At 60.9% G+C, this 112,027-nt stretch carries 105 protein-coding genes, 4 tRNA genes, 5 pseudogenes and 1 riboswitch (2 of these 115 running past the window's edge); of the genes and pseudogenes, 43 read left to right on the top strand and 71 right to left on the bottom strand.

Features of this window, described 5'->3' with window-relative positions:
• The 13 genes from nuoI to C4N04_RS00635 all read right to left on the bottom strand — a co-directional run.
• Positions 1 to 272: the 5' portion of an NADH-quinone oxidoreductase subunit NuoI gene (gene nuoI / locus C4N04_RS00575; protein ID WP_004680064.1), read on the bottom strand. 220 nt of this gene lie to the left of the window's left edge; the window shows 272 of its 492 coding nt (coding positions 1–272); its start codon is at positions 270 to 272; the stop codon falls past the left edge of the window.
• Between the two features lie 40 nt (positions 273 to 312).
• Positions 313 to 1,356: an NADH-quinone oxidoreductase subunit NuoH gene (nuoH, locus tag C4N04_RS00580; protein ID WP_038688207.1), complete on the bottom strand. Its 1,044-nt coding sequence runs from the start codon at positions 1,354 to 1,356 to the stop codon at positions 313 to 315.
• A gap of 12 nt (positions 1,357 to 1,368) precedes the next feature.
• Positions 1,369 to 3,450 carry an NADH-quinone oxidoreductase subunit NuoG gene (nuoG, locus tag C4N04_RS00585; RefSeq protein ID WP_106795246.1) on the bottom strand — a complete coding sequence of 694 codons (2,082 nt, stop codon included), beginning with the start codon at positions 3,448 to 3,450 and terminating at the stop codon, positions 1,369 to 1,371.
• A 224-nt stretch (positions 3,451 to 3,674) separates the two neighbouring features.
• Positions 3,675 to 4,376, bottom strand: coding sequence for an NADH-ubiquinone oxidoreductase (locus C4N04_RS00590; protein ID WP_039619109.1), 702 nt, complete (start codon positions 4,374 to 4,376; stop codon positions 3,675 to 3,677).
• A 2-nt stretch (positions 4,377 to 4,378) separates the two neighbouring features.
• Positions 4,379 to 5,683, bottom strand: a complete 1,305-nt coding sequence (gene nuoF, locus C4N04_RS00595; RefSeq protein WP_038688201.1) for an NADH-quinone oxidoreductase subunit NuoF — start codon at positions 5,681 to 5,683, stop codon at positions 4,379 to 4,381.
• 10 nt (positions 5,684 to 5,693) lie between these two features.
• Positions 5,694 to 6,860 (bottom strand): NADH-quinone oxidoreductase subunit E, encoded by a 1,167-nt coding sequence (locus C4N04_RS00600; protein ID WP_106795247.1) that lies wholly within the window; start codon positions 6,858 to 6,860, stop codon positions 5,694 to 5,696.
• 16 nt (positions 6,861 to 6,876) lie between these two features.
• Positions 6,877 to 7,149 carry a hypothetical protein gene (locus C4N04_RS00605; protein ID WP_038688197.1) on the bottom strand — a complete coding sequence of 91 codons (273 nt, stop codon included), beginning with the start codon at positions 7,147 to 7,149 and terminating at the stop codon, positions 6,877 to 6,879.
• The gene (locus tag C4N04_RS00610) at positions 7,149 to 8,339 is read right to left on the bottom strand and encodes an NADH-quinone oxidoreductase subunit D (protein ID WP_039619107.1); all 1,191 of its coding nucleotides are present in this window, start codon (positions 8,337 to 8,339) and stop codon (positions 7,149 to 7,151) included. The genes C4N04_RS00605 and C4N04_RS00610 overlap by 1 nt, the downstream gene beginning before the upstream one ends.
• Positions 8,340 to 8,405: 66 nt before the next feature.
• A complete protein-coding gene (locus C4N04_RS00615) occupies positions 8,406 to 9,008 on the bottom strand; it encodes an NADH-quinone oxidoreductase subunit C (RefSeq protein WP_077993347.1) in 603 nt (200 codons plus the stop codon).
• Positions 9,009 to 9,026: 18 nt separating this feature from the next.
• Entirely contained in the window at positions 9,027 to 9,611 is a 585-nt protein-coding gene (locus C4N04_RS00620; protein WP_077993345.1) for an NADH-quinone oxidoreductase subunit B, read from the bottom strand.
• Positions 9,602 to 9,967, bottom strand: coding sequence for an NADH-quinone oxidoreductase subunit A (locus C4N04_RS00625; RefSeq protein WP_010055493.1), 366 nt, complete (start codon positions 9,965 to 9,967; stop codon positions 9,602 to 9,604). Before C4N04_RS00625 ends, C4N04_RS00620 begins: the two co-directional genes overlap by 10 nt.
• A gap of 247 nt (positions 9,968 to 10,214) precedes the next feature.
• Positions 10,215 to 10,291 (bottom strand) — tRNA-Asp (locus tag C4N04_RS00630).
• Between the two features lie 51 nt (positions 10,292 to 10,342).
• A tRNA-Asp gene (locus C4N04_RS00635) sits at positions 10,343 to 10,419 on the bottom strand.
• A gap of 412 nt (positions 10,420 to 10,831) precedes the next feature.
• Between C4N04_RS00635 and C4N04_RS00640 the strand changes: the two genes are divergently transcribed.
• Together C4N04_RS00640 and C4N04_RS00645 are read left to right on the top strand one after the other, a co-directional pair.
• Positions 10,832 to 10,907, top strand: a tRNA-Val gene (locus C4N04_RS00640).
• 292 nt (positions 10,908 to 11,199) lie between these two features.
• Entirely contained in the window at positions 11,200 to 11,412 is a 213-nt protein-coding gene (locus C4N04_RS00645; protein ID WP_077993439.1) for a hypothetical protein, read from the top strand.
• A gap of 31 nt (positions 11,413 to 11,443) precedes the next feature.
• Here C4N04_RS00645 and C4N04_RS00650 read toward each other — a convergent pair whose 3' ends face one another.
• Positions 11,444 to 11,992 (bottom strand): glutathione peroxidase protein, encoded by a 549-nt coding sequence (locus C4N04_RS00650; protein ID WP_009994648.1) that lies wholly within the window; start codon positions 11,990 to 11,992, stop codon positions 11,444 to 11,446.
• 137 nt (positions 11,993 to 12,129) lie between these two features.
• Complete coding sequence (locus C4N04_RS00655) at positions 12,130 to 12,489, bottom strand: hypothetical protein (RefSeq protein ID WP_009994650.1); 360 nt, start codon at positions 12,487 to 12,489, stop codon at positions 12,130 to 12,132.
• Positions 12,490 to 12,654: 165 nt separating this feature from the next.
• On the opposite strand from C4N04_RS00655, the gene C4N04_RS00660 reads away from it, so the two are divergent.
• Positions 12,655 to 13,260, top strand: coding sequence for a class I SAM-dependent methyltransferase (locus tag C4N04_RS00660; protein ID WP_106795248.1), 606 nt, complete (start codon positions 12,655 to 12,657; stop codon positions 13,258 to 13,260).
• On the opposite strand, the gene C4N04_RS00665 is transcribed toward C4N04_RS00660, so the two are convergent.
• Positions 13,257 to 13,667: a cupin domain-containing protein gene (locus C4N04_RS00665; RefSeq protein ID WP_009995411.1), complete on the bottom strand. Its 411-nt coding sequence runs from the start codon at positions 13,665 to 13,667 to the stop codon at positions 13,257 to 13,259. The two genes, C4N04_RS00660 and C4N04_RS00665, sit on opposite strands and share 4 nt — an antisense overlap.
• A 250-nt stretch (positions 13,668 to 13,917) precedes the next feature.
• Here C4N04_RS00665 and C4N04_RS00670 point away from each other — a divergent pair, with 250 nt between their 5' ends.
• The gene (locus C4N04_RS00670; protein ID WP_077993335.1) at positions 13,918 to 14,904 is read left to right on the top strand and encodes an aldo/keto reductase; all 987 of its coding nucleotides are present in this window, start codon (positions 13,918 to 13,920) and stop codon (positions 14,902 to 14,904) included.
• 458 nt (positions 14,905 to 15,362) lie between these two features.
• Here the strand turns inward: C4N04_RS00670 and C4N04_RS00675 are convergent, their stop codons facing one another.
• From C4N04_RS00675 to clpP, 6 genes are all read right to left on the bottom strand, one after another.
• Complete coding sequence (locus tag C4N04_RS00675; protein ID WP_106795386.1) at positions 15,363 to 17,561, bottom strand: esterase-like activity of phytase family protein; 2,199 nt, start codon at positions 17,559 to 17,561, stop codon at positions 15,363 to 15,365.
• 82 nt (positions 17,562 to 17,643) lie between these two features.
• Positions 17,644 to 18,549, bottom strand: a complete 906-nt coding sequence (locus C4N04_RS00680) for a DMT family transporter (RefSeq protein WP_106795249.1) — start codon at positions 18,547 to 18,549, stop codon at positions 17,644 to 17,646.
• Between the two features lie 92 nt (positions 18,550 to 18,641).
• Positions 18,642 to 18,793: riboswitch (FMN riboswitch) on the bottom strand.
• 125 nt (positions 18,794 to 18,918) lie between these two features.
• The gene (hupB, locus tag C4N04_RS00685) at positions 18,919 to 19,194 is read right to left on the bottom strand and encodes a DNA-binding protein HupB (RefSeq protein WP_003547346.1); all 276 of its coding nucleotides are present in this window, start codon (positions 19,192 to 19,194) and stop codon (positions 18,919 to 18,921) included.
• A 206-nt stretch (positions 19,195 to 19,400) separates the two neighbouring features.
• A complete protein-coding gene (lon, locus tag C4N04_RS00690; RefSeq protein ID WP_077993333.1) occupies positions 19,401 to 21,818 on the bottom strand; it encodes an endopeptidase La in 2,418 nt (805 codons plus the stop codon).
• Between the two features lie 398 nt (positions 21,819 to 22,216).
• On the bottom strand, positions 22,217 to 23,494 hold the full coding sequence (gene clpX, locus C4N04_RS00695; protein WP_004680013.1) for an ATP-dependent Clp protease ATP-binding subunit ClpX: 1,278 nt from the start codon (positions 23,492 to 23,494) through the stop codon (positions 22,217 to 22,219).
• Between the two features lie 301 nt (positions 23,495 to 23,795).
• A complete protein-coding gene (gene clpP / locus C4N04_RS00700; RefSeq protein WP_038688182.1) occupies positions 23,796 to 24,425 on the bottom strand; it encodes an ATP-dependent Clp endopeptidase proteolytic subunit ClpP in 630 nt (209 codons plus the stop codon).
• A gap of 457 nt (positions 24,426 to 24,882) precedes the next feature.
• Here clpP and C4N04_RS00705 point away from each other — a divergent pair, with 457 nt between their 5' ends.
• Together C4N04_RS00705 and C4N04_RS00710 are read left to right on the top strand one after the other, a co-directional pair.
• Positions 24,883 to 26,136: a GGDEF domain-containing protein gene (locus C4N04_RS00705; protein WP_077993330.1), complete on the top strand. Its 1,254-nt coding sequence runs from the start codon at positions 24,883 to 24,885 to the stop codon at positions 26,134 to 26,136.
• A gap of 228 nt (positions 26,137 to 26,364) precedes the next feature.
• On the top strand, positions 26,365 to 27,609 hold the full coding sequence (locus C4N04_RS00710; RefSeq protein ID WP_096762151.1) for a cytochrome P450: 1,245 nt from the start codon (positions 26,365 to 26,367) through the stop codon (positions 27,607 to 27,609).
• 85 nt (positions 27,610 to 27,694) lie between these two features.
• Here C4N04_RS00710 and C4N04_RS00715 read toward each other — a convergent pair whose 3' ends face one another.
• The gene (locus C4N04_RS00715) at positions 27,695 to 29,824 is read right to left on the bottom strand and encodes an EAL domain-containing protein (protein ID WP_106795250.1); all 2,130 of its coding nucleotides are present in this window, start codon (positions 29,822 to 29,824) and stop codon (positions 27,695 to 27,697) included.
• A 233-nt stretch (positions 29,825 to 30,057) separates the two neighbouring features.
• A complete protein-coding gene (locus C4N04_RS00720; protein WP_009989588.1) occupies positions 30,058 to 30,408 on the bottom strand; it encodes a cupin domain-containing protein in 351 nt (116 codons plus the stop codon).
• Positions 30,409 to 30,586: 178 nt separating this feature from the next.
• On the opposite strand from C4N04_RS00720, the gene C4N04_RS00725 reads away from it, so the two are divergent.
• Positions 30,587 to 31,198 (top strand): L,D-transpeptidase, encoded by a 612-nt coding sequence (locus C4N04_RS00725; protein ID WP_039619072.1) that lies wholly within the window; start codon positions 30,587 to 30,589, stop codon positions 31,196 to 31,198.
• A gap of 59 nt (positions 31,199 to 31,257) precedes the next feature.
• On the opposite strand, the gene C4N04_RS00730 is transcribed toward C4N04_RS00725, so the two are convergent.
• Positions 31,258 to 32,541 carry an O-acetylhomoserine aminocarboxypropyltransferase gene (locus tag C4N04_RS00730; protein WP_077993323.1) on the bottom strand — a complete coding sequence of 428 codons (1,284 nt, stop codon included), beginning with the start codon at positions 32,539 to 32,541 and terminating at the stop codon, positions 31,258 to 31,260.
• 124 nt (positions 32,542 to 32,665) lie between these two features.
• Positions 32,666 to 33,094, bottom strand: coding sequence for a CoA-binding protein (locus C4N04_RS00735; protein ID WP_106795251.1), 429 nt, complete (start codon positions 33,092 to 33,094; stop codon positions 32,666 to 32,668).
• Positions 33,095 to 33,236: 142 nt separating this feature from the next.
• Between C4N04_RS00735 and C4N04_RS00740 the strand changes: the two genes are divergently transcribed.
• Entirely contained in the window at positions 33,237 to 33,536 is a 300-nt protein-coding gene (locus C4N04_RS00740) for a hypothetical protein (RefSeq protein WP_106795252.1), read from the top strand.
• 470 nt (positions 33,537 to 34,006) lie between these two features.
• Complete coding sequence (locus C4N04_RS00745) at positions 34,007 to 34,843, top strand: EamA family transporter (RefSeq protein WP_077993321.1); 837 nt, start codon at positions 34,007 to 34,009, stop codon at positions 34,841 to 34,843.
• Here C4N04_RS00745 and C4N04_RS00750 read toward each other — a convergent pair whose 3' ends face one another.
• Together C4N04_RS00750 and C4N04_RS00755 are read right to left on the bottom strand one after the other, a co-directional pair.
• Positions 34,844 to 35,671 (bottom strand): enoyl-CoA hydratase, encoded by an 828-nt coding sequence (locus tag C4N04_RS00750; protein WP_009995713.1) that lies wholly within the window; start codon positions 35,669 to 35,671, stop codon positions 34,844 to 34,846.
• Between the two features lie 94 nt (positions 35,672 to 35,765).
• Positions 35,766 to 35,996: a DUF1127 domain-containing protein gene (locus tag C4N04_RS00755; protein ID WP_009995712.1), complete on the bottom strand. Its 231-nt coding sequence runs from the start codon at positions 35,994 to 35,996 to the stop codon at positions 35,766 to 35,768.
• 94 nt (positions 35,997 to 36,090) lie between these two features.
• Here C4N04_RS00755 and C4N04_RS00760 point away from each other — a divergent pair.
• The 3 genes and pseudogenes from C4N04_RS00760 to rpsI all read left to right on the top strand — a co-directional run bounded on the left by C4N04_RS00760 (position 36,091) and on the right by rpsI (position 38,218).
• Positions 36,091 to 36,968, top strand: a pseudogene (locus tag C4N04_RS00760) (LysR family transcriptional regulator).
• A gap of 315 nt (positions 36,969 to 37,283) precedes the next feature.
• Entirely contained in the window at positions 37,284 to 37,748 is a 465-nt protein-coding gene (rplM, locus tag C4N04_RS00765) for a 50S ribosomal protein L13 (protein WP_008521951.1), read from the top strand.
• 2 nt (positions 37,749 to 37,750) lie between these two features.
• Positions 37,751 to 38,218, top strand: a complete 468-nt coding sequence (gene rpsI / locus C4N04_RS00770; protein WP_009995734.1) for a 30S ribosomal protein S9 — start codon at positions 37,751 to 37,753, stop codon at positions 38,216 to 38,218.
• Positions 38,219 to 38,481: 263 nt separating this feature from the next.
• Here rpsI and C4N04_RS00775 read toward each other — a convergent pair.
• Positions 38,482 to 40,452 (bottom strand): annotated as a pseudogene (locus C4N04_RS00775) (acyltransferase family protein).
• 365 nt (positions 40,453 to 40,817) lie between these two features.
• On the opposite strand from C4N04_RS00775, the gene speB reads away from it, so the two are divergent.
• The 3 genes from speB to C4N04_RS00790 are packed head-to-tail and all read left to right on the top strand — an operon-like array spanning position 40,818 to position 43,567.
• Entirely contained in the window at positions 40,818 to 41,780 is a 963-nt protein-coding gene (gene speB / locus C4N04_RS00780; protein WP_077993315.1) for an agmatinase, read from the top strand.
• 58 nt (positions 41,781 to 41,838) lie between these two features.
• Positions 41,839 to 42,771 (top strand): N-acetyl-gamma-glutamyl-phosphate reductase, encoded by a 933-nt coding sequence (gene argC / locus C4N04_RS00785; protein WP_096762153.1) that lies wholly within the window; start codon positions 41,839 to 41,841, stop codon positions 42,769 to 42,771.
• A 4-nt stretch (positions 42,772 to 42,775) separates the two neighbouring features.
• Complete coding sequence (locus C4N04_RS00790) at positions 42,776 to 43,567, top strand: sulfite exporter TauE/SafE family protein (RefSeq protein WP_039619051.1); 792 nt, start codon at positions 42,776 to 42,778, stop codon at positions 43,565 to 43,567.
• Positions 43,568 to 43,579: 12 nt separating this feature from the next.
• Here the strand turns inward: C4N04_RS00790 and C4N04_RS00795 are convergent, their stop codons facing one another.
• Positions 43,580 to 44,683, bottom strand: coding sequence for a COX15/CtaA family protein (locus tag C4N04_RS00795; RefSeq protein ID WP_106795253.1), 1,104 nt, complete (start codon positions 44,681 to 44,683; stop codon positions 43,580 to 43,582).
• 113 nt (positions 44,684 to 44,796) lie between these two features.
• Between C4N04_RS00795 and C4N04_RS00800 the strand changes: the two genes are divergently transcribed.
• Positions 44,797 to 45,006, top strand: a complete 210-nt coding sequence (locus C4N04_RS00800) for a DUF2842 domain-containing protein (protein WP_003573983.1) — start codon at positions 44,797 to 44,799, stop codon at positions 45,004 to 45,006.
• Between the two features lie 118 nt (positions 45,007 to 45,124).
• Complete coding sequence (locus C4N04_RS00805; RefSeq protein WP_077993311.1) at positions 45,125 to 46,366, top strand: GNAT family N-acetyltransferase; 1,242 nt, start codon at positions 45,125 to 45,127, stop codon at positions 46,364 to 46,366.
• A gap of 55 nt (positions 46,367 to 46,421) precedes the next feature.
• Here the strand turns inward: C4N04_RS00805 and C4N04_RS00810 are convergent, their stop codons facing one another.
• Complete coding sequence (locus tag C4N04_RS00810; protein ID WP_106795254.1) at positions 46,422 to 48,581, bottom strand: Wzz/FepE/Etk N-terminal domain-containing protein; 2,160 nt, start codon at positions 48,579 to 48,581, stop codon at positions 46,422 to 46,424.
• 188 nt (positions 48,582 to 48,769) lie between these two features.
• Here C4N04_RS00810 and C4N04_RS00815 point away from each other — a divergent pair, with 188 nt between their 5' ends.
• Genes C4N04_RS00815 through C4N04_RS00830 form a run of 4 tightly spaced genes read left to right on the top strand, consistent with a single transcriptional unit; the run spans position 48,770 to position 53,414 of the window.
• Positions 48,770 to 49,345, top strand: coding sequence for a polysaccharide biosynthesis/export family protein (locus C4N04_RS00815; RefSeq protein ID WP_010060356.1), 576 nt, complete (start codon positions 48,770 to 48,772; stop codon positions 49,343 to 49,345).
• A gap of 3 nt (positions 49,346 to 49,348) precedes the next feature.
• A complete protein-coding gene (locus C4N04_RS00820; RefSeq protein WP_038688144.1) occupies positions 49,349 to 50,518 on the top strand; it encodes a glycosyltransferase family 4 protein in 1,170 nt (389 codons plus the stop codon).
• Positions 50,519 to 50,574: 56 nt separating this feature from the next.
• On the top strand, positions 50,575 to 52,137 hold the full coding sequence (locus C4N04_RS00825; protein ID WP_086156190.1) for an undecaprenyl-phosphate glucose phosphotransferase: 1,563 nt from the start codon (positions 50,575 to 50,577) through the stop codon (positions 52,135 to 52,137).
• Complete coding sequence (locus C4N04_RS00830) at positions 52,134 to 53,414, top strand: O-antigen ligase family protein (RefSeq protein WP_096762155.1); 1,281 nt, start codon at positions 52,134 to 52,136, stop codon at positions 53,412 to 53,414. Before C4N04_RS00825 ends, C4N04_RS00830 begins: the two co-directional genes overlap by 4 nt.
• Here C4N04_RS00830 and C4N04_RS00835 read toward each other — a convergent pair.
• From C4N04_RS00835 to C4N04_RS00845, 3 genes are all read right to left on the bottom strand, one after another.
• Positions 53,380 to 54,210 carry a carbohydrate ABC transporter permease gene (locus C4N04_RS00835; RefSeq protein ID WP_009996698.1) on the bottom strand — a complete coding sequence of 277 codons (831 nt, stop codon included), beginning with the start codon at positions 54,208 to 54,210 and terminating at the stop codon, positions 53,380 to 53,382. The genes C4N04_RS00830 and C4N04_RS00835 overlap by 35 nt on opposite strands.
• Positions 54,210 to 55,103, bottom strand: coding sequence for a sugar ABC transporter permease (locus C4N04_RS00840; protein ID WP_077993303.1), 894 nt, complete (start codon positions 55,101 to 55,103; stop codon positions 54,210 to 54,212). Before C4N04_RS00840 ends, C4N04_RS00835 begins: the two co-directional genes overlap by 1 nt.
• Before the next feature lie 125 nt (positions 55,104 to 55,228).
• Positions 55,229 to 56,563: an extracellular solute-binding protein gene (locus C4N04_RS00845; protein ID WP_106795255.1), complete on the bottom strand. Its 1,335-nt coding sequence runs from the start codon at positions 56,561 to 56,563 to the stop codon at positions 55,229 to 55,231.
• A 177-nt stretch (positions 56,564 to 56,740) separates the two neighbouring features.
• On the opposite strand from C4N04_RS00845, the gene C4N04_RS00850 reads away from it, so the two are divergent.
• The gene (locus C4N04_RS00850) at positions 56,741 to 57,358 is read left to right on the top strand and encodes a GNAT family N-acetyltransferase (RefSeq protein ID WP_106795256.1); all 618 of its coding nucleotides are present in this window, start codon (positions 56,741 to 56,743) and stop codon (positions 57,356 to 57,358) included.
• A 17-nt stretch (positions 57,359 to 57,375) separates the two neighbouring features.
• On the opposite strand, the pseudogene C4N04_RS32555 reads toward C4N04_RS00850, so the two are convergent.
• Positions 57,376 to 57,567 (bottom strand): annotated as a pseudogene (locus tag C4N04_RS32555) (glycogen debranching protein); the annotation flags it as partial.
• A gap of 96 nt (positions 57,568 to 57,663) precedes the next feature.
• Between C4N04_RS32555 and C4N04_RS00860 the strand changes: the two are divergent.
• Complete coding sequence (locus C4N04_RS00860) at positions 57,664 to 57,957, top strand: helix-turn-helix domain-containing protein (RefSeq protein ID WP_039619029.1); 294 nt, start codon at positions 57,664 to 57,666, stop codon at positions 57,955 to 57,957.
• Between the two features lie 45 nt (positions 57,958 to 58,002).
• On the opposite strand, the gene C4N04_RS00865 is transcribed toward C4N04_RS00860, so the two are convergent.
• On the bottom strand, positions 58,003 to 58,215 hold the full coding sequence (locus C4N04_RS00865; RefSeq protein WP_009996470.1) for a hypothetical protein: 213 nt from the start codon (positions 58,213 to 58,215) through the stop codon (positions 58,003 to 58,005).
• Positions 58,216 to 58,400: 185 nt separating this feature from the next.
• Between C4N04_RS00865 and C4N04_RS32040 the strand changes: the two are divergent.
• Positions 58,401 to 58,518 (top strand): annotated as a pseudogene (locus C4N04_RS32040) (DUF982 domain-containing protein); the annotation flags it as partial.
• A 76-nt stretch (positions 58,519 to 58,594) separates the two neighbouring features.
• On the opposite strand, the gene C4N04_RS00875 reads toward C4N04_RS32040, so the two are convergent.
• Positions 58,595 to 58,813 (bottom strand): hypothetical protein, encoded by a 219-nt coding sequence (locus C4N04_RS00875; RefSeq protein ID WP_009996469.1) that lies wholly within the window; start codon positions 58,811 to 58,813, stop codon positions 58,595 to 58,597.
• A 548-nt stretch (positions 58,814 to 59,361) separates the two neighbouring features.
• Between C4N04_RS00875 and C4N04_RS00880 the strand changes: the two genes are divergently transcribed.
• Positions 59,362 to 59,994, top strand: a complete 633-nt coding sequence (locus tag C4N04_RS00880) for a class I SAM-dependent methyltransferase (RefSeq protein ID WP_038688130.1) — start codon at positions 59,362 to 59,364, stop codon at positions 59,992 to 59,994.
• An 80-nt stretch (positions 59,995 to 60,074) separates the two neighbouring features.
• Here the strand turns inward: C4N04_RS00880 and C4N04_RS00885 are convergent.
• From C4N04_RS00885 to bcsN, 7 genes are all read right to left on the bottom strand, one after another.
• Positions 60,075 to 60,151, bottom strand: a tRNA-Pro gene (locus tag C4N04_RS00885).
• A 100-nt stretch (positions 60,152 to 60,251) separates the two neighbouring features.
• Positions 60,252 to 60,920, bottom strand: a complete 669-nt coding sequence (locus tag C4N04_RS00890) for an HAD family hydrolase (protein ID WP_106795257.1) — start codon at positions 60,918 to 60,920, stop codon at positions 60,252 to 60,254.
• Positions 60,921 to 60,986: 66 nt separating this feature from the next.
• Positions 60,987 to 63,320, bottom strand: coding sequence for a cellulose synthase (locus C4N04_RS00895; RefSeq protein ID WP_106795258.1), 2,334 nt, complete (start codon positions 63,318 to 63,320; stop codon positions 60,987 to 60,989).
• The gene (locus C4N04_RS00900; protein WP_077993294.1) at positions 63,317 to 64,360 is read right to left on the bottom strand and encodes a glycosyl hydrolase family 8; all 1,044 of its coding nucleotides are present in this window, start codon (positions 64,358 to 64,360) and stop codon (positions 63,317 to 63,319) included. The genes C4N04_RS00895 and C4N04_RS00900 overlap by 4 nt, the downstream gene beginning before the upstream one ends.
• Positions 64,357 to 66,780: a cellulose biosynthesis cyclic di-GMP-binding regulatory protein BcsB gene (locus tag C4N04_RS00905; RefSeq protein ID WP_077993293.1), complete on the bottom strand. Its 2,424-nt coding sequence runs from the start codon at positions 66,778 to 66,780 to the stop codon at positions 64,357 to 64,359. The genes C4N04_RS00900 and C4N04_RS00905 overlap by 4 nt, the downstream gene beginning before the upstream one ends.
• Positions 66,777 to 68,969 (bottom strand): UDP-forming cellulose synthase catalytic subunit, encoded by a 2,193-nt coding sequence (bcsA, locus tag C4N04_RS00910; protein WP_077993291.1) that lies wholly within the window; start codon positions 68,967 to 68,969, stop codon positions 66,777 to 66,779. The genes C4N04_RS00905 and bcsA overlap by 4 nt, the downstream gene beginning before the upstream one ends.
• A 168-nt stretch (positions 68,970 to 69,137) precedes the next feature.
• Positions 69,138 to 70,118: a cellulose biosynthesis protein BcsN gene (gene bcsN / locus C4N04_RS00915; RefSeq protein ID WP_077993289.1), complete on the bottom strand. Its 981-nt coding sequence runs from the start codon at positions 70,116 to 70,118 to the stop codon at positions 69,138 to 69,140.
• A 318-nt stretch (positions 70,119 to 70,436) separates the two neighbouring features.
• Here bcsN and C4N04_RS00920 point away from each other — a divergent pair, with 318 nt between their 5' ends.
• Complete coding sequence (locus C4N04_RS00920) at positions 70,437 to 70,748, top strand: DUF1236 domain-containing protein (protein WP_009996268.1); 312 nt, start codon at positions 70,437 to 70,439, stop codon at positions 70,746 to 70,748.
• A gap of 33 nt (positions 70,749 to 70,781) precedes the next feature.
• On the opposite strand, the gene C4N04_RS00925 is transcribed toward C4N04_RS00920, so the two are convergent.
• Positions 70,782 to 72,425: an ATP-binding protein gene (locus C4N04_RS00925; protein ID WP_077993283.1), complete on the bottom strand. Its 1,644-nt coding sequence runs from the start codon at positions 72,423 to 72,425 to the stop codon at positions 70,782 to 70,784.
• Positions 72,426 to 72,788: 363 nt separating this feature from the next.
• Here C4N04_RS00925 and C4N04_RS00930 point away from each other — a divergent pair, with 363 nt between their 5' ends.
• Positions 72,789 to 73,136 (top strand): response regulator, encoded by a 348-nt coding sequence (locus C4N04_RS00930; protein WP_039623176.1) that lies wholly within the window; start codon positions 72,789 to 72,791, stop codon positions 73,134 to 73,136.
• An 11-nt stretch (positions 73,137 to 73,147) separates the two neighbouring features.
• On the opposite strand, the gene C4N04_RS00935 is transcribed toward C4N04_RS00930, so the two are convergent.
• The 6 genes from C4N04_RS00935 to C4N04_RS00960 form a co-directional block, all read right to left on the bottom strand.
• Positions 73,148 to 73,690: a MerR family transcriptional regulator gene (locus C4N04_RS00935; protein ID WP_077993280.1), complete on the bottom strand. Its 543-nt coding sequence runs from the start codon at positions 73,688 to 73,690 to the stop codon at positions 73,148 to 73,150.
• A gap of 151 nt (positions 73,691 to 73,841) precedes the next feature.
• On the bottom strand, positions 73,842 to 74,180 hold the full coding sequence (locus C4N04_RS00940; RefSeq protein ID WP_009987526.1) for an integration host factor subunit alpha: 339 nt from the start codon (positions 74,178 to 74,180) through the stop codon (positions 73,842 to 73,844).
• Positions 74,181 to 74,286: 106 nt separating this feature from the next.
• Positions 74,287 to 75,258, bottom strand: coding sequence for a beta-ketoacyl-ACP synthase III (locus tag C4N04_RS00945; protein ID WP_106795259.1), 972 nt, complete (start codon positions 75,256 to 75,258; stop codon positions 74,287 to 74,289).
• A gap of 20 nt (positions 75,259 to 75,278) precedes the next feature.
• On the bottom strand, positions 75,279 to 76,325 hold the full coding sequence (gene plsX / locus C4N04_RS00950) for a phosphate acyltransferase PlsX (protein WP_038692436.1): 1,047 nt from the start codon (positions 76,323 to 76,325) through the stop codon (positions 75,279 to 75,281).
• 99 nt (positions 76,326 to 76,424) lie between these two features.
• A complete protein-coding gene (locus tag C4N04_RS00955; protein WP_038688112.1) occupies positions 76,425 to 76,979 on the bottom strand; it encodes a DUF177 domain-containing protein in 555 nt (184 codons plus the stop codon).
• Positions 76,980 to 76,990: 11 nt separating this feature from the next.
• A complete protein-coding gene (locus tag C4N04_RS00960; RefSeq protein WP_077993430.1) occupies positions 76,991 to 77,581 on the bottom strand; it encodes a ubiquinol-cytochrome C chaperone family protein in 591 nt (196 codons plus the stop codon).
• Positions 77,582 to 77,765: 184 nt separating this feature from the next.
• Here C4N04_RS00960 and C4N04_RS00965 point away from each other — a divergent pair, with 184 nt between their 5' ends.
• Positions 77,766 to 78,299 (top strand): outer membrane protein assembly factor BamE, encoded by a 534-nt coding sequence (locus C4N04_RS00965; protein WP_038688110.1) that lies wholly within the window; start codon positions 77,766 to 77,768, stop codon positions 78,297 to 78,299.
• 270 nt (positions 78,300 to 78,569) lie between these two features.
• Here C4N04_RS00965 and C4N04_RS00970 read toward each other — a convergent pair whose 3' ends face one another.
• The 3 genes from C4N04_RS00970 to ribH all read right to left on the bottom strand — a co-directional run bounded on the left by C4N04_RS00970 (position 78,570) and on the right by ribH (position 81,849).
• A complete protein-coding gene (locus tag C4N04_RS00970; RefSeq protein ID WP_039619006.1) occupies positions 78,570 to 80,708 on the bottom strand; it encodes a sodium-translocating pyrophosphatase in 2,139 nt (712 codons plus the stop codon).
• A 199-nt stretch (positions 80,709 to 80,907) separates the two neighbouring features.
• On the bottom strand, positions 80,908 to 81,390 hold the full coding sequence (gene nusB / locus C4N04_RS00975; RefSeq protein WP_039619004.1) for a transcription antitermination factor NusB: 483 nt from the start codon (positions 81,388 to 81,390) through the stop codon (positions 80,908 to 80,910).
• A 3-nt stretch (positions 81,391 to 81,393) separates the two neighbouring features.
• Positions 81,394 to 81,849 carry a 6,7-dimethyl-8-ribityllumazine synthase gene (gene ribH / locus C4N04_RS00980; RefSeq protein WP_096762162.1) on the bottom strand — a complete coding sequence of 152 codons (456 nt, stop codon included), beginning with the start codon at positions 81,847 to 81,849 and terminating at the stop codon, positions 81,394 to 81,396.
• Between the two features lie 334 nt (positions 81,850 to 82,183).
• Here ribH and C4N04_RS00985 point away from each other — a divergent pair, with 334 nt between their 5' ends.
• The 3 genes from C4N04_RS00985 to C4N04_RS00995 all read left to right on the top strand — a co-directional run bounded on the left by C4N04_RS00985 (position 82,184) and on the right by C4N04_RS00995 (position 83,764).
• The gene (locus C4N04_RS00985) at positions 82,184 to 82,543 is read left to right on the top strand and encodes a hypothetical protein (protein WP_096762163.1); all 360 of its coding nucleotides are present in this window, start codon (positions 82,184 to 82,186) and stop codon (positions 82,541 to 82,543) included.
• Positions 82,544 to 82,719: 176 nt separating this feature from the next.
• On the top strand, positions 82,720 to 83,223 hold the full coding sequence (locus tag C4N04_RS00990; protein ID WP_038688104.1) for a cupin domain-containing protein: 504 nt from the start codon (positions 82,720 to 82,722) through the stop codon (positions 83,221 to 83,223).
• 25 nt (positions 83,224 to 83,248) lie between these two features.
• On the top strand, positions 83,249 to 83,764 hold the full coding sequence (locus C4N04_RS00995) for a GNAT family N-acetyltransferase (protein WP_096762164.1): 516 nt from the start codon (positions 83,249 to 83,251) through the stop codon (positions 83,762 to 83,764).
• Positions 83,765 to 83,864: 100 nt separating this feature from the next.
• Here C4N04_RS00995 and C4N04_RS01000 read toward each other — a convergent pair whose 3' ends face one another.
• Genes C4N04_RS01000 through C4N04_RS01030 form a run of 7 tightly spaced genes read right to left on the bottom strand, consistent with a single transcriptional unit; the run spans position 83,865 to position 89,799 of the window.
• Positions 83,865 to 84,743 (bottom strand): glycosyltransferase family 2 protein, encoded by an 879-nt coding sequence (locus tag C4N04_RS01000; RefSeq protein ID WP_096762165.1) that lies wholly within the window; start codon positions 84,741 to 84,743, stop codon positions 83,865 to 83,867.
• A 44-nt stretch (positions 84,744 to 84,787) separates the two neighbouring features.
• Entirely contained in the window at positions 84,788 to 85,540 is a 753-nt protein-coding gene (locus C4N04_RS01005; RefSeq protein WP_077993271.1) for a class I SAM-dependent methyltransferase, read from the bottom strand.
• 3 nt (positions 85,541 to 85,543) lie between these two features.
• On the bottom strand, positions 85,544 to 85,987 hold the full coding sequence (locus C4N04_RS01010; protein WP_096762166.1) for a GNAT family N-acetyltransferase: 444 nt from the start codon (positions 85,985 to 85,987) through the stop codon (positions 85,544 to 85,546).
• Positions 85,984 to 86,955 carry a hypothetical protein gene (locus C4N04_RS01015; RefSeq protein WP_106795260.1) on the bottom strand — a complete coding sequence of 324 codons (972 nt, stop codon included), beginning with the start codon at positions 86,953 to 86,955 and terminating at the stop codon, positions 85,984 to 85,986. Before C4N04_RS01015 ends, C4N04_RS01010 begins: the two co-directional genes overlap by 4 nt.
• Entirely contained in the window at positions 86,952 to 87,920 is a 969-nt protein-coding gene (locus tag C4N04_RS01020; RefSeq protein ID WP_106795261.1) for a glycosylase, read from the bottom strand. The genes C4N04_RS01015 and C4N04_RS01020 overlap by 4 nt, the downstream gene beginning before the upstream one ends.
• Before the next feature lie 56 nt (positions 87,921 to 87,976).
• Positions 87,977 to 88,681, bottom strand: coding sequence for a WbqC family protein (locus C4N04_RS01025; RefSeq protein WP_106795262.1), 705 nt, complete (start codon positions 88,679 to 88,681; stop codon positions 87,977 to 87,979).
• Positions 88,682 to 88,692: 11 nt separating this feature from the next.
• On the bottom strand, positions 88,693 to 89,799 hold the full coding sequence (locus C4N04_RS01030; RefSeq protein WP_106795263.1) for a DegT/DnrJ/EryC1/StrS family aminotransferase: 1,107 nt from the start codon (positions 89,797 to 89,799) through the stop codon (positions 88,693 to 88,695).
• Between the two features lie 195 nt (positions 89,800 to 89,994).
• Here C4N04_RS01030 and C4N04_RS01035 point away from each other — a divergent pair.
• The 5 genes and pseudogenes from C4N04_RS01035 (at position 89,995) to rfbA (ending at position 95,405) form a co-directional block, all read left to right on the top strand.
• Positions 89,995 to 92,006, top strand: a pseudogene (locus tag C4N04_RS01035) (glycosyltransferase family 1 protein).
• A complete protein-coding gene (rfbC, locus tag C4N04_RS01040) occupies positions 91,996 to 92,574 on the top strand; it encodes a dTDP-4-dehydrorhamnose 3,5-epimerase (protein WP_096762168.1) in 579 nt (192 codons plus the stop codon). The pseudogene C4N04_RS01035 and the gene rfbC overlap by 11 nt, the downstream one beginning before the upstream one ends.
• Positions 92,575 to 92,580: 6 nt before the next feature.
• On the top strand, positions 92,581 to 93,633 hold the full coding sequence (gene rfbB / locus C4N04_RS01045; RefSeq protein ID WP_106795265.1) for a dTDP-glucose 4,6-dehydratase: 1,053 nt from the start codon (positions 92,581 to 92,583) through the stop codon (positions 93,631 to 93,633).
• Between the two features lie 5 nt (positions 93,634 to 93,638).
• Complete coding sequence (gene rfbD, locus C4N04_RS01050; RefSeq protein ID WP_106795266.1) at positions 93,639 to 94,526, top strand: dTDP-4-dehydrorhamnose reductase; 888 nt, start codon at positions 93,639 to 93,641, stop codon at positions 94,524 to 94,526.
• 9 nt (positions 94,527 to 94,535) lie between these two features.
• Entirely contained in the window at positions 94,536 to 95,405 is an 870-nt protein-coding gene (gene rfbA / locus C4N04_RS01055) for a glucose-1-phosphate thymidylyltransferase RfbA (protein WP_106795267.1), read from the top strand.
• 288 nt (positions 95,406 to 95,693) lie between these two features.
• Here the strand turns inward: rfbA and C4N04_RS01060 are convergent, their stop codons facing one another.
• The 7 genes from C4N04_RS01060 to C4N04_RS01090 form a co-directional block, all read right to left on the bottom strand.
• On the bottom strand, positions 95,694 to 96,305 hold the full coding sequence (locus C4N04_RS01060) for a riboflavin synthase (protein WP_096762172.1): 612 nt from the start codon (positions 96,303 to 96,305) through the stop codon (positions 95,694 to 95,696).
• Positions 96,305 to 97,654: a bifunctional diaminohydroxyphosphoribosylaminopyrimidine deaminase/5-amino-6-(5-phosphoribosylamino)uracil reductase RibD gene (gene ribD, locus C4N04_RS01065; protein WP_096762173.1), complete on the bottom strand. Its 1,350-nt coding sequence runs from the start codon at positions 97,652 to 97,654 to the stop codon at positions 96,305 to 96,307. The genes C4N04_RS01060 and ribD overlap by 1 nt, the downstream gene beginning before the upstream one ends.
• A gap of 3 nt (positions 97,655 to 97,657) precedes the next feature.
• Positions 97,658 to 98,134, bottom strand: a complete 477-nt coding sequence (gene nrdR / locus C4N04_RS01070) for a transcriptional regulator NrdR (RefSeq protein ID WP_003547190.1) — start codon at positions 98,132 to 98,134, stop codon at positions 97,658 to 97,660.
• A 9-nt stretch (positions 98,135 to 98,143) separates the two neighbouring features.
• On the bottom strand, positions 98,144 to 99,442 hold the full coding sequence (gene glyA / locus C4N04_RS01075; RefSeq protein ID WP_038688083.1) for a serine hydroxymethyltransferase: 1,299 nt from the start codon (positions 99,440 to 99,442) through the stop codon (positions 98,144 to 98,146).
• A 216-nt stretch (positions 99,443 to 99,658) separates the two neighbouring features.
• Entirely contained in the window at positions 99,659 to 100,963 is a 1,305-nt protein-coding gene (locus tag C4N04_RS01080) for a L,D-transpeptidase family protein (RefSeq protein WP_039618980.1), read from the bottom strand.
• 433 nt (positions 100,964 to 101,396) lie between these two features.
• Positions 101,397 to 101,912 carry a MarR family winged helix-turn-helix transcriptional regulator gene (locus tag C4N04_RS01085; protein ID WP_004673822.1) on the bottom strand — a complete coding sequence of 172 codons (516 nt, stop codon included), beginning with the start codon at positions 101,910 to 101,912 and terminating at the stop codon, positions 101,397 to 101,399.
• Between the two features lie 129 nt (positions 101,913 to 102,041).
• Entirely contained in the window at positions 102,042 to 102,479 is a 438-nt protein-coding gene (locus C4N04_RS01090; protein ID WP_039623170.1) for a DUF6163 family protein, read from the bottom strand.
• Positions 102,480 to 102,607: 128 nt separating this feature from the next.
• Here C4N04_RS01090 and hemB point away from each other — a divergent pair, with 128 nt between their 5' ends.
• From hemB to C4N04_RS01125, 6 genes are all read left to right on the top strand, one after another.
• Positions 102,608 to 103,621 carry a porphobilinogen synthase gene (gene hemB / locus C4N04_RS01095; protein WP_077993241.1) on the top strand — a complete coding sequence of 338 codons (1,014 nt, stop codon included), beginning with the start codon at positions 102,608 to 102,610 and terminating at the stop codon, positions 103,619 to 103,621.
• A 134-nt stretch (positions 103,622 to 103,755) separates the two neighbouring features.
• Positions 103,756 to 104,214: an RDD family protein gene (locus C4N04_RS01100; RefSeq protein ID WP_009994177.1), complete on the top strand. Its 459-nt coding sequence runs from the start codon at positions 103,756 to 103,758 to the stop codon at positions 104,212 to 104,214.
• Positions 104,215 to 104,393: 179 nt separating this feature from the next.
• A complete protein-coding gene (locus C4N04_RS01105; RefSeq protein ID WP_039618977.1) occupies positions 104,394 to 105,170 on the top strand; it encodes an arginyltransferase in 777 nt (258 codons plus the stop codon).
• 272 nt (positions 105,171 to 105,442) lie between these two features.
• Positions 105,443 to 106,324, top strand: coding sequence for a DMT family transporter (locus C4N04_RS01115; RefSeq protein WP_106795268.1), 882 nt, complete (start codon positions 105,443 to 105,445; stop codon positions 106,322 to 106,324).
• A gap of 61 nt (positions 106,325 to 106,385) precedes the next feature.
• Positions 106,386 to 106,607: an AbrB/MazE/SpoVT family DNA-binding domain-containing protein gene (locus C4N04_RS01120; protein WP_004673828.1), complete on the top strand. Its 222-nt coding sequence runs from the start codon at positions 106,386 to 106,388 to the stop codon at positions 106,605 to 106,607.
• The gene (locus tag C4N04_RS01125) at positions 106,604 to 106,996 is read left to right on the top strand and encodes a type II toxin-antitoxin system death-on-curing family toxin (RefSeq protein ID WP_009995995.1); all 393 of its coding nucleotides are present in this window, start codon (positions 106,604 to 106,606) and stop codon (positions 106,994 to 106,996) included. The genes C4N04_RS01120 and C4N04_RS01125 overlap by 4 nt, the downstream gene beginning before the upstream one ends.
• Here C4N04_RS01125 and C4N04_RS01130 read toward each other — a convergent pair.
• Positions 106,986 to 107,444, bottom strand: a complete 459-nt coding sequence (locus C4N04_RS01130) for an SRPBCC domain-containing protein (RefSeq protein ID WP_009995994.1) — start codon at positions 107,442 to 107,444, stop codon at positions 106,986 to 106,988. The genes C4N04_RS01125 and C4N04_RS01130 overlap by 11 nt on opposite strands.
• A 249-nt stretch (positions 107,445 to 107,693) precedes the next feature.
• The gene (gene parC, locus C4N04_RS01135) at positions 107,694 to 109,949 is read right to left on the bottom strand and encodes a DNA topoisomerase IV subunit A (RefSeq protein WP_077993237.1); all 2,256 of its coding nucleotides are present in this window, start codon (positions 109,947 to 109,949) and stop codon (positions 107,694 to 107,696) included.
• 234 nt (positions 109,950 to 110,183) lie between these two features.
• Between parC and C4N04_RS01140 the strand changes: the two genes are divergently transcribed.
• Entirely contained in the window at positions 110,184 to 111,371 is a 1,188-nt protein-coding gene (locus C4N04_RS01140) for a hypothetical protein (RefSeq protein WP_038688071.1), read from the top strand.
• 197 nt (positions 111,372 to 111,568) lie between these two features.
• Here C4N04_RS01140 and aspS read toward each other — a convergent pair whose 3' ends face one another.
• Positions 111,569 to 112,027, bottom strand: the 3' end of a protein-coding gene (aspS, locus tag C4N04_RS01145) for an aspartate--tRNA ligase (protein WP_077993235.1). It continues 1,332 nt past the right edge of the window; 459 of the gene's 1,791 nt are visible here — the last part of the coding sequence; its start codon lies off the right edge, out of view; its stop codon occupies positions 111,569 to 111,571.

Here is a 112,027-nt window from a genome sequence, read left to right on the forward strand (position 1 = left end):
CGTGTGCCGTCGTTGCGGCGCGGACCGGCCTCGATGGTAATGGCCTGGGCAGGACAGATCGCTTCGCAAAGCTTGCAGGCGATGCAGCGTTCCTCGCCGTTCGGATAGCGGCGCAGTGCATGCTCACCGCGGAAACGCGGAGAGACCGGACCCTTTTCGAAGGGGTAGTTGATGGTCGCCTTCTGGCGGAAGAAATAGCGCATCGACAGAAAGAACGCGCCAAAGAATTCCTTGAGGAACAGCGAGTTGATGGAGCTGGACAAGCTTGCCATCTTCAACCTCCAATTTTGCCGGAAACGAGAGCGGGCGTCATCAAGCCCATCCCATCAGCTTCAGCACGAATGCAACGATGATGACCATGGCGAGCGACAGCGGCAGGAAGACCTTCCAGCCAAGGCGCATGAGCTGGTCGTAGCGGTAGCGCGGAACGAAGGCCTTGACCATCGCGAACATGAAGAACACGAAGCAGGCCTTCAGCGTGAACCAGATGATTCCGGGGACCCAGTTGAGGATCCAGATATCGACCGGGGGCAGCCAGCCGCCCAAAAAGAGGATCGTCGTCAGCGCGCACATCAGGCAGACGGCCGCATATTCACCGAGCATGAACATCATGTATGGCGAGGAGCCGTATTCGACCATGAAGCCGGCGACGAGTTCCGATTCGGCTTCCGGAAGGTCGAATGGCGGACGGTTCGTTTCGGCTAGTGCCGAAATGAAGAAGATGATGAACATCGGGAACAGCGACAGCCAGTGCCAGTCGAGGAACGAGGCAGGCAGGCCGAGCATGGTGCCGAGGCCGGTATGCTGTGCATTGACGATGTCGGTCAGGTTCAGCGAGCCGACGCAGAGAAGCACGGTGACGATGACGAAGCCGATCGAGACTTCGTAGGAGACCATCTGTGCGGCCGAGCGCAGGGCGCCGAGGAAGGGATACTTCGAGTTCGAAGCCCAGCCACCCATGATGATGCCGTAAACCTCGAGCGAAGAGATCGCGAAGATATAAAGGATGCCGACATTGATGTTGGCAATCACCCATCCGTCGGCGAGCGGCACCACCGCCCAGGTGGACAGTGCGAGCAGCACCGTGACCAGCGGGGCGAGCAGGAAGACCGCCTTGTTGGCGCCGGCCGGAATGATCGGCTCCTTGAAGACGAACTTCAGAAGGTCGGCGAAGGACTGGAACAGGCCGAAGGGGCCGACAACGTTCGGGCCGCGGCGCAGCTGCACGGCCGCCCAGATCTTGCGGTCGGCGAGCAGCACGTAAGCGATGAAAACGAGCAGGCAGACGAGAAGCAGCAGCGACTGACCGATCATGATGATCGCCGGCAAGACATAGGTCGAAAAGAAAGAATCCATGGTCCCCTGCCCTTACTCTGCCGCGACTTTGAAGTTGTTGCGGGCCAATGCCGAGCACTCGGCCATGACAGCCGAGGCCCGCGCTATCGGGTTCGTCAAATAGAAGTCTTTGACCGGCGACGCAAACCCTGACTTGTTCATCTTGCCGGCTTTTTTCGCAACTGCGGCAATTTGGGCGCTATCGGTTTCGGCGATCTCGTCGATGGCGGCGAAATGCGGGAAAGCGGCATAGAGCCGGCCACGCAATTCATTCAGCGAATCAAATGGAAGCTTCTTGCCGAGCACGTCGGAAAGGGCACGGATGATCGCCCAATCCTCGCGGGCGTCGCCCGGCGCAAAGCCTGCGCGGTTGCCCATCTGAACGCGGCCCTCGGTGTTGACCCAGGTGCCGGACTTTTCGGTATAGGCTGCGGCCGGCAGGATGACGTCGGCATGATGGGCGCCGTTATCGCCATGCGAGCCGATATAGACGGTGAGCTTGGCCTTCTTGGCGCTGAAGTCGAGTTCGTCGGCGCCGAGCAGGAAGAGCACGTCCATCGCCGTCAGCATTTCAGCGGCATTGACGCCCTTGGCACCCGGCACGAAACCGAGGTCGAGGCCGCCGACGCGCGAGGCGGCGGTATGAAGGACGGCAAAGCCGTTCCAGCCTTCGACAACCGCGCCGACCGAACCGGCAAGCTTGGCGACGCTGGCAAGGACGCCGGCGCCATCGCTGCGCGACAGCGCGCCCTGGCCGATGATGATCATCGGCTTGGCGGCGGTCTTCAGCACGTCGGCAAAGGCGTGTGTGCCGTCGACCACATCCTTCAGCGTGTCCGGACCGGCGCCGAGGTAGTCATAGCTGTAACGCAGCTCGCCCGGCTCGCCGATGACGCCGATCGGGAATTTGCCACGGCGCCAGCGCTTGCGGATACGGGCATTGAGAATGGCCGCCTCGAAGCGCGGATTGGCGCCGATGATCAGCAGCGCGTCGGCCTGGTCGATGCCTGCGATGGTCGGGTTGAAGAGGTAGCTTGCACGGCCGAGCGACGGATCGAGTGCCGCCCCATCCTGGCGACAGTCGAGATTGGCCGAGCCGAGGGAATTCACCAGTTCGGACAGCGCATACATTTCCTCGACGGAAGCAAGATCGCCGGCGATCGCGCCGATCTTGTCGCCCGAGGTGGCGCCGACGGCGGCCTTGATGGCGCCAAAAGCCTCGGCCCAAGTCGCCGGCTGCAGGCGGCCGTCGCGGCGGACATAGGGCCGGTCGAGGCGCTGGGTCTTAAGACCGTCCCAGATGAAACGGCTCTTGTCGGAAATCCACTCCTCGTTGATCGCCTCGTTGACGCGCGGCAGAATACGCATGACTTCGCGGCCGCGGGTATCGACCCGGATCGCCGAACCGACGGCATCCATGACGTCGATCGATTCGGTCTTGTTCAATTCCCAGGGGCGAGCGGTGAAGGCGAATGGCTTGGAGGTGAGCGCGCCGACCGGGCAAAGGTCGACGACGTTGCCCTGCAGTTCGGAGGTCATCGCCTGTTCGAGATAGGTGGTGATCTCGGCGTCTTCGCCGCGGCCGATCAGGCCGAGTTCGGAAATGCCGGCGACCTCGGTGGTGAAGCGGACGCAGCGCGTGCAATGGATGCAGCGGTTCATCACCGTCTTGACCAACGGGCCGATATACTTGTCCTCGACGGCGCGCTTATCTTCCTGATAGCGCGAGGTATCGATGCCGAAGGCCATCGCCTGGTCCTGCAGGTCGCATTCGCCGCCCTGGTCGCAGATCGGGCAATCGAGCGGATGGTTGATCAGCAGGAATTCCATCACGCCTTCGCGAGCCTTCTTGACCATCGGCGTGTTGGTGAAGACCTCCGGCAGTTCGCCGTTCGGGCCGCCGCGGATATCGCGCACGCTCATGGCGCAGGAAGCCTGCGGCTTCGGCGGGCCGCCCTTCACTTCGACAAGGCACATGCGGCAGTTGCCGGCAACCGACAGGCGCTCGTGGAAGCAGAAGCGCGGAACCTCGGCCCCGGCGTCTTCGCACGCCTGCAATAGCGTGAAATGATCGGGAACTTCGATCTCGTTGCCGTCAATCTTCAGTTTTGCCATCGTCGCTCAGTCCTGTTTCCCGTTTGCCTGATGACGGCAAACAAACCTGTTTTTTGCAACAGTCTCAGTGCCAAGCCGGATCTTTCGTCCTGCTGGCAGCTGATGTTGCCCAAATTCTCTATTGCGCGTTCCAGGTTCGGAACCCGCATCGGCATCTGCAGCTTGAGGCCCCCGCCCCCGCGCCGTTCTGCCCTTTCTCCGGCCGATCGATCCGGCCGGACAGTTCATTTCCTTCTGCGCCCGCGCCCTGCCAAGATTTTCGCCTGGCCGGTCCAGTCGTCGCGGCCGATGCGGCCGTTGAAGCCAAGCTCGCCGTCGAGCCGGGCGATGTCCTCGTCGGTCCAGGCGGCAATCTCGGCAAAGCTGCGAATGCCCTTGGCGTTCAGCACCTGCTCCAGCTTCGGGCCGATGCCGGCAATCAGCTTCAGATCGTCGGCCTTGGCAGCCCGCGCAACCGGTTTTGCCTTGACGGCCGGCTTCGGCTGGCTCGCCGGCGCCGGCTCGCTTGCCTGGATCGGCGCGCTGTCGGGCTTGACCACCGTCAGTCTCGGCCCGGCTTTCTTCTCGGCAGCAGGCTTCTCCGCAGCAGGCTTGGTGAACGCCTTGACGGCCGGACGGATATTTTCTGGCCGGATATCGACTTCCGGCGCCGGCTCCTCCGGCGGCGTGTCGTCGAGAGCGGCAGCTACCTTGCCGGTCGTTTCCAGAGCGCTCTGGAAGGCTCCGAAAAAGGCGCCCGCCATCTGCGTCGAGAACCCGAAGCCGATCGCCGTTGCGGCGGCAAAGGCTGCGGCGGGATGCGCCATCAACGGATGCACCGGCATCGCCCGTGCGTTTTCCAGCATCTCGGCGGCAAGACGGCCGAAGCCGGCCGCGAAATCGGCACTCTCTTCCTTCTTCCCACTTTTCGATGCCTTGTCCGTCATGATTATTCAGCCGCCTCCAGAACCGCGCCGTGGTCGAGCGCGCTTGCCGTATACTGGTCGATGCGCTTTTCGATCTCGGGACGGAAGTTACGGATCAGACCCTGCACCGGCCATGCGGCGGCGTCGCCGAGCGCGCAGATGGTGTGGCCTTCGATCTGCTTGGTCACCTGGAACAGCATGTCGATTTCGCGCTTCTGGGCATTGCCCTTGGCCATGCGTTCCATCACCCGCCACATCCAGCCGGTGCCTTCGCGGCAGGGCGTGCACTGGCCGCAGCTCTCATGCTTGAAGAAGGCGGAGATGCGGGCGATCGCCTTGATGACGTCGGTGGACTTGTCCATGACGATCGCGGCGGCCGTCCCGAAGGAAGAGCCGACACCGCGCAGGCCGTCGAAATCCATCGGGCAGTCGATAATGTCCTTGGCCGGAACGATCGGGCAGGATGCACCGCCCGGAATGACGGCGAGCAGATTGTCCCAGCCGCCGCGGATGCCGCCGGCATGGCGGTCGACCAGTTCGCGGAAGGTGATGCCCATTTCCTCTTCGACGGTGCACGGCTTGTTGACGTGGCCGGAGAGCATGAACAGCTTGGTGCCGACATTGTTCGGACGGCCGATGGAGGAAAACCAGCCTGCGCCGCGGCGCAGGATCGTCGGCGCAACGGCGATCGATTCGACGTTGTTGACCGTCGTCGGGCAGCCGTAGAGGCCCATATTGGCCGGGAATGGCGGCTTCAGGCGCGGCTGACCCTTCTTGCCTTCGAGGCTTTCGAGCAGCGCGGTTTCCTCGCCGCAGATATAGGCGCCGGCGCCGTGATGGACGAAGATGTCCATGTCCCAGCCGAGCTTATTGTTTTTGCCGAGCAGGCCGTAGTCATAACATTCGTCGATTGCCGCCTGCAGCGCTTCGCGCTCGCGGATATATTCGCCACGCACATAGATGTAGGCGGCATTGGCGCCCATGGCGAAGCTCGCGATCACGCAGCCTTCGATCAGCGTATGCGGATCGTGGCGCATGATGTCGCGGTCCTTGCAGGTGCCGGGCTCGGATTCGTCGGCGTTGACAACGAGGTAATGCGGGCGACCGTCGCTTTCCTTCGGCATGAAGGACCATTTCAGGCCCGTCGGGAAGCCGGCGCCGCCGCGGCCGCGAAGACCGGATGCCTTCATCTCGTTGATGATCCAGTCACGGCCCTTTTCGAGGATCTGCTTGGTGCCGTCCCAGTGGCCGCGGCTCATCGCGCCCTTCAGGGACTTGTCCTTGAGGCCGTAGATGTTGGTAAAGATGCGGTCTTTATCTTGTAACATGCTTCACCTCTTACCGCGGCTTCTTGCCGAAGACCTTGATATATTCCGCTTCGCCGCCCTTGGCGAGCGCCTTGGCCTGCTTGACCCAGTCGTCGCGCTCGATTCGGCCGCGGAAGTTCAGGTAGCCGTCGACCCATTCGCGTTCGGCCTTCTTCCAGCCCGCGACCTGCGAGAAGGTGAAGATGCCGATGTCGTTCAGCGTCGCCTCGATCTTCGGGCCGACGCCGGAGATCATCTTCAGATCATCCGGTGCGGCGGGCTTTTCGATACCGGCAGGACGGTTCTTGTCGGTGAGCGCAGGCTTTGCCGCCGGGGCGGCTTCGGCTTTGGCAGCAGGCGCCGGCGCCGGTTCGGCGGGCGCCGTGCCGGAAACCGGCTGCTGCTCGGCTGCCTTGGCATTCCTGGCCGCCGCCTTCGGCGCCGTTGCCGGCGTCTTCAGGGCCGCATTGGTCTCGGCATCGGTGCTTTTCGGGCGGGCGGCCTCCGACGGCGGGACCGGAGCGCCATCGACCGGAGCCGATACGCTTTCGGTATCGGCCTTCTTGGCGCGCGTCCTTGCCTTCGGCTCTTCCGTCGTCAGGGAAGTCGGGCCGCCTTCCGGCGCCGAGAATATGCGGTCGATCTGGGTGCCCGGCTTGATGCTCGCGCCGTTGCCGGCGGCGAAGGTATCGATGATCTCTTCGAGACGGGCCGGCGTCAGATCCTCATAGGTGTCCTTGCCGATCATCACCATCGGGGCGTTGACGCAGGCGCCAAGACATTCGACCTCTTCCCACGACAGCGTGCCTTCGGCATTGCGCTCGAAGGGATGGGCATGGATCTTGCTCTTGCAGACCGACATCAGCGCTTCCGAGCCGCGCAGCATGCAGGGCGTCGTGCCGCAGACCTGCACATGGGCGCGCGTGCCGACGGGGTGCAGTTGGAACTGCGTATAGAAGGTCGCGACCTCGAGCACTCTGATATAGGCCATGTCGAGCATGTCGGCGATCTTTTCGATCGCTGCGCGCGTGACCCAGCCGTCCTGCTCCTGCGCCCGCATCAACAGCGGGATAACCGCCGACTGCTGGCGGCCGGCGGGGTATTTCTGGATCGTCTTGTCCGCCCAGACCGCATTTTCATCGCTGAAAGCGAATGCGGCAGGCTGAAATTGATCTTCGGCTAATCGACGAACGGACATTCTTCCTCACGCCTTGTCAGTTTAGGGTTCCACACCGCGAAGCGGTCAAAGACTGCATTTCGCAGGCATAGGCCGACTGGTCTTTCTGCATAAATACGACGAATTTGCTGCCATTCGGGATGGCAGCCTTGATCTGATAGCCCTTGGACAAAAGCTCGCCCATGGACGCTTGCGCCGCCGGCGGCGTCACTTCCTTATGGCCCAACGGCGTGCCGAGGGTGTCGGCCTCCTGAGCCGAAACCCCGGATGCCGAAAGAAGGAGAGCGACGGCAAGCGGCAGACGCTGCATCAGCGGTCCACCTCGCCGAAGACGATGTCGAGCGAGCCGAGCACGGCTGCGACGTCGGCAAGCTGGTGGCCGCGGCACATGAAGTCCATCGCCTGCAGATGCGCATAGCCGGGCGCGCGGATCTTGCAGCGATACGGCTTGTTGGAGCCGTCGGAGACGAGATAAACGCCGAACTCGCCCTTCGGCGCTTCAACCGCGGCGTACACTTCACCGGCCGGAACATGGTAGCCCTCGGTATAGAGCTTAAAATGGTGGATCAGCGCTTCCATCGAGCGCTTCATCTCGCCGCGCTTCGGCGGCACGACCTTGCCGTCGATCGACGAGAAAGGACCGGTCTTGGCATCCGAGAGCAGACGGTTGACGCATTGCTTCATGATGCGGACAGATTCGCGCATCTCGATCATGCGGATCAGGTAACGGTCATAATTGTCGCCGTTCTTGCCGATCGGAATGTCGAATTCGAGATCGGAATAACATTCGTAAGGCTGGGCACGACGCAGATCCCAGGCAGCGCCCGAACCGCGCACCATGACGCCGGAGAAGCCCCAGGCCCAGCAGTCTTCCAGCGAAACGACGCCGATATCGACGTTGCGCTGCTTGAAGATGCGGTTGCCGGTCAACAGGTTGTCGATGTCGTCGAGCGCCTTCAGGAAGGGATCGCACCAGTCGCCGATATCCTGCACCAGCTTTTCCGGCAGATCCTGATGGACGCCGCCCGGACGGACATAGGCGGCATGCATGCGCGAGCCGCTGGCGCGCTCATAGAACACCATCAGCTTTTCGCGCTCTTCGAAGCCCCAGAGCGGCGGCGTCAGCGCGCCGACGTCCATGGCCTGCGTGGTGACGTTCAGGAGATGCGAGAGGATGCGGCCGATCTCCGAATAGAGCACGCGGATCAGCTGGCCGCGGATCGGGATGTCGATGCCGAGCAGCTTTTCGACGGCCAGGGCATAGGCATGCTCCTGGTTCATCGGCGCGACATAATCGAGTCGATCGAAATAGGGCACGGCCTGAAGATAGGTCTTGGTCTCGATCAGCTTCTCGGTGCCGCGGTGCAAGAGGCCGATATGCGGATCGACCCGCTCCACAATTTCGCCGTCAAGCTCCAGGACAAGACGAAGAACGCCATGCGCCGCCGGATGCTGCGGTCCGAAATTGATGTTGAAGTTGCGGACGTTATGTTCGGTCATGGCGATGGGCTCGCGTTCTCAGATAACCAGTGAGTGGCAGGCACAAGCCCACCAGCCGCCTTCAGTTTATTGCTTCGCTTTTTCGTCGCCGGGCAGCACGTATTCAGTACCTTCCCAGGGCGACATGAAGTCGAAGTTGCGGAATTCCTGTTTAAGCTCGACCGGCTCGTATACGACGCGCTTTGCAGCATCGTCGTAACGGACTTCGACGAAACCGGTCGTCGGAAAGTCCTTGCGCAGCGGGTGGCCTTCGAAGCCGTAGTCGGTCAAGATGCGGCGCAGGTCCGGATGACCGGTGAAGAGAACGCCGTACATGTCCCAGGTTTCGCGTTCGAACCAGTCAGCACCCGGATAGACGGCGCAGGCGGACGGCACCGGGGTATCCTCATCGGTCGCGACCTTGACGCGGATGCGCAGGTTCTGCTTCGGCGACAGCAGATGATAGACGACGTCGAAGCGCAGTTCGCGCTGCGGCCAGTCGACCCCGCAAATATCGATCAGGTTGACGAAACCGCATTTGGCATCGTCACGCAGGAAGGTCAAAAGCGGGATCAGGTTTTCACCCGTCGCCGTCAGCGTCAGCTCGCCATACTTCATCTGCGATGCGGCGATCAGATTGCCGCGCGCTTCGCCAAGATAGGACGCAAGCTCAGTCAGGGCTTCACTCATATGCCTTGTCCTTAACCCTTAGCGTTCGATCGTGCCGGTGCGCCGGATCTTCTTCTGCAGCAGAAGCACGCCGTAGAGCAGCGCCTCCGCCGTGGGGGGACAGCCCGGCACGTAGATATCGATCGGCACGACGCGATCGCAGCCGCGCACCACGGAATAGGAATAGTGGTAGTAGCCGCCACCATTGGCGCAGGAGCCCATCGAGATAACGTAACGCGGCTCGGGCATCTGGTCGTAGACCTTGCGCAGAGCGGGTGCCATCTTGTTGGTCAGCGTGCCGGCGACGATCATCACGTCGGACTGACGCGGCGAGGCGCGCGGCGCAAAACCGAAGCGCTCGACGTCATAACGCGGCATCGACAACTGCATCATTTCGACGGCGCAGCAGGCAAGGCCGAAGGTCATCCACATCAGCGAGCCGGTGCGGGCCCAGTTGATCAGCTCGTCGGTCGAGGTGACGAGGAAACCCTTGTCGGCGAGTTCGTTGTTGATCTCGCCGAAGAAGGCGTCATTGCTGCCGATCGGCTTGCCGGTCGAGGGATCGATGATCCCCTTCGACTGCCGGGCAACGAGCGGCTGATTGCTCACAGGGGTCACTCCCATTCCAGGGCTCCCTTTTTCCATTCATAGATAAAGCCGATGGTCAGCACGAGGAGGAAGACCATCATGGACCAGAAGCCGAACCAGCCGATGGCGCCGAAGGAAACGGCCCAGGGGAAGAGGAAGGCGACTTCGAGGTCGAAGATGATGAAGAGGATCGACACGAGATAGAAGCGGATGTCGAACTTCATGCGGGCGTCGTCGAAAGCGTTGAAGCCGCATTCGTAAGCCGAGAGCTTTTCCGAATCGGGCGCTTTGAAAGCCACGGCGAACGGCGCAATGAGCAGCGCCAGGCCGATGACAAGCGCGATAGCAATGAAGATAGCGATCGGAATATAGGAACTGAGCAGTTCAGTCATCATGTTCATCCTTGCTTGCCGGAGGCGCCAGGCGGCGCATTTGGGCAATTGCCCGGCAAGCGAACGTGCGTTGCAACAAGCCGTGGTTAGCGCAGCCGAAGCCCCGGCGCAAGACTTTTACAGAGGCAATTCGACGCGTCGCGCGCGGACATTATCAAGCAGATGCAACGATGTCGCGACAAATCCGCAGAAGCTGATTCAAGCTGCATGCCTGACCCCTGGAAACTGCATGGCTATCGGAAGAGAATGGCGCGAGTGACGGGGCTCGAACCCGCGACCTCCGGCGTGACAGGCCGGCACTCTAACCGACTGAGCTACACCCGCGCATAGTGGACGAAAGAGCCGGACGGCGGCGATTTGTCGCCTTTTTTGAAATGGCGCGAGTGACGGGGCTCGAACCCGCGACCTCCGGCGTGACAGGCCGGCACTCTAACCGACTGAGCTACACCCGCACTTCATTTCAAGCAATCCGGATGCCTTCGCACCCTCACCAAAACGGCTGCCCGTTTCGATGAGCGGCTAACTACGGGGTTCGTCTTTTAGTGTCAAGCAGGTTTGGAGACAAAACCATGACAGTCGTTGAATTGTTTCGGCAAGACCCATGCGGGGAGAATGAAAAGCCGGCAATTTCGTTTGCCGCTGCGGCACGGAGCCCGATCGAAGCCGACGACCCGGTCGAAGCCGTGATGCCTGCCACCTTCCCCTCCCCTTTATCCACAGCCGGCTGTGCCCAACCGCGACGGCAAAGGACAGGACTGACGCCAAAAAAATCAAAAATTCTTCACAAACACTCTTGCGGTTTTGCCGCGATCCGCATAGATCACGGCCACCAACGCGGCAGGCCGATCCGGCTTCGCTCGCGATGGGCGATTAGCTCAGTTGGTAGAGCGCCTCGTTTACACCGAGGATGTCGGGAGTTCGAGTCTCTCATCGCCCACCATTTTCTCTCCTGTCCGATCAATACCTAAGTCATATCGCGGGCTCGCAGACCGACGCTCGGCGCTCCTTCGTACCCACTTTCGAGGTGGATTCGGGGAAGACATTTCGCCCCAGAACAGCGCGACGTCCGGCAGATTCTGATGCGTTCGCCGTCTGAGACCTCCACCAGAACGGACTACTCCCGCTGCTGAGGCACCTCCGATTGGGCGAATGGATGGGAGGCGGCAAAAGTGGGAATATTCGCCGCCCGGAAAGTCTCCGCGCTTGAAGGTTTCTCACGCCTGGGGGGTGCCATGAGGACTCTCATCTCCGCATTGACGCTATGCATCGCGATTGCCGTTGGCGCGCCAAGTCCCACCTATGTCAGCCTGCCTGGCTATGCATTCAAGACGAAGCCGAACTGCCAGCGCCACAAACCAAAGGCGCGCTTTGACGCGAGATGCGACTGGCCGAGATTGGGCTTCAAGGACTTTACGCCTCCGATGGTGACCGTGCTTGGTATCTGAAGACGTTCAGCGCCTGGCAGCCCGAGGGCATTCATCCCTTTGCCAGTTCCTTATCCACTGCCGAAACCAGCCGCGAATCATCTGCCGTCACGTCAGGCGCGAAGCGGGCGACGACTTTACCGTCGCGGCCGATCAGGAATTTTTCGAAGTTCCAGAGGATGTCGTCCTCGTCGCCAGCTGATATGCCGTGGGCTTTCAGCCGTTCGCGCATCGGGCCGTCGCCGGTGGTCTTCACGCCTGATTTGATCAGTTGCCGGTAAAGCGGGTGCTGGGTCTCGCCCTTGACCGAGATCTTCGAGAAGATCGGGAAGGTGACGTCGTAGGTGCTGGTGCAGAAATCGAGGATCTCGGCGTCGGTGCCGGGCTCCTGGCCCTTGAAATCGTTGGCGGGGAAAGCGGCGATGACGAAGCCGCGCTCGCGCTTTTCCCCGTAGAGCTTTTCGAGCCCCTCATATTGCGGCGTGAGCCCGCATTTCGAGGCGACATTGACGATCAAGAGCACCCTGCCCTTGTAGTCGTTGAGCGTGGTTTCACGACCATCCACTGATTTGACAGGAATATCCAGCACGTTCGCCGTCACGGGAACCTCCAATTTGGTGAGAAATTTCCGCAAACTTAGCGATATCGCCGCGATTGTCATCAGGCTCGGAATCACGCCGGCGTCAACAGAATGCGGATGCCGGTGCGGGCTCGCGGGCCGGCACCGGCTTGGACATATCAGGCGGGAGAGGTTTCCTTGACGTCGTCGAGCAGGAAATGCACGACGATATAATCCGTCTTGAAGTGGCGGCCGCTGTCGGAGACCGACTCGACGCTGCCGCCGTCCTTCGGATGCCAGGCGTGGTAGTGGGGATTGGTGGTGATCAGCGTGACGGCCTTGCCGGCCAGATTCCCTTCGCCCAGCCGGAAGCGCATCTCGGCGAGCGGCCAGATCCGCTCGTAATCCTCCATGGTGATGCGCGCCCTCAGCGCCTTCCGGTGCAACGGCGCTTCGCCGGCCTCGGCGGGTGATTCCAACATCACCTCCTCGGCTCCGTTGAAGACGGCGTTGAATTCTTCCGGCCACATGCGTCTCATGAAATCGCTCCTCCCGAGGCTTTTTCGTCGGTCCACGAATGAAACTTAGCGATTTGTCCGAAAGAAGCAAATTCCCGTCATGTGGTTGTCATCGAGGTCCCCTGCTCCTACGTTCCCCGCAGACCCGCATCTGGGCCGTCAACCGCCCGCAATCCGAGATCAGAGATGAAGACACGTGAAGAAAGGCAGGCGCTTAGGGCGAGCATGCCGCGCACCCCACTCAGCGCCCATCATATAGAAAACGCCCGCCTGTTGCCGGATCGCGGCGAGTTGCTCTACCGGATCCCGAATGGCGGCATCGGCGTCGAGGTGGGGGCCGCCTTCGGCGAATATACGGCGGAAATCCTGGAAAAGAACCGCCCGGCGCAGCTCTACCTCATCGATCCCTGGTCGATGGACCGCTACAGCTCCGGCCTCGATTCGATCCACACGCAATTCGCGGCCGAGATCGCGGCCGGGCGGCTGCACCTGATGCAGGGCACGTCTCTCGAAAAGCTGGCCGAATTCGAGGACGACTTTCTCGACTGGGCCTATATCGATACCGACCATTCCTTCGAACTCACCTGGCAGGAGCTGCTGCTCTGCGAAAGGAAAGTGAAGCGGACAGGGCGCATTGCCGGGCATGATTTCTGCACCGGCAATACGGTCAAGCCGATCGTCTACGGCGTCGTCGAGGCGGTCACCAAATTCTGCAAGGATTATGGCTGGCAATTCGAGTTCCTGACCGTCGAATCACATGCGCATTTTTCCTATTGCCTGAAACGGCTCTAACCGGCCGACACCGCGCCGGAATATTGCGCGTCGCTGACATGCTCCATCCAGTCGACATGTTTGCCGTCCAGCGCCTCGTGTATGGCGATATGCGTCATCGCCGTGTCCGGGCCAGCACCGTGCCAATGTTTTTCGCCCGGCGCGAACCAGACGGTGTCGCCGGCGCGAATCTCGCGGATGTCATCGCCCCAGCTCTGGGCAAGGCCCTTGCCCGAGGTGACGATCAGCGTCTGGCCGAGCGGATGCGTGTGCCAGGCCGTGCGGGCGCCGGGTTCGAAGGTGACGGAGGTTGCCCGTACCCGGGCGGGCGCCGGCGGCTCGATCAGCGGATCTTGGCGAACGGCGCCGGTGAAATAATCGGCCGGCGGTTTCATCGAGGGGCGAGAGCCGGCGGGTTTGATCTCCATGATTTTTCCTTTTCTATTCCATTGCGGTTGAAGCCTTGTAAGCTGACGATATTTCATCGAAGCGACCAATCAAGGCCGGATCGGCAATTGCCGCATAGTCGCCCGGCTGATAGGCCAATATCTTTCATCACCTAAAGCGCGTCGCATTGAACTTGGTTCATGCGACGCGCTTTAGTTCTTTGTTTTTACGCATGTCGTTATCCCGGAACCGCTGCACACTTCCGGACAACATGCATTGGGAGAATTTCTCATGAAACACCATGCTTTCGGACGTATGCCCTTCACCGTCACCAATGTCGGCTTCGGCGCCTGGCAGATCGGCGGCTCATGGGGCGATATCAGCGAAGCGGACGGGCGCGCGGCGCTGAATGCCGCACTCGACGCCGGCATGACCTTCATCGATACGGCTGACGTCTATGGCGACGGCCGCTCGGAAAAAATCATTGCCGACGTACTGAAGGCGCGCGGCGGCAAGCGCCCGATGGTCGCCACCAAGGCGGGCCGCCGCCTCAATCCGCATATCGCCGAAGGCTACAGCAAGGCCAATCTCGAAGGCTTCATCGACCGCAGCCTGAAAAACCTTTCCGTCGACAGCCTCGACTTGGTGCAGTTGCACTGCCCGCCGCGCGAAGTGTTTTACCAGCCGGAGGTCTTCGAAGGTCTCGACGCGCTGCAGACGGCCGGCAAGATCAAGGGCTACGGCGTCAGCGTCGAAAAGGTCGAGGACGGGCTGAAGGCTATCGAATATCCCGGCGTCGTCAGCATCCAGATCATCTACAACATTTTCCGCCAGCGCCCCGATCACCTGTTCTTCGCCGAGGCGCGCCGCAGGAACGTGGCGATCATCGCCCGTGTGCCGCTGGCAAGCGGCCTGCTCTCCGGCAAGATCACCCGCGAGACGCATTTTGCCAGCGACGATCACCGGAATTTCAACCGCCACGGCGAAGCCTTCGATGTCGGCGAGACCTTTGCCGGCGTGCCATTCGAGGTCGGCCTGCAGGCTGTGGAAGAGGTGCGCAAGCTGGTGCCCGCCGGCGGGACCATGGCCGCCTTTGCGCTGCGCTGGATTCTGATGAGCGACGCCGTCACCGTCGTCATTCCAGGCGCCCGCAATGGCGAACAGGCCAAGGCCAATGCGGCCGCCGCCGATCTGGCGCCGCTCTCGGCCGATGTCATGGCGGCAACACGCGAGATTTATGCGCGGTTGATCGCGCCGCATGTGCATCAGCGCTGGTAGGGTTGGAGCTGGGGGCTGCCGAAGCATCGGTGAGCCGACCTCGTCCTCACGCCTCTCCTTCTTCATGCGCGGCCTTGAGCCGAGCATGCACCCGCATGCGTGAGAGGCCGCGGCATGGATCCTCGGCTCAAGGCCGAGGATGACGAAGTGTGGGGAAGCGTCCATGCCAAACTCCGACGTCGCGGCACCACGCAAGCTATTGGAATTGCTACAGCATCTCGCCTCCTGCCGCCCGTCCCCCCCCAATCTCCGTCATGCTCGGGCTTGACCCGAGCATCCATGCCGAAGCCCTCTGCTTTGCAGATGTTCTTCAGTCGGATGCCCTCGCCTCACTGCGAATGCGGACGCCCCATGGGTCCTCGGCATCAAGGCTGTGATAACGGAAGTGAGGAGTTACGGCATCAAAGAGAAGAGGCCGAGCTTTCGCCCGGCTTCTTCTTTTGTATGTCTGTGACGACTCAGTTTGTCGCGCTGAGATCAACCGGGAAGAACAAGGTCTCGCCGGAGGAGTCGCTGACGCCGTCGTTGTCGGTGACGGCGTAGGGTTTGCCCGATGCATCGAAGGTGAAGCCTTCGAGCTTGTCGAGCACGTAGCCGTTGGTCGCCGTCTTCAACTCGCCGAGGAAGTCGTGGGCTTCGGTCTTCTTGACGACGGGAAGTTCGCCGCCGAGCTTGGCGGGCTTCAGCTCCGAGATCGCCACCTTGTAGAGCTTCTTCAGCTTGGCGGCATCGCCGACGAGGTTGTCGCGCTCGATGATGTAGACGCTGTCGCCCTGAGCCGAAATTTCCGACAGGCCGACCCAGCCGCTTTCCGTCTTGTCGATCGGATAGCGCACGGCGCCCCATTCCTTCTTCTTCGGATTGTAGGAGACGAGCTTGACGAAGCCCTTCTCGTCGTCGGCCCACTCGCGCTGAACCGCCATCCAGAGCGTGGCATCGTCGCCGCTGCCGATAATGGTCACACCTTCGAAACCGAAGCGGATTTCGTTGGCGGCGAGTTCCTTCGGCAGGGCGATCTCGGCCTTGATATCGCCCTTGGCGTTGACGTTGTAGAGGGCGTGCGGGACGAGACGCTCGCCATAGCCTTCCGAGGCGAGCCAGAAGGAGCCGTCGGCGGCGACCGCGATGCCTTCGATGTCGAGCTTCTGAGCCGGGGCGCCGTCACGCTTGACGACGAGGGCGTCGGTGATGACGGCCGGCTTCGTGCTGGCATCGATCGTGTAGATCGTCGGCTGCGAGCCGAGAACGCTGTCGCTGACGGCATAGAGCATGCCCGGCTTGCCGGGAACGGCAGCGAGACCGGAAAGGGCTGCGAAGCCGATCGGATTGCCGTCCTTATCGGCGGAGACGATCTGCGGATAGGCTTTCCCACCTTCCGAACGCTCGTAGATCATCACATGCGAGCGTGCTCCGCCATCCTTGCCGAGGTCGAGTTCGTTGGCTGTCGCCAGTAGATTGCGCTGGGGAATGGCGACCGCGCCTTCCGGCGAAATGCCCGATGGCAGCAGCTGCACGAGCTCGGGATCCGCACCGGTATCCTTATAGACGCCGACGAGCGAGGCGCGCTCGGCGAGCAGGAAGAAATATTGGTCATCGCCGAACTTGGCGGCTTCGAGGCCTTCCGGCTCGACGCCCTTCGATCCCGAACGGCTTTCCGGATAGTGGCCGATATGGGCGACGGCGCGTTCGAAGGATGCGCCCGATTCGTAGAGAAGTTTGCCCGCCTTGTCGAAGATGGTGAAGCCGCGCGAGCCGCCCTGGTAATCGCCTTCATCGGCAACGACGAGGCGGTTGTCGTCCAGCCACTTCACGGCATCGGGCTCGCGCAGCACGCCCTTCGATTCGCCGGTGAATTTCAGGGCGCCATCACGCTTGGTGTCGATGCCGGTGAGATCGATGCTGCCGGCGGAGAAATGCGTCTTCACCTCGGCCGTATTGGCGTCGATGATGACGATCTCGTTGTTTTCCTGCAGCGTCAGGGCAATCTCGTTCAGCCCGTTGAAGGCGACGAATTCCGGCTCCGGATCCTCAGGGGCAACGCCGGCGAGACCGGTTAGCGTCACATGCTTGATGCTGCCGCAATCAACAGTGCCGTTCTTAACCTGGAAGACGACGAGGTCGCCGGCCGGCATCTGCGGGATCTTGCCGTCATTGACGTCTTCGTCGCGCTCGTTTTCGATTGCAATAGTGCCGAGCGTCTTGTCCTTGTTGAGGGCGATCGAATCCGGCTGGCCGCCGAGATCGCAGGTGCTCTCGATCTTCTTGGTCGCCACGTCGACGATCGCCAGACGGCCTGAGGGCTTCGCCTTGCTCTCGGAGGTGTTGACGGCGACGAGCGCCTTACCGGCGCTCGAGGTGACCGATGTCGGCTCGCCATCCATCATCAGCGCGCCGCCTGATTTCGGCGCCTTGGCATCGGTGATGTCGATGAAGCCGATCGCGCCGAGCGGGCTGTCGCTGTAGATCAGCGTCTTGCCGTCGTCGGTCGCGGTGATGATTTCGGCCGATGTCGCCGCGAGCTTGTCCTTGTCGTCAGGCAGGTTCTGGGCGACCGGGAAAGAGGCGATGCGGTTAAAAACCGGTTCGGCCGCGGCCGGAAGGGCGACGGATGCGAGAAGCACGGCAGCAAGCGCTGCCTTGCGCGATGAAATTGTCATGAAATCCCCCATGTGTCGAATAGTCGAAACATGGGTTTTCTGCGGGACTGCCATGACAGAGACATGACAGTCCGTGACATTTTCACGAGGAGGCCGCTTGCCTTTCCCGGCGGATCTCGTTGCGCATGATGAAGAGCGATGCGGCGAGGATCAATCCGGCTCCCAGCCAGAGATAACCGGCCGGCGCATAACCGAAGAACAGCCAGCCGGCGAGCACATTGAGCGGCAGCTTCAGATCGTCGAACGGCTGCACATAGGCAGCGTCGGCGCTGGCATAGGCAAGGGTCAGCAGATATTGCGCCACGACCGTCAGGAGGCCCGCCAGCAGGAAGAGCGCTAGCGTCGCACCCGTCGGCACGGCAAGGCCCGCCGCAAGCGCCAGCCCGCCGTTGATCGGCGTCAGCAGCACCAGCAGCCAGACGGTGATCGTCTCCGGCTTCTCAATGCCGGTCAGGCTCTTGGTGATCAGCGACGATGCGCCCCAGAGCAGCGCCGAGAGCACCGGCAGCAATGCTGCCCAGGTGAAGCTGTCGGACCATGGCTGCAGGATGATCATCGCGCCGGCAAAGCCGACAGCGGTGGCCGCCCATCGGGCGGCGCCGACGCGCTCGCCGAGGAACAGGCGGGCGCCGAGGATGATGAAGAAGGGCGAGGTCATGACGAGCGCAATCGCCTGCCAGATCGGCACCGAAGCAAGGCCGGAAACCCAGGCCGCGACGCCGAGCGCGGCAAAGACCACGCGCACGACATGCCGCCAAGGATAGTTGGTGCGCATGGCCGAAAGACCTGCCTTGCGCAGGAAGGGCAAGGAGAAAAGGAAGGCGAAGGCATATTGCCAGAAGGCCGCCGAGGCCGGAGGAAAGGCGAGCTTCATGGTCAGCCACTGGGTGACGACGTTGAGGAGCGAAAAGGCCACGCCTCCAAGCACCATGAAAGTTGCGCCGGCAAGGGCGCGCGATTGCGAGACTGCAAGGGAATTCTGATTCATGTCTTTCATCCGAAACCTGGGACCAACATAAATCAGGACGCATGAGGCGACGACACGCTGAGGCCGGCAGTCCCCTGCCCGCGCGCGGCCATGCTCATTCTCTTTCATCCGGACTATACCGTCGGCTCCGGAATCGCACCGGATCTGCTGACCCCTCCCTAACCGAAGCTTGGGAAGACGCTCGCGGGCTCGGGCCGCAGCCCTTACCGCCGGTGGGGAGTTTCACCCCGCCCTGAGAACAGCTCCGTGGTAAAACAAAGTGCCGTATGCGGCAAGCGGCCATAACGAAAAGGGGCCCGGCAATGCCGAACCCCTCTCAAAAAAACCCTACACAGCCGGTCTCGTTTACGGCTGGCGGATAATCTCAAATCAGCCGTTGACGGCGTCCTTCAGGCCCTTGCCGGGCGTGAACTTCGGCACGTTGCGAGCCGGAATATCGACTTCAGCGCCGGTGGACGGGTTGCGGCCCTTCGATGCGGCACGATGAGAAACGGTGAAGCTGCCGAACCCTGCGAGGCGGATGTCGCCCTTGTTCTTGAGTTCAGCCTGGACAACGTCGAAAACCGCGTCGACAGCGGAAGCCGCGTCAGACTTCGTCAGTCCTGCCTTTTCGGCCACTGCGGACACGAGTTCATTCTTGTTCATGTTTCCACCCCTTTCTAAATGGTATGAAACGACTCAAATGTAAGCTAGGCGCAGAATAGGTTTCATCAGGCCCGCCGGGAACCCAAAAGCCCTGCAAATCAAGGAAAAGCAAGCGTCTCCATGACGTTTTCACAAAAAAGGCTGGCGTTTCCGCCAGCCTTTTTGCGTCTTTTGCGCCAAATGGGCATAAATGTGGCAAGCGCCACTCAATGCGCTATGGTTGCGCCCGTCTCATCAAGGCCTTCGACCGATGTGATCACCGGCGTTTCCACCGTGCCATCCCACTCGATCGGCTCGGGCCGGCGGACGAGCGCGTGCTTGATCACCTCGCCCATGCGGGAGACCGGGATGATCTCCATGCTGTTCTTCACATTGTCCGGGATCTCCGCCAGATCCTTGGCGTTCTCTTCCGGAATCAGCACCTTCTTGATGCCGCCGCGGAGCGCCGCGAGCAGCTTTTCCTTGAGACCGCCGATCGGCAGCACACGGCCGCGAAGGGTGATCTCACCGGTCATGGCCACGTGCCTGTTGACCGGGATGCCGGTCATGATCGAGACGATGGCGGTCGCCATGGCGACGCCGGCCGAGGGGCCATCCTTCGGCGTCGCGCCTTCCGGCACGTGCACGTGGATGTCGTTCTTTTCGAACATCGGCGGCTCGATGCCGAAATCGACGGCGCGCGAACGGACATAGGAAGCCGCTGCCGAGATCGATTCCTTCATGACGTCCTTCAGATTGCCGGTGACCGTCATGCGGCCCTTGCCCGGCATCATCACGCCTTCGATGGTCAGCAGCTCGCCGCCGACTTCCGTCCAGGCAAGACCGGTAACGACGCCGACCTGATCCTCGCCCTCGGCTTCGCCGTGACGGAAGCGCGGGACGCCGAGGTAATCGGCGATGTTGGCGGCCGTCACGTGAACGGACTTCGTCTTGCCCTTGATGATCTCGGTGACCGCCTTGCGGGCGAGCTTCATCAATTCGCGTTCGAAGCTGCGGACACCGGCTTCGCGGGTATACTGCTGGCTGATCGCCATCAGGGCGTCGTCGCTGACCGAGAATTCTTCCGGCTGCAACGCATGTTCCTTGATGGCCTTCGGCAGCAGGTGCCGCTTGGCGATCTCGCGCTTTTCATCCTCGGTGTAGCCGGCGATGCGGATGATTTCCATGCGGTCCATCAGCGGCGCCGGAATGTTCAGCGTGTTCGCCGTGGTGATGAACATCACATCGGACAGATCGTATTCGACTTCGAGGTAGTGGTCCATGAAGGTCGAGTTCTGCGCCGGATCGAGCACTTCGAGCAGAGCAGAGGACGGATCGCCGCGATAGTCCTGGCCGAGCTTGTCGATCTCGTCGAGCAGGAAGAGCGGGTTGGACTTCTTCGCCTTCTTCATCGACTGGATGACCTTGCCGGGCATCGAGCCGATATAGGTGCGGCGGTGACCGCGGATTTCGGCTTCGTCGCGAACGCCGCCGAGCGCCATGCGGACATACTCACGGCCGGTCGCCTTGGCGATCGACTGGGCGAGCGAGGTCTTGCCGACGCCCGGAGGGCCGACGAGGCAGAGGATCGGGCCCTTGATCTTGGTGGCGCGGGCCTGCACGGCGAGATATTCGACGATGCGCTCCTTGACCTTGTCGAGACCGAAGTGATCGGCTTCGAGGATCTTCTCGGCATTGTTGAGATCGGCCTTGATCTTCGACTTCTTGCCCCAGGGAATGCCGAGCAGCCAGTCCAGATAGTTGCGCACGACGGTGGCTTCCGCCGACATCGGGCTCATCTGGCGCAGCTTCTTCAGCTCCGCATCGGCCTTTTCACGGGCCTCCTTGGAGAGCTTGGTCTTGGCGATGCGCTCTTCCAGTTCGCTCATCTCGTCGCGGCCTTCCTCGCCGTCGCCGAGCTCCTTCTGGATCGCCTTCATCTGCTCATTGAGGTAGTATTCGCGCTGGGTCTTTTCCATCTGGCGCTTGACGCGCGAACGGATGCGCTTTTCGACCTGCAGAACCGAGATCTCGCCTTCCATGAAGCCGAGAGCCTTTTCGAGGCGAGCCTTGACGCTGGTCGTCTCCAGCATCTCCTGCTTCTCGGTGATCTTGATCGACAGGTGCGAGGCGACTGTATCGGCAAGCTTGGAATAGTCGTCGATCTGGCTGGCAGCGCCAACCACTTCGGGCGAAATCTTCTTGTTGAGCTTTACATAGCTCTCGAATTCGGAAACGACCGAGCGCGAAAGAGCTTCCAGCTCGACAGGATCGTCATGCGGCTCCTCGAGCACATGGCCGAGCGCCTCATAAAAATCTTCGCGGCTGGTATAGGTGTCGATCTCGGCGCGAGCGCGGCCTTCGACCAGAACCTTGACGGTGCCGTCGGGCAGCTTAAGCAGCTGCAGCACATTGGCGACCGTGCCGACATTGTGGATCGCCGAAGGGTCCGGATCATCGTCGCTGGCGTTGATCTGCGTCACCAGCATGATCTGCTTGTCGGAGCCCATGACCTCTTCGAGCGCACGGATCGATTTTTCCCGTCCGACGAACAGCGGCACGATCATATGCGGGAACACCACGATGTCGCGCAAAGGCAAAACAGGGTAGGCAGTGCTGCTCGCTACAGACGTTTTCTTCGTCATTTTTTTGTCCTTTCCATCGTCCCGTTACCGGGCTCTCTGCACGGCCGCTTGGGACCGGCCGGCTCTCACTTGGCTCTACAAGTGGAGGTTCTGACTACGCTTTTCAAGCCACGCTAACGCCCGCGTTCCCCGGGATGTGACAGCTTTGTTACAACGGAACGTCAACACTATGAAGCGCCTAGCTGGACCGGCGCTTACCATTTCCGACCAGGCTCAATACAACGCCAGAAAAGGCTTACGAGATCATCCCATCATTGCCAAGCATTACCCCTGCGCAACATCGGCAAAGGCAATTCCGGTCCCACCGGCAAAATATTAACAACGCCTCACATGATTTTTCAAATAGAAAGGGGCCTGCCGATGGCAAGCCCCCAAAATAATGGTGCGAAAGTGCAAGGTCACGCCGAAGCGTTGGCCTTTTCTTCCTGACGGTCGGCATAGATATAGAGCGGACGGGCCGAACCGCGCACCACTTCCTCCGAGATGACGACCTCGCGCACACCTTCCAGCGTCGGCAGTTCGAACATCGTGTCGAGAAGAATCTTCTCCATGATCGAACGGAGGCCGCGGGCGCCGGTCTTGCGCACGATCGCCTTGCGGGCGATTTCGCGCAGCGCGTCCTCGTGGAAGGTCAGTTCGACGTCTTCCATCTCGAACAGGCGCTGGTACTGCTTGATCAGCGCGTTCTTCGGCTCGGACAGGATCTGGATCAGCGCATCCTCATCGAGATCCTCGAGCGTCGCCAGAACCGGCAGACGGCCGATGAATTCGGGAATGAGGCCGAACTTGACCAGGTCTTCCGGCTCCAGCTCGCGCAGGACTTCGCCGACGCGGCGGTCGTCCTGAGCCTTGACGGTGGCGCCGAAGCCGATCGAGGTCTTCTCCCCGCGGGCAGAGATGATCTTGTCGAGACCGGCGAAGGCGCCGCCGCAGATGAACAGGATGTTCGTCGTGTCGACCTGCAGGAATTCCTGCTGCGGGTGCTTGCGGCCGCCCTGCGGCGGAACGGAAGCGACCGTTCCTTCCATGATCTTCAGAAGCGCCTGCTGCACGCCCTCGCCCGAGACGTCGCGGGTGATCGACGGGTTGTCGGACTTGCGCGAAATCTTGTCGACTTCGTCGATGTAGACGATGCCGCGCTGGGCGCGTTCGACATTGTAGTCAGCCGCCTGCAGGAGCTTCAGGATGATGTTTTCGACGTCCTCGCCGACATAGCCGGCTTCGGTCAGCGTCGTCGCATCGGCCATGGTGAAGGGAACGTCGATGATCCGGGCCAGCGTCTGGGCAAGATAGGTCTTGCCGCAGCCGGTCGGGCCGACCAGCATGATGTTCGACTTCGCCAGCTCGACTTCGCCGTTCTTGGAAGCGTGCGCCAGGCGCTTGTAATGGTTGTGAACGGCGACAGACAGGATCTTCTTCGCCTGCCGCTGGCCGATGACATATTCGTCGAGGACCTTGATGATGTCCTGGGGCGTCGGAACGCCATCGCGGGACTTGACCATCGAGGACTTGTTTTCCTCGCGGATGATGTCCATGCACAATTCGACGCATTCATCGCAGATGAAGACGGTCGGTCCGGCAATCAGCTTCCGGACTTCGTGCTGGCTCTTTCCGCAGAACGAACAATAGAGGGTGTTCTTGGAGTCGCCGCCGTTGCTGCCGCTGACCTTGCTCATATCATTTTCCTTCCAGCACGCCGCATTTCAAGGCGAAATCGCGGTCCACTCTATCAGCTCCTGGCGGCACTCCGTTTCCGGAGCCTTTGCCGAGAAGGGCTTCAGGGGCTACGAACCGGTTCCAGTCAACCATGTCCTGGTTCCGGCGGCAACGAATCCCCTTCGAATGCCAAATGCTATGTCACAAAAATTCAACATAGCATTAATAGTTACTATTAGCGTCTTCGTCGCCAGTTGAAAGCCTTGTTCGATCACAAATGAGATAGAACTGTGGCGGCAAAAACACCATCCCAATTTATTACTAGGCCTGCTCGCCTTCCATTTCGAGGCGGGACGTCAGAACCTTGTCGATCACGCCCCAGCCCTGGGCTTCGTCCGCATCCATGAAATGGTCACGATCGAGGGTCTTTTCAACTTCCTCGTAGCTGCGGCCGGTGTGCTTCACATAGACCTCGTTCAGCCGTCGCTTCATCTTGAGGATATCGCGGGCGTGGCGCTCGATGTCGGAAGCCTGGCCCTGGAAGCCGCCCGAGGGCTGATGCACCATGATGCGGGAGTTCGGCGTGGCGAAGCGCATGTCCTTGTGGCCGGCGGCCAGCAGCAGCGAGCCCATGGACGCGGCCTGGCCGATGCAAAGCGTCGAAACCGCCGGTTTGATGAACTGCATCGTATCGTAGATCGCCATGCCGGCGGTGACGACGCCACCGGGCGAATTGATGTAGAGGGCGATTTCCTTCTTCGGGTTTTCGGCCTCGAGGAAGAGCAGCTGGGCGCAGACGAGCGTCGCCATGTGATCCTCGACGGCGCCAGTCAGGAAAATGATGCGTTCCTTCAACAGGCGGGAATAGATGTCGTAGGAGCGTTCACCGCGGTTGGTCTGTTCCACGACCATCGGCACGAGGGCCATTGCGGTATCAACTGGGTTTCTCATGTGCGTCCTTTGTCAACGTCATGCCGGCGGCCGCCGGGAATCAAAGAAAATGCCATATCCCTACATAGAGTGTCCGTGCCCTCCTCTTCAAGACACGCATGAGGATAACGTTAAGAAGACGGGGCACGGCGGGCTCCTCTTTGATGCATGTCGTCATCCGGTAACCGCTGCACACTTCCGGGCGACATGCATCGAGCTTCGGCGCCAGCAGCCTCTTTCCCGTAAATGGCTGATGACCGCGAGCCCCCGGCGGCGTCTCCCCCGGCTTTTCTCCATGACAGGATGAAGGAAAGCTTACTCCATCCGGCAGCGCTCACATACGTTTACCCAACGGAAAGCCTACCGCCAGATACCGGCTGGAAATCATGCCGCAACGCAACAGCATTAAGGAAGTGGCGAGCTTCCTCGGCAAGGATGCGCCCCAACAGACAAGGTCGACGGGCAAGGGGTTGCTGCCGTGTTCAATATCGCTACAGGTCTCGCCATCTGGTGTTCGGAGGCCATGACACTCGCTCTGGTGCTTTTCGTCGCCTGGCGCCACAACGTCAGGAACGAAGCCTATCTCTATTGGGGCCTCGGCTTTCTTCTGACCGGCATCGGCTTTGCGATGATCGCGCTGCGCGGCCAAGTCCCCAGCCTGGTGTCCGTCGAGATCGGCAATGCCATCGCCCTGCTCGGCCAGAGCGCCTGGGTGGCGGGTTTTCTGGCGCTCGACCGCAAGAAGATCGAATGGTGGGCGCTGCTGCCTCCTGCAATCTGGCTGGCCGGGGTGTTCCTGCCGTGGGTCAACACCGACTATTCAAACCGCGTCGTGCTCTACAATCTCGCTTCGGCGACCGGCGCGACGGCGCTGGCCATGGCTGTCGCCGCCGGCGACATGCGCCGCGAGCGCACCCGCATCAAGCTGATGGGCGTGTTCGTCATACAGGGCTGCCTGTGTTTCGGCTCGGCGTTGACGATGGCGGTAACGCTGCCCAGCGATATCGACGCGACCAATCTCGGCGGCGTCTCGGCAATGGCGAGCGCCTTCCTGCTCACCATCGCCTTCGCGCTTACCTGCCGGCTGGTCATGGAACGCTCCGAACGGCATCTGCGGACAATGACACTGACCGATTCACTCACGGGCGTGCTCAACCGCCGCGGCCTGCTCGGCTATTTCGAGACCATTCAGGAAAGAGCCCATAGCGAACAGCGGCAGGTCGCGGTGATCCTATTCGACCTCGACCATTTCAAGCGCGTCAACGACCGCTTCGGCCACCAGTCCGGCGACGCGGTGCTCACCGCCTTCGCGCGCATGGCCCGGCAGTATATTCCAAACCACATCTTCGGCCGCATGGGCGGCGAGGAATTCGCCGCCTTTGCCGCCGTCTCCGACCAGATGGAAGCCGAGGCGATCGCCGAAGCGATCCGCACCGAATTCTGCCGCCTTCCCGTCGCCACCGGCGAAGCGATCGTTCCGGTTACCGTCAGTATCGGCATTGCGCTCGCCGCCTCGATCGAAGCCAATATCGACAAGCTGATTTCGGCCGCCGACCGGGCGCTCTATGCCGCCAAGGCCGCCGGCCGCAACTGCACGGTCACCTTCGGCGAAGCGGAAGCGGCGGCCCCGGCGCCGGCCACCCCGAGCCCCACTGCCGGCGAACTCGTGCCGACGGTCGATGATCAGGTCGAGGCGCTGCGGCGCATGGGCACACTGTCGCGGGCCGGCTAAAGCGCATCGACGCGCTTTAGCTCTTTGTTTTTTATGCATGTCGTTGTCCCGGAACCGCTGCACACTTCCGGGACATGCGTTAGCCGCCGCGTGAAAATAGAATCAATCCTTGAGCTTAGACACGGATCTTAATGTCGCCGGCGCCTCCGATCGGACAAGCTTTGTTTCCGGCCGGCTCTCCTGATCCGCATCTTTTCGAGGCCCGGCAAATCCGCTAAGCCTCGGGGCATGACGATACCGCCCTTTCTTTCGATCGATCAGGCCAGCCGCCATGTCTCGCTGGACGCGCGCAACCCGGCCTTTTATGGCAATCCGAATGCCGTCTATGCCGCGCTTCACGCTCATTGCCCGACCTTCTACTGGACCGAGCAGAAACAGTGGTTCTTCACCGGCTACGACCATGTGAACGGGCTGTTGCGCGACCGCCGCTTCGGCCGGCAGATCCTGCATATCGCCAGCCGCGAGGAGCTCGGCCTTGCCGAGCCGATGCCGCATCTTGAAAATTTCGATCTCTCCGAACGTTATTCCCTGCTCGAACTCGAACCGCCGGAGCACACGCGGTTGCGCACCCTCGTCAACCGCGCCTTCGTCTCGCGCCATGTCGAGAGGATGAAGCCGGAGCTTGCCGAGCTCGCCAACCGGCTGATCGACGGCTTCGCCGACAAGCGCGAGGTCGAACTGCTCTCGGCTTTTGCCGACATCATCCCGGTGACGATGATCGCCCGCATGATCGGCATTCCCGAGGAGATGGGGCCGCAGCTGCTCGCCTGGTCGCACGCCTATGTCCGCATGTACATGTTCGGCCGCACGCGCGCCCAGGAGGAAGAGGCCGAACGGGCGGCGAAGGAATTTTCCGACTATGTCAGGACCGTCATCGCCGAGCGCCGCGCAGCGCCGCGCGACGACCTGCTCACCCACATGATTCATACCGAACACAAGGGCCAATATCTCACCGAGGAAGAGCTGATCTCGACGACGATCGTGCTGCTCAACGCCGGCCATGAGGCGACCGTGCACCAGATCGGCAATTCCGTGCGCACCATCCTCGACAGCGGCTCGGATCCGGCGACGCTCTTCCGCGACGAGACGACGGCGGAGCGCACGGTCGAGGAGACGCTACGCATCTGCGCGCCAGTTCACATCTTCCAGCGCTGGGCGCTCGAGCCCGCCGAAATCGACGGCGTCTCGTTCAAGCGCGGCGACAAGGTCAGCCTCATCCTCGCCGCCGCCAATCTCGACCCGGCGAAATTCAGCGATCCGCTCGCCTTCCGGCCCGACCGCAGCGAGGCGCCCAACCTCTCCTTCGGCGCCGGCATCCATTTCTGCATCGGCGCGCCGCTGGCGCGGCTGGAGCTCAACGTCGTGCTGCCGATCCTGTTCGAGCGGCTTGCCGGCCTGAGGCTCGCGAAGACGCCCGTGGTCAAGGACGTCTACCATTTCCACGGGCTGGAGCGGCTGGATTTGCAGTGGTGATCCCGAGGCTTGACCCTCGGCGACTGGAGGACCCGTGCGGCGTGCCGGTTGAATCCGACGCGCTAAACACTCTTGTAAGACATGTTTAGGCGGCGGCCTCTTCCTGCAGCTTGCCGGAGATGTCGCGGGCCGACATGGGTTTTCCCATCAGATAGCCTTGAAGCTGATCACATCCGGCGTCCCGCAGGATCGCCGCCTGGCGCGAATTCTCGATGCCTTCGGCGGTAACGGGGATCTGCAGGGCGGTCGCCAGCGAGATGGTTGCCCGAAGAACATCGGCGCCCTTTGCGCCTTCGTCGAGCGCGGAGACGAGCGAGCGGTCGATCTTCATGCGATCGAAGCCGAATTGCCGCAATGCGCCGATGCTGGCGTAACCGCAGCCGAAGTCGTCGAGCGCGAACTTGATGCCGACGCGTTTGAGCTGGTCGATCGAGCGCCGGGCCTGATCGGGATTCGTCATCAGAACGCCTTCGGTGATCTCCAATGTCAGGCGCTTCGGGTCGAAATCGAGTTCCCGCAGGACCGAGATCACTTCGGCGGCAAATTCCGGATTGCAGAGCTGGACCGGCGAAACATTGACCGACAGCGCCAGGTCCGGCCAGTTCTTGGCATGCGCGACCGATGTTCTCAGCATGTGCGCGCCGAGCGCATCAATGAGACCACATCTTTCCGCGAGCGGAATGAAGACCTCCGGGCTGACATTGCCGGCCGCCGTTCGCCAGCGCGCCAGCGCTTCAAGACCGGTCACCGTGCCGGTCGAGGCAGAGACGAGAGGCTGGAAGACGGCTTCGATCGTACCGGCGCCGATGGCGCTCTTCAGGAGGGTCTCCAGCTCGGCGACCCGCTGGCGCTCACGGTCGAGCTCGGGGTCGTATTCGATCGCTTGGCCTCTGCCATTTGCCTTGGCGCGATAAAGCGCCATGTCCGCTCTGCGCAGAAGCTCCAGGGGCTCGATGTCTCCGTCTCGCGCGGCAGCTCCGATGCTTGCGCCGACCTCGATTGTCCGCCCATCGATCTTGAAGGGCTCGGCAAACAGCGCCAGAACGGCCCTCTCCATCTCATCGCAGGTGGCAGCGCCAACATGCACCAGCGCAAACTCGTCGCCCCCCAGCCTGGCGGCGGCGACGACTTCCGGATGGCAGGCCGTCAACGCCTTCGAGACCAGGCGGATCAGGTCATCGCCGACGGCATGCCCCCAGGCATCGTTGACGGCCTTGAAGCCATCGAGATCGACCAGATAGAGCCGGGGCGGCGTTGAGGCCGGATCCTGCAGCTCTTCGAGCAGGCTGAGCAGCCCCTGTCTGTTCAACAGGCCGCTCAGACTATCGTGGCCCGCTTCGTAAAGCGCTGCCTGCGCCAGCTGGCGCAGACGCCGCGCCTCGGACGCGCCGACCATCAGAACACCGACCAGGAACAGCACGAGGATAACGATGGCGGCCGCGATGTAAGGCGTCACCTGATGGAACACCGTGCTTCCGGGCGCCTTGCTGGGCCAGACGAGATAGCCGATGACCGCACCCTTCATGTCTGTGATCGGGGCGTTCAGGAATTCCGGCGTCGGAACCTTCTCCAGGCGCAAACCGTCAAGCTCGTGTTGATTCGACAGCATATCGAGGACTTCAGACGTGAATTCCTTGTAAAAGCTCAGCGTGCTGAATTTTGCAGTGTCGGCAACGTCATCGAAAGGTTGGATTGCCTGCGATGCGATCAGCGCGATACCGGTTTCGGTCTTGATGAAATTAACCAACGGCGCCTTCGCCGGATCGGCGGCCACATTGATCTGCTGATAAAAGGCCCTGCCGAAGAACGCGGCGGGCTCGAAGGGCTTGCCCTTGGCATAGGCCGACACGATCGACGTCCGGTCGGGTCCGATTACGATCGCACCGTCGTAAAGCGGGTAATCCTCGCTGGTCTTTCCCCAATTCTCATAGGCCCAATCCGCAGCATTCGGAGAGGAAGCCGCACGATAGGCATCGTCCCAGACGGCATTATCCGTCGTTGTCGCACCGAGGCGGGCGACAAAGGCTGCGATCGCGGCGCGGGCGGCGCGAGTGGCGCGGGCATCGTCGATCCCGTTCGCCGACCGGGTCATAGTCGCGACGACATGGGCCATGAGGCCTGTGAGAACGAGGGCTACCAGAAGGAAGCAGACCGTTGTCGCAATGATGGAAGAGGTTTGGGTGCGAACGTGCCTACCCGCAAGATTCGACGACATGCCAATCCCGAAAAGATGAATTGCAAGGCCATGTCTGTTGTGACGGCAGGAGACATCATGTCCGCAATGCGCTGCAGGTAAGCTCTAGCATTTGACGATGTAGGTCCCATTAATGGGAAAGATCAAATGCCGTCTATCCGCAAATGCGAAGCGGTCTTTTCAGGAGAACCGGCGCATAATCGCCGCAAACCGGGACAGGCCCGGCATCATCACAGCCGATCTGCAGCCGCCGCTCAAAGCCTGATCACATAGTCCTTGCGAGTCGTTTCAACGACTTCCCAGGTTCCCTTGAAGCCGGGTCTGAGGATCATCCGGTCACCCGCCTTCAGATGAACCGGCTCGCCGCCGTCTTCGGTGACGATCGAATGGCCGGACAGCAGGCTGAAATATTCCCATTCCTCGTAAACGATCCGCCATTTGCCGGGCGTCGCCTCCCAGATGCCGCAATAGAGGCCGCCTTCGGCCTCCTCCAGATTCCAGGTCCGGAACTGCGGATCGCCGGAGATGATCCGACCGGGTTCGGGCGCGCCCAACTCCGGTTCGACGCCATCGATGCCGAAGGTGATGAAGTTGCTAACAGTCATTCTGGATCTCTTCGAATTGAGTGTTCTTCGCAGCATAGGTTTAGATGAGGCGCGCTCGCAATTATTGGTTTTCCCATGCGCCTTTGCAGCATGCGTTCAACATCGTCGCACCGGTCCGCCATAGTGACGCCATAGAGTTGGGACCAATACCGCTTGATAGACAGGCGGATGGCGAAAAATGAGATTGCTGGCTCTCCTTGCGGTGGCCGTTTTGCTAACGGTGGTTCAGGCCCGCGCCCAAGTTTATGAACCGTATGATGGATACGACGAATACGGGGGCTACGGCTATGATGACCCCTACAGCCCGTATCCACCTCCGCCCTATTACGACCCCGCCCCTGGCTATGAGGAACCCCTGTATGATCGCAGGGCACCCTCGACGCGAAGCGCTAGAGGAAACATCGTGATCGCCACGCGCGAACACACACTTATTTATACGACAGCAAACGGAGAGCAGTTCGTTTACCCCATAGCCGTCGGCCGCGAAGGCAAGCAATGGTACGGAACGACGCGGGTGGTGTCGAAGCGAATGCATCCCGAATGGCGGCCAACGGCCAGCATGCGTCAGAAGAACCCGAGGCTTCCAGCGGTCGTGAAGCCAGGCCCCAACAATCCGCTAGGGACCCGAGCGATATACCTTGCCGATGGGCTGCTGCGCATCCACGGTACCAACGACCCGTCCTCCATCGGAACCAATGCGTCGAGTGGTTGTTTTCGAATGTACCTCGAGGACGTCGAGGAGCTTTACGATATGGTCCAGCCGGGGACCCGAGTGATTGTCCAACGGTAATCGGATCGGGTGAAGACCAGCTGATCCCCTCGCCAGCCTTACCTCCCGGTTGGGCTGTTTCAGATCTTCGAAAGCGCCTGTTCGAGGTCGGCGATGATGTCCTTGACGTCCTCGATGCCGACGGAAAGGCGCACCACATCGGGGCCGGCGCCGGCGGCGATCTTCTGTTCGTCGCTCAGCTGCCGGTGCGTCGTCGAGGCGGGATGGATGACGAGCGAGCGGGTGTCGCCGATGTTGGCAAGATGAGAGAAGAGCTCAAGGCCCTCGACCAGCGTTTTGCCCGCCTCATAATCGCCCTTGACGCCGAAGGTGAAGACGGAGCCGGCGCCCTTCGGCGAGTAGCGCTGCTGCAGGGTGTGGTTCGGGTCGTCCTCGAGGCCGGCATAATTCACCCAGGCGATCTTGCTGTGCGCCTTCAGCCACCTCGCCACGGCGATCGCATTGTCGCTGTGGCGCTGCATCCTGAGCGGCAATGTCTCGATCCCCGTCAGGATCAGGAAGGCGTTGAAGGGCGAGATCGCCGGCCCGAGATCGCGCAGGCCGAGAACGCGGGCGGCGATGGCGAAGGCGAAATTGCCGAAGGTCGCATGCAGGACCATGCCGTTATATTCCGGCCGCGGGCTGGACAGCATGGGGTAATTGCCGGATTTTGACCAGTCGAAAGTGCCGCCGTCGACGATAAGGCCGCCCATGGAATTGCCGTGGCCGCCGAGGAATTTCGTCAGCGAATGCACGACGATGTCGGCGCCGTGTTCGATCGGACGGATGAGATAGGGGGTTGCCATCGTATTGTCGACGATGAGCGGCAGGCCGTTGCGGTGCGCAACCTCGGCGATCGCCGCGATATCGACGAAGGTGCCACCGGGATTGGCGAGGCTCTCGATGAAGATGCCGCGCGTCTTCTCGTCGATCTGGCTTTCGAAGCTTGCCGGATCGGCGGAATCGGCCCAGCGCACCTGCCAGCCGAAATTCTCGAAGGCATGGCCGAACTGGTTGATCGAGCCGCCGTAAAGCTTGCGTGCAGCAATGAAATTCTCGCCGGGGCGCATGATGGTGTGGAAGACGATCATCTGTGCGGCATGGCCGGAGGCGACGGCAAGGGCCGCCGTGCCGCCCTCGAGCGCTGCGACGCGCTCCTCCAGCACGGCCTGCGTCGGGTTCATGATGCGCGTGTAGATATTGCCGAACGCCTGCAGGCCGAAGAGCGCGGCGGCATGATCGGAATCGTTGAAGACGTAAGCGGTCGTCTGGTAGATCGGCGTTACCCGCGCACCGGTCGCCGGGTCGGGCTGGGCGCCGGCATGGATCGCCAACGTGTTGAATCCCGGATCATTCTTGGCCATGTCGTCCTCCAGTTATTGCTGACGGCCGGGATCATAGCCTCTCCCGGACGAAAGTTAATCGCGATCCGTTTCAACCCACCGGCGTTCGGTGGAAAATCCGTCTCTGCGGAGCGCAGCAATGAGATCAGGCAATGAGCCGGGGATATTCGATCGCCGGGCAGCGGTTCATCACCACCTTGATGCCGGCGGCCTCCGCCTTTGCCGCAGCCGCATCGTCGCGGACGCCGAGCTGCGCCCAGATGACCTTCGGCAACGGCCTCAGCACCAGCGCCTCCTCGACGACGCCGTCCAGATATTCGGCAGCGCGAAAGACGTCGATCATGTCGATCGGCACAGGAATGTCGGCGAGCCGGGCAAAGACAGTGCGGCCGTGGATCTGTTTACCCGCCTGCCCCGGGTTGACCGGAATGACCTCATAGCCGCGCGACAGCAGGTAGCCCATGACGCCGTTGCTCGGCCGCGCCGGATTGGGCGAAGCGCCGGTCAGGGCGATGATCTTCACCGAATGCAAGATGCCGGCGAGGAAGTCATCCGTGTAGCTGTCGTGATTCATGTCCGCTTCTCCACTTGCGAAAGTCGTTCGCCACGGCGCGCGTGATTTTTGCTTTTGCGTGAAACCAGTTGCGCGCCTTTCCCGTATATATGGGTTGGATAGTTTCTGAGGATGATTCGATGAAAAAATCGCTCTTGCCCTCATGCTCGTGCTCGCCGCATCGCCGGCACTGGCAATCTCGCGCTACAATCCACTCACCATGAGCTGTGCCAGCGTGCGCGCCGCCATCCACAATCAGGGCGCCGTCATCTTCCGCTATCAGTCCCCCCGCGGTCTGCCCCTCTATGATCGTTACGTCCGCAACAGCCATTATTGCGACGCGACCGACTATGCCGAGTGGACCCACATCCCCTCGAAAGACGATCCTCGCTGCCCCGTTCTGAACTGTCAGAACATAGACAACCTGGACGGGATGCTGTTCGTTCCACATCATCAGCTTTGAGGTTTTTGCCGCCGTGATTGCGGCAGATGCCCTACGCCCTTCGCGTTTGCGAATGTTGGCTGGCTCAATCGCGCGCTACGATTTTCCAAGGAATTTACAATCAAAAGCTTTATTTTCCACGTATTTCAAAGTTATAGAATAATATCTGTATTTCAGCAACATAGAATGATCCCTTCCGAAATTCCTCCGGGTGCTTTCCTCTTTCGTTCCCTTTAGGGCCACCCTATGTTCCGTCGTCCATTAGCAGCATCTCATAGTTGAGGAGATCTCGTGGATTGAACGTATGTCGCGCGCACGTAATAATTGTCGGGTACCCCGCGATTGTTTGGATATTGAAAGGGTGATATTCCAGACAGGAAGGCATCCGCGACCGCGGCAAAGCAGTTTCGTGCAAATCGCAGTTGTCCTTGCAGAAGCTTGCCCCGTCGGGGCGAAGCGCATGTCCTCCCCTGCAGTTTCGGATTTGGTCCTTGCCTCTCGACGTCATCCTGCTCGTTCTGTTCGGTGCATTGCTGCATGCGACATGGAACGCGATCGTCAAAGCGGGCAGCGACAAATCCCTTGATGCGGCGCTGATTTCGGCCGGCGGCGCGGTATCAGCCTTGCCGTTCCTGGCATTTTTGCCCTTGCCGCAAAGTGCGGCCTGGCCGTTCATCGGCGCTTCGGCCATCCTGCAGTTCGCCTATTTCCAGCTGGTAGCCGCCGCCTACCGGGCCGGGGATATCGGCCTGGTCTATCCGCTGATGCGTGGCTGCACGCCGTTGCTGATCGCCGCGACAAGCGGTGTCGTCCTCAGTGAAGACCTTTCCGGCGCCGCGCTCGCCGGCATCATGACGATCTCAGCCGGCGTCCTGACGCTCGCCCTGGAGGCGCGTCGGGGCAGTGGCCGTGCCGTCGTCCTCTCCATTGCCAATGCCTTCGTCATCGCCAGCTACACCTATGTCGATGGCATCGGCGCGCGCCTTTCAGGCAACGCGGTTTCCTATACGTTGTGGATGTCGCTGCTGCCGCCCATACTGCTGTTTGCCTGGGCGGCGTCCCGGCGCGGCAGCCTGACGGTGCTGCGCCACGTTCGCCGCAACTGGTGGCGCGGCCTTATCGGCGGCGCGGGTTCGATTGCTTCTTACGGACTGGCGCTCTGGGCAATGACGAAGGCCCCGGTCGCGACCGTCGCCGCGTTGCGGGAAACCGCGATCGTCTTCGGGCTGGTCATCTCGGTCGCCGTGTTCAAGGAAAAAGCCGGAATCTGGCGTTACGTCGCCGGCGTCGTCATCGCAGCCGGCGTGCTGGTTCTGAAGCTAGGGTGATCATTCACCCTTCCACTCCGGCTTGCGCTTGCTGAGAAAGGCGCCGATACCCTCCTGCGCATCCTGCGTCAGCATGTTCTCCACCATCACCCTGGCGGCATAGTCATAGGCCGCCTCCACCGGCAGTTCGAGCTGCCGATAGAAGGCCTCCTTGCCGATCTTTAGTGTCAATGGCGATTTGCCGGCGATCACGGCCGCATATTTGGCAACGACCTGCGCCAGATATTGCTTCGGCACGATGCGGTTGACGAGGCCGAAATCCTTGGCCGTCGAAGCATCGATCGTCTCGCCGGTCAGCAGCATCTCCATCGCCTGCTTGCGATGGGCGGCACGGGTTACCGCCACCATCGGCGTCGAACAGAACAGGCCGATATTGACGCCTGGCGTGCAGAACGTCGAGGTGTCCGTGCAGATGGCCAGATCACAGGAGGCAACGAGCTGACAGCCGGCAGCCGTTGCAAGCCCGTCGATCTCGGCGATGACGGGTTTTGGCAGATGGGTGATCTTCAGCATCAGATCGGCGCAGAGCCGGAAACTCTTCTCGAAGAAGGCAGCCCCCTGATCTTCATCGACGCGATGGGCGGTGAGTTCCTTGAGGTCATGGCCGGCGGAAAAGACGGAGCCGGTCGAGGCGATAACGATGACGCGCACATCAGCATCCGATCCCGCCTTTTCGAGCTCAGCCATCAGCGCCTCGAGAAGCGCGATCGAAAGCGCGTTGGCCGGCGGGTCGTTGAGCACGAGACGCAGCACGCCATCGCGCAGGGAGCGAAGCAACAACCCGTCCGCCCTGTCCGCTTCCTTCCGGAATGATACGATTTCGGCCATGATGCTGCTCCCTGCTGCTCGATTTCCACACAGCTGTTCTGCCACAAGGCGCCGGCACTTTCGAGCAGGATCCTCCCTCCCCCCGGCGGCATGGTCAGGACCAGAACCATGATTTCGATGTCTCGGCCGTCGCCTGCGCACGGGTCAGGCCGATATCGCGAAGGTCTTCATCGGTGAGTTCCGAAAGCCTGCGGCGGCTGCGTCGCTTTGTGAGCCAATGCTCGACGGCCGCCGACAAGCCTCGACCCCAGCGGACCGTCCGCCGGAGTTTCGACCGAAGCGCATTGCGCGGCGTTTCAAAGATTGCATCGAATTCCAGGGTCATCTCTTCGTCCTTTTCTCAACGAAGGAAGGATGCGCTGGAAGATGGAATGAAAGAAGCTTATGCATATTATGATATGCATAAGGATTTCTTTTATATGCCACTTAATCTCGATCAGCTCGCGAGCTTCGTCAATGTCGCCGACCTCGGAAGCTTTACGGCCGCCGCCGACAAGGAGGGCGTGACGCAACCGGCGGTCAGCCTGCAGGTCAAAGGCCTTGAGCAGCGGCTCGGCGTCCGGCTGATCGAGCGTGTCGGACGGCGAGCGCAGCCGACGGCGGCGGGCCTTGACCTGCTTTCGCACGCGAGGCGTCTGCTTCAGCAAGTGGCAGCGGCGGAAGAAGCGATGCTGCCGCACAGGGAAGGCGCCAGCGGCCGCGTGCGCATCGGCAGCGGCGGCACCGCCTCGATCCACCTGCTTCCACGCGCCATCGCCGCTGCCAGGAAGGCGATGCCCGGCCTCGAAATCACCGTCCATATCGGCAATGCCGACGATATTCTGCGCGATCTGGAAACCAACAGTCTCGACATCGCCGTCGTCGCTCTGCCGGCCTCGGGACGGAATTTCGCGATCGAACCGTTTTACGAGAAGAGTTGCTCGCGGTCGCTCCCGTCGGCAGCCTCGTGCCCGAAGGCGGGCCGGACGCTGCCTTCATGCGCGACAGGACGCTGCTGCTTTATGAGGGAGGCAATACGAGGCGAGCAATCGACGCTTGGTTGGCCGCCCCCGATATCAGGACCCGCCCTGCGATGGAGTTCGGCAGCGTCGAGGCTATCAAGGAGTTGGTGGCGGTGGGGCTCGGCTGGTCGATCCTGCCGGGGCTGGCGCTCAAGCGCGACCTTGCCGGTCTGGTGACAACGTCGTCGCTGAAACCGAAGCTCATGCGCCGGCTCGGCATGGTTCTGCGCCGGGACAAACATCTGACACGCGGCCTTCGGGAAATGATGAAATGTCTGCGGGAGTTCAAGGATTAGGACCACTTGCGATCCTGGCCCGTCGCGTCAAATCCAAGTCGCGGTAGCGGTAAAAAGCCAAAGCAGGCCATCCAGCGATCTCGGCAATTATGAGGTATTATAATACCGTATAGGTAAGTTGTTGTTTTTCCTATCGTTTTTTTCAGGTCGCCGAAAATGACGATATTGACCCGATGTCACATTCCCTTTATACACCGCACCAGAACGCAGCCTTCCGGGCTGCTTTCTTTTTGGCATGTCTTGCGCCTGCCAATCCAAGCAACAAGAAACGCCCTTCCAGCCTTCGGGCAAGGGTCCCAAAAGAGAGTATTCACTATGGCTACCTTCTCCCAGAAGCCTGCAGAGGTGGAGAAGAAGTGGGTGATCATCGACGCCGAAGGGCTGGTCGTTGGCCGTCTCGCTTCCATCATCGCTATGCGCCTGCGCGGCAAGCACAAGGCAACCTTCACCCCCCACGTTGACGACGGCGACAACGTCATCGTCATCAATGCCGACAAGGTCGTTTTCACCGGCAAGAAGTATTCCGACAAGGTCTACTACTGGCACACCGGTTACGCCGGCGGCATCAAGGAGCGCACCGCACGCCAGATCATCGAAGGCCGCTTCCCGGAGCGCGTCCTCGAAAAGGCCGTCGAGCGCATGGTTCCGCGCGGCCCGCTCGGCCGTCGCCAGATGAAGAACCTGCGCGTCTACGCCGGCGCCAACCATCCCCATGAAGCCCAGCAGCCGGTCGCCCTCGACGTTGCCGCGCTCAACAAAAAGAATGTAAGGAGCGCCTGATCATGGCTGACCTCTCCTCCCTGAAGGATCTCGGCACGGCTTCCGAAGCTGCTGCTCCGGCGCACGTCCGCAAGGTCGATTCGCTCGGCCGCTCCTACGCGACCGGCAAGCGCAAGAACGCCGTCGCCCGCGTCTGGGTCAAGCCGGGCTCCGGCAAGATCATCGTCAACGGCAAGGAATTCGCGGAATATTTCGCCCGTCCGGTGCTGCAGATGATCCTGCGCCAGCCGATCGTCGCGGCTGCCCGTGACGGCCAGTTCGACATCGTCGCAACCGTTGCCGGCGGCGGCCTCTCCGGCCAGGCCGGTGCCGTTCGCCACGGCCTTTCCAAGGCGCTCACCTACTTCGAACCGGGCCTGCGCTCGGTGCTGAAGAAGGGCGGCTTCCTGACCCGCGACAGCCGCGTCGTCGAACGCAAGAAGTACGGCAAGGCAAAAGCCCGCCGTTCGTTCCAGTTCTCCAAGCGCTAATCGCTTTGGACAGACGGAAATACGAAGGCCGGGGAAACCCGGCCTTTTTTGTTGTGCAATCGGCTCTTAAAAGGTCGGAGCCGCTGCAGCGCTGTGCGCGCTTCAGGACCCACAGCATGCCGCGCAAAACCATGCAGCGCTTCTGCGGCAACGGCATGCGTAAATAAAGCAGAAGGACGCGTCTGAAAGATCCGACGCGCTTCAGTCCTTTGGTTTTATGAAGGTCGTTACCGGAACCGCTGCACACTTCCGGCCGACATGCATTAGTCGGAAGCGAGCGCTGCCATACCATTCCCGTCCGCCATGTCGTCTCGCCCGAGAGTGACCATGATTTCGTCGGCGACGGCTTCCGCACCTGCCGGGGTGAAATGCACCTTGTCGGAAATGAAGGTCTTGCCTCCCCGCGCCAGATCGCACCGGCCCGTCTCCATCCCGCAGAAAATCTTGGCCGGATTGACGCGCAGCACATGGCTATCCTTGGGGTCGTCGAGATAGGCATAGGTAGGCGCCGATTGCTTGAGAAATTCATCCTAGGCGATCGTGATCGTCGGCGCCGGCGTGCCCTTGTGCATCAGCTTCGCGACCTTGGCGGTGATCTCCGTGTCGCCGCGCGGATGCGGATAGATGATGACGACGCGGATGCCGACCGACGTCAGCTCGCCGACGGTTTTGTCGAAGGCATCCCTCAACCGCTGCCCTACGTCTGATGTCGCGACTTCCTCGCCGCTGAACCTGTAGCGCGACTGCTCGAAAAAGATCTTCCAGGAGGCAGCGAGAAAGACCGTTTTCACCTTGCTCTTGACGAGATGGTCGATCGCCGCAGCGTTGAAGGCACCGCAGTCGCGCGCCTGGTGCGGGACCATCGAGACGTCGGCGATCGGCGCACAGAAGCTGTGGGTGATCTGCTGCAGGCCGATATTCATGCCGTCCAGACGCTTGGCCAGCGCCGGCGTCAGCGACGAGGCCAGGGAATCTCCGAGGATGGCGTATGTCTGTGCGTGGCTGCCGTTGAATACGCAGCCCTTGATCGGCATCGTATCCCAGCCCGACGCGCCCTCGAGAAGGCAGGTCTTGCTCCAATCATTGTTCGCCATGAATTCCTTGATTGGCGCAGGCAGACGCCATGGAATGCCGCGCGTGTCGTGGCCGTAAATGCCGAAGGTGATAAAGGCTGCAAGCACCACGGATACCGATGCGACCAGGCTGCGGGTCGACGGCAACAATCGGCGCTCACCCCTGCGGAACGGCTGCTCGACGAAACGCCACGAGATATAGGCCAGTACAAGCGAAAGGCAGGCGAGAGCGCCCATTACGGTCAGCGGCGGGGGATCAATACTACGGATCCGCGCAAAGGCAAAAAGCGGCTGATGCCAGAGATAGGCGCTGTAGCTGATCTGGCCGATCATCGTCAGGGCGCGGGTTGAAAGCATTGCCGCCACCCAGGTTCCCTGTCGCGCATAGAGCAGCACGAGCGTCGCGCCGACCACGGGAACCAGGGCAAGCGTCGAGGGTATGGGCGCGGTTTCGTCGAAATAGAGGACGGAGAAGGCGATCATGCCGAAGCCAACGAGCGACAACGGATTGCTGCCGCGCGTTTGCCCCTTTAACTGGATGAAACTGCAGATCGATCCGGCCAGAAATTCCCAGGCCCGCGACGGCAAGAAATAGAAATTGGCCGAGGGAAAGGCGCGCGACGCCCACTCGCTGTAGGCAAGGCTGGCAAGCGCGATCACAACCAGGACCGCAAAGAGCCAGCTCGGCTTGCGCTTCCACATGAATATGACGAGCAGCGGAAAGAACATGTAATACTGTTCTTCGACGGCCAGGCTCCAGATGTGAAGCAGCGGCACCTCTCCGGCCTCCGGCGCAAAATAGCCGCTCTTGAACCAGAACAGGAAATTGGCGCCGGAGAGGCTGGTGGCAATCAGGCTGTCGGAGAAGGCGCGAAACTCCTCCGGCATCACCCAAAGCCAGGCAAAGGGCAGACAGCACAGAACGACGAGAAACAGGGCTGGCAGGAGTCGGCGGGCGCGGCGCTCGAAGAACGCCGCCAGCGAGAAGGTGCCGTAGCGCATCTCCTCGAGGATGATCGAGGAGATCAGAAATCCGCTGATCACGAAGAAGACGTCGACGCCGATGAAACCGCCGCTGAAGAGACTAAAGCCCGCATGAAATAAAATAACGGGCATCACTGCGGCTGCCCGCAGGCCGTCAATCTCTCGTCGGTAAATCACTTAAATATTCCCAAAAATTTCGTATTCTTACCGACTATGAGCACCCGAATCTGCAATCCGGCCTTGCATAGAGAAACAGCAATTTTTCTGCAATTATAACTTTTGGGGAAGAACAGACTAAACCACAGCTTTTATCAAAATCGTCAGTGCAGAGGGATGACAGCGCCTCGTTGGCAAGCCTCGGCGATGCTGTTATCCGAACGACTGCTTGAAATCCGTTGACACCTCGCCTACCCCTTTCTGCGCAAAGGGATCGGCCAATTCCTTTGCGCGGACCAACGCCGACGCTCTGCGTCGAACACCCCGCAATGCAGCGTCTGCACTGGACGCGACATTGGTTCTGCGACCGAAACAAGGAGCATGACTTGGCGAACAAGACCATCGATCACGCCTTCACGGCGACCAGCCTCACCTCAGCTGCCAGCGACCCGACCTTTGCCGGCGCCCTGTCCTTCATGCGCCGCCGCTTCACCAAGGAACTTTCCGGCGTCGATGTCGCCGTCTGGGGCATTCCCTTCGACGCCGCCACATCGAACCGGCCGGGCACGCGCTTCGGCCCGCAAGCGATCCGGCGTGCCTCGGCGATCTTCGACAATGATGCGCAATATCCCTTCAACCGCGAATTGTTCGCCGACATGGCCGTGATCGACTACGGCGATTGCCTGCTCGATTACGGCAATCACCAGGATACGCCTGGCGCGATCGAACGCCAGGCGAACGTGATCCTCGACAGCGGCGTTTTTCTGCTGACGCTCGGCGGCGATCATTACGTCACCTGGCCGCTGCTGAAAGCGCATGCGGCAAAACACGGGCCGCTGGCGCTCGTGCAGTTCGACGCGCATCAGGACACCTGGTTCGACGAAGAGCGGCGTATCGACCATGGCTCATTCGTCGCACGGGCCACCCGCGAGGGCATCATCGACCCCGATCGCTCGATTCAGATCGGCATCCGCACCCATGCGCCGGAGGATTGCGGCATCAATATTCTCCATGGTCATCAGGTGGAGGATATGACTGCCGGCGACATCGCTTCGGCAATCATCTCCCACACTCGCGGGGCGCCGGCCTATCTCACCTTCGATATCGATTGCCTCGATCCGGCCTTTGCGCCCGGCACCGGCACGCCGGTCGCCGGCGGACCGTCGAGCGCCAAGATCCTCTCAGTGCTGCAGCGCCTGCATCAGCTCGATATTCGCGGCGCCGATATCGTCGAGGTTTCGCCACCTTACGACCACGCCGATATCACCGCCATTGCCGGGGCAACGGTGGCGATGTATATGCTGGGGCTTCATGCGGAGCGACGCGCCATCGCCGTGTCACAAGGCTGACTTATTATCCCAAAATGAATCCGGAAACCTTCTGAACCCATTGAAAGCGCAGGTTAACATGGCACCGAAAATCTTCATCGACGGCGAACACGGCACAACGGGTCTGCAGATCCGCACGCGCATGGCCGGCCGCCGCGATGTCGAGCTTCTGTCCATTCCCGAGGCTGAGCGGCGCAACGCCGCCATGCGCGAGGACATGCTGAACAACGCCGATATCGCCATTCTCTGCCTGCCCGACGATGCATCGAAGGAAGCGGTTCAGATGGTCTCGGCCAACAACAATGTGCGCGTCATCGACACCTCGACCGCCTTCCGTGTCAATCCCGGCTGGGCCTACGGCTTTGCCGAAATGGACGGCGCCCAGGCCGACAAGATCAAAGCCGCGCGTTTCGTCGCCAACCCCGGTTGCTATCCGACCGGTGCAATCGGCCTTATCCGGCCGCTGCGTGCCGCCGGCATTCTGCCGGACGGCTACCCGGTCACGGTCAATGCGGTTTCCGGCTATACCGGCGGTGGCAAGCAGATGATTGCCCAGATGGAAAATCCGGATCACCCGGATGCGATCTCCGCCCCGCATTTCCTCTACGGTCTTCCCCTCACCCACAAGCACGTGCCCGAAATGACGGTGCACGGCCTGCTCGACCGCGCACCGATCTTCTCGCCATCGGTCGGCAAATTCGCGCAGGGCATGATCGTGCAGGTGCCGCTGCATCTCGACGATCTCGCCGAGGGCACAACGATGGAGAGCATTCATGCGGCACTCGCCGCCCATTATGCCGGCCAGGACATCGTCACCGTCGTGCCGCTTTCCGACAGCAAGGCGCTCCCGCGTGTCAACGCCGTCGAACTCGAAGGCAAGGACACGATGAAGCTCTTCGTCTTCGGCACGCCGGGCGGTTCCCAGGTCAATCTGGTGGCGCTGCTCGACAATCTCGGCAAGGGCGCCTCGGGTGCCGCCGTGCAGAACATGGACCTGATGCTCGCTTCCTGACGTCATGACGCTGGATGCGCTTATCACCGACGGGCAGGCCTGGTTTGCCGCCGCCCTGCCCGATCACGGCATCTATGCCCTGATGGCCTTTGCCTTCATCGCCGGGCTCGCCCGCGGCTTTTCCGGTTTCGGGGCAGCGCTGATCTTCATTCCGCTCGGTGGCGCCATCATCGGGCCAAAACTGGCCTCGCCGATCCTGCTCGTCATCGATGGCATTGCCACGCTCGGGATGATTCCACCCGCTTGGCGCAACGCCAACCGGCCCGAGGTCTTCGTCATGGCCGCGGGTGCGGCACTCGGCGTCCCGGCCGGCACGGCAATGCTGGCACTGCTCGACCCGACGCTGTTGCGCTGGAGCATCACGATCATCGCCATCTCACTGCTCGCGCTTCTCGTCTCCGGATGGCGTTATCACGGCGCGCCTTCGGCACCACTCAGCAGCGGCGTCGGCCTGATTGCCGGCCTGTTCAGTGGCGCCGCACAGCTCGGCGGACCGCCTGTCGTCGCCTATTGGCTCGGCGGCAAGAGCGATTTCACGCGCGTCAGAGCCAATGTCGTGCTCTATTTCTCCATTTCCACCATCTTCAGCGCCATCAGCTATTATGTCGGCGGTCTGCTCGTCCCCGCCGTCTTTGCCCTGACGGCCGTCATTCTGCCGAGTTATGCGCTGGGGCTTTACGGCGGCTCGAAACTGTTCGGCCTGGCCGAGGAACGGACCTTCCGCATCGCCTGCTATGTGCTGATCGCCGCCGCTGCGATCATCGGCATGCCGCTGCTCGACGGCGTGCTGCGTTAAACGGCTTGCGCTTCAATCGCGCTCCGCAATTGCCGTGGCGTGCGGATATTCGCCGTAAAAGCCGCGCCAATTGGCGACGGCGAAACCGAAGACCACCAGAGCGCCGGCCTGATGCAGCAGGCCCCAGTGGAGCGGCACCTGCATCAGCAGCGTGGCGACGCCGAGCGCCGCCTGCAGCGTCACCAGCGAGAAAAGCACCACGGCGCGGCGGGCGTGGGTGGTCCAGGGTGCGGCGCGCAGAGCAATGACCATGTTGATCAAAGTCAACGCGAAGAGCGCATAGGCGCCGATGCGGTGGATGAACTGTACGGTCTTCGGGTTCTCGAAGGCGTTGATCCAGAAAGGCTGCTGGATCAGCAGATCCGACGGGATGACGGCGCCGTCCATCAGCGGCCAGGTATTGTAGGAAAGGCCGGCGTCGAGCCCGGCCACCAGCGCACCGAGATAGATCTGGAACAGCGAGAAAATAGCGATCGCGGCAGCAAATGCGCGCGAGCTTCGTGCCGGCGCCGGATCGTTGGAATGTGGCGAGAGACCGCGCATGATCCACATGCAGCCGGCAAAGATCAGGCAGGCCATGACGAGATGTGTCGCGAGCCGGTATTGGCTGACATCGGTGCGGACGGAAAGACCCGAGGACACCATCCACCAGCCGATAAAACCCTGCAGGCCGCCGAGCGCCAGAATGGCGACGAGCGGCCAGCGCAGGCGCCTTTCGATGCGTCCCGTCAGCCAGAAAAAGATAAGCGGCAGCGCGAAAATCACGCCGATGCCGCGGGCGATCAGCCGGTGGGCCCATTCCCACCAGAAAATGCCCTTGAACTCGTCGACCGTCATGGAGCTGTTCAATTGCTGAAATTCGGGAATGCGCTGATAGAGGCGGAACTCCTCCTCCCATTCGGCAGCCGACAGCGGCGGAATGACGCCATGGATCGGCTTCCATTCGGTGATCGACAGGCCGGAATTGGTCAGCCGCGTGGCGCCGCCGACGAGCACGAGACAGAAGAGTGCTAAAAGCACGAAGCCGAGCCACAGCCGCAAGGCGCGGCGATTGCGGTTCTGCTTGCGCACTTCGCTCAGGATCGCCTGTTCCGTGGTGAGGTTCGCGACGGCCATGATGTCTCCTTCTATCCGGCAGTTGATTTGCCCCACCGGCTCATGCAAAACAAGCCCCGAACCTTTGCGGCATGCCGTCGCGCCGGTTCGCGCCACCCAGACAAGGGATCAAAATGCCCGTCCGCCTCCGCAAATTCATCGGCACGATCCTCATCATCGTGCTCGTGCTCGTCTACGCGCTGGTGGCGAACACGATCGCCGTGGCGACGCTCGGCAACGCGCCGTGGTGGGGGCACCTGCTCTATTTCCTGCTCACCGGCCTGCTTTGGGTCTTGCCGGCGATGGTGATCATCAAATGGATGGCCGGACCGCGGCAGCAGTAGGCCATTAACGGCCGGATAACCGTGATCGGGGGAAAACCTCGCTGATAGCCGACGATTAAACCTAATATACGCCCTGCATTACTACCTTCCCGCTCAGCATTTTGACCGGAGAATTCCAGTGCAGACGCAAAAGTTCGACGTCCGTGAACAGCCGTCAGACGACGCAGCGCTGGCCGACACGGCGATTTCACGCCTCCGCCAGGTGAGCATGAAACTTGCCATGGCCAATATCGACATCGCGGTTTTCGACGCGATGCAGCCGTTGGAGGATGATTGGCGGGCTCTGGAGGCCGACAATCTCCAGTCGCTCCATCAGAGCTACGATTGGTGCGCCGCCTGGGTAAGCGCCTTTCAACGCCCGCTGGCCATCCTCAAAGGCACCTATGCCGGCGAGACGGCCTTCATTCTGCCGGTCGAGATCGTCAAGTCGCGCGGTCTTGCCGTCGCGAAATTCATCGCTGCCGATCACAGCAATATCAATACCGGTCTATTCTCGAGGAATTTCGCCGAAAGCGGCGGCAGCATCGACGCCGAAAAATTCGCTCGTCAGCTTCAGCAAGCGTTGAAGGGGCGGGCCGATCTGCTGTTGCTGCAAAACATTCCGTTGGAATGGCGCGGACGGCAGACGCCGCTTACCGGGCTGCCGATGGTGCAAAACCAGAACCACGCCTATCAACTGCCGCTGCTTGCCGTTTTCGAGGAGACGCTGAAACAGATCAACGCCAAGAGCCGGCGTAAGAAATTCCGCGTTCAATCGCGGCGTCTCGAGGCCGCCGGCGGCGTCGAATACGTCATCCCCGAAACATCGGAAGAGCAGCATCGCCTGCTCGATATCTTCTTCCGTCTGAAAAGTACCCGCTTCGCCAGCCTTGGCCTGCCCGATGTCTTTGCCGAGCGGGAAACACAGGCCTTCCTGCACGGCCTCATCGACAAGCAGGATGAAACCAGGCAGTTCTTCGGCCTGCAGATGCATGTCCTGCGGCTGAAGGGCGGGAATGAGGACCGGATCGCTGCGATCTCAGGCATCTCGCGTAAGGGCGATCACGTCATCTGCCAATTCGGGGCGATCGACGAAGACCTCGTGCCGGATACGAGCCCCGGCGAATTCCTCTATTGGCAGACCATCTCGGGATTGCACGGCAAAGGCGTCGCGCTGTTCGATTTCGGCCTCGGCGATCAGACCTACAAACGATCCTGGGCGCCGGTCGAGACCGCGCATTACGACGTGGTGCTGCCGGTCTCGCCGATCGGCGTCGCCGCCGGCGCGGCGCACAGGATCGTCACGCGGGGCAAGGCGCATATCAAGGCGCGCCCGAAGCTCTATAAATTCGCCCAGGCGATCCGGGCAAGGATCGGCTGAGCGGTCTTTGTCCTTGGCATGTTGTTGCCGCAAATCGCGACACCCTCGCAATGCGTCAGGCCGCCTGGCCGAGCCTCTGCTCTGCCGCTTCGCCGTCCGACATCAGCACGACGCGATCGTAGCCGGCAGCCTGGAATTCGGTCATCAGCGTTACGAAAACGGTCTCCTCGATCTGCGGCAGGGAGAGGATGATCTCGACATCCCGGCTGCGCGTCAGGCGCGAGACGCCGGCAACATCGGCAGCGCCGCATTCGACGACCACGAGATCGTAGGCAGAGGCCAGCGCATCGAGCAGCAGCGCCAGCCGATCGACACCGCGCATGGCGCGGCGTACGTCGCTCCGGCCCTGTGGGATTAGATGGGCATCTGAAAGCCGATCGCTGTGGATCGTGTCGCCGAAGGCGGCCTCGCCGCAGAGCAGGTCGGTGACACCAGGAGCGCCCTGGTCTTCGGCCATCAGTTCCGTGGGATGGCCGGAACCGGTCATATCGATCAGGACGACGCGACGGCCGGCATCGGCGAGAATGCGGGTCAGCAAAACCGTCGCCGCCGAACCATCGTCACCGGTCGGAGATATCGCGATTGCCAGCGGCGCCCGGCTGCCGGTGAGATAAACGGCAACCGAGGCGACGGAGAATTCATTGTCGTCCTCCGGTACCTGCGCAGCAGCCTCGTCGATCGCATCCTCTTCCTCGGCGACCACGGCGAGCATGCTCGCCCGGGCGGGACTCCGGACGGCGACGACGGGAGCTGCCTGCGGCCCAATCTTCTTTTCGGCGCCCGTTTCCGTCTCGATTGTCTCAGCCGACGCATCGATCGGGCGAAGCGCCCTGCCGCTGAAGAGTTCGGCCAGCATGGTGACGATGGCGCTGAGGATCAGTGTGGCGACGGCTGCGACGACGACGATCGGCACGACCTTGGGGAAATAGGGATCGACGGGCTCGATGGCCTTGGAAACGATGCGGGCGTCGGCCGGGCTCGAGTTGCTGTCAGCGCGGGAGGCGGCCTCGCGGTAGCGCACCAGATAGGTTTCGAGCAACTGACGCTGAGCGGTCGCCTCGCGCTCCAGCGCATTGAGGCCGACTTCGTCCTCGCCGGCGCGGGCGCTGTTGGCTTGCACCGTGTCCTTCTGCCGCTCGAGCTCGCTTGCCCTGAGATCAGCGACCTTCGCCTCGTTTTCGATGCTCGCGAGGATCTTCTGTGTCTCCTGGCGGATCTGTCCGCGGATGTCGGCAAGCTGGGCACGCAGACTTTTCAGCCGCGGATGGCTATTGAGAAGGCTGGTCTGCAGGTCTGAGACTTGCGACTGCAGGCCCGATTCCGTTCCCTTCAGCCGCTGAATCGCCTGCGAGGACATGATGTCAGGCAGCGTGTCGGAAGCTTCGCCCGAAGACAGCGCATTGCGCACCGCCTGCGCCCTCGCCTCGGCATTGGCCTGGTCGCCGCGCACGCGGGTGAGCTCAGCGGAGATGTCGTTCAGCTGCTGGGCGGGAAAGGTGGTCGTGCCGTTCGTCTGTAAGAGCCCATGGCTGGTGCGATATTCGGCAACCTTCTTCTCGGCCTCGCTGACCTTGCGGCGCAGGCTTTCGATCTCCGGCTCCAGCCAGCGCGTCGCCTCGGAGTTGGAATCGAGCTTGGCGCCGCTCTGGGTGGAAAGATAAACATTCGCCATGGCGTTCGGAATGGCGGCAGCGAGCTTCGGGTCCTTGGAGGTGAAACTGATGCCGATGACGCGTGAGCCCGGCACCTGATAGACCTGCAGCCGCTCGACGAAAGCGTCGATCACCCGCTCTTCCGGCGGGTTCTCCATCGGGTTCTTCCTCAGATGCAGCTTCACGAGGATGCTGCTCATCGCCGAGCCGTTGGCGGCATCGTCGAATTCCGGCAGATTGTAGAGCTTCAGGTCGTTGATCACCTTCTTCAGGAGATCGGCAGATTGCAACAGCTGCACCTGGCTGGCGACATTCAGCTCGTCCATCAGCGGGCCGGCGCCTGCGTCGTTTACCTGCTGAGTGCTGGCGAAGGCCGGCGCGCGGGGCTCGATGAGGATGCGGGTTTCGCTGCGATATTGCGGCGACATGATCTTGGCGCCGGCGAAAGCGACGCCCGCCCCCACGAGCGTGATCGTCAAGATCCTGAGCCGGCGCGCCCAGACGGCGCGAACCAGCTGACTGAGATCGATGTCCACATCCTGATCACGCGATACGCCGGACATGCTCTTACTCCACAACAAAGGTGCCGCAAGCGTAAACGACCGTGGTAACTCAACGGTTAATGGTGATTTGCCAAGAAATATGCCCGATCGGCAAAGAACTCAGGAATTTGTCATGCCCTTTTTACCGGGCATTAACCCTAACAGATCGATAACGGCTTCACCGAGTTCATTTCTGTGAGCACTTGCGGATGTCTGTCGCCCCGCCCAAGATCCTTTTGGCCCTGAGCCTTGCAGCCATGACGGCGGCATTGGGCGGCTGCACGACCTACAAGCCGGCGCCGAAAGCCTTCAATGAGGCGACTATCCAGCCCTATACGCTTGATAGCGGCGACCGGTTGCGCATCACCGTCTTCGACCAGCAGAGCCTGACCAATACCTATACGGTCGATCAGGCCGGCTATATCGCCTTCCCCCTCATCGGCCAGGTCCCTGCCCGCGGCCGAACCCTGCAGCAACTCTCAGGGCAGATCGCCCAGAAGCTGCAGCAGGGCTATCTTCGCGATCCCGACGTAACCATCGACGTCGACCGCTACCGTTCGATCTTCATCATGGGCGAAGTCGGCCAGCCCGGCCAGTATGCCTATGTTCCCGGCATGACCGTGCAGAATGCCATCGCCGTTGCCGGCGGCTTCACCAGCCGCGCCAACCAGAGCATGGTCGATGTCACCCGCAAGATCAACGGACAGGTGCTGACCGGCCGCATCAACATATCCGGGCCGATCATCGCCGGTGACACGATCTACGTCCGCGAACGGCTCTTCTGAGTTATGGGAAAACAGAAGCCGCTCCGCATCCTCCATTGCTTCAGATCGCCGGTCGGCGGAATTTTCCGCCATGTCCGCGACCTGGTCGAGGAGCACGCGAAGGAGGGCCATGACATCGGAATCCTCTGCGACAGCTCGACCGGCGGCGAGCATGAGGACAACCTGTTCGACGATATTCGTCCCTATCTCTCGCTCGGCCTGACACGCGTGCCGATCCGACGCTCGGTCAGCCCGTCCGATATTGCGACGATGTGGGATACGTACAAGAAAATCAAAAGCTTGCGGCCGGATGTGCTGCACGGGCACGGCGCCAAGGGCGGCGTGCTCGCGCGACTTGCCGGCTCAGCCCTGCGGGTGAACAGGTATCGCGTAGCCCGCCTCTATACCGCGCATGGCGGAAGCCTGCACTATTCGCGCTCCTCGCTCAGCGGACAATTCGTCCTCAGGATGGAGCGCCTGCAGGAATATTTCACCGATGCGCTGGTCTTCATCTGCGAATATGAGCGCGACACCTATATGCGCAAGGTGGGCAGACCACGGACGAAGACGAGACTGATCTATAACGGCATCGGCGAGCGTGATTTCGAACCGATCCCCACCCGCTCGGACGCCGTCCATTTCATCTATGTCGGAATGCTCCGGGACCTCAAGGGTCCCGATCTGTTTGTCGATGCTTTTGCCAAGACCGAGCGGCTGCTCGGCAGGCCGCTGTCGGCGCTGATGATCGGTGACGGGCCTGACCGGGACCGTTACCGCGAGATGATGGTCGAACGCGGCCTCGGCAAGCGCATCGGCATGCTGCCGGCAATGCGCGTCCACGAAGCTTTTTCGATGGCGCAGAACCTTGTCGTTCCCTCGCGCGCCGAAGCCATGCCCTATATCGTCCTCGAGGGCCTTGGCGCCGGCAAGACGGTCATCGCCAGCCGCGTCGGCGGCATTCCCGAGGTGCTCGGCGCCGACAGCGCGGCACTGGTGGAACCCGGCAATGCCGACGACCTCGCCCGCGTGATGGCGGAAACGCTGACCATGCCCGGCTGGCATGGCAGGACGATGCCGAAGCCGGAGGCGGTAAAGGCGGTATTTTCCTCCGCCGTCATGGCGCGTGATGTGCTGAAATTGTACCATGAGCTGGTCGATCCCGCCGCGGGCCAAGCAATGTCTGCCGCCTCGTAAATATTTCTTAGGGGCTTTCTGGTATTTCGCTTGCTGACAACGAGCGACAAAACCCCATGAACAAGCTGGAAAAAAGCGATCCGTTCGACGTGGAAGCACTGCGCAAGCAGGTCTCCGACATCGAGGCGCGACGCAATGCAAGTCGGGAGCAGGCCTCCGAGCCGACCGAAATCAATGCCTATGCCCGGCAGATCGCCGAACAGTTCCGCGACGGAACCCGTTCGCCTGTCATCATCATCGGGCAATTACGGCTGCTCGAATTCCTGGCCCTCTTTTCGATCGCCCTGATCGTCTACTTCTTCGCACCCGGCGACGGCAGCGATCCCCTGTTGGTGCGGGCGGGCATGGCGGCGATCGCTTCGGCTCTGACCGTGGCCTGCCTGCAGCTTGCCGACACCTACACCATTCCGGCACTTCGGGCGAAGCTGCGGCTGATGCCGCGCATCCTCGCCGCATGGACGATCGCCCTCGTCCTCACCATCGGCTTGTTCGCGCTCGTCCGCGGCACCACATCGGCAATGATCGTGGCCTATCTCCCCTGGTTTGCCGCCGGTGCACTCTTCCTTGCCGGCGAGCGTTTCCTCGTCGCCTACGGCATTCGCAACTGGGCGCGCAACGGCATCATGGAGCGGCGCGCCGTCATTGTCGGCGGCGGCGAGCCAGCCAAGGAGCTGATCCGCATCCTGGAACAGCAGGCTGACAACGACATTCGCATCTGCGGTATCTTCGACGACCGCGGCGAGAAGCGCTCGCCGATCATGGTCGCCGGTTATCCGAAGCTCGGCACCGTGGCGGAGCTCGTCGAATTTGTGCGGCTGACGCGCATCGACATGCTGATCATCGCCCTGCCGCTGTCGGCAGAGGCGCGCATCTTCGACCTTCTGAAGAAGCTCTGGATTCTGCCGGTCGATATCCGTCTTGCAGCGCATGCCAACCGGCTGCGCTTCCGGCCGCGCGCCTATTCGCATGTCGGCTCGGTGCCGATGCTCGACATTTTCAAGAAGCCGATCCGCGACTGGGATTCGGTTGCCAAGCGCGGCTTCGACATCTTCTTCACCGTGGTCGCCCTTGCCCTGCTGTGGCCGCTGATGCTGGTCACTGCTGCCGCCATCAAGGCGACCTCCGAAGGCCCGGTTTTCTTCATGCAGAAGCGTCATGGCTTCAACAATGAAATCATCAACGTCTTCAAATTCCGCTCAATGTACACCAACATGGCCGACCCCACCGGCAAGGCCGCGGTGACCAAGGGCGATCCGCGCGTCACCCGCGTCGGCCGCTTCATCCGCAAGACCTCGATCGACGAGCTGCCGCAGCTTTTCAACGTGCTGAGAGGCGAGCTTTCGCTGGTCGGCCCGCGCCCGCACGCCGTGCTCGCCCAGGCTCGCGACCGCGCCTTCGGCGATGTCGTCGAGGGCTATTTCGCCCGCCACCGCGTCAAGCCAGGGGTCACCGGCTGGGCGCAGATCAACGGCTGGCGCGGCGAGGTCGACAATGACGAGAAGATCAAGTTCCGCACGGCCTACGACCTGTATTACATCGAGAACTGGTCGCTCTGGTTCGATCTGAAGATCCTGTTCCTGACGCCGATCCGGCTGCTCAACACGGAAAACGCCTATTGAGCACGGTCGAGGCGACATATCCGCGTGTCGCCCAGCCGCAGCGGATGACGCTGCGCCTGATCGGCTCGGCCTTCGTCGCCTTCGGCGTCTTCCTCTCCGGTTTCGTCATCGACGAGCCGGCCCCCTATGAACTCTGGATGGCCGGGCTGATCGGTCTCTGGTTCATCCTGGGATTGAAGATTTCACGCGGTGTGGCGCCCCTGCTTGCCCTGCTGCTCACCTTCAACATCGGCGGCATGCTGTCACTGACGCAGATGAAGGATCTGGCAACGGCGCCGATGTATATCGCCGTGTCGACCTTCCTGGCGCTGACCGCGGTCTTCTACGCGGCAATCATCGAGGACAGCCACAAGCGGCTGCCACTGATCTTCAATGCCTGGATCTTCGCCGCCGTCGCCACCTCGGCGCTCGGCATACTCGGCTATTTCCATGCCTTTCCAGGCGCTCAGATCTTCACCCTCTATGACCGCGCCAAGGGCGCCTTCCAGGATCCGAACGTCTTCGGCCCCTTCCTGGTGCCGCCATCGCTCTATCTCGTCCACGGTATTCTAGTGGGCGACCTGAAGAAATCGCCGCTGAAGGCTGCCGCCCTGCTCGTGCTGGCGCTCGGCATTTTCCTGTCCTTTTCCCGTGCCGCCTGGGGGCTGTTTGCGCTCGGCGTAGGACTGCTGATCTTCATCATGCTGCTGAAGGAGCGCAGCGGCGCCTTTCGCCTGCGAGTGCTGGTGCTGTCGCTGGCGGCGATCATCATGCTGATCGCGTCGCTACTGGTGGCGCTTCAAGTCCCGAAGGTCGCCGAACTGTTTTCCGCCCGCGCCCAGCTGGTGCAGCAATATGACGGCGAACATCTCGGCCGTTTCGAGCGTCACCGTATCGGCTTCACCATGATGATGGAGCGCCCGCTCGGCATCGGCCCGCTGGTGTTCGGCACGATGTTTCCCGAGGACGAGCACAATATCTGGCTGAAATCGCTCACCTCCTATGGCTGGCTCGGCTTCGTCAGCTATGTCGGCATGCTTATCTGGACGCTGGCGCTCGGCTTCCGATACCTGCTGCTCGACCGGCCGTGGCAACCCTTTTTGATGGTCGCCTGGATCTCTGTCCTCGGCCATGCGGCGATCGGCAACGTGATCGACATCGACCACTGGCGCCATGTCTATCTGCTGCTTGGCACGGTCTGGGGCTGCGCAGCGCTGGAAGCCCGCCACCGGCGCAGTCGGAGGCCGAGAGAAGCGGCGCAACCTATTTCGTCGCACCCGCCGTCAGACCGGCAATAAACCGCCGCTGGAAAACGAGGTAGGTCAGGATCAGCGGGAAAATGACGATCACAGCGCCGGCGGTCAGAACCGGCGTGTTGACGGTATAACGCCCCTGGAAAAACAGCATGCCGAGCGGCAGCGTCCGATAGGCGTCGTCATTGACCAGAATGAACGGAATCAGAAACTCGTTCCATGTCCATATGAACAGGAACAGCGCCAGTGTCGACATCGCCGGTATCATCAGCGGGACGACGATCTTGCGCAGGATATAGAAGCGTCCGGCGCCATCGAGGACCGCCGCTTCGAGAACCTCCTCCGGCAATTGCTGCATCGCGCTGGCGAGGAAGATCGTTGAGAACGGTATCGACATGGCGATCTGCGGGATGATGAGAGCCGCATAGGTATTGATCAGCCCGAGATAGCGCATTTCATAATAAAGCGGGATGATGAAGGCCTCCGCCGGCACCATCATGCCGAGCGTCAGGATCGCGAACAGCGTGCGTCGCAGCGGAAATGACAGGTAGGCGAAGGCAAAACCGGTCAGCAGGCCTAGAAAGACGCTTGCAGCAACGACGGGTATGACGACGACAATCGAATTCCAAAAGTAAATGTTGAAATGCCCGGCATTCCAGGCATCGACGTAATTTTCGAAATGCGGATAGGCCGGAAGGGCGAATGCGCCTTTCAGGACGTCGGCCTTGCTCTTTATCGAGGTCAGCAGCAGAAGCAGGAACGGGGTGATCGTTACGAAAGCCAGAAGCCAGAGGACAATGCGAAGGAAGAGCGCGGCGGGAATGTTGGACGAACGGCTCATCAAGCCAATCCTTTGCTTCTGGAGCCCACCAGCCGGTGAATTGCGAAATTGATTGCGAATGTCAGCAAGGCGCCGACAATGGCGATGGCGGCTGCGGCGCCGAAGCGATTGAGTTCGAAGCCGAGCTGATACATGTAGATATTCGGCACGAGCGTAGCGTTGGCGGGTCCACCGCGGGTCATCGTGAAGATCAGGTCGAAGCTTTTGATCGAGGCAATAACCGTCAGAAGCAAAACCACCCTGATCTCAGGCATGAGAAGCGGCAGCGTTATCCAGAAGAAAGTCTTTCGCGGCGACGCGCCGTCGACCTTGGCGGCGTCGAAAAGAGACGGGTCGATGCGCTGGATTCCGGTGAGGAAGATGACCATGCAAAAACCGAAGAAATACCAGGTAGCAACGATCCCGACCGCGGGAAGCACAAAATTGAAATCTCCGAGCCAGGGTAACGCAAACCTCCCCAAGCCTACCGCTCGCAGAAACTGATTGAACGGGCCGAATGCCGGATTGTAGAGCCATGCCCAGATGATGCCCAGCACGGCAGTCGGCATGATATAAGGCAGGAACAGGAACGTTCTGAGAGCGAGCTGTTCGCGCTGCTTCAAGTTCCACACGCAGGCGGCAAGCGTTATGCCGAGCACGAGCGGCAGGACGCAGTAGAAAATCATCAGCTCGGCATTGTTGCGCAAGGCGATGTAAAAACGACTGTCGGAAAAGAGATCGGCGTAATTGCCAAGGCCAACCCATCTGGGCATGGTCAGGCCGTCCCAGCTGGTCAGGCTCAAAGCCAAAGCCGCGACAATCGGCCCAAACACAAACGCTGCGTAGAGCAGCAATCCAGGCAATAAATAGATGAAATTGGTCTGTCGCGTTCCATCGAGTGCGGAGCGTTTCATCCAGTACTCCCTGCCAAAGCTCTGGTCATCGCGCAACAAGCCGTGAGCTCGTAGCACTTATTTTAACGTGATGAACGGGACGCCGGTCGGACCGCCGGGGCCGTCGTGACCGGCGTCCGCACTGCTTATTTCTTATCCTTCAAATAGGCCTGATAGTCCTTGTCCATGGCATCGACAAAGGCTTCGGGTGTGATTTTGCCGGACAAGAGAAGCGGCGTGTTGTCGTCGATTGTCTTCAGCATCGTCGGGCTCGACCAATCGGGATAATGGCCGAGCGCATCGTTGGCGTTAAGCGTCTTCCACATCTCGATGCCAGCGGTCAGGAGCGGCGTGAGCTTCGGCTTTGCATCCGCCGGGAGCGATGTTGCGGGGAGATAGCCGGCATTGGCCCAGCTTTCAGCGGCCTTTTCGGATACCATATAGTCGATGTACTCGCCGGCCAGGTCCTGCTTCGCCTTGTCTTTGGCAAGGCTGGTTATCGCCCAGGCAAGATCGACGCCGCCGACGCTCATGGGCTTGGAAACGCCCTTCGGAGCAGGAATGGCCATGAAGCCGATATCCGGATTGTTTTGCATGTCGCCGAAATACCAGGTTCCGGAGATCAGGAATGCGCCCTGCCCTGATATGAACAGCTGGACGGCGTCATCACCCGAGATGCCCTCGAAGCCAGGATAAAAATAGCCGCCCTGTGCCCATTGCTGCACGAGTTTGGCCGATTCGATATTCCCCTTGGTGTTCCAGGTGCCGCCCTTGCCGTAGATCAGGTCGTCAAGCTCGGCGCGATTGGCCGCGTCGATATGGGCCTGATCGATGGCGCCGATCATGTGCAGGGCGAGATGCTGCTTGGCCGAGCCCATCATGAAGGGCGCGACCCCTTTTTCCTTGAGCTTGTCGAGAGCGGCCAAAAGCTCGTCGAAGGTCTGCGGCAGCGCCACGCCCGCATCGTCGAGGATTTTCTTATTGTAATAAAGGCCGACGATCTCGGCGAGACCCGATATGCCGTAGGTCTTGCCGACCCCGAATTTCGCCCCCTCCCAGCGGTCTCTGGCCAGCACGGAATCCGACTGCCGCTTATCCCAGCCATATTTCTTGATGTATTCGTCGACCGGCAGGAGCAACCCTTCCTTGACCATCGTGCCCATGTCGCCGGCGCCCTGGTTGACCTTGGTGACGACAGGGCCGTCGCCGGCCGAGACCGCAAGCTTCAGCGTCAGCTTCATGTCATCGAAGGTGCGGGCGGTGCGCTTGATCGTGACACCGGGATGGGCGGCTTCGAACTCCTTGTTCAGTTGCTCTATGACCGCGCTCTGACCTTCAAAGGTCTGGTCGTCCCACACCGCCAGATCGTCGGCGCGGGCGGCGGAAAGGCCAAAACTCACAAGCGCCGCGCCGGCAAGCGCGACAGCTGCTTTCAATCGGTATGCCGGCAGTATGCTGATCGATTTCACGGTTCTGTTCATCTGCTCCACCTCACTTGGTTCATTCTCCACTCCCCGCTCAGGCCTTGCTCCAGGCACCGGCCGAGCGTTTTCTTCCCCCAGAGCTTTGCCTGGCTGGCGAATCTGAGGTAATCGTCAGTGCATCAGCTCCTCTCGCGACCTCAAATGACAAAGCGCCACGCAGGAGGTGGCAAAGTGATGGACAGCAACTGCTTCATCCGTCCCGCGATCGAAGCGGATACTGAAGCCTTTTTCGAAATCTGCCTGAGGACCGCGAATGGCGGTCACGATGCCAGCGCCCTTTACAGCGACCCGCATCTGCCCGGCTACATCTGGTCGGTACCCTATCTCAAATTCGCCAGAGAGTTTGCCTTTGTTCTTGTGCAAGGCGATCGTCCGGTCGGCTATGTCGTCGGGGTGCCTGATACCAGCGAGTTCGACAAAGAGCTGGAGGCGAACTGGTGGCCGTTGGTCCGCCGGCAGACCGCGGGACTGACGCCCACTTGCGCGCGCGATGCCGACGTGATCGAACGCATTCAAAATCCGCGCAGCGGAACGGTTTGGCTTCAAGACCAGTACCCCGCCCATCTTCACATCAACATTCTTCCCGGACTTCAGGCAGGCGGCTGGGGGCGCAGAATGATCAGCACCGAGCTTGAAGCGCTTCGCAATCAAGGGGTCGCAGCTGTGCATCTCGGTGTCGATCCCAACAACGCACGCGCCAGAGGTTTCTACCGTCACCTTGGTTTTTCGGAATTCGAACGGGATGGCGCCGTCGCCTATGCCATGCGGATCGATAAGGGATCTGGCCAATAATGACGGCGCCGTAAAGCTCATGACATTGGCTCCGCATTTGCCGGTTCCGCCCATATTCTAAGACGCGCGCCGCCGGCATGGCGCTCCTGCCTGTAAGCGGGGAGCTGCGCCAGAAGGCGGGAGGAAGTACTCTACCGCACCGATCCAGCCGTTGTCGAGGCAGGCTTCCCGTCGGCGCGTGAGTCACAGCGCGCCCCGCCCAACCTGTGGGAGAAGGCGTTCTTCGGCATAATCCCGTCTCAATATGGTCAGTCCGGTCGGCCACGCCACTTGAGAAGTGCGGTCAATGCGCTAGATTTTCCGTCATGATAACAGCGACACAGATACGCGGCGCGCGCGCCATGATCGGGATGAGTCTCGAAGAGCTCGCCGCCACAAGCGGCCTGCCGGTCGAGACGGTGGCTGCGTTGGAAAAAGGCGATTTTGCCGGCGAGCCGCATGCGCTGTTCGACGTGCGCAGCACGCTCGAGGCGCACGGCATCATCTTCCTTTCGAGCGGCAATCAGGATGAAGGCGGCCCCGGCATTCGGTTGCGGGCACGCACGTCAAATGATGACGGCATCCGGCCGGAAAATCTCAACGCCGCCAATGACGATTGACGGAATGACCGTCGCCCTGTCCTAAATTAAACCAGAACCCGAGTGTCACAGATAGGTCTTGGCAAGGTCGGCCAGTTTGCCGCCGTCTCTCACGCCCTGCCTGTAAAGCTGAATGATGACCGCACCGATCCGCTCGGCTTCCGGCGCCGTTCTGACAAGTCCGCGTTCGACACAGACCTTGTCCAGCACTTGCGAAAGCAGATCGAGATCTTCCGAAAAGAGCGGTAAATCATGCGGATGAATTGATGACCGTAACATCACGCCGCGCTTCCCTCCGAGGGCAAACGCCTTCACGCTTGCATCGCCGGACGCCCTCCGCAACCGGCAATAATTCGATTATGCGCGAGGGTCAGAACTTTAGCAACTGCGCAAATTCATGTGGAACAAAATATTGTCCGGAGCGTTACCGCCGCCTTTGCAGAAGGAATGAGCGAGTACAAACGTTGAGTGAAAGACGCTTCCCCTCCCCTGTCCGAACCCATTCTCCAACCGACAACCTCATCGCTTTCCACTGCCTGGGACGCCGTCGAATATCTGAAGCGATGGCCCTGCAAGCGCGGACTCGACGGCAGCAAAGACGGCAGGATTGCTGTGTGAGATCAACGAAAACGGAGCAACCGATCCGGAGTGTTTGCGATCAGCTGCGGCGGTGGCCAGCGGCCACGATCTGCGGGTGCATGGAGCCTTCCATGATCACCTTGGCGGTCATCTCGATCACCCGCTCCTCGGCCAGTTCAGCAAGCGCGAGGGCAACGTCGCCCTCCGGCCAGCCGGCCCTGACCGCCTCGTCCGACAGAGCCTGGAACGCGCTGGCAAGAGCCTGCCTGCAAGTTAGATTCTGGTTCATATCCGGCATGGGCTCGCACCAGGCTATCTGTGACAAGGATCATGTTAATCTACACGTATTTACGAAACATGCGAGGCGAATTGAGATTTTCCAAGCAAAATCTAAACAGCTTGTCGCAACGCCGTGTATAGCCTTAACAAGAAAACAACTATCTACCCACCCGACCAATGTACTCCTAAAACAACCAGATGAATTATTTGTAATCACTCCATTTAAGGAGGCATTTTCTCGCGCCATTTTCTTTAAATAGTCAAAGCCGAAGCCGAAAGATCGGCCATTTATTTCGCCGCAATCCGACGGATCCGGATTTCGGTCGTTTTCAGCACCTTCTCGGCACCCTGTCAATCGGCTTCGGGGAGTCTCTGGTGCTCGCATCACCATCCCTCGCATTGTAATGAAGAGGGCGTTAAGAACGCCGGCCGATCTGTATCGGAGCGTCAATCGACTGCCGGCGCAACGCCTTAGGCGTTAATCACCTTAATACCACAACGGCACCACACTCCCGTCAAACTCCGCCGTACCATTATGTCCGCGGGCCCACTCTTTCAGGAGGTGAAATGTCTATCGAACTGGACGCGACTACCTATGTCCACGCCAAGCCGGCGACCGCTCATTCCTATATCTTGCCGACTGTCGTCGATGTTCTTGAAAACAGTTTCCACGAGGCAAACGAAACAGCGGTCTTCGACCTCGGTTGCGGCACCGGCGGGGCTGCCTCAGTGCTTGCGCAGAAAGGCTACGACGTCGTCGGCGTCGATCCGTCGGAGGACGGCATCGCGAAAGCGAAAGCGGTCCATCCCGATCTTCCCCTGGAAATCGGCTCCGGATACGAAGATCTTTCCAGCCGCTACGGGACCTTCGATGCGGTGATCAGCCTGGAGGTGGTGGAGCATGTATACGACCCCAAGGCTTTCACGGCGACGATGTACGATTTGGTAAAACCAGGCGGCATCGCCGTTGTCTCGACGCCTTTCCACGGTTACTGGAAAAATCTGGCGCTTGCCGTGAGCGGAAAGATGGATGACCATTTCATGCCGCTGAAGGATCACGGTCATATCAAATTCTGGTCGCCGGAAACGCTCAGCACGCTGCTGCATGAAACCGGTTTCGAAGACGTCGACTTCGAATATGTCGGGAGAATTCCGCTCCTGGCGAAATCGATGATCGCAATCGCGCAGAAGCCGCACTGACGGCCGATGTTCTCAATGCGGCACGCCCGCGGCGCTCACCGCCAAAGCGGAAGTTTTTGACTGGATTTCAAGGGGATAAATGGTCGGGGCGACTGGACTCGAACCAGCGACCCCTTGACCCCCAGTCAAGTGCGCTACCGGGCTGCGCTACGCCCCGACCTGCCGAAACGGCTTGCTTCGTTTAGTTTTTCGGCGCGTGCAATGCAAGCGGAAAAAACCTGCCTCCCACAAAAAGGAAGCAGTTCGGCTGACAACAATCAGATCGCGGCGATCTTCAATCGGCCTTCGGCGGTCTGGCGGGGCTGCCACGCCTGATAGTTGGCGATCGAGAAATGCGGGGTTTCGAAGGGCGTGGCGTGAGTTTCGGTGATGACAGTGACATCGGCGCCAGCCGCCTCACCGGCTAGGATGCCGGCAACGGCGTCTTCGAAAATCAGACACCTCGCCGGATCGACGCCGAGCCGGCTTGCGCCGAGCAGATAGCCTTCCGGGCTGGGCTTGCCCGATTTGACCTCGCCACCGCTGACGATGACCGTCGGCATCGGGATGCCGGCGGCGGCCATGCGGCGCCTGGCGAGCTCGATCGGCGCCGAAGTGACGATCGCCCATTTGCCGTCGGGGATGGCGTTCAGAAAGCGGACGGCATCGGGGATCTCGACGATACCGGAGACATCCTCCATCTCCTCGGCAAGCAGCAGATCCGCCTCGTGGGCCGGATCGACACCCGGCAGACCCAGCCCACGGATCACGTCGGAGGCGCGGATACCGTGGATCGTCTTCAGGAAGACCTCCGGCTCGAGGCCATAGCGTCTTGCCCATTCGCTCCAGACACGCTCGACGACGGCAATGGAATTCAGCAGCGTTCCATCCATATCGAAGAGGAAGGCGTCATAGGACCTGTCGAGGACGTCGTTGATAGCGGGCACGGGGTGTTCCTTGCGAGCGCGAGGCAGCAGGCAGGCGAGTAACGGAGAGTTGCGGCGAGGTCAACGTCAGTCGTTGACGTCGGGATGGGTGATCTTACGCAGATCGGCGAGGCCGCGCGTGGCATCTCGGTTGCCGGTCGCGGCGGCAGCCTGGAAGATGCGGCCCGCGTCATCGTACATTTTCAGATTGAGATAGGAGTAGCCGCGCAGAACCATGAGATCGATGCGCTCCTGCTGCAGCTGGGCGCGCTGATCGAGATAGATGAGGGTTTCGCGATAACGGCCGGCGCCGAAGGCCTGCAGCGCCCGATCGGCGAGGATCGCCACCTGCAGTTCGGCAGCGCGCTGGCGGCTTTGCGGCGCCTTGGTTGCCGCCACGGCGGCATTGCTGGAAAGACCGGCGCGCAGATAGGCAAGGCTCTGGCCATAGGCTGCGTCTTCGCGGATCCTGCGGACCGGGCTCTGCAAAGCCGTCTCGAAGGCCGGGATCGCCTCCATCGGCCGATTGATCTCCATCAGGCACCAGCCGCGCGACAGCGCCTCGGACGGCCCAAGTTGTCCGGGGTCGATGGTCGTCGAGCAGCCCCGCGCCCGGCGCGGACCGCGCTCGACCGCCACCGTCTGCATCGCCGGTCTTGCGGCGCGAACGGAGACTTGCGGCTCCGGCTGCGTTGAAGCGGCCGGGGTCTGTGGCGGCTCTGCCGGCTGGACCGGCTGCTGCGGGGCAAGCGGCGGCTTTGCCGGCTGCGTGGCGGCATTCGTTGTCGGCAGGGAGGTATCTACGAGATTGGCAATACGCGCCGACCGGCCGGCCCAGGCGCGCTGGATGTCGAGCACGCCCTTGCGGTCGTTCAACTGCTCTCTGGTGACAGCAAGGCCGTAGGCGGAGGGTTCGTCGTCCGGCTTCCAGGCAAGCGCGGTTTCGAACCAGCGCGCGGCGGTCTGGAACTGGTTGAGAGAGCGTGCATACCAGCCGAACTGCTGCGCCGTCGGCACATATTTGCGGGCGATGACCTCGGCGGCGATACGATGCAAGACATCTTCGGCGAGATCGGCCGGCGGCTGCAGCGCCATCAGATTGGCGGTGGCTGCGAGATAGGTCGATGTCGCATCGTCGGAATCGGCGCGCCAGCGGAACATCACGTCCTCGGCCTCCTGAGGCGCCCTGCGTGCAATCAGCGCCAGCGCCAGGCCTTGCGAAGCTGCTGCCGTTTCCTCCTTGGATCGGGCGGCGCGGAACCACTTCTCGGCATCGGCAGGATTGTTGCGGCGAAGCTGGTACCAGCCGAGCAGCAGCGCATCGGAGGCAAGACCTTCGCTTTCGGCCAGTTTTTCGAGGCGGGCGATGTAACTGGGCGCGATGGCAAGCTTCGGATCCTCATTGCTCTCGGCCAAGAAGCGTCGGGCGAGGTTGTCGCGGATCGCATCAAATTCCCTGCCGCCGTCGGCAACGGGCTTCTCCAGCGCAAGCAGCGTCTGCATGGGCTGATAGCCAAGCAGCGTCGAGGCCTTTTCGACCGTCGCCCGGCGCTCGGCCGGATCACCGCAATTCTTCAATATATAGGCATAGGCATCCTGGCCGCGCTGCGATCGCTCCGTGCGAACGAAGGCTTCGGCGACGCGCCAGAGAACGTCGACCTCGCTGCAGGTCAGCAGGCTTGGCGTCGCGGCGGCAATATCGACCACCGTCGCATATTGCTTGAGATCCGACGCGTTGATCAGACGGGCGCGGGCCTCGGCGACACCAAGCCGATCGAGCAGATCGGCCGGCGGCTGCCAGCCGGTATCGGCGGCCTGCCGGTCGGCGATCGTCTTGCGCAGCTCGGCATAACGGCCATCGGAATAGAGTTTCCACATGGCTTCGAGCTGTTTGTCGCCGTTCTGCGGCACAGCGAGCGGATCGGCCGGCGGAACCCAGTTCGGATAAAGCGCCTGCAGGCGGGAGATTTCAGCCTGCAGTCGCACTTTGTCGCCGCGGCTGGCAAAATAGCGAAGCGCGCTTTCATCGACGTCAGGCTGCGGCGGCGCTGCTGCCTGTTGCGGCGCCGGCGGCTCGGTGACGATCGCGGGAGGGACCGGCGCAGGTTCGCCGGCTGTCTGAGGCGCCTCAGATTGCGCTGCTGCAGGCGGCTCTTTTGCGGCGTTCGGCTCAGGCGTGTCCGGTGCGGGAGGCCGCGGAGAGGTGATCGCCTCGATCTTGTCGGCGACGGCCTCGGCATTGAAGTCGGCGCTGCCGGCAGGAGCATCGGCCGGCTTGATGCGGCCCATCATCAGCAACTCCGGCGCCGGCTTGGCGGCAGGAATGCCAAACTTTTCCTGCAGAGCGGCACGGTCCTTCAGCCCGGTGACGAGGCTTGCCACCACCACTGCCGCTGAAACCGCCACGAGAGAAGACTTCACAGACACTCCGGATGCTTCTCCCCAATATAGGCCAGCCCCAGCAGTTGAAGGGTAGACGGATAATAGAGTGCGGGGGCAAACTGCAGCGCCGAGCTCGGCAGCTTGGTCCCATCGACCACACAGGCCACAACATCGTTAACAATTCTATAACCGGGGTCCGACAGCACGGTCTTCGGCCGGCCGGTGGTCAGATCGATGGTGGCGGGAACGCCGTCCTGCGACATCCCCTTTTGCAGGCGCATCAGCAGCTCCTTGTCGGTGATGCCGCCCCGCGCGAGATAGAGCGGGATGCGGATGGCGTTATATGAGAATTCGGCGTCGAACCCCTCTGCCGGCCGCGGCTTATCGCGCAGGCTCACCCATTCGGCAGGGAGCTTGCGCGGGCCGAATTGCATCGTCTTCAACAGCTCCACGCCGTCGTCCGACAGTTTTTTCCAGGCATCCGACGGAGCGAGTGCGGCCATCACCGGGATCGCCTCATAAATCCAGTAAGACGGGTTGACGACGGGACCGTCTTCTCGGTCGCTGCCGGTAAAGCCTGCGGTTCCCGGCATCAGCAAGGTGCGGCCCCCCGAGCGGCCGACGGTTTCGGCAAGCAGCGCCTGCGCCATACGGGAGGCGGCGAGGATATAGTCTTCTCGTTTCCACGCGGTGCCGGCCACCGCCAGCGCATAGGCAATCAAAATGTCGCCGTCGGTGGCATTGTTGGTGTCGGTCACGTGCGGCTTGACGTTCGGATCCCATTTCCACACGGCCAGGCCATCGTCGCGCAACAGCAGTTCGGTGCGGGTAAAGTACCAGATCTGCTCGAAATCGGCGGGGCTTGCGGCGAGATAGGCGAGCAGCAGGCCATAGCCCTGCCCTTCGCTGTGGCTGATGTTGCCGTTGCCGTTGTCGATGATGCGGCCGGTCGGATCGAGAAACTTCGTCTTGTAGGCCGACCATGCGGCGGCATTGATCATCGCCTGCTGCGCGATGGCGGGCGGGCTCGGTGGAAGCGCGACCGTTGCGGCCAGCAGGAGGATGCACCACCGCCTCATTTCGACCGACCCAGCTTTTTGAGCATTTCCGACGTGGTGACGCCGATCAACAGCACGAAGACGACCAGCAGCGCGGCATAGGAGAGAATATTGGTCGACAACCAGTTGGCGGCGATCAGCCGGTAGTTGGCGATCGACCAGGGCGTCGACGGCACGAAATCGAAACGGGTAACCGGCACCGCCTCGATCTTGCCGGTCTTGCTGGAATAGGTGGTGATGTGGCCTGATATCTGCGTCCAGTTCAGCTGCGAAGTCATCACCTCGACCCCTTCACGCAAATCCTTCGCCGATGGCGCCGCCACCACCGTCCATGCGCCAGTGCCCGCGGGGCTGGAGCCCTGGGCAACCAGCAGCGTGGCCACATTTGGCGGCGAGAATATCTCTTCAGCCCCTGGGATGAATTGCAGCGAACTGCGGGAAATATCGAAATTGCGTGCCACCCATTCGCGGAAGGCGGCGATCTGTCCGCGCAACAGACCGCCGCTGACCTTGGAATTCCATTCCTCGATCGCAGCACCGGTATCAACGACGCCGGGCTGCGCATCGACCACGGGACGCCACGAGGCCTGGCTCGCCGTGGAGACATTGGCCTGCGTCAAGGCGGTCGCCGGCATCTGTGAAATCGAGCCGATGAAAATGGCGTCGCGATCGCCGATCGTATTCGGCGAAGCCACGCTTTCGACGGCGATCGGATGGCCGGCCATGATCGCCATTTGGCCGAGCAGGGTAGCGGCGGCCGAGAGCGTATCGGCGTCGATGCGGTCGATGAAGAGCGGTGTCGGCTCGGTGGCCCGACCATAGGGATAGGCCGTGCCGGCCATGGCCGCCAGGTTGGGAAGCTGACCGACGCGGGCAAAATCCGGCATGTGTAATTCGGAGGTATCGAACAGGGCAAAGCGCGCATTGGCATCGGCGCTGCCGCCCGGCGCGCAGGCGGCATCGCCCTCGGTCGTCAGGATCGCCTCGATCGCCACGGTATTCAGACCCGGCTTGAAGTGGCGCATCGTCACCCGGATCGGCAGATGGCGGAGAATGCCGCCTGCCGTCGAGGTCAGCGGAACCGTGGAGGCGATGTTGTCATTGACGTAGATATCGATGTGGCTGCCCGGCAGAACCTTGTCGGTATAGGCGGCATCGAGCAGCACCTTCGCCTCGCCATAGGCATTGGCATAAAAATCCGCCGGCACGGCGACATTGAAGCTGGTCCGCAACCGGCGGCCGGAGAATTCGGTGGTTTTTACCCCGAGCTCCGACAAGGGAATGCTGGTATCGGAAAAGATCAGCGGCGCGTTCGGTGCGCTCCAGCGCTCGGTGGTCAGCACGTCGCGGCGGACATCGGCGGGCCTGTCCACCGGCGAGACGATGGTGTCGATCGCCGCGGAGACCGCCTGCCAGGACGGGCCGCTGATGAGCAGCACAGGCGAGCTGCTGCGCGGATCGGTCACGAAAGCGGCGAGCGGGGCACTTTCGGCGCCGGGCGGCAGGCCGGGAAAGAGCGGCCGCAGCTCCGCGGCGGTGCCGACGAACACGCCGAGCCTGCCTGGACCGGCGGCCGGAAGCGAAGTGGTGTTGAAGGCAAAGACCTGGTTCGGCATGCTGCTCAGCACCGCCAGGCCCTGCGCCAGCCGCAGCAGCGGCTTGGTGGTTCCCGGCTGCTCCAGCGCCGGGACGACGATGTCGAACTCCGTCCTGCCGGTGCCGTCGACACCGATGGCGCGGATTGCGTCGGCGCTTGAGAGCTCAGCGGCATTCCTGCCGGCGAAACTCAGATAGGTTCCGGCCGGATCGATGTTCGACCACAGTTCATAAGTCGATTCAATGCTGCAATCGGTGCGATGGCGCTGATCGGCTTGGAAGGTGACGAGGTTGGCGCCCGGCTGCAGCAGACCGGAGGGAACCTCGAACGTGACGGCCGATGGGCCGTCCGGCGAGCCGACGCGCTGCTGGCCGATCGGGCGATTGTTGAGATAGACGGTCAGCGCCGAGGCCTCGGGCGCGACGACGATCGAATTCTGATAGGCGAAGGTGAAACTTGCCTTGGCCGCCGCCTGCTCGGGGGTCAGATAGACCGACCATGAGCGGCGATCGTATTCGCCGCCGAGGCTGAATTTCGAGAAGGGCACAAGATAATGCCTGATAACGCGGGGCTCCGGCTGCGAAGCGGCATTTGCTGCCGCCCCAGGCCGGGGCGCCGGCTGCGCCAGGACAGTGATCGGCGCGGGAACTGCCGGCGCCGCCGGTGCGGGTGCTACCGAAATCGGAGGCGTGACAGGCACCGGTGCTGTCGCCGGCGGCGTCGGTCTCGGGGCGACGGATGCGCCGCGCGGCCGTTCGCCGGACATGTCGAAGGGTGCGGTCTGCGCCTCAGCGAAGACGGAAGCGTTCAGCAGGAGAAACGAGGCGGCGACGATGCTTTTCATCCGGCATTGACCTTTGCCGCCTGCTGCTGTGCCTCCCGTTCCGGCCGCATGCTGCGGAACAGGTAAACGAGGCCGCGGCTGGTCTGATAGAGCGCGGTGCCGACGAACCAGATGGTGCCGCGGATCAGGCCCGGATTGCGGCGGCGCGAGGCCTGGAACTCGGTCCACTGACCGGAATTGGCGAACATCAGGTCGGCGATCAGGCGGTGGTCGAGGGCGCTTTTCGGCACATACTGGCAACCGACATTGCTGATATCGCCCGAGGGCTCGATGTTGCGGACGATAAGCGGCAGGGTTTCCAGCTCGGCGCCGCTATAGGGCCGGAAGCGGATCTCGCCGGGTGCGCCGACCAGCATCTCATCCAGCTGCTTGTTGAAGATGTGAAGCCTCGCGCCATGGACGGAAACGTCCTCGATCGAGGCCGCGTACCATTTGCCATTGGCGCCGAATTCGCAGCGCCGGTTGACGCGGACGCGGCGGGACAGGGCGCGCTCGCCGCGTTCCGACACGACGCCCAGCGCGCAGCCGGCCATGATCAGGTTGACGAGATTCCATCCGCCGACGACGAGTGTGACGTCGGCCTTATAGGGTTCGGCATAAATCCTGTAGACGGTGATGACGAGCGCAATGATCTGCACCGCAAAGATGACGAAGAACGGACGGCTGATCTCCGACAGGCGGCTGACGGCAATCGATTCGTCCTTGGCGGTGACCTTGAAGGTCGGCTTCCTCGGATTGAGCATGACGGAGACGACAGCCGGCAGCAGATGCACCGTCTGTACATATTCGTAGAGTTCGGAAATCCAGGGCCAGCGGAACGAGCCGTAGAGGTAGTTCTGCATCATCAGATTCACGAGCATATAGGCAAGCGTATAGGCCAGGAACTCGCCGCCGGAGGCGGTGAAGATCTCCAGATCGAAGAACAGGTAGAAGAGCGGCGCAAACAGAAAGATCGTGCGCGGGAACGGGAAGAGCCAGAAAAGCGTGGAGGACATGTAGCAAAGGCGCTGCGGGATCGACAGTCCGCGTTTGAACAGCGGGAAGCGGAAGCGCAGGATCTGCATCATGCCCTGCGCCCAGCGGCTGCGTTGGCCGATGAAGCTTGCGAAGGTGGCCGGCTGCAGGCCGGCGATCAGGGGCTTGTCGACATAGATGCTGTTCCAGCCGCTGCCATGCAGCGCTAAGGCCGTCTCGCAATCCTCGGTGATGCTGATGCCGGAAAAGCCGTTCTGCGATTCGAGGGCTTTGCGGCTCAAAACCGCGGCCGAACCGCAGAAGAAGGCGGCGTTCCATTTATCCAGGCCACGCTGGATGATGCCGTAGAACATCTCGTTCTCGCTCGGCATCTTGTCGAAGGTGCGCAGGTTGCGCTCCAGCGGATCCGGATTGATGAAGAAGTGCGGGGTCTGGACGAGGAAGAGCCTCGGATCGTCTTCGAAGTAGCCGACGGTCTCGAGCAGGAAGTCGCGGGCCGGAGCGTGGTCCGCATCGAAGACGGCGATGAGTTCGCCGGTCGAATGTTTCATGCCATTGTTGAGATTGCCAGCCTTGGCATGCTCGTTACGGTCGCGCGTGAGATAGGTGACGTCAAGATCCTGGCAAAGCTGCTTCAGTTCGATGTGGCGGGCCGCCGCCGCCTGCGCCTCCAGCAACTTTCCGGAGTTGCGTTTCTGCAAGGTGCCGCCGTCGTCGAGCAGCCAGACATGCAGCTTATCGGCCGGATAGTCCATCGCCTTGGCAGCAGCCAGCGTGTTGCCGAGAAGGCCGGCATCCTCGTTGTAGGAGGGCACGAAGACGTCGACATGCGGCAAACGTCCCGGATTGGCGGCACGCGATGGGCGCGGCGGCAGTGGTGTGGCGACGATGAAAAGGCTGAGCGCCAGCATCGCCACGCTATACATTTCGGCAAGATAGAGCAGCAGGCCGGGAATGAAATTCTCAGGCTGGTTCAGCGGCGGCAGCGTGTTGGTGGTGCGCCAATAGACGTAGCGCAGCACGATCGACGTGCCGAAAGCGAGCGCCACCAGGCGCCACGTCCCCTCGCCCTTCAGTATCTTGATCAGCGCCATCACCGTGACCACCGAGATACTGGTGATGAGCTGAGTCTGCAGGTTAACCGGCAGGGTGATCAGCACGATCATGCAGAGCGAAACCAGGGCCCATATGAAGACGCTGCGGGCTTTGCGCATCGACGTTCCTTCGAAATTGCTCGCCGAGGGCATCCTCCGACACCCCGGGCAGGCTCGCTGGAACAGGATGATTTCAGGCCAGGTCGGCTAAATCTGAATCCTGTTCTAAGTTAAAGAGTTAGATCATGACTTCGTCCGAAAACCGCTCACACTTTCCGGCATCATGCTCTATCTCCGGCAGACGGCCGTCATGGCCGCGTCGCCTATGCAGTCCGGCGACGGCACGGTGACGCCGATAGCCCTTGCCGATTGTTCCAACGGCGCTGCGGCCGCCTCCGGCGCCGCGTTCGTCGGCGGCGCCTCGCCCGGCAGCGGCACGCGCGGGCCGATCGGAGCAGGCAACGGTGCGGCGCCTTGCGCCGGTTGCCGGCTCGGGGCGCTGCGAACCGGAGCCGTCCGCGGCAGACTGGTTACGGCAGGCGCCGGCTCATAACCGATCGGCATCGGACTGGCGCGATATCCGCCCTCGTCGGGATAGATCGGAGCGCCGGTACGCCCGAGCGCCGCGTCAGCGGGCGGCGGAGCGCCATAGGGGTTCCAGATCACGCCGTCGAAGGTGCCTGTTATCGTGTAGCCGTAGACGATACCCAGCAGCTGGCGCTCGGATGCGCGCGCATCGCATAGGCGCAGACGCAGCTGGATCATGCCGAAATTGCGGGCCTGCGTATTGGCGGCCGCGCTGGAGCGGATCTGTTGCCAGGCAAAGATGCAGGCATCGCCGGCGCGGCTTCGGCCGGAGGCATAACCGAATGGGCCATAAGCGTTTTGCAGGAAGGTCGCCGAGGTAGCCATCGGGACGCCGGGGGCAGCGCGGGCCATTTCGCGGGCGATAGCGCTCTCGTTGATCATGCTGAAGCCGGCGTTGCCCGTTCCCGGATTAGCTCCGGAGGCGCCGAAAAACTGGATCTTCAGAAAATTTTGGCCGGGCACCGAGGAGGACGTAAACAGCGAGACCGTCTGTTCGACGCCATTGCCACGCTTGCGCTCGACGACGCTGACGATCGATGGGCCACCCGGCGGCGGCAGAACCAGCGCCTTTTCAGGCGCCACCGTCTCCGGCCCGGAAGGCTGCCGCACACCGCCTGTCGACGTGCAGCCGGCCATCATGCCCGCTATTGCCACCAGCGATATCGTCTTCCGCAAGCGCATGTGTCGAGCCGCCGCAACCGTCTTTCCAGATGTCCATTCGCGAACCGAAACGCGACGGACCTTCGAATCAACGACCACCCGGCCGTTCACCTGCCATAAACCGCCGACATGGTTAACGAAGGGTAAAGAGCCCGACCCTGCTGCCACCGGACGACTCGCACTGAATGTGATTCGGACAGCTCAACCGTATGGAGCATAAATTGGCTTAGCAACAAGGAATCGGCTCCCCGCCTCTGCCACGACGGCAAGCTGCTGGCGGAACTATGCCGTATGGGCGGCGTTGCCTTGATGTTCAGAGTTCAAAAAGGAGAACATCCCATGCGTAAGATCATGCTGGCTACCGCCGCCATGCTGACCATCTGCTCGGCCGCCTTTGCACAAAGCACCGTCGTTGTCACCGATCCCGCACCTACCGGCTCCGTCGTCCTGCCCGGCGAGGTGCGTACCTATGTCATGGAGCAAAATACGCCGTCCGTCGTCTATGACGGCGAGATCACGGTTGGCACCACGCTGCCGGATACTATCGAAGTCCATACTGTGCCCAACGCCGACTACGCCTACACCGTCGTCAACGAGCGGCGGGTGATCGTTGAGCCGAAGACGCACCGCGTGATCCAGGTTCTTGAATAAGGATTTGAGGGTGGGAGACGCACGGCTGCCACGTCACGGCCCCTCGTCTCCCGTCCTTACCGGCATATTCAAAAGCTCGCGGATCTTATGGGCGAGCTGCTCGAGGCTGAAAGGCTTGGCAAGCAGCGAAACGCCGTGATCAAGCACGCCATTGTGGACGATGGCGTTTCGCGTGTAACCCGTGGTGTATAGGATTCTGATCGTCGGCCATTTTTCCTGAACGGCGTCGGCAAGCTGACGCCCGCTCATCTGCGGCATCACAATATCGGTGAAGATCAAGTCGACGTCCGGATTCTCCTCCAGAAGGAGAAGCGCCTCTGGGCCGCCTGCCGCCTGCAATACGGTGTAACCGAGTTCATGCAGACTTTCGGCAGTCATGGTGCGGACGTGTTCGTCGTCCTCCACCACCAGAATCGTATCGTTGACGCTGCCCTGAGGAATCGGCTGTGCTCCAGCGGCCAGGCGGGCGTCCGCCTTGCCGACGTGACGCGGCAGATAGATCTTCACCGTCGTGCCGCGGTCGATCTCCGAATAGATCTTGATGTGGCCGCCGCTCTGCTTGATGTAGCCGTAGACCTGGCTGAGGCCGAGTCCCGTCCCCTTGCCGGGTCCTTTGGTGGTGTAAAACGGGTCGAAGGCGCGGTCGATCACATCAGGCGACATGCCGGTGCCGGTGTCGGTAATGCTGATCATCACATACTGGCCCGCTTCGACCTCCGAATGCATCCGCGAGTACCGCTCATCTAGTTCCGTATTGGCAGTCTCGATCGTCAGATGACCGCCGCTAGGCATGGCGTCGCGTGCATTGACGGCCAGGTTCAGCATGGCGTTTTCGAGTTGACTCAGATCGGCAAAGCTCGGCCAGAGGCCGCCGGCGAGAACGGTTTCGATGCGGATATGTTCGCCGAGCGTGCGTCGCAGCAACTCCGACATGCCGCCGACCAGCTTGTTGACGTCGATCACCTCCGGGGCGAGCGGCTGCTGGCGCGAGAAGGCGAGAAGACGCGCGGTCAGCACCGCGGCCCGCTGGGCTCCATCTCTTGCATTCTGAAGGGAGTTGAGCAGGCGCGGATCCTCATGTCCGGTCATGCGCCGCTGAGCGAGATCGAGATTGCCGATGATGATCGCCAGCATGTTGTTGAAATCATGGGCGACGCCGCCTGTGAGCTGACCGATCGTCTCCATCTTCTGCAACTGCCGGACCTGCGCCTGGGCGGCGGCATTCTCTTCCATCTCGTGCCTGAGTGCGGCAGTGCGCTCGGCCACCGTCTCCTCCAGGCGCGAATTGAAACTGTTGAGCTCGGAGCGAAGGCGGCTCTGCCGGCCATGGGCGATGATGATCATCTCCATCAGTCCGATGATGATCGCGGCATTGACCAGATAGGTCGAAAGACCAACCCACTGGCCGACGCTGACCGGCCAGAACGCGCCATGCGGCTCGACGAAAAACTGCTGAACGACGAAGGCCGCAACCATGGCCGCGACAATGCCCGGCCCGGCGCCGCCGATAAAACTGGCGAGCAATATCGCCGGGACGAAGCTCAGGAAGGGAAAACCGGAGAGATAGTCGCTGGCGGCAAGTCGCAGAATAAACGTCAGACCAACGAAGGCAACGGCCAGCGGATAGGTGTAGCCTGGCCTGTGACGCAGCCAATCCGTGGCACTCAGCAAATCCATTCCACACCCTTTCTCCCCGCGCGTCCGTTCAGACGCGCAAAGGACGCTGCAACGCTTTGAATTACTGCATAATTTGATCCGTAAATCGATTCCGATTTCAGGAATTATGCAGTAGCCGCCGCCGAAACGGCATACCAGCTTTTGCACATCGAATTTCGCCGGGCAATATAGTGTTTCCAAAGCACGGCGCGATCCTTCAGATTCGCTTGCCGTGCCTTAACCTTTTATGTTTACACATGTCGTGTCGTAAAACCGCGCCACGGTTTTGCGCGACAGGTCTGCCGCCGCGCGCAGCGTCTTGACGCGTTGCACAGCGGGCCAGATAAATCTTCGTGCCCGGCAAGGGGAATGGTGGACGGGATCATGAAAGACATATTCATCGTCGAGGACGATGCACTGATCGCCATGCTGCTCGAGGACATGCTCAGCGACCTCGGCTATCGGGTTTGCGCAACTGCCCCCGATCTGGAACGGGCGCTCGCAACTGCCAGAGACACAGAGTTCGACGCCGCCATCCTCGACGTCTCGCTTGCCGGCCGGAGTTCGCTGCCGGTCGCAAAGCTGCTCGACGAGCGCGGCAAACCTTATCTCTATGCGACTGGCTATGGCAGTGCACCGGAAGGGAGCACCCCAAGCACTCTGCCGGTGCTGCGAAAACCTTTTCAGCTCAGCGAGCTCGAACAGGCGATGAAGCTGCTTGCCGAAGCCTGAGGAGGGTTTCCTCAGCGCACCTGATCGAGCAGACGCTTGCATTCGAGGAGATCGTAAAGCGCCTCCTGCAGCAGCGCCCTGTCTTCCTTGCCGACGCTCGACTTACCGACCGAGACTTCCGGCTGATCGTCGTCTCCGGCGACGAAGTTGAAGAACCGGCGGGTGATCGGCGGCTTGGCGCGGCCGACGATCTGGTCCTCCTCGGACATGCCGACGCGCGGCTCGCCCGATCCCATCTCCTGCACACCCGAGGCAAGTGCCTCGACGCTGGCGAGATCGCCGTGGCCGACCGATATGACAAACTTGTTGCCATTGGTCTTCAGAAGCTTCTGCACGCCCTTGATCGTATAGCCGTGATCATAGAGCAAATGCCGGATGCCCTTGAGAAGGTCGACATCTTCCGGCCGATAATAGCGACGGCCGCCGCCGCGCTTCATCGGCTTTATCTGGGGAAACCGCGTTTCCCAGAAGCGCAGCACATGCTGCGGCAGATCAAGATCGTCTGCGACTTCGCTGATGGTGCGAAAGGCATCGGGGCTCTTGTCCAACGTCATACTGCTACGCAACCTCGCAGGCTCGATCCAACGGCGACTCACCATATTTCAAAGGTTTGGCGCCGACAATTCAAGTCATGTGTCGACGTTGCGCACAGGCGATGGACGATGCGAGTGAAAAAAGGCCGTTCCGAGCAGGACCTAGCCGATATCAGAGGGCTGGGTTCTGTGGCTTCAGCTTCACCTTGCGAGAGACATGCGCCTTGAGGATGCGCGTCTTCAGCACGTTCGATGCCTTGAAGGTCATCACCCGGCGGGGAGAGATCGGAACCTCCTCGCCGGTCTTCGGGTTGCGGCCGATTCGCTCGTTCTTGTCGCGAACCTGAAAGGTGGCGAAGGAAGAAAGCTTGACGGTTTCACCGCGGACGATGGCATTGCAGATTTCGTCGATGACGGTTTCCACAAGTTCGGCGGATTCCGTCCGGGAAAGCCCGACCTTTCGGAAAACCGATTCCGCCAGGTCTGCTCGCGTCACTGTTTTTCCGGTCATGGTTTCCCCGCCCAATACAAATTATTTTGTGAAAGCGAAGGAAGAGTATTTGTCTTGCGCCCCACGGTCAAGCTCTTGTTCGCCGCCAGTTTTTTAGGATTCGTGCTTACCAGCGCAGCAGAACGGCGCCCCAGGTGAAGCCGCCGCCCATCGCTTCGAGCATCACGAGGTCACCCTTCTTGATGCGGCCGTCGCCGGCAGCGGTCGCCAGGGCGAGCGGGATCGAGGCAGCCGAGGTATTGCCGTGCAGATCGACGGTGACGACGACCTTTTCCGCAGCGATGTTCAGCTTCTTCGCCGAACCGTCGATGATGCGTCGATTGGCCTGATGCGGCACCAGCCAGTCAAGATCGTTGGCGGTGGTGCCGGTCGAATCGAACGCAGCCTGGATGACATCGGTGATCATGCCGACGGCGTATTTGAAGACCTCGCGGCCTTCCATGCGCAGCTTGCCGACGCTGCCCGTCGTCGACGGTCCGCCGTCGACATAGAGCTTGTCCTTGTGCGAACCGTCGGAGCGCAGGTGCGCGGTCAGCACGCCGCGGTCGGCAGACGTCCCCTCGCCTTCGGCCGCTTCGAGCACGATCGCGCCGGCGCCGTCGCCGAAGAGCACGCAGGTTGTGCGGTCGTTCCAGTCGAGAATGCGCGAAAAAGTCTCCGCGCCGATGACCAGAACGCGATTTGCAAGGCCGCCGCGGATATAGGCGTCGGCGGTCGTCACCGCATAAACGAAACCGGTGCAGACGGCCTGAACGTCGAAGGCGAAACCGTGGCTCATGCCGAGACGGTTCTGAATGTTCACCGAGGTCGCCGGAAAGGTGTTGTCAGGCGTCGAGGTGGCGCAGATGATGAGATCGATGTCGGCGGACGTCAGGCCGCCATTTTCGAGCGCCGCCCGCGCGGCAGCCTCGCCGAGCGAGGCCGTCGTCTCGTCGTCACCGGCCACGTAACGCTGGCGGATGCCGGTGCGCTGGACGATCCATTCGTCCGATGTATCGACGATGGCCTCCATGTCGCGATTGGTCATAACGCGCTTCGGAAGTGCGGCTCCGAACCCGCGAACCACTGAACGGATCATATTCGATTGTACCCCATCGCTCATGCCGCTTCCGGGCCCATCGGGGGCAGGCGCTTGGCATGATATTTCTTAAGATCGTTTTCTATTTTCTGATTGAGGCCGTTCTTGGCCATATCGTAGCCGACTTCGATGGCGGCGGCGATGCCTTCGGCATTGGCGCCGCCATGGCTCTTGATGACGATGCCGTTCAGGCCGAGAAACACGCCGCCATTGACCTTGCTCGGATCGAGCTTCTCGCGGAGCATGTCGAAGGCGCTCTTGGCGAAGAGATAGCCGATGCGGGCGAGCAGCGTGCGCGACATGGCCGCACGCAGATATTCGGCAATCTGCTTGGCAGTGCCTTCAGCGGTCTTGAGCGCGATATTGCCGGAGAATCCTTCGGTGACGACGACGTCGACGGTACCCTTGCCGAGATCGTTGCCCTCAACGAAGCCGGAATATTCGAGCGAATCGATGTTCGCCTCGCGCAACAGCCGACCGGCCTCCTTGACCTCTTCCTGGCCTTTCACCTCTTCAACGCCGACGTTCAGAAGTCCGATCGTCGGACGTTCGATCTCGAAAAGCGCGCGCGCCATAGCCCCGCCCATCAGGGCGAAATCCATCAGCTGCTGCGCATCGGCGCCGATCGTCGCGCCGACATCGAGCACGATGCTCTCACCCTTCAGCGTCGGCCAGATCGCCGCGATCGCCGGGCGTTCGATATTGGCCATGGTGCGAAGACAGAACTTTGCCATCGCCATCAGCGCCCCGGTATTGCCGGCCGAGACCGCGACATCGGCATCGCCCGTCTTCACCGCCTCGATCGAACGCCACATGGTGGAGATATAGCGGCCGCGGCGCAGCGCCTGGCTCGGCTTCTCTTCCATGCTGACCGCAAGCTCGCAATCGTGAAAGACCGATTTTTCCTTAAGTTTCGGAAACTTGGCGAGAACAGGATCGCACTGTTCCTTAAGACCGTAAAATACGAAGGAAATATCCGGATGCCGATCCAGCGCCTTGGCGGCGCCGGGGATGACAACCTGGGGACCAAAGTCGCCACCCATGAGGTCGAGAGATATTCTGATCACGCGTCCCTGATCCTTCTTTCCGCCGAGGGGCGAAATTTCGGCCAAAATACCGGTTTTGCCGTCGCATACAACTGAATTGTGCCAAACGCCAGAGTGGCTTCAGTCCTTTTTCCAGTCCTTGAGGACTGCGAAAGCCGAAGGCTTTTTGTCGTTCTCGCCGCTATCCTCGATATGACCTTCGAACTCGACGCCGTCCTTGCGCGGATAGGGGTCGATCGCAAGAGCGGCGAATTCCGCGACCACCTCGCCGGCGTCGATCGTATCGCCGACAAAGGTCTCGGGCAGATCAGGACCGTCGGGGTCGAGCAGCATTTCGCCGGCATCATTGCCGGGCTGCCGGGCAAGCTTGGAACCCTCAGGCACGAAGATCTGCTCGAAGGTTTCGTCGATGGCGGCTTCGACCGGTTCCAGCGTCACGACGCAGGACTGGACGATCTTCGCCTGTACCCGGCCCTTGACGCGCACGCCGTCGCGCTTCCAGCGGGCAATCTGCAGGTCGGCGCTGAGATTCTCGACGGAGACGACGCTCCAGGCCTCGGCAAGCGCCTTCAATTCGCTGGCGTCGGCCTCGATATGGACCTCGACGGGGTTGGCGGAGATATGGCCGACCTTCACGCGATAGGAGAAGGGAACATCGTCCCGATCGTTTTTCATCGTTTCCTCCTTCAGACAACCGGCGGCAGAGTTGCCGCGCCGCTGGCAATCATCTCCTCCGGAACGGCGGACAATTGGGCTTCGGCCGCCATCATCCAGTCGGCGAGGCCGGACAAATCGGCTGGGACGGGACTTTCGGGGTAGATATTGCGCTGGAGGGCAAGTGCGAGCGCTTCGCGATCGCCGGCATCCATCGCCTTCGAATAGGCTTCGAGCCGGCCGTAGAACATGCCGGCGAGCTTCTTCATGCGTTTCGGCACGCTGTTGTCGCCAATGCCGAGTTCGCGGATCGAATAGTCGATGTCCTGGAAAAAAGCGTCGACGATCTCCTGGGCGATTTCCTGACCGCTAACGGCGGAGGCGCGCGTGCGGCGAAAAAACAGAATCATCGCGATCGACAGCATTTCGAAACGGCCCATGACCGTATCCGGCACATTGAGCCGCTCATAGAGATCAGGCATGCGCGCGGCCGCCGTCAGCGCCGCATATTGCCTGTCAACGATCGCCTGATTGTTGTTTTTCTTGCGGAAGAGTCCGAAGATCATTGTTTTTTCCGGAAATGCCTCAATCTTCACGCCGGCTGGCGTCCGGCCTTGTTGCATGATTTCGAAAGCTGGTTTACCGAAGCAGGCGCGAATTGCAATGCCGATCGTGGCCAGTTTCGGGACGATGCCTTCGAGGCGTCGGCGGAACGAATTCGGGAATTCGACCCGGAATGGCCACAATGGTTTTGCAGGAGGAAGCGTGTAAAGCCCAAACGGCTGCTATCGACACTCAAGGGAGTAGATGTCGTTGAAGAAACGGTATTTCAAGTCTGACATGAAATTCTTCAGCAACGCGGCCATTGCCTTCATAATCGCCTCCACCACTGCTCTTTCGGGCTGCCAGACCGGCACCGTGCTCAATGGCGGATACGTCGCCGACCAGCAGTCGCTGGACCTCGTTCCAGAAGGCTCGAGCCGCGAGCAGGCGCTGCTTTCGCTCGGCACCCCGTCGACGACGGCGACCTTCGACGGCGAGGTCTTCTATTACATCTCACAGCGGCGCACGCGTTCGGTCGCCTTCCAGAAGCTGAAGGTCGTCGATCAGAGCGTTCTGGCGATCTATTTCGACAAGGACGGCGTCGTCAGCCGGCGCGCCAACTATACGCTGCAGGATGGCAAGGTGTTCGACACGATCGGACGCGTCACGCCGACCGGCGGCAAGGAACTCACCTTCCTACAGCAGATGCTCTCCGGCGGCAGCGCTGCGAGCGCCGCCCGCAGCCTGTTTGGCGGCGGCGCCGGCGGCACGCCGCAGAATCCGAGCAGCCTGCGCTGATCGGACAAGCTTCAACGACAAAACCCGCCGGATCGCTCCGGCGGGTTTTTTGTTGACAAACCTCGTGTTTTTACTCGGCGTCATCTTCGGCCCAGGAGATTGGACGCCCGCCCCTCATCCGGCTGCCGCCACCTTCTCCCCGTAAACGGGGCGAAGGGCGATAGTCGCACTCTTTCCGTCCCTTACCAACGTCTCGCATGGCACGTCCCCTCTCCCCGTTTTTACCGGGAGAGGGTTAGGGTGAGGGGCTGCCAGCCGCTGTTGCAGCCATCAACCGGCGAGAACGGCGAGCAGCAGAAGTGCCACGATATTGGTGATCTTGATCGCCGGGTTGACGGCAGGGCCGGCTGTGTCCTTGTAGGGATCGCCGACGGTATCGCCGGTAACGGAGGCCTTGTGCGCATCCGAACCCTTCATGTGACGCACGCCGTCCTTGTCGACGAAACCGTCCTCGAAGCTCTTCTTGGCATTGTCCCAGGCGCCGCCGCCCGAGGTCATCGAGATAGCGACGAAGAGGCCGTTGATGATGACGCCGAGCAGCGATGCGCCGAGGGCGGCAAAGGCGGAGGCCTTGGAGCCGGAGATCAGAAGCACGCCGAAATAGACGACGATGGGCGCCAGCACCGGCAGCAGCGACGGCACGATCATTTCACGGATGGCCGCCTTGGTCAGAAGGTCGACGGCCTTACCGTAATCCGGCTTTTCCGTGCCCTGCATGATGCCCGGCTTCATCTTGAACTGGCGGCGCACCTCCTCGACGATCGAGCCGGCGGCGCGGCCGACGGCTGTCATGGCGATGCCGCCGAAGAGATAGGGAATCAGGCCGCCGAACAGCAGGCCGGCGACGACATAGGGGTTCGACAATTCGAAGGAGATTTCGCCGATATTGGCGAAGTAGGGATATTGGTCGCCATGGGCGGCGAAATACCTGAGATCGTTGGCGTAGGCGGCAAAGAGCACCAAGGCACCGAGACCGGCCGAGCCGATCGCGTAGCCCTTGGTGACGGCCTTCGTGGTGTTGCCGACGGCGTCGAGCGCATCGGTCGACTTGCGCACCTCGGGCGGCAGATGCGACATTTCGGCGATGCCGCCGGCATTGTCGGTGACCGGGCCGAAGGCATCGAGTGCAACGATCATGCCGGCAAGGCCGAGCATGGCGGTGACCGCGATGCCGGTGCCGAAAAGGCCGCCGAGCTGATAGGTGGCGAGAATGCCGCCGACGATGACGATCGCCGGCAGGGCCGTCGACTCCAGCGAGACCGCAAGGCCCTGGATGACGTTGGTGCCGTGGCCGGTGACCGACGACTGGGCGATCGAAACGACGGGGCGTTTGCCGGTGCCGGTGTAGTATTCGGTGATGACCACGATCAGGGCGGTGACGACAAGGCCGACGAGACCGCAGATGAAGAGGTTGGTGCCGGTCACGTCGGCGCCGGCAACGGTGCCGAGCGAGCCCCAGCCGACGGTCAGCGAGGTGGCGGCACCGAGACCGATGATGGACAAGAGACCGGTGACGATGAGGCCCTTGTATAGAGCGCCCATGATCGAGCCGTTCGAGCCGAGCTTGACGAAGAAGGTGCCGATGATCGAGGTGATGATGCAGGCGCCGCAAATCGCCAGCGGATAGATCATCGCCGACTCGAGGATCGGCGCGCCGGCAAAGAAGATCGCAGCCAGAACCATGGTGGCGACAACGGAAACCGCATAGGTCTCGAAAAGGTCGGCGGCCATGCCGGCGCAGTCGCCGACATTGTCGCCGACGTTATCGGCAATCGTCGCCGGGTTGCGCGGATCGTCCTCGGGAATGCCGGCTTCCACCTTGCCGACGAGGTCGCCGCCGACATCGGCGCCCTTGGTGAAGATGCCGCCGCCGAGACGGGCGAAGATCGAGATCAGCGAAGCGCCGAAGCCGAGCGCCACCAGTGAATCGATGACGTCGCGCGAGCCGCTCTCATGGCCGAGCCCGACGGTCAAAATGGTATAGTAGATGGAGACGCCGAGCAGCGCGAGGCCCGCCACCAGCATGCCGGTGATCGCACCCGACTTGAAGGCGATGTCGAGGCCTGCGGAGAGGCTGGCGGACGCGGCCTGCGCGGTGCGCACGTTGGCGCGGACGGAGACGTGCATGCCGATGAAACCGGCAGCGCCTGACAGTACGGCGCCGATCAGGAAGCCGATGGCGGCCGTGGCGGAAAGAAGCAGCCAGGCTGCGATGAAGACGACGACGCCGACAAGGGCAATGGTGCGATACTGGCGCGTCAGATAGGCCTGAGCGCCTTCCCGGATATAGCCCGCGATCTCCTGCATCCGGCTGTTGCCCTGATCGGCGGCAAGCACCGACCGGGTTGCCCAGGCGGCATAGACCACCGAGAGCAGACCGCATGCGATTACGCATAAAAGAATGGTCATTTCGCTCTTTCCTCCCATAGGCCGGAGTTTACTCCTCCTCCGGCAGATACGCCGCCGAATCGCCTTTCCTCTCCACAGAAATGCCACAGCTAAGCGGTGCGGAGATTGCGTGGTCGATCACGTGGCGTCAAGACCGCAACGGGCGAAAACCATTGCGGCATGAAGAAAGAAACGGGAAGATGGTTTGGCGGCTAAGAGGTTACTTCTTCGCCTCGCTGCGAACCTGCTTGGCGATGCGGTCGAGCACGGCGTTGACGAGCTTCGGTTCGTCGTCATCGAAAAACGCCTGCGCGATTTCGACATATTCGGTGACGATGACCGCCACCGGAACGTCCTTGCGGTCAATGAGTTCGAAGACGCCGGCGCGCAGGATGGCGCGCACGGTGCTGTCAAGCCGCGACAGAGCCCAATCATCCTGCAACGCTGCCGCGATCAGCGGATCGAGGCGGACCTGATCGCGCACCACGCCGGAGACGATGGAGCGGAACCAGCCGGCATCGGCCTTCAGATAGGTCGCGCCGTCGATTTCCTGGCCGAGGCGGTGCGCCTCATATTCAGCGACGATTTCCAAAACGCCCGTGCCGCCGACATCCATCTGATAAAGCGCCTGAACGGCAGCAAGACGGGCAGCGCCCCGCTGGTTCGCAGTCTTGACCGGCCGTTCCGTCTTGTCGTCACTCATTCTTCATGCACCCAGTTTCTGCTTCAGCTCGATCATCGTCAGAGCTGCACGAGCGGCAAATCCGCCTTTGTCCTTGTCCGAGCGGCGAGCGCGCGCCCAGGCCTGTTCGTCATTTTCTACGGTCAGGATGCCGTTGCCGATGGCAAGGGACTCGCTGACTGCGAGATCCATCAGTGCGCGCGAGGATTCGTTCGATACGATATTGAAGTGGTAGGTCTCGCCGCGGATGACCATGCCAAGGGCGACATAGCCGTCATAATGTGTGCCGCCATTGTCGTCTCCATCGAGCGACATGGCAATCGCTGCCGGAATTTCCAGCGCGCCGGGAACGGTGACGACCTCAAAGGTGGCGCCGGCTTCCTGCAGAGCAAAGGTCGCGCCTTCGAGCAGCGCGTCGGCCATGTCGTCGTAAAAGCGGGCTTCAACGATCAAAATATGGGGAGCGGTCTCTCTCGGCATGGATTCACCTTCGTTGGCAGGACATTTTCCACTCGGCAGGCCGCGGTCAAAACATGCCTTCATCAGAATGGCAAGCACTTTCGCCCGATGCCGCAACGCCAAAGACGAAATATCGGCAAGGGGATAGCTGCACAGCCGCGCAAGGCTTTCAAACCAGTTTCCCCGGACGCTCGGAAAACGGCAATTCGAAGGCAATTTTCATGAAGAATTATTAATGGATTTTCAGTGGCTTAGCCCATTGAATCGGGAAGAGGACAATGCCAATTCCATGTCGTGACGCAGACGATCCCCTGCAACGACAGCCGACCGTCATAGCAGATGAAAGGATACAATCATGAAACGCATTGTCACACTCACCGCCGCCGCCGCCCTCTCCTCGCTTGCATTTGCCGGCGCCAGTCGGGCCGAAAGTCTTGGGATGAACACCGCCCAAGGCATCGAGCAAACGCTCAGGACCTTCCACGGCAATGATTTCAACGTCGAGCAGGTCCATAACTGGCGCAATCTCGATGATGAAACGACGGGTCCGCGCTCGGCGCCGGAACGCTCCGGTTATGCCATCCGCGGCATCCAGGCCTCGATCGACGCCAACAGGTCGCTTGCCCGCCGGCTCAACAATGAAGGCGTCGACGTCCGCAACATCGTCAATGCCGAACAGGCGGCTGACGGAAGCCTCACTTTCTACGTCCGCTAAGATTCCTGCGCATTGCCAGGGATAGAGAGTCTCGGCGCGTTCCATCCGACGCGCGGCGCTCGAAGCATGGGCGGCGGTCTCCTCTCCGCCCATGCCGGGGATTCCCGGATCAGCGCAGACGGGCATTGAATTTTCCGCCAAGATGATAGCTTCTCTTCCTGCAACAGGAGGACATCATGGCTAGGGAATCGAAAGCGGTGATCAATATCGCCGATCTCGCGCTCGACCACTGGAAACAGGGTGAATTCTATGAAGGCGCCGACGCCTCGTTCGGCGCACGTTTAGGTCTGGCCGGTCTCGGCATCAGCTATAATGAAGTGCCGTCGGGCAAATCGAGCTGCCCCTTCCACAATCACCACGTCGAAGACGAGCTTTTCTACGTGATCGCAGGCACCGGCGAATACCGCTTCGGCGACGAGCGCCATGCGATCAAGGCTGGCGACGTGCTCGGCGCGCCCGCCGGCGGCCCGGAAACAGCGCACCAGATCATCAATACCGGCACGGCGCCCCTTATCTATCTCGGCATCTCGACGATGGCGAAGACCGAGATCGTCGAATATCCCGATTCTGGAAAGTTTCTCGCCAAGACCAGCAGAGATGGCGCAAGGCCCGGGCGATTCCGCCATATGGGACGCGCGGAAAATCCACTCGATTACTGGGAGGGCGAACCCGGTGCCTGACGGCGCGGCTTCCGGAGGACCTGATGTGACCGACATTCCCACGCTCGAAACGCAGCGGTTGACGCTTCGCCCTCACCACCTCGACGATTTCGAAGTGCATGCGGCGCTGTGGGCGAACGAGGATGTCGTCCGCTTCATCAGCGGCGCGCCCTCGACGCGCGAGCAGAGTTGGGCCCGCATGCTGCGCATTGCCGGCATGTGGCATCATATGGGCTTCGGCTTTCTTGCGATCGTCGAGAAGGCCAGCGGCCGGTTCATCGGCGAAGCCGGATTTCTCGAAGCCCGCCGCGAAATGGAGCCGTCAATCGAGGGAACGATGGAGGTCGGCTGGGCGCTGATGCCGGTAGCCCAGGGCCGCGGTTATGCCACCGAGGCGCTGACAGCCCTGATCGGCTGGGCGGAAGCGCATTTTCCGGGAAAGGCAATGAGCTGCATCATCAGCCCCGAAAACGTGGCGTCGCTCAGGGTCGCAGCCAAGCTCGGCTTCCGCGAGACGGCGCGCGCGCAGTATAATGGCGAAGTCATTCAGTTTTCGCGTTAGGGAATTTCGTCAAGCGGACGGCGTAGCGCAGAGCATCCACCGCAGGGCCGAGGCTCGCGGAATGCGGAGTTGCGAATGCCCGAGAATGTGCCACCTTTCTTTACATCAGTGCTTCTTCAATTTGCGCAATTCTTGCTCCAAGCTGGGGGAACGAATTCTGCCAGTACCGGTAGATATTCAGCAGGTTTCGATATGAGGTAGTCAAGTCGCTTGCTGACAAGTAGCCTCTTTCAAACGCGAAATTTAGCACGTCCTCATAGTAAGTGATTGCATAAATGAACTTCCAGTTGACCTGTGGGTTCGACGTGGCGTTCTCATGGCGCCTGAAATAGGAAAGCGGGGTGGGATGGATGACGAAGTTGCCGAGCTGCGCCAGTTCCACCCATGCTGATAAATCAATCAACCCAGGAAAGAGATCGCCTTCCATCTTATACAATCGGAATTGACCATTGCTATCGAAAGCATCCTTCTTCCGAAATAAAGCCGTTGTGTACTCTCCAACTAGATTGACGTGATTGAGAGCCGTCAATCGCAAGAAGTCGTCGCCAGAAACGATCTTGAGGCTATCTCCGGAAGCGTTGAAGTGGTTGATGAAGCCAGTAGTATGATTTTTTCCGTCAATTAAATAACGCGGAGAAAATGAAAGACTCGTGTTTCTTTCCTTTGTCGATTCAAGCGCCTCTAGCAGGAACTGTATGCAGAAAGGGTGTAGCACGTCGTCATCGAACAGGAATTTGATGTATTCGCCGCTCGCGATTTCCACCAGCCTGCGCACATTGTTCTCGGGACCGGGATTCGGATTGCGGCTGTATTGGACAAACCTTTCGAAGTTCCGGCAGATCGCCTGGATTTCATCAGTCGGACAATCATCCGACACCAGAATTTCGACATCGGTGAAGCTCTGAGCCAACGCACTTCGTAGGCACAGTTCGAAATAGTCGGCCTTGTATGCTGGAATACAGATCGATACGCGCGGCATCGGACATCCTTGGAATTTAGAAGTCGAGTTCGGCAAAGCACAGCCTATTGCGCTCGGCCTGCTTCACACATGAGAAAGATGCTGGCGCAAAGATCGGGATAGACTTGCCCCAGCTGATAACAACCCTCCAGATATTCGCTGGAAATGATGTCGGTCTGAAGCAAACGATCCCACTGGAAATTTGCCAGAGCTTTGAAGAAAATGCCGGACCGATGCACGACGTTCAATCCTGCCAATCTTGCATCGCGCTCCAGGGTATCCAGTGAATATGTGATGCGGTGACCATGCTCCGCTTCCGCCTTCGTGATTGCGGAATTGTGGCTTATCAAACCCATTTTAACAGCGATCTGGCGGGACGGGGCATTCGCATTCGGGCATACCAGGAAGAGCCTACCACCCTCCGATAGCCATTCGTCATTGATGCGCTTCAGCACGCCTACCGGATCGTCCAAATGCTCAAGAACATGTGTCAGCAGGACATTGTCATAGCGCTTGGGAAGCTTCACGTCTTCGAACACGTCATTGATAAATGTCAGGCTGTCGCCCAGTTCGTTCTGCGCGACGGCTATTGCCTCATCGGAGGCTTCTACGCAGGTGATATCGTCGAAATAGGGAACGATCCTTTTCGTGAAATCGCCCCGGAAACTTCCAAGTTCAAGCAGGCTTCCGGTGCGGAAAAAGGGCATGAAAGACTTCAGCATATAATGGTGCATGACGTCAAAATCGAAGTTGTATGCGTAGCGATGATCACTAGCATCCTTGATTTCACTATTATAATCGCGCTTCTTCTCAGCCATCTTCTACCCCAAATCTCGCTTCATTGTCAGCATTGACTGTTCGCTATCCAGCACCACGAACCCATATCTGCGATAGACAGCGACGGCGGCAATGTTTTTCGCCTCGACCTCGAGGCGTATGGTTTCAAACCTCTTCTGCCTGGCCAAAGCCATGCTCCGTTCAAGCAACGCTCCCGCTATCCCCCTGCCGCGCCATTCTTCGAACACACTTAGATTCGTAATGAATCCCGATGTCTGTTGGGGATTGTTGCAATATATGGCCAGAAGCCCGACCAACCTACCGTCAGACCATGCCTCAAAGCGCTCGGCGTTGAGCAGGATTTTCAGCGCATAAGCGTCGATGTCCACGCGTGCGCGAAGCCCCTCGGCGAAATCAGTTCCGCATTCATTCAAGTGGTAGGCGATGTCGCTTGCCGAAGCGAGGTTGTGGCCCCAATCCGGCGTCATGAAGTACGTTCCAATATTGCAGCGCCGAATCCATGCCGGCCAAACTGGTTTCCGTTATAGAGGAGGTAAATTGACTCATCCGCCTCAAAGACGTGCGGATAGCACAACATGTCGGAATCCCATTCGCCGTCCGTTCCTTCAATCCCCAATTCAAGGTCATCGCGTGACCAGTTGATCAGATCGCGCGAATATGCGTGGCCGATTTGATAGCCGCGTTTCCTGTTAGTGCGAAAATCCGACGATTGCCGATAGCAGAAGAACATATGATAGCGATCTTCGATCCGGATGACGGTCGGCAGAGCTTGGCTTTCGTCGGCACCAAGCCGATCCGGTATGATCTGCCTGCCTTCCTCCTTCTGCCAATTGATGCCGTCGGGCGAGGTCGCATGACCAATTTTATAAGTGCGATCCGGAGGCGCGCCCGGCGAGTATTCTTTCCACCCAGTCCCGAAAATGTACCACATGTGAAAGATGCCATCGATGAACTTCACAAAGCCGTCGCCGACCAGGCACGGCTCCTTGAGAGACGCCGACAAGACCGGCCCATCGCCGATCCTCTTGAACGACATCCCGTCGTCATCACTAAAGGCAAGCCCGATTGCCGTATCGACCGAGACCGCAACCCTTCGATTCCAGCCGCATGTGTAGCCGTAGATCTTCCCTTCGTGTCGCATCACATTCATCGGGAAGATGCCATGCTCGTCAAAGCAACCGAGTTTGCCGAGTTCAATAACCGGCCTGTCGGAAACGCGAATGGCCCGCTCCAGAGTCTTATCCATATCGACGAAAGCGACATGGCTGAGATATTTGCCGTTCACGTCAGTTGCGCGCGTTGAGAAGTAGATTCGTATAAAGCCATCGAAAACGAGCGCCTGGGGCGACTGCGCAAACTCGACACAGCCTGCCGGCAGATGATGCAGCGTGGGATCAAAGATCTTGCCCAGCTTCTTCCATCGCATCTTGGTCATGCGTCACCAAGCTTTCCGTCGAGAACAGCAAGGCCGAAGCCGTTGCGCCCGACTTGATTGCCGAGATAGGCCATATAGGTCTTGCCATCCAACTCGAAGACATGCGGGTAGCTAACCATCTCATCATCCCAGCCTGTGTCGGACACCGTCAGCCCCGCTTTGCTATCGTCACGTTGCCAGTTGACCAGATCGTTGCTCGAGGCGTAGCCGATTCGGTATCCATTTTCCTTGCCGCGATAATTCGTGCTGTGACGATAGCAGAAGAACATGTGGTAGCGCCCGCCGGCAAAGATCACATCGGGGCTTGCCTGTGCCTCATCGGTCTCGACGACAGATTCGATCAGATCTCTGTTCGCTTTCGTCCAGTGCACGCCATCTTCAGAGGTGGCTAGACGGATTTTGTACACAGGCTCCGCACGCCCATCGGCCATGATCCACTTGGAACCAGAGATATAGAACAGGTACCACCGGTCGTTAAAACGCCGAATCTTGGGACCACTCAGGACGAAGGGTTCATCCGGCGAGTATGGCACGACGGGTCCATAACCCGCCTTAGAGAAGGTCCGGCCTTCGTCCGTGCTCAAGGCCAATCCTATACCGACGTTGAATGGCACGGATTCGCATCGAGTCCAGCCGGCATAGTAAGCGCGTATGAGGTCGCCATCCCTGGCTACGGAGATCGGATAAGTACCAAATTGATCGAATTCGCCGAGACCGCCCAATTCCAGGACCGGACGTTCGCTGATCCGTATGATCTTAAACAAGTCAGCCCTATCCACGTCAATATAAGCAGAATGCGAGACATATTGCCCGGCCTGATCTGCTGGTGGGCGGCAGGAAAAGTATATTCGCACAAAATCGTCAAAAAGCAGTGTTGCAGGCGCTTGAGCAAACTCCTTAAGCCACCGACGATCAGTCACCTCCTGCGGCGTAAAAACCTTGCCTAACTTCTTCCATTTGAACATTGCTTCACCGATTTCTTCTTCTTGGCAGACCGCCGAAAGGAAACACTCGTCCGCATCTAGGATTGAATGAGCTCATACGCACCCAGCATATTCCTCTGAATCTCTTCCACCGAATTGAACATGATGACATCCATAATTGACAGCCAGGGCACGAAATCAGCACCGAACTGAGAATATTCCACAGACTTCGACTTGATGAATTTCAGTTCTATACCGCGCGCAGCAAACGCGTCTTGAGAGTAAAGTTCCATACCCCCTATTGCATTCACATAGACCTCCGCGCCCGCTTTCTCGCAAAGTGCCAAAACCTTTTCCTGGGCCTTGAGATCGTGATTTATCGCTATTTCAGAGGAAACGGCGAAGTCTGTCCTGATGCCAAGGTAGCCGCAGATTTCCCTGATTGAGTTGAAAATATAGAAAAAAAGATTGTTGTCCGGGAAGCCTATCGCCTGCTCGATCACCGGGAAAGCACTGGAATAAAATGGCGCGCGTCGATAAGCGCCTTGAATTTGATTCAGCAGCTTGTTGCGAACGAAGTCCGGCGACAGGCTGCGTTCGTACACGTCTAAACTATCCGGCGCGGCCTTCAGCGGCAGAGAGAATGTGGCGTCCCGGCCGTCGCGCAACATGCGGTTTCGGTTAATCCAACCCTTTTTCGTGTATTTGATATTGTCGTAAACGATGAATTTATCGACCGCACTGATCAGCTGAAAGTAGCCAATGTAAGGAAAGAAATACGGCTGCATAATAGCCAGTTTCATTTCATCTACCCCTAAGAAGCAATGAGCGCGCAGACCTTGTCGACGATCTCCATTTCCATGTCGGGATAGATGGGAAGGCAGAGCACTTGTTTTGCAGCTTCGGTTGCGACCGGCAGATTCGCGGGCTGCGCGGAAGGCAGGCTGCGGTACATCGAAAAGCTTGAGATCAGCGGATAGAAATAACGGCGCGGATGAATGCCGTTTTCCTTCAGAAGCTCATAGAGCTCATCGCGCGAAATGGCATAGCCGGGGCGTACGAGAATCGGGAAATAAGAGAAGTTGGATACGGTCTCGCCGGAACGGTGCAGGCATTCTATACCCTCGACGCCGCGCAGACGCTCGCGGTATGCAGCGTCGATGAGCCCACGCCTTTCAAGGGCGAAGTTGATGTATTTCAGCTGCAACAGGCCGAGCGCAGCGTTGAATTCGCTCATTTTGCCGTTCGTGCCCGGCGCCACCACGGTCACTTCATCGACGTAACCGAAGTTCTTCAGCTGGTCGATCCGGGTCTTCGTCTTGACATCAGGGCAGATGATCGCTCCGCCTTCGAATGTGTTGAACACCTTCGTCGCGTGGAAGCTCAGAATGGAAAGGTCGCCGTGATTGAGAATGCTTCCCCGCTCGTCTTCCACGCCGAAGGCATGGGCGGCGTCATAGATGACCTTGAGATTGTAGAGATCGGCGATCTTCTGGATCGAATCGACGTCGCACGGGTGGCCGTAGCAATGCACCGGCATGATCGCCGTCGTCTGCTGCGTGATCGCCGCCTCGATCTTCGCCGGATCGAGATTGAGCGTCACCGGATCGATGTCGACGAAGACGGGCTTCAAACCGTTCCAGAGAAGCGAATGCGACGTGGCTACGAAGGAATAAGGCGTGGTGATAACTTCGCCCGTGACGCGGAGCGCCTGAAGCGCCGTCAGCAGCGCAACGGTGGCGTTGGAAAAGAGGCTGATGTGCTTCACGCCGAGATGGTTGCAGAGCTCCTGCTCCAGTAGCTCGTGGAACGGCCCGCCATTGGTCAGGATGCGATTGTTCCAGATCGCTTCCAGCGAAGGAATGAATTCTTCGAGCGGCGGCAGGCTGGGCTTCGTTACATAGATCTTTTCGTTTTTCATGACGCCGTCCGAGTTGGGCCCTATCAAGCAATTGGCCTGGCACGAACATCACGGCTTAACCTGTTCCCAAGCTGACCAGCGAAATTCCTGCCCAACAGTGTGGCGCAAGCTTCACGTCCAATAGTCGACACCCGAACCAGCCGAATGCTGTTTCGTGAGTCACGAAGACGGCGGCCATTCGCGAAGGACAATACCTTGACGATCAATCAGCCCATTTCCGCTCTACCGGCCGGTCTTCCTGATCTGGCGCTTCTCACGGAGAAGGCTGCCGGCACGGGATCCGTCATTATCTATCAGCCTTATCTCGATCCTTCGCAGCGCAGCCAGCTCGACGCGGCGGCCATGCCGTTCGACATCTCGTTCAATACGCAGGCAACGACCCGCGAATATGAACTCTTCCTCACTCTGCATCGGCATCACGAGGCGATCGGCCTCGGCGACGACGTGTTCTGGGGGCTACTTTCGAGCAAATTCGAGATGAAGTCGGTGACTAGCTTCCCGTCCTTCGTCACGGAAGGGGAAAAGGCCAGAGCGGAAGGGGCGGACGCCTATCTTTACAATCCGCTGATCGGCCACGCGGCGATCTACAGCAACGTCTGGGAACATTCGCTGCTTGGTGGTCACCCCGGCATGGAGCCGATCTTCCTGCATCTGCAGGAACTCGGCTATCCGATCGCGCCGCCGCAGGACAAGATTGCCTTCATGTTCTGCAACTATTTCTGCGGCAACCGGAAATTCTGGTCCGGGTATTTCGCCTTTTGCGAACGCATTCTCGAATCACTGGAAAACCAGGCGCGCGCCGGCACGCCGGCGGGCAACGCCTATTCCGGTACGGCTCACTACTCACGCGATGCCAACGCGAAGATGCGCCCCTTCGTGATCGAGCGTCTGCTCGGCCTTTATGTCCAGCAGGCTATCGCCTCCGGATTGAAGATCGCCGCCTTCGTACCGACCCTTGCCGATTTCGAATGGAAGTTTGGTGTCCGCCTCGGCAGAATGCTGCATGGCCTCTTCGCCGCCAAGGAAGCCTTTCTGCAGAGCCGTGACGACGCTCTCCTGACCGCGTGGCAGCAAGGCCGGCAACCGCTCATCAAGCAGCCGCATCTGATCTGGGGGGCTGATGACCCGCCCGGCTGGATGTCGCGCGGCCAATTCATCGGCGGCCGCGAATTGATGCGCGCCTATGCTCAGCACGCCTCAGGCGCCTCCCCGGTGCCGCAGCAGCCGGTGCGTACGGAAAGGACCGCTATACCGGCCGCGCCGACGATCGAGCAGCCGCTTGCCAACGCATTGCAGCCCTTTGCCGGCGGATGGCAGGCCCACAAGGATGGCCATTGCATCTGGATCGTGACGCCCGATAACTACAATCACAGCCACGCCTTCGACGAAGTCGCGCTCGGCCTGCAGGGCGCCTTCGAGGAACTCGGCGGTTCGGCACCGATCGTTAGGGACATGAACGAGTTCGCGGGCCGTGCGCCGATCATTTATGGCGGCAACCTGCTTCCGGCCGAAATCGTCGGCCATCTGCCGCAAGACAGCGTTCTCATCAACCTCGAGCAAGTGTCTGAAGAAAGCAGCTGGATCAATTCGCGCTATATGTCGATCCTGAGGGCGATGCCGGTGCTCGACTACAGCCCGCGCAACCGCGAAAACCTCGCCGCCAAGGGGATCGACCACGCCGGCGTGCTCGAAATCGGTTACAGCCGTTGCCTGAGCCAGATCCAGCACGCCCCCGTCAAAGATATCGATGTGCTCTTCTACGGCTCGATGAACGAACGTCGCCACCATATTCTGAAGACGCTGAAGGACGGCGGGCTGAAGGTCGCGCATCTCTTCAACATCTATGGTGCGGAACGCGATGCGGCGATTGCCCGCGCCAAGATCGTCATCAACATCCATCATTATGCGAGCGGCGTCTTCGAGATCGTGCGCATTTCCTACCTGCTCGCCAATCGCGTTTGCGTGCTGACGGAAGGCGACATCCGCGATCCGGACCTCCAGCCCTTCATCGGCGGCTTGGCAATTGAGCCCTATGACGACATGATCGAGCGCTGCTACAAGCTGATCGCAGATGCCGATGAGCGCGATGCCATTGCCGCAAAAGGCCTTGCGGCCATCCAGAGCCGCTCGCAGGCGGAGATGCTGATGAGCGTTATGAAGGCGCGCGCCTGATGAAAGCCGCAGAAAAGGTAAGTCATGCACATTGAGACCGCCGCCATCGAGGGCATTGTTGCAATCACGCCGCCACGTTTCGGCGATCACCGCGGCTACTTCTCCGAAGTATTCAAGGATGCCTGGTTCCGGGAAAATGTGGCCGACGTCACGTTCGTCCAGGACAATGAATCGCTTTCGGCGCAGGCCGGAACCGTCCGGGGGCTGCATTTCCAGATACCGCCCTTCGCACAGGGCAAGCTGGTGCGCTGCCTTGCCGGCCGGATCATGGATGTCGTCGTCGACATCCGCTTGGGATCACCGAACTTCGGCAAATGGATCTCTCAGGAGCTCTCGCCGGACACCGGCAAACAGCTCTGGATACCGCCCGGCTTCGCGCACGGATTCGCAACGATCGAGCCGAACAGCGTCATCAGCTACAAGGTAACCGCACCCTACAGCCCGCAGCATGATCGGGGCATCGCGTGGAACGATCCGGCGATCGGTATTCGCTGGCCCTTCGATGAGAGTGACATGGTATCGTCCGACAAGGACAAGACGCTGCCGCGGCTCGCCGATCTGCCAAGCCATTTTTCCTATTCAGCACAACAACCCCAGGATTGATCGACGATGCGCATACTGGTTACGGGCGGAGCAGGCTTCATCGGATCTGCATTGGTGCGCCATCTCGTCAGCGAGATCGGCGCCGAGGTGCTGAATGTCGACACGCTGACCTATGCCGGCAATCTGGCATCGCTGAAATCCGTCGAATCGGCGCCGAACTATCAATTCCTGCGCGCCGACATCTGCGACCGTGCCAGGATGCAGGAAGCATTCGCGTCCTTCCGCCCTGATATCGTCATGCATCTCGCGGCCGAGAGCCATGTCGACCGCTCGATCTCGGGCGCGGCTGATTTCATTCAGACCAATATTGTCGGCACATTCAGCCTGCTGGATGCCGCACGGCACTATTGGGGTGAGCTTGACGCTCGCCGCAAGAGCGCCTTCCGCTTTCTGCATGTCTCGACGGACGAGGTTTACGGCTCCCTCGGCGACGAGGGCCTCTTCGAGGAGAAGACGCCTTACGATCCGTCCTCGCCCTATTCCGCCTCCAAGGCGGCGAGCGATCATCTGGCGATCGCCTGGCACCGCACCTATGGTCTGCCCGTCGTTGTCTCCAATTGCTCCAACAATTACGGCCCGTTCCATTTCCCGGAAAAGCTCATTCCGCTGATGATCCTGAACGCACTCGGGGGCAAGCCTCTTCCGGTTTACGGCAATGGCGCAAATGTCCGCGACTGGCTCTATGTCGAAGACCACGCCCGCGCGCTCTACACAATCGCATCCAGAGGGCGCCCCGGCGAAAAATACAATGTGGGCGGCCGCAATGAGCGCAGGAACATCGATGTCGTTCACCGCATCTGCGCCATTCTCGACGGCGTCTACAGTGATAAGGCACCGCATTCGCGTCTGATCACCAACGTCACGGACCGTCCGGGACACGACGCACGCTATGCGATCGACGCCTCGAAACTCGAAAGCGAACTCGGCTGGAAGGCGCAAGAGACCTTCGAAACCGGCATCGAGAAGACCGTGCGCTGGTACTTGAATAACGAATGGTGGTGGAGGCCGCTGCGCGAAACTGTCTATTCCGGCGAACGCCTCGGCGTTTTCAAGGGGTGATAGCGATGCGCATTGCCGTCACCGGCAAACAGGGCCAGGTCGTCCAATCGCTGCTCAGACGCGGCGCCGAAACAGGCGTCGAAATCATCGCGGTCGGCCGCCCGGAAATGGACCTTTCGGATTCTGCATGCATTGCAGCCGCCTTCTCGGCTCTGCGGCCGGATGTGATCGTCTCCGCCGCCGCCTATACGGCGGTCGACAAGGCCGAGAGCGAAGCCGAGCTTGCCTTTTCCGTCAACGCGGCAGGCGCCGGCGCGGTTGCCGAGGCTGCCGCGCGGATCGGGGTGCCGGTCATCCACATTTCGACCGACTATGTCTTCAGCGGCGACAAGGCCTCCGCCTATTGCGAAGAGGATACGACGGGGCCCATCTCCGTCTACGGGCGTTCGAAGCTCGCCGGCGAGACGGCCGTCGCGGCGGCGAACCCGAACCATGTCATCTTGCGCACCGCCTGGGTCTATTCGCCGTTTGGCACCAATTTCCTGAAAACGATGCTGCGGCTTTCCGAGACGCGCGATCATCTTCGCGTCGTCGCCGATCAGTGGGGATGCCCGACCTCGGCACTCGACATCGCCGACGCGATTCTTGCGATCGCGACCCGTGTTGTAGCGGACCCCGCGCCATCGCTCCGCGGCACCTTTCACCTGACCGGCAGCGGCGAAGCAAGCTGGGCTGATTTCGCCGAAGAGATATTCGCGGCGCTACTTAAATCGGGCGGCAGAAACGTCGGCGTCGAGCGCATCCCGACGACGGACTATCCGACACCGGCAAAGCGTCCCGCCAATTCGCGTCTCAACGGCGACAAGCTCGCCAGAACATATGGAATCCGGCTCCCGGAGTGGAAGCAGTCCATGACAATCGTCATGCAAGGCCTTTTGAACAAAGGTCTTTAAGGAGAAAGCATGAAGGGAATTATTCTTGCCGGCGGCACGGGCACGCGTCTGCATCCGATCACGCAGGCCGTCTCGAAACAGTTGATGCCGGTCTACGACAAGCCGATGATCTACTATCCGCTGACGACGCTCATGCTCGCCGGCATCAGGGAGTTGCTGATCATCACGACGCCCCACGACCTCGAAGCCTTCAAGCGCCTTCTCGGCGACGGCTCGCAATGGGGAATTTCGCTGACCTATGCGGTACAGCCGAACCCGGACGGCCTCGCCCAGGCCTTCATCATCGGCGCCGACTTCGTGCACGGCGACAGTTCGGCTCTCGTTCTCGGCGACAACATCTTCTACGGGCACGGATTGCAGGGAATCATGAAATCCGGCACCAGCCGGCGGGAGGGCGCGACGGTGTTCGCCTATCACGTCACCGATCCGGAACGCTATGGCGTTGTCGGCTTCGACGAAAAGATGAATGCGCTGTCGGTCGAGGAGAAGCCGAAGGCGCCAAAATCGAACTGGGCGGTGACCGGCCTCTATTTCTACGACCAGCAGGTGGTCGATATCGCCGCCAACCTGAACCCGTCGCCGCGCGGCGAATTGGAAATCACCGATGTCAACCGCGCCTATCTCGAGCGCGGCCAGCTTTTCGTGGAACTGATGGGCCGGGGCTATGCCTGGCTCGACACCGGCACACCTGATAGCCTGCACGATGCCGCCGGTTTTGTCAGCACACTGGAAAAACGCCAGGGCTTCAAGATCGCCTGCCCCGAAGAAGTCGCCTGGCGCATGGGTTACATCTCGCAGGAGGACCTCGCCAAGCTCGCGGAGAAGCTCGGCAAGAGTGCCTACGGCCAGTATCTGACGAAGCTCTCGCCGGTTTGGTGAGTCTCGGCGGCCAGACGCGCTGTCCCTTTCCACCCGGCGCATAACACCGAAAATCGACGCGGACAGCCCCTCATCCGCCTGCCGGCACCGACCGGGGTCGAGCCACGCGTCTCGACCCGTCCTTCGGACCCCCGCTTGCGGTGCGAAGGGGATATGCCGCAACGTCTCCGTCCCTCGCCCAGTTCTCGCAGGGCACGTCCCCTCGCCCCGTTTACGGGGAGAGGGTTAGGGTGAGGGGCAGCCATCGGCTCGAACCGGACATTAGGAAACCGGTACAGGGCTTTCGATTCAGGCGCTCGGGAATTCAGCCAGCCGGGCAGCGTAACGTGCCATGGTGTCGACTTCGAAATTGACGAAATCGCCGGCCTGGCGCTCGCCCCAGGTGGTGACTTCAAGCGTGTGGCGGATGAGCAGGACGTCGAAATCGGTGCCGTCGACCGCATTGACCGTCAGCGAGGTGCCGTCGAGCGCGATCGAGCCCTTGGGGGCGACAAATTTTGCCAGATGTTCGGGCGCCCGCAGGCGGTAGCGGGTGGCGTCGCCTTCCGATGTCACCGAGAGGATTTCCGCCTTGCCGTCGACATGGCCGGAAACGATGTGGCCGCCGAGTTCATCGCCGATTTTCAGCGACCGTTCGAGATTGATGCGGCTGCCCTCCCGCCAGGCGCCGATCGTCGTCAGCCGCAGCGCCTCTTCCCATGCCTCGACCTCGAACCAGCGGCCGTTGCTGCCTTCATCAGGAAGTGCGGTGACGGTCAGGCAGATGCCGGAATGGGAGATGGAGGCGCCCATGTCGATGGTCGAGGGATCGTAGGCGGTGGCGACCCGCAGCCGGATGCCTTCCTTCAGCGGGGAAACGGATTCGATCGTGCCGATATCAGTGACAATTCCGGTGAACATCAACTCTCTCTTTCATATTCATCCAGGCGATCTGCGCCGAATATTCGCGTGCCCATGTGGGCGAAACCGGATGGTATGTCGGTTGCATCAAACGGCGATTCAATACCGTCCGCGCCGATGGTGACGGGCGCCTGGTAAAGCTGGATGCGGTCGACGAGACCGGCTTCCAGGAAAAGCCGCGCCGTCTTGGCACCGCCCTCGACCAGAAGCGAAGAAATGCCGCGTGTCGCAAGCGCCGGCAGCAGGATTTCCGGATGATAGGGATTGCAATAGACGATCTCGACGCCGGCAGCTTCGAGTGCGGCGCGACGGGAGTCCAGGTCGGTGGCATCGGCGGGTGCGGTACCCCCCTCTGCCCTGCCGGGCATCTCCCCCACAAGGGGGGAGATCGGCTGGGGGCTAGCGCCTTGCGCTACATTCCCTGAAGTCGATTTGTTGCTAACAGGAGCGAGGGAATTCGGATCCCGCCCCTTGCCGACCTCCCCCTTTGTGGGGGGTTCGAAGGACGGGTCGAGACCCGTGGCTCGACCCCGGTAGTCCGCCAGGACAGAGGGGGGTAAACCCTCCGCATCCGCCGACAAAGGCCACACTTGCTCGCTCGCCACCAAGATCACCGGCACGTCCCGCGCCGTCGCAACCAGCTTGCTCGTCAGCGGCAAGGCCAGCGACGGATCGAGCACGATGCGGATGGGCGACTGCGCCTCCAGACCCGGTGTCCGCACCGTCAGCAACGGATCATCCGATATGGCGGTGCCGATACCGACCAGGATCGCGTCGGTTTCGGCGCGCAGCGCCTGTACCTCGGCGCGGGCCTCCGGGCCGGTGATCGCCACCTGTCCCTCCCCTGCACGGCCGATCATACCATCGGCAGAAACGGCAAGCTTGAGAGTCACATAGGGCCGGGACTTCGTCTGGCGGGTGAGATAACCGGCCAGCGAACGCCGGCCCTCGGCTTCCAGCACACCTGCATCAACCTCGATACCTGCGTCGCGCAGCATGGAAATGCCGCGGCCGGAAACCCGCGGATCGGGATCGGTGACGCTGATGACGACGCGGGCGACGCCAGAGGCGATCAGCGCCTCGGCGCAGGGCGGCGTCTTGCCGTGATGCGAGCAGGGTTCGAGGGTCACATAGGCGGTGGCGCCGCGGGCAGCCTCGCCGGCTTCGGCGAGCGCCTGCGGCTCGGCATGCGGGCGGCCGCCGAGGGCGGTGACCGCCTGACCGACGATGACGCCATCCTTGACGATCAGGCAGCCGACGGAGGGGTTGGTGGCGGTGCGGCCGAGATGCCGGCGCGACAGGCGGATCGCCGCCGCCATGAAACTCTCGTCATGCGGCGTGACGCTCATGGCTCATCTGTCCAGCGGGTCGCGGGCAATCTTGGCGTTGATTTCCGAAATGACCTTTTCGAAATCCTCGGCCAGCGAGAAATCCCGGTAGACCGAGGCGTAGCGCACGAAGCCGACATCGTCGAGGCTTTTCATCGCTTCCAGCACCTGCAGGCCGATCTGCTCGGAGGAGATTTCGGTCTCGCCGGAGCTTTCCAGCCGGCGGACGATGCCGGAGACGGCGCGTTCGATGCGGTCGCGCTCGACCGGGCGTTTGCGCAGCGCCACTTCGAAGGAGCGCACCAGCTTGTCGCGATCGAAAGGCACCTTGCGGCCGGTCTTCTTGATGACCATCAGCTCGCGCAGCTGCACACGCTCGAAGGTGGTGAAGCGGCCGCCGCAATCCGGACAGATACGCCGCCGGCGGATGGACGTGTTGTCCTCCGCCGGGCGCGAATCCTTGACCTGAGTATCTTCCGAACCGCAATAGGGGCAGCGCATCGCTACTCCTTACCCCATGTAGTCATACATTGGGAAGCGGTCTGTGAGGTTGACCACTTTGCCGCGCACGGCGGCTTCGACAGCGGCATTGCCTTCGTCGGAATTGGCAACCTTCAAGCCGTCGAGAACCTCGACGATCAGATTGCCGATTTCGCGGAATTCGGCTTCCTTGAAGCCGCGGGTGGTGCCAGCCGGCGCGCCCAGGCGTACGCCCGAGGTGACGAAGGGCTTTTCCGGGTCGAAGGGAATGCCGTTCTTGTTGCAGGTGACGTAGGCGCGGCCGAGAGCGGCCTCGGCGCGTTTGCCGGTGGCGTTCTTCTTGCGCAGGTCGACGAGCATCAGGTGGTTGTCGGTGCCGCCGGAGACGACATCGAGACCACCAGCGATCAGCGTTTCGGCCAGCGCCCGGGCGTTCTTGACGATCTGGGCGGCATATTCCTTGAACTCAGGCTGCAGCGCCTCGCCGAAGGCGACCGCCTTGGCGGCGATGATGTGCATCAGCGGGCCACCCTGCAGACCGGGGAAGACGGCCGAATTGAACTTCTTGGCCAGATCCTCTTCATTGGTGAGGATCACGCCGCCGCGCGGACCGCGCAGCGACTTATGCGTCGTCGTCGTCGCGACATGGCAATGCGGGAACGGCGACGGATGTTGGCCGCCGGCGACGAGACCGGCGATGTGGGCCATATCGACCATCAGATAGGCGCCGACCGAGTCGGCGATCTCGCGGAAGCGCTTCCAGTCCCAGATGCGGGAATAGGCGGTGCCGCCGGCGATGATGAGCTTCGGCTTGTGCTGTTCGGCCTTGCGGGCGACCTCATCCATGTCGAGCAGGTTATCGCCTTCACGCACGCCGTAGGAGACGACGTTGAACCACTTGCCGGACATGTTGACCGGCGAACCATGCGTGAGGTGGCCGCCCGAATTCAGGTCGAGACCCATGAAGGTATCGCCGGGCTGCAGCAGCGCCAGGAACACGGCCTGGTTCATCTGCGAGCCGGAATTCGGCTGGACGTTGGCGAAATTGACGCCGAACAGCTTCTTGGCGCGCTCGATCGCCAGCTCCTCAGCGATATCGACGAACTGGCAGCCGCCGTAATAGCGCTTGCCCGGATAACCCTCGGCATATTTGTTGGTCATGATGGAGCCCTGCGCTTCCAGCACGGCGCGGGAAACGATGTTCTCGGAAGCGATCAGTTCGATCTCGTGCCGTTGGCGACCGAGTTCCTTTCCGATCGCGCCGAAAATCTCGGGATCGACGTCCGCAAGCGAGCGATTGAAGAAGGATTCGGTGGAAGCATTGGTCATGGGCGGGCTCCTCAACTGGAATGCGCTGAGGTATTAGCCTTCCCCCGTGGCAAGGGCAATACGAAGAACGACATTTGCTGAGCAAAGCGCGCGCTCCAGTCGTTTTGCGACAGCGCCCCGCCGGTGAATGATGGCGACGGGATAGAGCGCCCCTCGCCGACATAAAAAAACCGCGCCGGGAGGGCGCGGTTCGAGGGGCGATGCAGAGGTCGCCGCTTATTGCACCGGCTGTTCCATGCCGGCCGTGGTATCGAGCGCCAGCTCGGCATTGCCGTCCATCTGATAAATGTCGTCGCGGAACTGGACGATGCCGTCGGGCATGCCCCAGGCGGAGATGTAGACGAAATAGACCGGAACTTCCGCCGCGAGCTTGATCGGCGTGTTGACGCCGCTTGCGATCACCTGCTCCATCTGCTGGCGGCTCCAGCCGGGGGTCTCGCGCAGCAGCCAGTTCGTCAGGTCGCGCACGTTCTGGACGCGGACGCAGCCCGAGGATTCGAAGCGCATCAGCTTGTTGAACAGGCCCTGCTGCGGCGTGTCGTGCATGTACTCGCCGTTCTTGTTGTAGAAGTTGATCTTCGTCGATGCCATGGCATTGATCTTGCCGGGGTCCTGACGGAACATCAGGTTCGGCGCCTCGCCGTTCCAGTCGACGGTCTCGGGGGCGACTTCGTTGCCCTTGCCGTCGATCAGACGGATGGCGTTCTTTTCGAGATAGGTCGGATCCTTCCGCATCAGCGGCATGATGTCTTTCTCGACGATCGAGCGCGGCGCCGTCCAGTAAGGATTGAGGATGACCTCGTAGATCTTCGAATTGACAAGATGCGTCGGGCGGCTCAAGCGGCCGACAACCGCGGTATGACGCGTCGCGACACTGCCGTCTTCAACCGCCTCGACATAGGCAGCCGGAATGTTGACCATCAGGTGACGGCGGCCCAAGTCTTCGGGGAAGGTCTGCAGACGGACGATATTGGTGTTGAGCTGCTGCAGGCGGACATCGGCGGGGATGTTCATCGCCTTCAGCGTGAATTCGCCGAGAACGCCATCGGCTGGCAGGCCGTGACGCGCCTGGAAGCGCTTGACGGCGCCGTCGACATAGGAATCGAAGGCGCTCGACAGGCCGGCTTCGCGCGGCAGGTCGCCGGTGATCGCCAGGCGCTGGCGCAGCGCCTGGACGGCGGGATGGCTGACGCCGAGTTGCAGGCGCTGGTCGCCGGGATTGACTTCAGGCCAGCCGCCGGCGGCAGCGATCTGCTGATACTGCATGATCGCCTGCTGGGCGCTGGCGACCGATTGAGGTCCGAGGATCGGCGTGTTGGAAACGACGGCGGTCGCCGTGCGCGAAGCCGCCTTGGCGTCGAACTGGTCGTCCCAGTTGCCGCGGCGCGGCGCATTCAGGAGCCCATCGAGCGCCGATTGCGCCAATGCAGGTCCGGCAGCAAGCGCGCCGGCGCCAACCGTTGCCGCCGACGCCAGGAAAGCGCGGCGCGAAAGAGCTTCAATTCCGTTTTTCTTCGACATAGTCCCAACCACTGAATGCCGCGATAAAGGAAAGCCGCGGCTCTTTGCGATATCACTGCGCCGTAACGCAGATCACTGTGCACTCGTTGTCCCGGCGCATCAAAACTCCGCCCGTCTCATCACAAGAATGCGATGCGACAGCCTGGAATCTCTGATCGGTTCAAGCGCCGGTTGTTATACCTTCCGCTGCCACACCAATATGGCCAATTCGTGTTACCGGCTCGGAGGATAGACCGCCGGATGTCGGATACACGACGCAACGAACCATGACGAGCTAAACGGTGCCGGTTAATAACGGCTAAAAAACGGCTTGAATACAGGCGATAACGCTTGCCCTGCCCTGCGTTGCAAAGATGCCACGCGGGCAAACGGCAAAACCGGACGCGCAGGGACACGTCCGGTTTTCTGCAACCCTGAAAGGAGGTCAGGGATTTTAGAGACGATACATGATCGAGTCGTTCCAGAAGCGGTCGAGGCGCTGGAGCAGCTTGTTCATCTGGGTGAACTCGTCGGTGCCGATTCCGCCGACCTTGTCGATAGAGGCGATGTGCCGTTCGTAGAGCTTCGCCACCGTCTCGGCGATGTCCTGGCCGGTTTCTGTCAGGCTGATGCGGACCGAGCGGCGGTCGATGCGCGAGCGCTGGTGGTTGATGAAGCCGAGATCGACCAGCTTCTTGACGTTGTAGGAAACGTTGGAGCCGAGATAGTAGCCGCGCGAGCGCAGCTCGCCGGCGGTCAGCTCGGAATTGCCGATGTTGAAAAGGAGCAGCGCCTGGATGGCGTTGACGTCGCTGCGGCCCTGACGGTCGAACTCGTCCTTGATGACGTCGAGAAGACGACGGTGAAGACGTTCAACAAGATGAAGGGATTCCATGTAAAGATCACGGATGCCCTGATCCTGCTGGTCACGGAAGTTCGATACCGCCTGCGGCTTGATTTTCGTGTTCATATTGACTGCCTCACTGTTTGATTGGCGGTGTCGTTTTCTTCCCGCCTTGAGTGAGACCCTATCGAATACATATAAAATTCGACTTAAACCGCAGGCTTAACGGAGCCTTACTGGGAACCCCACGTTGTCTCAGGGTAAATCAACGCTTACCTGGCGGCGGTGCCGGCGCTTTTCCAGCCATAGCAGCAGGCGGAAAATGCAGTAGACGACGGCGACCATGAGATGCAGCAGGATGATCAGCTTGTTGGGGCCGAAAATATCCGGCAGCAGGCCATACATCAGGACCTGGCCGCCGGCCGCCAGCACCCAGATGACCGGCCCCCAGGAGACGGTGAGCCACAGACCGAGGGACGCGACGGGGAAGAGCACGGCCAGGCTGGTGCTTGCCACTTTCCACGGCAGGCTCAAAAGATCGAAGCGGCCGGCGCCGACCAGCGAATAACCGACGAGCATCGCCCAGTATTGCAGGCCGAACCAGAAGCAGGATACGGCGACCAGCCTCAGGAAGAGAATGAAGAGGAGATCCGCCAGCGTGCGTTTCGGGATCGTCGGGCTATCGGTTTCCATTGCGCAGACTTGGTTCCAGTTACATCGTCATAAGGTGTTTTCCGCCGCGGCCAATCGTCCGGTTTGGATTTTCCGGGCGCCATGATAATGAGCGCTCCGATAAATGGAATGGGCTGGGGATAGATATCATGCAGGACAGGACGCATCTCGTCGACGACATCACCGGCCATCGCCGCATGCGGCGCAACCGCAAGGCGGATTGGACGCGCCGGCTGGTGCAGGAGAACCGGCTGACCGTCGACGACCTGATCTGGCCGATCTTCATCGTGCCGGGTTCCGGCATCGTCGATCCAATCGAGGCCATGCCGGGCGTCAACCGCATGAGCATCGACAAGGCCGTCGAAGCCGCACGCGAAGCGGCCGGCCTCGGCATTCCGGCGCTCGCCACCTTTCCGAACATCGAAATGGAACTGCGCGACGAGACCGGCTCGAACAGCCTCGAAGCCAATAACCTGATCAACCAGGCGACGGCGGCGATCAAGAAGGCGGTGCCCAATATCGGCGTCATCACCGACGTGGCGCTCGATCCCTTCACCAGCCATGGCCATGACGGAATCTTGAGAGACGGCGAGATCGTCAATGACGAGACCGTCGACCAGGTGGCGCGCGCCGCCGTGATGCAGGCGGATGCCGGCGCCGACATCATCGCGCCGTCGGAGATGATGGACGGACGCATCGGCGCGATCCGCATGGCACTCGACGCGGCCGGCCACCAGAGCGTCGGTATCATGAGCTATGCGACGAAATTCGCTTCCGCCTTCTATGGACCTTATCGCGAGGCGATCTCGACCGGGGGGCTGCTGAAGGGCGACAAGAAGACCTATTATATCGACCCGGCCAACGGCACAGAAGCGATCCGCGATGCGGCCCTCGACGTCGAGGAAGGCGCCGACATGCTGATGGTCAAGCCCGGCCTGCCCTATCTCGATATCTGCTGGCGGATGAAAGAGGCTTTCGGTCTGCCGACCTTCGCCTACCAGGTTTCAGGCGAATATAGCCAGATCAAGGCGGCAGCGATGAACGGCTGGATCGATGGCGAGCGGGCGATGCTGGAAACGCTGCTGTCCTTCAAGCGGGCGGGATGCGATGGCATCCTCACCTATTTCGCAGTCGAGGTGGCGAGAATTCTCAGCAAACGGTGAGTACGAGCATACGGCCAAAATCTGCGCGGTTTTCGGCCGGCATCCTGCTCGATTTCCTGGTTTCGATGCGGATGATTGTATTTTGCTTCGTCGATACCATATCAGCGGCATCGCTTTTGCGAGAGGAGATCGAGATGAGCTACAACCCCAATCCGCTTTTTGCTGCACCGGAGGACTGGCGCGCCTATAGCGGCGTGTTGAGCCGCCGTGTCCTTGCCTTCATCCTCGACTACCTCATCGTGGCGCTGCTGTGGATCCCCGCAGCGATCGTGCTGTTCTTCCTGTCGATCATCACGCTCGGGCTCGGCTTCCTTCTCTACCCTGCCCTCTTCGTCATCGTCGCCGGGATTTACTTCGGCCTGACCGTCGGCGGACCGAGCCAGGCATCGCTCGGCATGCGGGCGATGGGGATCGCGATCGTGCGCGTCGATGGGCGGCCGATGGATTTCCTGACGGCGATCGTGCATCTGGCGCTGTTCTGGATCCTCAATTCGGTGCTGACGCCGCTCATCCTGCTCGCCGGCCTGTTCATCGAACGCAGCCGCCTGATTCACGACCTGCTGGTCGGCACGGTGACGGTGCGCACCGCTTGAAACGCGGCGGGGATGAAATAAAGTCTCCGCCTTCCCTTTGCCGCCTGTTGCAGACACTCCATATTTAACTTTAGAAGACTGAAATGAAGGACGGGAATCGTCCGGCTGTTGACGTTTTCTATTCTTAGGTCATGCTGTCAGAAAACGGCACTGTCTCGACAAGGAAACTTCCGCGACAAATGAATACGCAGACAACGCCATCCCCGCAGTTTTATCTGACGGCTCCGGCTGCGTGTCCGTATCTGCCGCATGAGATGGAGCGCAAGGTCTTCACTCATCTGGTCGGCCCGCGTGCGGCCGAGATGAACGACATCCTGACACAAGGCGGTTTCCGCCGCTCGCAGAACATCGCCTACCGCCCGGCCTGCGAATCCTGTCGCGCCTGTGTTTCCGTGCGGATTCTCGCCCAGGAATTCGAACCGACGAAATCGATGAAGCGGGTGCTTGCCGCCAATTCCGACGTCATCGCCACCGAATTCACCGCCCAGCCTTCCAGCGAACAATATTCGCTCTTCCGACGCTATCTCGACTACCGCCACCAGCAGGGCGGCATGTCCGATATGACCGTGCTCGACTATGCGATCATGGTGGAAGACACGCATGTGAATACGCGAATCGTCGAATACCGCCGGCGCGAGGAAGGTTCCGGACTGGAGGAGCGGCCGAAGGGCGAGCTGCTTGCCGCGGCGCTGACCGATACGATGAGCGACGGGTTGTCGATGGTCTATTCCTATTTCAATCCCGGGCTCGAGCGGCGTTCGCTCGGCACGTTCATGATTCTCGACCATATCAGGCGCACCAGGGCGCTCGGCCTGCCGCATGTCTACCTTGGCTACTGGGTGCAAGGGTCGCGGAAAATGGACTACAAGACACGCTTCCAGCCACAGGAACATCTGACCCCGCGCGGCTGGGAGCGTTTCGATCCCTCCTCCATGCGCGAAAGCAATCAGGATTAGAGCCTTTCCTGGTCAGATCGAAGCATTCTGTTGGCTCAAACGGAGACGGACGGTCGACCGGCCGGCGCGCGTCGTAGCCCAGTTCTACGGCCAAGCCGGCCGGTCGATCAGCCGGCCCGTTTCAGCCAACCCGAAGGGCCGGGCATCTTTCCGCCAGGATCAGAGGCGATCGGCTCGGACGTACCTTGGGGTATGCCCATCGCCAATCGCCTCTGCCCTGACGAAAACCTGCTCCGGCAGAATGCTTCAATCTGACCAGGAAAGGCTCTGAAATGTCCACCGCTCTTTCCGACCATCGGAAGGGTCTGCTGCTGACGGCAATCGGCGGGCTGGCGCTTTCCATGGATATCCCGCTCGTGCGCCTTGGCGATGGCGATATCTGGTCGATTCTGGGCGTGCGAAGCGCTGCGACGGTTCTCGCCACACTCATCATCCTTGGCGCGATGCGTCTCGCCTCAGGCAGATGGCCGGTGCTCGTTCCAGGTCGGCCCGGTCTGCTCGCCGGTCTGCTCTACGGCCTCTCCTCCCTCACTTTCGTGCTGGCAGTCTTCAATACGACCACAGCCAACGTCGTCTTCATCGTCGCCTTCAACCCGATGTTCGGCGCGCTTCTTTCCTGGACTTTCCTCAAGGAGAAGCCGCAGCCCTCAACGCTGATCGCCATGCTGTTCATGATCGTCGGCGTCGGACTGATCGTGAGCGAGGGGCTTTCCAGCGGCCATTTCTTCGGCGACGCTATGGCCATTCTCAGCGCGCTTATACTTGCGGCGGCCATCACAATCGGGCGCGCCTCACGCCGGGAAATGGGCTTCGTGCCGTTGCTTGCGGCCATTCTGCCGGCCGCGCTCGGGCTTGCGCAAGCTCTGCCTTCGGGGCTCTCGGTCGCCTATCCCGGATGGATCCTCCTCAACGGCGCCATCGTAATGCCCGTCGCCTTTTGGTGCCTGGCGACCGGGCCGCGATACCTCTCTGCCCCAGAGGTCGGCATGTTCTACCTGCTCGAAACCGTCCTCGCCCCGATCTGGGTCTGGCTGATCTTTGCGGAAACGCCGGCGACGATGACGCTCCTTGGCGGCGGCATTCTGGTGGCGGCGATCGCCGGGCATTGCTTCTGGATGGTCCGGCGAAGGAGCGTCAGGCCATCGGCGGAATAGACGTTGCCGCCTGTCAATCCCTCATGTTATAACTACGTTACCACATAAGAGGATGAAGCAAATGAACGTCACGATCCGCAAGATCGGTAATTCCGAAGGGGTTATCATTCCTAAAGAGGTGTTGCAGCGGTTGGGTCTCAGCAGCGGAGACAGCCTCGAACTGCGGGAGATCGAGGGTAACATCCACCTCGTGCCGGAATCAGCAGACCTCGCCGAACAAATGCGGGCAGCCCGCATCGGCATGGAAAAATATCGAGTGGCGCTGCGCGAACTCGCAAAATGATACGGCTTAAATGGCTCGGCCGCCAAGCGGTCGAAAATATGCATGGTGAGCAGATTGCCGAGCATGGCGGTTTGTCTGGTCTGCGAGATGCCAATGCATTGGAAACCAGCTTGGCACGTCCACTCAACAAGGCTGCATATGGCGAAACCGATATCTTCGTACTCGCCGCAGCCTATCTCTACGGCATCGTTAGGAACCACCCATTCGTGGATGGAAACAAGCGTACAGGCTATCTCGCGGCGTTTACGTTTCTCTACCTCAACCGGTACGTCATCGATGCAGATAACGCGCAGGTCATTGCATTTGTATTAGACGTCGCAGCCGGCGAGATCGACGAAGAAGGTGCGACCCGCTTCCTCAGGGATTTCAGCGTGCCGCTCACCCCGTAGCCTTCATCTGCTGCTGTTCCAGCTCGCGGCCGAGCCCTTCGACGATATGCGCCCAGCCTTTTCGGGTCTTTTCCTCATGCGCGGCCCACTCGGCACACATTTCGTGAGTCAGCGTCAGACGGCTGCCGCCGCCAAGGGGCTCGATGTCGATTTCCACGCGGTCGCAATTGTGGTCGTGCTCTTCGACCGAGAAGCAGAAGACCATGCGGCGCGGTCGCTTCAATTCCAGGAAAACGCCCTGGTGGAAGGCGTCGCCGGTCGGGCGGCGGTCGACGATGAAAAAGCGGCCGCCGACATGCGGATCGATATCGGCGCGGATGACGTGACCGTCATCGGTGGCAAACAGGAAACGGCGGGCGATCTCGGGGTTGAGCCAGGCGTCGTAGACGACAGCGGGCGGCACTCTATAGGTGTGGCTGACATGCAATTTGATGGTGCTGGCGGGCATCGATTTTCCTCCGGTAAGGGCACGCGCGCCTTCCCCAGGCGTACGGGCCACAGCCAGTTCCGTCCGCCCACAGAATCGGCCTTCTCTTCTTTTCGGTAACAGCAGAGAGATAGAGAAGTTCCGGCGGCCGCCAAGAGACGGGCGACGGAATTTTTGCGGCTCGGAGCATTCGAGCACAGAAATGCTCGGCCCCTTTGTTTTCACGCAGTTCTCAAGGCAAAATCGCCCCGCAACTTTGCCGCAATCACGTTAACCGGCGAATTTACCGCTGCGCGGAAAACCCTTCGGCACGGTGCGGCCGGCGCTGGCGCGGTCGCCCAGCCATTCGGCAAGCTCGTCCTTGTTCTTCGTGAAGGTACGGCCAGCACTGTCTTCCCAGACGAGGCCATCCGACATCGCAAAGCAGCGGACGTCCGAAATGCCGCCATCCTTGTAACGCTGCAGGCGAACGCCCTTGCCGCGCGTCATTTCGGGCACCTGCGCCAAGGGAAAGACCAGCAGCTTGCGGTTTTCGCCGACCACGGCGACATGGTCGCCGCCGACGGGCACGAGCAGCTGCGTTTCCTCGGGCAGCGCGACATTCATGATCTGCTTGCCCTTGCGAGTATTGGCGATCAGCTCGGCCTCGGCAACGACGAAGCCGTTGCCGGCCGTCGAGACGATCAGCTGCTTGCGCGCGGGATCGTGGACGAAAGCGGTCAGCACCGCCTGGTCGTTGTCCATGTCGACCATGATGCGCAGCGGCTCGCCGTGGCCGCGACCGCCCGGCAGCTTGTCACCGCCGAGCGTGAAGGCCTTGCCGCCTGTCGTGACGATCAGGATCTTGTCCGTCGTCTGCGCCGGGAAGGCCACCTTCAGGCCATCGCCTTCCTTGAAGGTCAGCGTCGCCGTATCGGCGATATGGCCCTTCAGGGCGCGGATCCAGCCCTTTTCAGAAATGACGACAGTGATCGGTTCCTTCTCGATCATCGCCTGCTGGATCGCTTCCTCATCGGCCTCCGGCGCGTCGGCGAACTGGGTGCGGCGGCGGCCGACCTCGGTCGCCTTGGCGAATTTCTTCTTCACTTCGCCGATTTCCCAGGCAACCGTCTGCCACTGCTTGTCGTCGGAGGCTAGCAGCGCCTCGATCTCGCTCTTTTCCTTGGTGAGTTCGTCGAACTCCTTGCGGATCTCGAATTCTTCCAGCTTGCGCAGGGCGCGCAGCCGCATGTTGAGGATCGCCTCGACCTGATTGTCGGTCAGATCCCAGCGCGCCATCATGACCGGCTTCGGCTCGTCTTCCTCGCGGATGATGCGGATGACTTCATCGATATTCAGATAGGCGACCAGAAGGCCGCCGAGGATCTCGAGACGTTTGTCGATCGCTGCCAGGCGGAAGCGCGAGCGGCGCTGCAGCACCTCGCGGCGGTGGTCCAGCCACTCCTTCAGCACCTCGTTCAAAGCCATGACCCGCGGGATGCGGCCCATCGACAGAACGTTCATGTTGAGCGGGAAGCGGCTTTCGAGCTCCGTCAGCTTGAACATGGATTCCATCAGAATCGTCGGATCGACGCTCCTGGATTTCGGCACCAGGACGACACGGATGTCCTCGGCCGACTCGTCACGGATATCTTCGAGCAGCGGCAGCTTTCGGGCGATCAGCAGTTCGGCGATCTTCTCGATCAGCCGCGATTTCTGCACCTGGAAGGGAATTTCGGTGATGACGATCTGGTAGCCGCCACGGCCGAGATCCTCGGTTTGCCATTTGGCCCGCACACGGAAACCGCCGCGGCCGGTGCGATAGCTCTCGATGATGCTGTCGCGGCTGTCGATAATGATGCCGCCTGTGGGGAAATCCGGGCCGGGGATGAATTCGACGAGCTTTTCGACGGTGGCATCAGGATGCTTGATCAGATGCAGCGCGGCGTCGCAAAGCTCATGGGCATTGTGCGAGGGGATCGAGGTGGCCATGCCGACGGCGATGCCGGAGGAGCCGTTGGCGAGCAGGTTCGGGAAGGCGCCGGGAAGGACGACCGGCTCGGAATTCGATTCGTCATAGGTGTCACGGAAATCGACGGCATCCTGGTCTATGCCTTCGAGCAGCAGTTCGGAAACCGCCGTCATCTTCGATTCGGTGTAACGCATGGCGGCGGGGCTGTCGCCATCGATATTGCCGAAATTGCCCTGGCCGTTGACGAGCGTGTAGCGCTGCGAGAAATCCTGGGCGAGACGGGCAAGCGCGTCATAGATCGATTGGTCGCCATGTGGATGGTAGTTACCCATCACTTCGCCGACGATCTTGGCGCATTTCCTGAAGGCCGAGGTCGGCCTCAACCCCATCTCGTTCATCGCATAGACGATGCGGCGATGGACGGGCTTCAGCCCGTCGCGCACGTCAGGCAGAGCGCGATGCATGATGGTCGACAGCGCATAAGCAAGATAGCGCTGCTCGAGAGCCGCCTTGAGGTCGACCGGTTGGATATTGTCGTCGTCTCCGCCGGAAGGCGGCAAAATCTCTTGTCCCATGGGTCTTGACTAGCCCAGAAGCGGCCGGCGGGCAAGGAATCCGGGGTATTGCAGCTGTGGATGAAGTCTTGGCACCGACATCAAAGGATGAGACAAACGTTCGGCCGCAATTTGGACTTCGTTTGCCGTTCCTTTCAACGGAAATTTAGAAGTCCGCAAATACAAAGCGGGCCCAATCCGTAGTAGCGTAACTGCAGATTTCCAACCGCCACCACGCCACCAGAGGAATCACCCATGAACATTTACCGGACAACGCGGCTGATGCTGTCGGGCGCCGCCTTTTTCTCCCTCGCCGGCTCGGCTTTCGCTCTCGACGGCGCCGATCTCTTGAAGAAGATCAATGCCGCCTATGAGGCTCAAGGCGGAACGATTTCGGCTGAAGGCGTCGATATCAACGGAACGACCGTGACGTTGAAGAATGTGACGGTCAAGCCGACCGGCGGCGAAAGCCTGCCCATCGGCGAAGTCACCCTTTCCGGCGTGGAGGAAGACGAGGAAGGCGGCTATTACATCGAGGAAGCGGCCTTCCCCGACATCAACAAGACGGGAGACGGCGTGACCGTTACGGCGCAGGAACTGACGCTGGGCGGCATTTCCGTCCCGGCAACGCCGGGCGGCGACACACTCGATGGCATGATGCTTTACGAGACTGCCCATACCGGCCCGCTGAAAGTGGTCAAGGACGGCACGGAAGTCTTCTCGCTGCTTCAAAGCGACATGAACTTGACGCTGCGCGAGGACGAATCCGGCTTCGATTTCGACGGCGCCTTCAAGAGCATGAAGGCCGATCTCACCAAGACTGACGATCCCAAGAGCAAGGATGCGATCGAGAAGCTCGCCCTGCAGCACGTCCAGGGCGACATCACCATGAAGGGCGCCTGGGAGCTCGGGCCCGGCACGATAGACGTTTCGGAAATCGGCTTCGACTTCACCAACATCGGCAAGCTCAACCTCGGCTTCAAGATCTCCGGCTATACGATGGCCTTCATGAAATCGATGCAAGATGCGATGAAGGAGTCCGAAGCCAATCCGAACAAGGAACAGGCGCAGCAGGCGCTCGGCCTTGCCATGCTGGGTCTGATGCAGCAGCTGTCCTTCGAAGGCGCACAGGTGCGCTTCGAGGATGCCTCGATCACCAAGCGCGCGCTCGATTACGCCGGTGCGCAGCAGAACATGTCGGGCAAGCAGATGGCGGATTCGCTGAAGGCGATGACGCCGATCATGCTGGCGCAGCTCAACATCCCGGAACTTCAGAACGCCGTTTCGGCCGCCGTCAACACCTTCCTCGACGACCCGAAGAGCCTGACCGTTAAGGCCACCCCCGAAAAGCCGGTGCCCTTCCCGACCATCGTCGGTGCCGCCATGGGCGCTCCGAACACGTTGCCGCAGGTGCTCGGCGTCAAGGTTTCGGCCAACGACTGATCGCTTTGATCTGAACACGAAAAGGCTCGGCGGACCACTCCGCCGAGCCTTTTATCTTTTTGAAGGCGACCTCTCTCCGGCCTCGTCCTGAGGTGCCCCGCAGGGCCTCGAAGGACGAGGCTGGCCACGGAAGTTCATCTTGTAGCGCGTGGTGCCGTACCGTAAGGAGGCCGGTCGGCGCTTTGCAGCCTGTTATATCAGTCCTTCTTGACCGGCGGGATGGGCCGGATCGAGAGCTCGCGCAGCTGCGTCGGGGTTGCCGGGGTCGGCGCGCCCATCAGCAGGTCCTGGGCCTGCTGGTTCATCGGGAACAGCGAGATCTCACGCAGGTTCTTGGCGCCGACGAGCAGCATGACGATGCGGTCGATGCCGAAAGCCGCACCGCCATGCGGCGGGGCGCCGTACTGGAAGGCGCGGTAGAGACCGCCGAAACGATCCTCGACGTCCTGCTGGCTGAGGCCGACCTTCTCGAAGGCGGCGACCATGGTTTCCGGCGACTGGTTGCGGATCGAGCCCGAGGCGATTTCGAAGCCGTTGCAGACGGCATCGTACTGGAAGGCCTTGATCGTCAGCGGATCCTGGTTCTGCAGCGCATCGAGGCCACCCTGCGGCATCGAGAACGGGTTGTGGGCGAAATCGACCTTCTTCTCCTCGTC

The sequence above is a fragment of the Rhizobium sp. H4 genome, from assembly GCF_003013335.1.
GTDB classification, from domain to species: Bacteria; Pseudomonadota; Alphaproteobacteria; order Rhizobiales; family Rhizobiaceae; genus Rhizobium; species Rhizobium sophoriradicis.

What these genes read in the sequence shown, in the direction of transcription:
- nuoH (WP_038688207.1), bottom strand. Translation starts at nt 1,356, where the DNA reads ATGGATTCTTTCTTTTCGACCTATGTCTTGCCGGCGATCATCATGATC.
- nuoG (WP_106795246.1), bottom strand. Translation starts at nt 3,450, where the DNA reads ATGGCAAAACTGAAGATTGACGGCAACGAGATCGAAGTTCCCGATCAT.
- C4N04_RS00590 (WP_039619109.1), bottom strand. Translation starts at nt 4,376, where the DNA reads ATGACGGACAAGGCATCGAAAAGTGGGAAGAAGGAAGAGAGTGCCGAT.
- nuoF (WP_038688201.1), bottom strand. Translation starts at nt 5,683, where the DNA reads ATGTTACAAGATAAAGACCGCATCTTTACCAACATCTACGGCCTCAAG.
- C4N04_RS00600 (WP_106795247.1), bottom strand. Translation starts at nt 6,860, where the DNA reads ATGTCCGTTCGTCGATTAGCCGAAGATCAATTTCAGCCTGCCGCATTC.
- C4N04_RS00605 (WP_038688197.1), bottom strand. Translation starts at nt 7,149, where the DNA reads ATGCAGCGTCTGCCGCTTGCCGTCGCTCTCCTTCTTTCGGCATCCGGG.
- C4N04_RS00610 (WP_039619107.1), bottom strand. Translation starts at nt 8,339, where the DNA reads ATGACCGAACATAACGTCCGCAACTTCAACATCAATTTCGGACCGCAG.
- C4N04_RS00615 (WP_077993347.1), bottom strand. Translation starts at nt 9,008, where the DNA reads ATGAGTGAAGCCCTGACTGAGCTTGCGTCCTATCTTGGCGAAGCGCGC.
- C4N04_RS00620 (WP_077993345.1), bottom strand. Translation starts at nt 9,611, where the DNA reads ATGGGAGTGACCCCTGTGAGCAATCAGCCGCTCGTTGCCCGGCAGTCG.
- C4N04_RS00625 (WP_010055493.1), bottom strand. Translation starts at nt 9,967, where the DNA reads ATGACTGAACTGCTCAGTTCCTATATTCCGATCGCTATCTTCATTGCT.
- C4N04_RS00645 (WP_077993439.1), top strand. Translation starts at nt 11,200, where the DNA reads ATGAGGACTCTCATCTCCGCATTGACGCTATGCATCGCGATTGCCGTT.
- C4N04_RS00655 (WP_009994650.1), bottom strand. Translation starts at nt 12,489, where the DNA reads ATGAGACGCATGTGGCCGGAAGAATTCAACGCCGTCTTCAACGGAGCC.
- C4N04_RS00660 (WP_106795248.1), top strand. Translation starts at nt 12,655, where the DNA reads ATGAAGACACGTGAAGAAAGGCAGGCGCTTAGGGCGAGCATGCCGCGC.
- C4N04_RS00665 (WP_009995411.1), bottom strand. Translation starts at nt 13,667, where the DNA reads ATGGAGATCAAACCCGCCGGCTCTCGCCCCTCGATGAAACCGCCGGCC.
- C4N04_RS00670 (WP_077993335.1), top strand. Translation starts at nt 13,918, where the DNA reads ATGAAACACCATGCTTTCGGACGTATGCCCTTCACCGTCACCAATGTC.
- C4N04_RS00675 (WP_106795386.1), bottom strand. Translation starts at nt 17,561, where the DNA reads ATGACAATTTCATCGCGCAAGGCAGCGCTTGCTGCCGTGCTTCTCGCA.
- C4N04_RS00680 (WP_106795249.1), bottom strand. Translation starts at nt 18,549, where the DNA reads ATGAATCAGAATTCCCTTGCAGTCTCGCAATCGCGCGCCCTTGCCGGC.
- hupB (WP_003547346.1), bottom strand. Translation starts at nt 19,194, where the DNA reads ATGAACAAGAATGAACTCGTGTCCGCAGTGGCCGAAAAGGCAGGACTG.
- lon (WP_077993333.1), bottom strand. Translation starts at nt 21,818, where the DNA reads ATGACGAAGAAAACGTCTGTAGCGAGCAGCACTGCCTACCCTGTTTTG.
- clpX (WP_004680013.1), bottom strand. Translation starts at nt 23,494, where the DNA reads ATGAGCAAGGTCAGCGGCAGCAACGGCGGCGACTCCAAGAACACCCTC.
- clpP (WP_038688182.1), bottom strand. Translation starts at nt 24,425, where the DNA reads ATGAGAAACCCAGTTGATACCGCAATGGCCCTCGTGCCGATGGTCGTG.
- C4N04_RS00710 (WP_096762151.1), top strand. Translation starts at nt 26,365, where the DNA reads ATGACGATACCGCCCTTTCTTTCGATCGATCAGGCCAGCCGCCATGTC.
- C4N04_RS00715 (WP_106795250.1), bottom strand. Translation starts at nt 29,824, where the DNA reads ATGTCGTCGAATCTTGCGGGTAGGCACGTTCGCACCCAAACCTCTTCC.
- C4N04_RS00720 (WP_009989588.1), bottom strand. Translation starts at nt 30,408, where the DNA reads ATGACTGTTAGCAACTTCATCACCTTCGGCATCGATGGCGTCGAACCG.
- C4N04_RS00725 (WP_039619072.1), top strand. Translation starts at nt 30,587, where the DNA reads ATGAGATTGCTGGCTCTCCTTGCGGTGGCCGTTTTGCTAACGGTGGTT.
- C4N04_RS00730 (WP_077993323.1), bottom strand. Translation starts at nt 32,541, where the DNA reads ATGGCCAAGAATGATCCGGGATTCAACACGTTGGCGATCCATGCCGGC.
- C4N04_RS00735 (WP_106795251.1), bottom strand. Translation starts at nt 33,094, where the DNA reads ATGAATCACGACAGCTACACGGATGACTTCCTCGCCGGCATCTTGCAT.
- C4N04_RS00740 (WP_106795252.1), top strand. Translation starts at nt 33,237, where the DNA reads ATGCTCGTGCTCGCCGCATCGCCGGCACTGGCAATCTCGCGCTACAAT.
- C4N04_RS00750 (WP_009995713.1), bottom strand. Translation starts at nt 35,671, where the DNA reads ATGGCCGAAATCGTATCATTCCGGAAGGAAGCGGACAGGGCGGACGGG.
- C4N04_RS00755 (WP_009995712.1), bottom strand. Translation starts at nt 35,996, where the DNA reads ATGACCCTGGAATTCGATGCAATCTTTGAAACGCCGCGCAATGCGCTT.
- rplM (WP_008521951.1), top strand. Translation starts at nt 37,284, where the DNA reads ATGGCTACCTTCTCCCAGAAGCCTGCAGAGGTGGAGAAGAAGTGGGTG.
- rpsI (WP_009995734.1), top strand. Translation starts at nt 37,751, where the DNA reads ATGGCTGACCTCTCCTCCCTGAAGGATCTCGGCACGGCTTCCGAAGCT.
- argC (WP_096762153.1), top strand. Translation starts at nt 41,839, where the DNA reads ATGGCACCGAAAATCTTCATCGACGGCGAACACGGCACAACGGGTCTG.
- C4N04_RS00790 (WP_039619051.1), top strand. Translation starts at nt 42,776, where the DNA reads ATGACGCTGGATGCGCTTATCACCGACGGGCAGGCCTGGTTTGCCGCC.
- C4N04_RS00795 (WP_106795253.1), bottom strand. Translation starts at nt 44,683, where the DNA reads ATGGCCGTCGCGAACCTCACCACGGAACAGGCGATCCTGAGCGAAGTG.
- C4N04_RS00800 (WP_003573983.1), top strand. Translation starts at nt 44,797, where the DNA reads ATGCCCGTCCGCCTCCGCAAATTCATCGGCACGATCCTCATCATCGTG.
- C4N04_RS00810 (WP_106795254.1), bottom strand. Translation starts at nt 48,581, where the DNA reads ATGTCCGGCGTATCGCGTGATCAGGATGTGGACATCGATCTCAGTCAG.
- C4N04_RS00815 (WP_010060356.1), top strand. Translation starts at nt 48,770, where the DNA reads ATGTCTGTCGCCCCGCCCAAGATCCTTTTGGCCCTGAGCCTTGCAGCC.
- C4N04_RS00820 (WP_038688144.1), top strand. Translation starts at nt 49,349, where the DNA reads ATGGGAAAACAGAAGCCGCTCCGCATCCTCCATTGCTTCAGATCGCCG.
- C4N04_RS00825 (WP_086156190.1), top strand. Translation starts at nt 50,575, where the DNA reads ATGAACAAGCTGGAAAAAAGCGATCCGTTCGACGTGGAAGCACTGCGC.
- C4N04_RS00835 (WP_009996698.1), bottom strand. Translation starts at nt 54,210, where the DNA reads ATGAGCCGTTCGTCCAACATTCCCGCCGCGCTCTTCCTTCGCATTGTC.
- C4N04_RS00840 (WP_077993303.1), bottom strand. Translation starts at nt 55,103, where the DNA reads ATGAAACGCTCCGCACTCGATGGAACGCGACAGACCAATTTCATCTAT.
- C4N04_RS00845 (WP_106795255.1), bottom strand. Translation starts at nt 56,563, where the DNA reads ATGAACAGAACCGTGAAATCGATCAGCATACTGCCGGCATACCGATTG.
- C4N04_RS00850 (WP_106795256.1), top strand. Translation starts at nt 56,741, where the DNA reads ATGGACAGCAACTGCTTCATCCGTCCCGCGATCGAAGCGGATACTGAA.
- C4N04_RS00860 (WP_039619029.1), top strand. Translation starts at nt 57,664, where the DNA reads ATGATAACAGCGACACAGATACGCGGCGCGCGCGCCATGATCGGGATG.
- C4N04_RS00865 (WP_009996470.1), bottom strand. Translation starts at nt 58,215, where the DNA reads ATGTTACGGTCATCAATTCATCCGCATGATTTACCGCTCTTTTCGGAA.
- C4N04_RS00875 (WP_009996469.1), bottom strand. Translation starts at nt 58,813, where the DNA reads ATGCCGGATATGAACCAGAATCTAACTTGCAGGCAGGCTCTTGCCAGC.
- C4N04_RS00880 (WP_038688130.1), top strand. Translation starts at nt 59,362, where the DNA reads ATGTCTATCGAACTGGACGCGACTACCTATGTCCACGCCAAGCCGGCG.
- C4N04_RS00900 (WP_077993294.1), bottom strand. Translation starts at nt 64,360, where the DNA reads ATGAGGCGGTGGTGCATCCTCCTGCTGGCCGCAACGGTCGCGCTTCCA.
- C4N04_RS00905 (WP_077993293.1), bottom strand. Translation starts at nt 66,780, where the DNA reads ATGAAAAGCATCGTCGCCGCCTCGTTTCTCCTGCTGAACGCTTCCGTC.
- bcsA (WP_077993291.1), bottom strand. Translation starts at nt 68,969, where the DNA reads ATGCGCAAAGCCCGCAGCGTCTTCATATGGGCCCTGGTTTCGCTCTGC.
- bcsN (WP_077993289.1), bottom strand. Translation starts at nt 70,118, where the DNA reads ATGCGCTTGCGGAAGACGATATCGCTGGTGGCAATAGCGGGCATGATG.
- C4N04_RS00920 (WP_009996268.1), top strand. Translation starts at nt 70,437, where the DNA reads ATGCGTAAGATCATGCTGGCTACCGCCGCCATGCTGACCATCTGCTCG.
- C4N04_RS00925 (WP_077993283.1), bottom strand. Translation starts at nt 72,425, where the DNA reads ATGGATTTGCTGAGTGCCACGGATTGGCTGCGTCACAGGCCAGGCTAC.
- C4N04_RS00930 (WP_039623176.1), top strand. Translation starts at nt 72,789, where the DNA reads ATGAAAGACATATTCATCGTCGAGGACGATGCACTGATCGCCATGCTG.
- C4N04_RS00935 (WP_077993280.1), bottom strand. Translation starts at nt 73,690, where the DNA reads ATGACGTTGGACAAGAGCCCCGATGCCTTTCGCACCATCAGCGAAGTC.
- C4N04_RS00940 (WP_009987526.1), bottom strand. Translation starts at nt 74,180, where the DNA reads ATGACCGGAAAAACAGTGACGCGAGCAGACCTGGCGGAATCGGTTTTC.
- C4N04_RS00945 (WP_106795259.1), bottom strand. Translation starts at nt 75,258, where the DNA reads ATGATCCGTTCAGTGGTTCGCGGGTTCGGAGCCGCACTTCCGAAGCGC.
- C4N04_RS00955 (WP_038688112.1), bottom strand. Translation starts at nt 76,979, where the DNA reads ATGAAAAACGATCGGGACGATGTTCCCTTCTCCTATCGCGTGAAGGTC.
- C4N04_RS00960 (WP_077993430.1), bottom strand. Translation starts at nt 77,581, where the DNA reads ATGCAACAAGGCCGGACGCCAGCCGGCGTGAAGATTGAGGCATTTCCG.
- C4N04_RS00965 (WP_038688110.1), top strand. Translation starts at nt 77,766, where the DNA reads ATGTCGTTGAAGAAACGGTATTTCAAGTCTGACATGAAATTCTTCAGC.
- C4N04_RS00970 (WP_039619006.1), bottom strand. Translation starts at nt 80,708, where the DNA reads ATGACCATTCTTTTATGCGTAATCGCATGCGGTCTGCTCTCGGTGGTC.
- nusB (WP_039619004.1), bottom strand. Translation starts at nt 81,390, where the DNA reads ATGAGTGACGACAAGACGGAACGGCCGGTCAAGACTGCGAACCAGCGG.
- ribH (WP_096762162.1), bottom strand. Translation starts at nt 81,849, where the DNA reads ATGCCGAGAGAGACCGCTCCCCATATTTTGATCGTTGAAGCCCGCTTT.
- C4N04_RS00985 (WP_096762163.1), top strand. Translation starts at nt 82,184, where the DNA reads ATGAAACGCATTGTCACACTCACCGCCGCCGCCGCCCTCTCCTCGCTT.
- C4N04_RS00990 (WP_038688104.1), top strand. Translation starts at nt 82,720, where the DNA reads ATGGCTAGGGAATCGAAAGCGGTGATCAATATCGCCGATCTCGCGCTC.
- C4N04_RS01000 (WP_096762165.1), bottom strand. Translation starts at nt 84,743, where the DNA reads ATGCCGCGCGTATCGATCTGTATTCCAGCATACAAGGCCGACTATTTC.
- C4N04_RS01005 (WP_077993271.1), bottom strand. Translation starts at nt 85,540, where the DNA reads ATGGCTGAGAAGAAGCGCGATTATAATAGTGAAATCAAGGATGCTAGT.
- C4N04_RS01010 (WP_096762166.1), bottom strand. Translation starts at nt 85,987, where the DNA reads ATGACGCCGGATTGGGGCCACAACCTCGCTTCGGCAAGCGACATCGCC.
- C4N04_RS01015 (WP_106795260.1), bottom strand. Translation starts at nt 86,955, where the DNA reads ATGACCAAGATGCGATGGAAGAAGCTGGGCAAGATCTTTGATCCCACG.
- C4N04_RS01020 (WP_106795261.1), bottom strand. Translation starts at nt 87,920, where the DNA reads ATGTTCAAATGGAAGAAGTTAGGCAAGGTTTTTACGCCGCAGGAGGTG.
- C4N04_RS01025 (WP_106795262.1), bottom strand. Translation starts at nt 88,681, where the DNA reads ATGAAACTGGCTATTATGCAGCCGTATTTCTTTCCTTACATTGGCTAC.
- C4N04_RS01030 (WP_106795263.1), bottom strand. Translation starts at nt 89,799, where the DNA reads ATGAAAAACGAAAAGATCTATGTAACGAAGCCCAGCCTGCCGCCGCTC.
- rfbC (WP_096762168.1), top strand. Translation starts at nt 91,996, where the DNA reads ATGCACATTGAGACCGCCGCCATCGAGGGCATTGTTGCAATCACGCCG.
- rfbB (WP_106795265.1), top strand. Translation starts at nt 92,581, where the DNA reads ATGCGCATACTGGTTACGGGCGGAGCAGGCTTCATCGGATCTGCATTG.
- rfbD (WP_106795266.1), top strand. Translation starts at nt 93,639, where the DNA reads ATGCGCATTGCCGTCACCGGCAAACAGGGCCAGGTCGTCCAATCGCTG.
- rfbA (WP_106795267.1), top strand. Translation starts at nt 94,536, where the DNA reads ATGAAGGGAATTATTCTTGCCGGCGGCACGGGCACGCGTCTGCATCCG.
- C4N04_RS01060 (WP_096762172.1), bottom strand. Translation starts at nt 96,305, where the DNA reads ATGTTCACCGGAATTGTCACTGATATCGGCACGATCGAATCCGTTTCC.
- ribD (WP_096762173.1), bottom strand. Translation starts at nt 97,654, where the DNA reads ATGAGCGTCACGCCGCATGACGAGAGTTTCATGGCGGCGGCGATCCGC.
- nrdR (WP_003547190.1), bottom strand. Translation starts at nt 98,134, where the DNA reads ATGCGCTGCCCCTATTGCGGTTCGGAAGATACTCAGGTCAAGGATTCG.
- glyA (WP_038688083.1), bottom strand. Translation starts at nt 99,442, where the DNA reads ATGACCAATGCTTCCACCGAATCCTTCTTCAATCGCTCGCTTGCGGAC.
- C4N04_RS01080 (WP_039618980.1), bottom strand. Translation starts at nt 100,963, where the DNA reads ATGTCGAAGAAAAACGGAATTGAAGCTCTTTCGCGCCGCGCTTTCCTG.
- C4N04_RS01085 (WP_004673822.1), bottom strand. Translation starts at nt 101,912, where the DNA reads ATGAACACGAAAATCAAGCCGCAGGCGGTATCGAACTTCCGTGACCAG.
- C4N04_RS01090 (WP_039623170.1), bottom strand. Translation starts at nt 102,479, where the DNA reads ATGGAAACCGATAGCCCGACGATCCCGAAACGCACGCTGGCGGATCTC.
- hemB (WP_077993241.1), top strand. Translation starts at nt 102,608, where the DNA reads ATGCAGGACAGGACGCATCTCGTCGACGACATCACCGGCCATCGCCGC.
- C4N04_RS01100 (WP_009994177.1), top strand. Translation starts at nt 103,756, where the DNA reads ATGAGCTACAACCCCAATCCGCTTTTTGCTGCACCGGAGGACTGGCGC.
- C4N04_RS01105 (WP_039618977.1), top strand. Translation starts at nt 104,394, where the DNA reads ATGAATACGCAGACAACGCCATCCCCGCAGTTTTATCTGACGGCTCCG.
- C4N04_RS01115 (WP_106795268.1), top strand. Translation starts at nt 105,443, where the DNA reads ATGTCCACCGCTCTTTCCGACCATCGGAAGGGTCTGCTGCTGACGGCA.
- C4N04_RS01120 (WP_004673828.1), top strand. Translation starts at nt 106,386, where the DNA reads ATGAACGTCACGATCCGCAAGATCGGTAATTCCGAAGGGGTTATCATT.
- C4N04_RS01125 (WP_009995995.1), top strand. Translation starts at nt 106,604, where the DNA reads ATGATACGGCTTAAATGGCTCGGCCGCCAAGCGGTCGAAAATATGCAT.
- C4N04_RS01130 (WP_009995994.1), bottom strand. Translation starts at nt 107,444, where the DNA reads ATGCCCGCCAGCACCATCAAATTGCATGTCAGCCACACCTATAGAGTG.
- parC (WP_077993237.1), bottom strand. Translation starts at nt 109,949, where the DNA reads ATGGGACAAGAGATTTTGCCGCCTTCCGGCGGAGACGACGACAATATC.
- C4N04_RS01140 (WP_038688071.1), top strand. Translation starts at nt 110,184, where the DNA reads ATGAACATTTACCGGACAACGCGGCTGATGCTGTCGGGCGCCGCCTTT.